This is a genomic window from Roseovarius nanhaiticus (genome assembly GCF_900156535.1).
In the GTDB taxonomy this organism is placed as follows: Bacteria; Pseudomonadota; Alphaproteobacteria; order Rhodobacterales; family Rhodobacteraceae; genus Roseovarius; species Roseovarius nanhaiticus.
Window position 1 is genome coordinate 339,456 of record NZ_FTNV01000002.1, and the last position, 110,757, is coordinate 450,212.

At 64.2% G+C, this 110,757-nt stretch carries 111 protein-coding genes and 1 tRNA gene (2 of these 112 running past the window's edge); 49 read left to right on the top strand and 63 right to left on the bottom strand.

Annotated features, from left to right (window positions below):
• Positions 1 to 554: the 3' portion of a hypothetical protein gene (locus BW975_RS11820; protein WP_076534249.1), read on the top strand. 286 nt of this gene lie to the left of the window's left edge; 554 of the gene's 840 nt are visible here — the last part of the coding sequence; its start codon lies off the left edge, out of view; the stop codon is at positions 552 to 554.
• A 69-nt stretch (positions 555 to 623) separates the two neighbouring features.
• On the opposite strand, the gene BW975_RS11825 is transcribed toward BW975_RS11820, so the two are convergent.
• Together BW975_RS11825 and nudC are read right to left on the bottom strand one after the other, a co-directional pair.
• On the bottom strand, positions 624 to 1,091 hold the full coding sequence (locus BW975_RS11825) for an SRPBCC family protein (RefSeq protein ID WP_076534251.1): 468 nt from the start codon (positions 1,089 to 1,091) through the stop codon (positions 624 to 626).
• Positions 1,092 to 1,185: 94 nt separating this feature from the next.
• Positions 1,186 to 2,148 (bottom strand): NAD(+) diphosphatase, encoded by a 963-nt coding sequence (gene nudC / locus BW975_RS11830; protein WP_076534253.1) that lies wholly within the window; start codon positions 2,146 to 2,148, stop codon positions 1,186 to 1,188.
• A 261-nt stretch (positions 2,149 to 2,409) separates the two neighbouring features.
• On the opposite strand from nudC, the gene BW975_RS11835 reads away from it, so the two are divergent.
• From BW975_RS11835 to BW975_RS11845, 3 genes are all read left to right on the top strand, one after another.
• Positions 2,410 to 4,317: a bifunctional 2',3'-cyclic-nucleotide 2'-phosphodiesterase/3'-nucleotidase gene (locus BW975_RS11835; RefSeq protein WP_076534255.1), complete on the top strand. Its 1,908-nt coding sequence runs from the start codon at positions 2,410 to 2,412 to the stop codon at positions 4,315 to 4,317.
• A gap of 91 nt (positions 4,318 to 4,408) precedes the next feature.
• Positions 4,409 to 5,323, top strand: coding sequence for an MBL fold metallo-hydrolase (locus BW975_RS11840; RefSeq protein WP_076534257.1), 915 nt, complete (start codon positions 4,409 to 4,411; stop codon positions 5,321 to 5,323).
• A 55-nt stretch (positions 5,324 to 5,378) separates the two neighbouring features.
• Positions 5,379 to 5,780, top strand: a complete 402-nt coding sequence (locus BW975_RS11845; protein ID WP_076534259.1) for a metallopeptidase family protein — start codon at positions 5,379 to 5,381, stop codon at positions 5,778 to 5,780.
• A gap of 7 nt (positions 5,781 to 5,787) precedes the next feature.
• Here the strand turns inward: BW975_RS11845 and wrbA are convergent, their stop codons facing one another.
• Entirely contained in the window at positions 5,788 to 6,378 is a 591-nt protein-coding gene (gene wrbA, locus BW975_RS11850; RefSeq protein WP_076534261.1) for an NAD(P)H:quinone oxidoreductase, read from the bottom strand.
• Positions 6,379 to 6,506: 128 nt separating this feature from the next.
• Positions 6,507 to 8,207 (bottom strand): NAD+ synthase, encoded by a 1,701-nt coding sequence (locus BW975_RS11855; RefSeq protein WP_076534263.1) that lies wholly within the window; start codon positions 8,205 to 8,207, stop codon positions 6,507 to 6,509.
• A gap of 151 nt (positions 8,208 to 8,358) precedes the next feature.
• Here BW975_RS11855 and BW975_RS11860 point away from each other — a divergent pair, with 151 nt between their 5' ends.
• Positions 8,359 to 9,909 (top strand): MORN repeat-containing protein, encoded by a 1,551-nt coding sequence (locus BW975_RS11860; RefSeq protein WP_083687091.1) that lies wholly within the window; start codon positions 8,359 to 8,361, stop codon positions 9,907 to 9,909.
• A 30-nt stretch (positions 9,910 to 9,939) separates the two neighbouring features.
• Complete coding sequence (locus BW975_RS11865; protein WP_076534265.1) at positions 9,940 to 10,383, top strand: GFA family protein; 444 nt, start codon at positions 9,940 to 9,942, stop codon at positions 10,381 to 10,383.
• Here BW975_RS11865 and holA read toward each other — a convergent pair.
• The 3 genes from holA to leuS are packed head-to-tail and all read right to left on the bottom strand — an operon-like array spanning position 10,380 to position 14,467.
• Positions 10,380 to 11,405: a DNA polymerase III subunit delta gene (gene holA / locus BW975_RS11870; protein WP_076534267.1), complete on the bottom strand. Its 1,026-nt coding sequence runs from the start codon at positions 11,403 to 11,405 to the stop codon at positions 10,380 to 10,382. The two genes, BW975_RS11865 and holA, sit on opposite strands and share 4 nt — an antisense overlap.
• Positions 11,402 to 11,899 (bottom strand): LPS assembly lipoprotein LptE, encoded by a 498-nt coding sequence (gene lptE / locus BW975_RS11875; RefSeq protein WP_076534269.1) that lies wholly within the window; start codon positions 11,897 to 11,899, stop codon positions 11,402 to 11,404. The genes holA and lptE overlap by 4 nt, the downstream gene beginning before the upstream one ends.
• 21 nt (positions 11,900 to 11,920) lie before the next feature.
• Positions 11,921 to 14,467 carry a leucine--tRNA ligase gene (gene leuS, locus BW975_RS11880; RefSeq protein ID WP_076534775.1) on the bottom strand — a complete coding sequence of 849 codons (2,547 nt, stop codon included), beginning with the start codon at positions 14,465 to 14,467 and terminating at the stop codon, positions 11,921 to 11,923.
• Positions 14,468 to 14,652: 185 nt separating this feature from the next.
• Between leuS and BW975_RS11885 the strand changes: the two genes are divergently transcribed.
• Complete coding sequence (locus tag BW975_RS11885; protein WP_076534271.1) at positions 14,653 to 15,903, top strand: glycosyltransferase; 1,251 nt, start codon at positions 14,653 to 14,655, stop codon at positions 15,901 to 15,903.
• Positions 15,904 to 15,924: 21 nt separating this feature from the next.
• On the opposite strand, the gene BW975_RS11890 is transcribed toward BW975_RS11885, so the two are convergent.
• A complete protein-coding gene (locus BW975_RS11890) occupies positions 15,925 to 16,425 on the bottom strand; it encodes a DUF3576 domain-containing protein (RefSeq protein ID WP_076534272.1) in 501 nt (166 codons plus the stop codon).
• A 180-nt stretch (positions 16,426 to 16,605) separates the two neighbouring features.
• Here BW975_RS11890 and BW975_RS11895 point away from each other — a divergent pair, with 180 nt between their 5' ends.
• A complete protein-coding gene (locus BW975_RS11895; protein ID WP_076534274.1) occupies positions 16,606 to 17,259 on the top strand; it encodes a YggS family pyridoxal phosphate-dependent enzyme in 654 nt (217 codons plus the stop codon).
• 119 nt (positions 17,260 to 17,378) lie between these two features.
• Here BW975_RS11895 and BW975_RS11900 read toward each other — a convergent pair whose 3' ends face one another.
• The 3 genes from BW975_RS11900 to BW975_RS11910 form a co-directional block, all read right to left on the bottom strand.
• A complete protein-coding gene (locus tag BW975_RS11900; RefSeq protein ID WP_076534276.1) occupies positions 17,379 to 17,741 on the bottom strand; it encodes an H-NS histone family protein in 363 nt (120 codons plus the stop codon).
• A gap of 93 nt (positions 17,742 to 17,834) precedes the next feature.
• Positions 17,835 to 18,338: a L,D-transpeptidase family protein gene (locus tag BW975_RS11905; protein WP_170846608.1), complete on the bottom strand. Its 504-nt coding sequence runs from the start codon at positions 18,336 to 18,338 to the stop codon at positions 17,835 to 17,837.
• Positions 18,339 to 18,350: 12 nt separating this feature from the next.
• Positions 18,351 to 19,376: an NAD(P)/FAD-dependent oxidoreductase gene (locus BW975_RS11910; RefSeq protein ID WP_076534278.1), complete on the bottom strand. Its 1,026-nt coding sequence runs from the start codon at positions 19,374 to 19,376 to the stop codon at positions 18,351 to 18,353.
• Positions 19,377 to 19,440: 64 nt separating this feature from the next.
• Here BW975_RS11910 and mnmC2 point away from each other — a divergent pair, with 64 nt between their 5' ends.
• Both mnmC2 and BW975_RS11920 read left to right on the top strand, forming a co-directional pair.
• The gene (gene mnmC2 / locus BW975_RS11915) at positions 19,441 to 20,118 is read left to right on the top strand and encodes a tRNA (5-methylaminomethyl-2-thiouridine)(34)-methyltransferase MnmC2 (protein WP_076534280.1); all 678 of its coding nucleotides are present in this window, start codon (positions 19,441 to 19,443) and stop codon (positions 20,116 to 20,118) included.
• Positions 20,115 to 20,981 (top strand): DMT family transporter, encoded by an 867-nt coding sequence (locus BW975_RS11920; protein ID WP_076534282.1) that lies wholly within the window; start codon positions 20,115 to 20,117, stop codon positions 20,979 to 20,981. Before mnmC2 ends, BW975_RS11920 begins: the two co-directional genes overlap by 4 nt.
• Before the next feature lie 80 nt (positions 20,982 to 21,061).
• Here BW975_RS11920 and BW975_RS11925 read toward each other — a convergent pair whose 3' ends face one another.
• The 3 genes from BW975_RS11925 to BW975_RS11935 all read right to left on the bottom strand — a co-directional run bounded on the left by BW975_RS11925 (position 21,062) and on the right by BW975_RS11935 (position 24,318).
• Positions 21,062 to 22,270 (bottom strand): lytic murein transglycosylase, encoded by a 1,209-nt coding sequence (locus tag BW975_RS11925; protein ID WP_076534777.1) that lies wholly within the window; start codon positions 22,268 to 22,270, stop codon positions 21,062 to 21,064.
• Between the two features lie 177 nt (positions 22,271 to 22,447).
• Positions 22,448 to 23,590: an alpha-D-ribose 1-methylphosphonate 5-triphosphate diphosphatase gene (locus tag BW975_RS11930; protein ID WP_076534778.1), complete on the bottom strand. Its 1,143-nt coding sequence runs from the start codon at positions 23,588 to 23,590 to the stop codon at positions 22,448 to 22,450.
• Entirely contained in the window at positions 23,587 to 24,318 is a 732-nt protein-coding gene (locus BW975_RS11935; protein WP_076534779.1) for an esterase/lipase family protein, read from the bottom strand. The genes BW975_RS11930 and BW975_RS11935 overlap by 4 nt, the downstream gene beginning before the upstream one ends.
• A 76-nt stretch (positions 24,319 to 24,394) precedes the next feature.
• Between BW975_RS11935 and BW975_RS11940 the strand changes: the two genes are divergently transcribed.
• The gene (locus BW975_RS11940; protein WP_076534284.1) at positions 24,395 to 24,832 is read left to right on the top strand and encodes an NUDIX domain-containing protein; all 438 of its coding nucleotides are present in this window, start codon (positions 24,395 to 24,397) and stop codon (positions 24,830 to 24,832) included.
• Between the two features lie 6 nt (positions 24,833 to 24,838).
• Positions 24,839 to 25,342 carry a GreA/GreB family elongation factor gene (locus BW975_RS11945; protein ID WP_076534286.1) on the top strand — a complete coding sequence of 168 codons (504 nt, stop codon included), beginning with the start codon at positions 24,839 to 24,841 and terminating at the stop codon, positions 25,340 to 25,342.
• On the opposite strand, the gene BW975_RS11950 is transcribed toward BW975_RS11945, so the two are convergent.
• The 5 genes from BW975_RS11950 to BW975_RS11970 all read right to left on the bottom strand — a co-directional run bounded on the left by BW975_RS11950 (position 25,339) and on the right by BW975_RS11970 (position 29,953).
• Positions 25,339 to 26,190, bottom strand: a complete 852-nt coding sequence (locus BW975_RS11950) for a DMT family transporter (protein ID WP_076534288.1) — start codon at positions 26,188 to 26,190, stop codon at positions 25,339 to 25,341. The genes BW975_RS11945 and BW975_RS11950 overlap by 4 nt on opposite strands.
• Positions 26,187 to 26,651 carry a GNAT family N-acetyltransferase gene (locus BW975_RS11955; RefSeq protein WP_076534290.1) on the bottom strand — a complete coding sequence of 155 codons (465 nt, stop codon included), beginning with the start codon at positions 26,649 to 26,651 and terminating at the stop codon, positions 26,187 to 26,189. Before BW975_RS11955 ends, BW975_RS11950 begins: the two co-directional genes overlap by 4 nt.
• A gap of 170 nt (positions 26,652 to 26,821) precedes the next feature.
• Positions 26,822 to 28,465, bottom strand: a complete 1,644-nt coding sequence (groL, locus tag BW975_RS11960) for a chaperonin GroEL (RefSeq protein ID WP_076534292.1) — start codon at positions 28,463 to 28,465, stop codon at positions 26,822 to 26,824.
• Between the two features lie 77 nt (positions 28,466 to 28,542).
• Positions 28,543 to 28,830, bottom strand: a complete 288-nt coding sequence (locus tag BW975_RS11965) for a co-chaperone GroES (protein WP_076534294.1) — start codon at positions 28,828 to 28,830, stop codon at positions 28,543 to 28,545.
• Between the two features lie 448 nt (positions 28,831 to 29,278).
• Positions 29,279 to 29,953, bottom strand: coding sequence for a DUF2161 domain-containing phosphodiesterase (locus BW975_RS11970; protein WP_076534296.1), 675 nt, complete (start codon positions 29,951 to 29,953; stop codon positions 29,279 to 29,281).
• Positions 29,954 to 30,064: 111 nt separating this feature from the next.
• Here BW975_RS11970 and BW975_RS11975 point away from each other — a divergent pair, with 111 nt between their 5' ends.
• The 7 genes from BW975_RS11975 to BW975_RS12005 all read left to right on the top strand — a co-directional run bounded on the left by BW975_RS11975 (position 30,065) and on the right by BW975_RS12005 (position 35,299).
• Positions 30,065 to 30,985 carry a manganese-dependent inorganic pyrophosphatase gene (locus BW975_RS11975; protein WP_076534299.1) on the top strand — a complete coding sequence of 307 codons (921 nt, stop codon included), beginning with the start codon at positions 30,065 to 30,067 and terminating at the stop codon, positions 30,983 to 30,985.
• The gene (locus BW975_RS11980) at positions 30,985 to 31,281 is read left to right on the top strand and encodes a DUF1294 domain-containing protein (protein ID WP_076534301.1); all 297 of its coding nucleotides are present in this window, start codon (positions 30,985 to 30,987) and stop codon (positions 31,279 to 31,281) included. The genes BW975_RS11975 and BW975_RS11980 overlap by 1 nt, the downstream gene beginning before the upstream one ends.
• Positions 31,282 to 31,359: 78 nt before the next feature.
• Complete coding sequence (locus BW975_RS11985; protein ID WP_076534303.1) at positions 31,360 to 32,235, top strand: TIGR01459 family HAD-type hydrolase; 876 nt, start codon at positions 31,360 to 31,362, stop codon at positions 32,233 to 32,235.
• 141 nt (positions 32,236 to 32,376) lie between these two features.
• Positions 32,377 to 32,820 carry a MaoC family dehydratase gene (locus BW975_RS11990; RefSeq protein ID WP_076534305.1) on the top strand — a complete coding sequence of 148 codons (444 nt, stop codon included), beginning with the start codon at positions 32,377 to 32,379 and terminating at the stop codon, positions 32,818 to 32,820.
• A gap of 60 nt (positions 32,821 to 32,880) precedes the next feature.
• A complete protein-coding gene (locus tag BW975_RS11995; protein ID WP_076534308.1) occupies positions 32,881 to 33,810 on the top strand; it encodes a bifunctional riboflavin kinase/FAD synthetase in 930 nt (309 codons plus the stop codon).
• A complete protein-coding gene (locus tag BW975_RS12000; RefSeq protein WP_076534311.1) occupies positions 33,807 to 34,259 on the top strand; it encodes a YcgN family cysteine cluster protein in 453 nt (150 codons plus the stop codon). Before BW975_RS11995 ends, BW975_RS12000 begins: the two co-directional genes overlap by 4 nt.
• Positions 34,259 to 35,299: a threonine aldolase family protein gene (locus tag BW975_RS12005; RefSeq protein WP_076534314.1), complete on the top strand. Its 1,041-nt coding sequence runs from the start codon at positions 34,259 to 34,261 to the stop codon at positions 35,297 to 35,299. Before BW975_RS12000 ends, BW975_RS12005 begins: the two co-directional genes overlap by 1 nt.
• Positions 35,300 to 35,302: 3 nt before the next feature.
• Here the strand turns inward: BW975_RS12005 and BW975_RS12010 are convergent, their stop codons facing one another.
• A complete protein-coding gene (locus tag BW975_RS12010) occupies positions 35,303 to 36,115 on the bottom strand; it encodes an alpha/beta fold hydrolase (RefSeq protein WP_076534317.1) in 813 nt (270 codons plus the stop codon).
• A 160-nt stretch (positions 36,116 to 36,275) separates the two neighbouring features.
• Here BW975_RS12010 and BW975_RS12015 point away from each other — a divergent pair, with 160 nt between their 5' ends.
• On the top strand, positions 36,276 to 37,292 hold the full coding sequence (locus tag BW975_RS12015; protein WP_076534319.1) for a ribose-phosphate pyrophosphokinase: 1,017 nt from the start codon (positions 36,276 to 36,278) through the stop codon (positions 37,290 to 37,292).
• Between the two features lie 23 nt (positions 37,293 to 37,315).
• Here the strand turns inward: BW975_RS12015 and BW975_RS12020 are convergent, their stop codons facing one another.
• The 6 genes from BW975_RS12020 to BW975_RS12045 all read right to left on the bottom strand — a co-directional run bounded on the left by BW975_RS12020 (position 37,316) and on the right by BW975_RS12045 (position 42,735).
• Positions 37,316 to 37,666: an H-type lectin domain-containing protein gene (locus BW975_RS12020; RefSeq protein WP_076534321.1), complete on the bottom strand. Its 351-nt coding sequence runs from the start codon at positions 37,664 to 37,666 to the stop codon at positions 37,316 to 37,318.
• Between the two features lie 121 nt (positions 37,667 to 37,787).
• Positions 37,788 to 38,213 (bottom strand): F0F1 ATP synthase subunit epsilon, encoded by a 426-nt coding sequence (locus BW975_RS12025; RefSeq protein ID WP_076534323.1) that lies wholly within the window; start codon positions 38,211 to 38,213, stop codon positions 37,788 to 37,790.
• Between the two features lie 56 nt (positions 38,214 to 38,269).
• Complete coding sequence (atpD, locus tag BW975_RS12030; protein ID WP_076534325.1) at positions 38,270 to 39,694, bottom strand: F0F1 ATP synthase subunit beta; 1,425 nt, start codon at positions 39,692 to 39,694, stop codon at positions 38,270 to 38,272.
• A gap of 23 nt (positions 39,695 to 39,717) precedes the next feature.
• On the bottom strand, positions 39,718 to 40,593 hold the full coding sequence (locus BW975_RS12035) for a F0F1 ATP synthase subunit gamma (RefSeq protein WP_076534327.1): 876 nt from the start codon (positions 40,591 to 40,593) through the stop codon (positions 39,718 to 39,720).
• A 42-nt stretch (positions 40,594 to 40,635) separates the two neighbouring features.
• On the bottom strand, positions 40,636 to 42,174 hold the full coding sequence (gene atpA / locus BW975_RS12040; protein ID WP_076534329.1) for a F0F1 ATP synthase subunit alpha: 1,539 nt from the start codon (positions 42,172 to 42,174) through the stop codon (positions 40,636 to 40,638).
• Complete coding sequence (locus tag BW975_RS12045) at positions 42,175 to 42,735, bottom strand: F0F1 ATP synthase subunit delta (protein WP_244512601.1); 561 nt, start codon at positions 42,733 to 42,735, stop codon at positions 42,175 to 42,177.
• 528 nt (positions 42,736 to 43,263) lie between these two features.
• Here BW975_RS12045 and BW975_RS12050 point away from each other — a divergent pair.
• On the top strand, positions 43,264 to 44,877 hold the full coding sequence (locus tag BW975_RS12050) for a calcium-binding protein (RefSeq protein ID WP_076534333.1): 1,614 nt from the start codon (positions 43,264 to 43,266) through the stop codon (positions 44,875 to 44,877).
• Between the two features lie 8 nt (positions 44,878 to 44,885).
• Here the strand turns inward: BW975_RS12050 and BW975_RS12055 are convergent, their stop codons facing one another.
• Entirely contained in the window at positions 44,886 to 45,632 is a 747-nt protein-coding gene (locus BW975_RS12055) for a methyltransferase domain-containing protein (RefSeq protein WP_076534336.1), read from the bottom strand.
• A gap of 125 nt (positions 45,633 to 45,757) precedes the next feature.
• On the opposite strand from BW975_RS12055, the gene gloB reads away from it, so the two are divergent.
• The 3 genes from gloB (at position 45,758) to BW975_RS12070 (ending at position 49,981) form a co-directional block, all read left to right on the top strand.
• Positions 45,758 to 46,537, top strand: coding sequence for a hydroxyacylglutathione hydrolase (gloB, locus tag BW975_RS12060; RefSeq protein ID WP_076534339.1), 780 nt, complete (start codon positions 45,758 to 45,760; stop codon positions 46,535 to 46,537).
• 160 nt (positions 46,538 to 46,697) lie between these two features.
• Positions 46,698 to 49,022: an ATP-dependent Clp protease ATP-binding subunit ClpA gene (clpA, locus tag BW975_RS12065; protein WP_076534341.1), complete on the top strand. Its 2,325-nt coding sequence runs from the start codon at positions 46,698 to 46,700 to the stop codon at positions 49,020 to 49,022.
• Positions 49,019 to 49,981, top strand: a complete 963-nt coding sequence (locus tag BW975_RS12070; RefSeq protein WP_244512600.1) for a M23 family metallopeptidase — start codon at positions 49,019 to 49,021, stop codon at positions 49,979 to 49,981. The genes clpA and BW975_RS12070 overlap by 4 nt, the downstream gene beginning before the upstream one ends.
• A gap of 3 nt (positions 49,982 to 49,984) precedes the next feature.
• On the opposite strand, the gene BW975_RS12075 is transcribed toward BW975_RS12070, so the two are convergent.
• The 3 genes from BW975_RS12075 to BW975_RS12085 form a co-directional block, all read right to left on the bottom strand.
• Positions 49,985 to 51,787, bottom strand: coding sequence for a peptidoglycan -binding protein (locus tag BW975_RS12075; protein WP_076534343.1), 1,803 nt, complete (start codon positions 51,785 to 51,787; stop codon positions 49,985 to 49,987).
• A gap of 3 nt (positions 51,788 to 51,790) precedes the next feature.
• Positions 51,791 to 53,032: a biopolymer transporter ExbB gene (locus BW975_RS12080; protein WP_076534345.1), complete on the bottom strand. Its 1,242-nt coding sequence runs from the start codon at positions 53,030 to 53,032 to the stop codon at positions 51,791 to 51,793.
• A gap of 67 nt (positions 53,033 to 53,099) precedes the next feature.
• Entirely contained in the window at positions 53,100 to 53,630 is a 531-nt protein-coding gene (locus BW975_RS12085; RefSeq protein WP_076534347.1) for a gamma-glutamylcyclotransferase, read from the bottom strand.
• Positions 53,631 to 53,729: 99 nt separating this feature from the next.
• On the opposite strand from BW975_RS12085, the gene BW975_RS12090 reads away from it, so the two are divergent.
• Entirely contained in the window at positions 53,730 to 54,737 is a 1,008-nt protein-coding gene (locus BW975_RS12090) for a DUF2125 domain-containing protein (protein WP_170846607.1), read from the top strand.
• A 3-nt stretch (positions 54,738 to 54,740) separates the two neighbouring features.
• Here the strand turns inward: BW975_RS12090 and BW975_RS12095 are convergent, their stop codons facing one another.
• From BW975_RS12095 to rpsD, 4 genes are all read right to left on the bottom strand, one after another.
• On the bottom strand, positions 54,741 to 55,649 hold the full coding sequence (locus BW975_RS12095) for an extensin-like domain-containing protein (protein WP_083687093.1): 909 nt from the start codon (positions 55,647 to 55,649) through the stop codon (positions 54,741 to 54,743).
• Between the two features lie 26 nt (positions 55,650 to 55,675).
• Positions 55,676 to 56,593, bottom strand: coding sequence for a prephenate/arogenate dehydrogenase family protein (locus tag BW975_RS12100; RefSeq protein ID WP_076534353.1), 918 nt, complete (start codon positions 56,591 to 56,593; stop codon positions 55,676 to 55,678).
• The gene (hisC, locus tag BW975_RS12105) at positions 56,590 to 57,675 is read right to left on the bottom strand and encodes a histidinol-phosphate transaminase (RefSeq protein ID WP_076534355.1); all 1,086 of its coding nucleotides are present in this window, start codon (positions 57,673 to 57,675) and stop codon (positions 56,590 to 56,592) included. The genes BW975_RS12100 and hisC overlap by 4 nt, the downstream gene beginning before the upstream one ends.
• A gap of 123 nt (positions 57,676 to 57,798) precedes the next feature.
• The gene (gene rpsD / locus BW975_RS12110; protein ID WP_076534357.1) at positions 57,799 to 58,419 is read right to left on the bottom strand and encodes a 30S ribosomal protein S4; all 621 of its coding nucleotides are present in this window, start codon (positions 58,417 to 58,419) and stop codon (positions 57,799 to 57,801) included.
• 278 nt (positions 58,420 to 58,697) lie between these two features.
• Between rpsD and BW975_RS12115 the strand changes: the two genes are divergently transcribed.
• A complete protein-coding gene (locus BW975_RS12115; protein WP_076534359.1) occupies positions 58,698 to 59,396 on the top strand; it encodes a DUF1045 domain-containing protein in 699 nt (232 codons plus the stop codon).
• A 7-nt stretch (positions 59,397 to 59,403) separates the two neighbouring features.
• Here the strand turns inward: BW975_RS12115 and BW975_RS12120 are convergent, their stop codons facing one another.
• Both BW975_RS12120 and BW975_RS12125 read right to left on the bottom strand, forming a co-directional pair.
• Positions 59,404 to 59,973: a ferric reductase-like transmembrane domain-containing protein gene (locus BW975_RS12120; RefSeq protein ID WP_076534361.1), complete on the bottom strand. Its 570-nt coding sequence runs from the start codon at positions 59,971 to 59,973 to the stop codon at positions 59,404 to 59,406.
• A 51-nt stretch (positions 59,974 to 60,024) separates the two neighbouring features.
• A complete protein-coding gene (locus BW975_RS12125; RefSeq protein WP_076534363.1) occupies positions 60,025 to 60,513 on the bottom strand; it encodes a peptidase associated/transthyretin-like domain-containing protein in 489 nt (162 codons plus the stop codon).
• Positions 60,514 to 60,741: 228 nt separating this feature from the next.
• Here BW975_RS12125 and smpB point away from each other — a divergent pair, with 228 nt between their 5' ends.
• The 5 genes from smpB (at position 60,742) to BW975_RS12150 (ending at position 64,784) form a co-directional block, all read left to right on the top strand.
• Positions 60,742 to 61,218 (top strand): SsrA-binding protein SmpB, encoded by a 477-nt coding sequence (smpB, locus tag BW975_RS12130; protein ID WP_076534365.1) that lies wholly within the window; start codon positions 60,742 to 60,744, stop codon positions 61,216 to 61,218.
• A complete protein-coding gene (locus tag BW975_RS12135) occupies positions 61,218 to 61,502 on the top strand; it encodes a hypothetical protein (RefSeq protein ID WP_076534367.1) in 285 nt (94 codons plus the stop codon). Before smpB ends, BW975_RS12135 begins: the two co-directional genes overlap by 1 nt.
• Before the next feature lie 78 nt (positions 61,503 to 61,580).
• Positions 61,581 to 62,438 carry a 3-mercaptopyruvate sulfurtransferase gene (gene sseA / locus BW975_RS12140; RefSeq protein ID WP_076534369.1) on the top strand — a complete coding sequence of 286 codons (858 nt, stop codon included), beginning with the start codon at positions 61,581 to 61,583 and terminating at the stop codon, positions 62,436 to 62,438.
• A 5-nt stretch (positions 62,439 to 62,443) separates the two neighbouring features.
• Positions 62,444 to 63,625 (top strand): amino acid aminotransferase, encoded by a 1,182-nt coding sequence (locus BW975_RS12145; RefSeq protein WP_076534781.1) that lies wholly within the window; start codon positions 62,444 to 62,446, stop codon positions 63,623 to 63,625.
• Between the two features lie 52 nt (positions 63,626 to 63,677).
• The gene (locus tag BW975_RS12150) at positions 63,678 to 64,784 is read left to right on the top strand and encodes a pyridoxal phosphate-dependent aminotransferase (RefSeq protein WP_076534371.1); all 1,107 of its coding nucleotides are present in this window, start codon (positions 63,678 to 63,680) and stop codon (positions 64,782 to 64,784) included.
• Positions 64,785 to 64,791: 7 nt separating this feature from the next.
• Here BW975_RS12150 and BW975_RS12155 read toward each other — a convergent pair whose 3' ends face one another.
• Complete coding sequence (locus BW975_RS12155) at positions 64,792 to 66,009, bottom strand: pyridoxal-phosphate-dependent aminotransferase family protein (protein WP_076534373.1); 1,218 nt, start codon at positions 66,007 to 66,009, stop codon at positions 64,792 to 64,794.
• Between BW975_RS12155 and BW975_RS12160 the strand changes: the two genes are divergently transcribed.
• Positions 65,993 to 66,826 carry a tyrosine-protein phosphatase gene (locus BW975_RS12160; protein WP_335743500.1) on the top strand — a complete coding sequence of 278 codons (834 nt, stop codon included), beginning with the start codon at positions 65,993 to 65,995 and terminating at the stop codon, positions 66,824 to 66,826. The two genes, BW975_RS12155 and BW975_RS12160, sit on opposite strands and share 17 nt — an antisense overlap.
• Positions 66,827 to 66,832: 6 nt before the next feature.
• Here BW975_RS12160 and BW975_RS12165 read toward each other — a convergent pair whose 3' ends face one another.
• The gene (locus BW975_RS12165; protein WP_076534375.1) at positions 66,833 to 67,840 is read right to left on the bottom strand and encodes a type I glyceraldehyde-3-phosphate dehydrogenase; all 1,008 of its coding nucleotides are present in this window, start codon (positions 67,838 to 67,840) and stop codon (positions 66,833 to 66,835) included.
• Positions 67,841 to 68,116: 276 nt separating this feature from the next.
• Positions 68,117 to 68,584 (bottom strand): GNAT family N-acetyltransferase, encoded by a 468-nt coding sequence (locus tag BW975_RS12170; protein ID WP_076534377.1) that lies wholly within the window; start codon positions 68,582 to 68,584, stop codon positions 68,117 to 68,119.
• Positions 68,585 to 69,139: 555 nt separating this feature from the next.
• Between BW975_RS12170 and BW975_RS12175 the strand changes: the two genes are divergently transcribed.
• The 7 genes from BW975_RS12175 (at position 69,140) to BW975_RS12205 (ending at position 76,309) form a co-directional block, all read left to right on the top strand.
• Entirely contained in the window at positions 69,140 to 69,358 is a 219-nt protein-coding gene (locus BW975_RS12175; RefSeq protein WP_076534379.1) for a Flp family type IVb pilin, read from the top strand.
• Positions 69,359 to 69,435: 77 nt separating this feature from the next.
• The gene (locus BW975_RS12180; RefSeq protein ID WP_076534381.1) at positions 69,436 to 70,638 is read left to right on the top strand and encodes a CpaE/TadZ family protein; all 1,203 of its coding nucleotides are present in this window, start codon (positions 69,436 to 69,438) and stop codon (positions 70,636 to 70,638) included.
• A complete protein-coding gene (locus tag BW975_RS18355; RefSeq protein ID WP_272482022.1) occupies positions 70,635 to 72,227 on the top strand; it encodes a CpaF family protein in 1,593 nt (530 codons plus the stop codon). Before BW975_RS12180 ends, BW975_RS18355 begins: the two co-directional genes overlap by 4 nt.
• A 9-nt stretch (positions 72,228 to 72,236) precedes the next feature.
• Positions 72,237 to 73,169 carry a type II secretion system F family protein gene (locus BW975_RS12190; RefSeq protein ID WP_170846606.1) on the top strand — a complete coding sequence of 311 codons (933 nt, stop codon included), beginning with the start codon at positions 72,237 to 72,239 and terminating at the stop codon, positions 73,167 to 73,169.
• Positions 73,162 to 74,133 carry a type II secretion system F family protein gene (locus BW975_RS12195; protein WP_083687094.1) on the top strand — a complete coding sequence of 324 codons (972 nt, stop codon included), beginning with the start codon at positions 73,162 to 73,164 and terminating at the stop codon, positions 74,131 to 74,133. Before BW975_RS12190 ends, BW975_RS12195 begins: the two co-directional genes overlap by 8 nt.
• Before the next feature lie 6 nt (positions 74,134 to 74,139).
• Positions 74,140 to 74,559, top strand: coding sequence for a TadE/TadG family type IV pilus assembly protein (locus BW975_RS12200; RefSeq protein ID WP_076534385.1), 420 nt, complete (start codon positions 74,140 to 74,142; stop codon positions 74,557 to 74,559).
• On the top strand, positions 74,549 to 76,309 hold the full coding sequence (locus BW975_RS12205) for a pilus assembly protein TadG-related protein (RefSeq protein WP_076534387.1): 1,761 nt from the start codon (positions 74,549 to 74,551) through the stop codon (positions 76,307 to 76,309). The genes BW975_RS12200 and BW975_RS12205 overlap by 11 nt, the downstream gene beginning before the upstream one ends.
• 78 nt (positions 76,310 to 76,387) lie before the next feature.
• On the opposite strand, the gene BW975_RS12210 is transcribed toward BW975_RS12205, so the two are convergent.
• Positions 76,388 to 76,939 (bottom strand): helix-turn-helix transcriptional regulator, encoded by a 552-nt coding sequence (locus BW975_RS12210; protein ID WP_076534389.1) that lies wholly within the window; start codon positions 76,937 to 76,939, stop codon positions 76,388 to 76,390.
• A 595-nt stretch (positions 76,940 to 77,534) separates the two neighbouring features.
• Between BW975_RS12210 and BW975_RS12220 the strand changes: the two genes are divergently transcribed.
• Positions 77,535 to 78,563, top strand: a complete 1,029-nt coding sequence (locus BW975_RS12220; RefSeq protein WP_076534393.1) for a M48 family metalloprotease — start codon at positions 77,535 to 77,537, stop codon at positions 78,561 to 78,563.
• Between the two features lie 69 nt (positions 78,564 to 78,632).
• Here the strand turns inward: BW975_RS12220 and BW975_RS12225 are convergent, their stop codons facing one another.
• Both BW975_RS12225 and upp read right to left on the bottom strand, forming a co-directional pair.
• Positions 78,633 to 80,114, bottom strand: a complete 1,482-nt coding sequence (locus BW975_RS12225) for an SPOR domain-containing protein (protein ID WP_083687096.1) — start codon at positions 80,112 to 80,114, stop codon at positions 78,633 to 78,635.
• A gap of 77 nt (positions 80,115 to 80,191) precedes the next feature.
• Entirely contained in the window at positions 80,192 to 80,824 is a 633-nt protein-coding gene (upp, locus tag BW975_RS12230; RefSeq protein ID WP_076534786.1) for a uracil phosphoribosyltransferase, read from the bottom strand.
• A gap of 198 nt (positions 80,825 to 81,022) precedes the next feature.
• On the opposite strand from upp, the gene BW975_RS12235 reads away from it, so the two are divergent.
• A complete protein-coding gene (locus BW975_RS12235) occupies positions 81,023 to 83,299 on the top strand; it encodes an NADP-dependent malic enzyme (RefSeq protein ID WP_076534395.1) in 2,277 nt (758 codons plus the stop codon).
• A 484-nt stretch (positions 83,300 to 83,783) separates the two neighbouring features.
• Here the strand turns inward: BW975_RS12235 and BW975_RS18360 are convergent, their stop codons facing one another.
• Complete coding sequence (locus BW975_RS18360) at positions 83,784 to 83,906, bottom strand: hypothetical protein (RefSeq protein ID WP_272482023.1); 123 nt, start codon at positions 83,904 to 83,906, stop codon at positions 83,784 to 83,786.
• A gap of 349 nt (positions 83,907 to 84,255) precedes the next feature.
• Between BW975_RS18360 and BW975_RS12240 the strand changes: the two genes are divergently transcribed.
• Positions 84,256 to 86,145 (top strand): AMP-binding protein, encoded by a 1,890-nt coding sequence (locus tag BW975_RS12240; RefSeq protein WP_076534397.1) that lies wholly within the window; start codon positions 84,256 to 84,258, stop codon positions 86,143 to 86,145.
• Between the two features lie 89 nt (positions 86,146 to 86,234).
• On the opposite strand, the gene BW975_RS12245 is transcribed toward BW975_RS12240, so the two are convergent.
• The 3 genes from BW975_RS12245 to BW975_RS12255 all read right to left on the bottom strand — a co-directional run bounded on the left by BW975_RS12245 (position 86,235) and on the right by BW975_RS12255 (position 89,345).
• Entirely contained in the window at positions 86,235 to 87,056 is an 822-nt protein-coding gene (locus BW975_RS12245; RefSeq protein ID WP_076534399.1) for a carbon-nitrogen hydrolase family protein, read from the bottom strand.
• Positions 87,057 to 87,133: 77 nt separating this feature from the next.
• Complete coding sequence (locus BW975_RS12250; protein WP_092746263.1) at positions 87,134 to 88,327, bottom strand: type III PLP-dependent enzyme; 1,194 nt, start codon at positions 88,325 to 88,327, stop codon at positions 87,134 to 87,136.
• Between the two features lie 259 nt (positions 88,328 to 88,586).
• Positions 88,587 to 89,345: a DUF1013 domain-containing protein gene (locus BW975_RS12255; RefSeq protein WP_076534403.1), complete on the bottom strand. Its 759-nt coding sequence runs from the start codon at positions 89,343 to 89,345 to the stop codon at positions 88,587 to 88,589.
• A 153-nt stretch (positions 89,346 to 89,498) separates the two neighbouring features.
• Between BW975_RS12255 and BW975_RS12260 the strand changes: the two genes are divergently transcribed.
• Entirely contained in the window at positions 89,499 to 90,140 is a 642-nt protein-coding gene (locus tag BW975_RS12260) for a ribonuclease T2 family protein (protein WP_076534405.1), read from the top strand.
• Positions 90,141 to 90,287: 147 nt separating this feature from the next.
• Here the strand turns inward: BW975_RS12260 and BW975_RS12265 are convergent, their stop codons facing one another.
• From BW975_RS12265 to BW975_RS18080, 10 genes are all read right to left on the bottom strand, one after another.
• Positions 90,288 to 91,364 carry a Hint domain-containing protein gene (locus BW975_RS12265; protein ID WP_076534407.1) on the bottom strand — a complete coding sequence of 359 codons (1,077 nt, stop codon included), beginning with the start codon at positions 91,362 to 91,364 and terminating at the stop codon, positions 90,288 to 90,290.
• A gap of 88 nt (positions 91,365 to 91,452) precedes the next feature.
• Complete coding sequence (locus BW975_RS12270) at positions 91,453 to 92,373, bottom strand: lipid A-modifier LpxR family protein (RefSeq protein ID WP_076534409.1); 921 nt, start codon at positions 92,371 to 92,373, stop codon at positions 91,453 to 91,455.
• A 162-nt stretch (positions 92,374 to 92,535) separates the two neighbouring features.
• On the bottom strand, positions 92,536 to 93,153 hold the full coding sequence (locus BW975_RS12275) for a GNAT family N-acetyltransferase (RefSeq protein ID WP_076534411.1): 618 nt from the start codon (positions 93,151 to 93,153) through the stop codon (positions 92,536 to 92,538).
• Positions 93,150 to 93,542: a ketosteroid isomerase-related protein gene (locus tag BW975_RS12280; protein ID WP_076534413.1), complete on the bottom strand. Its 393-nt coding sequence runs from the start codon at positions 93,540 to 93,542 to the stop codon at positions 93,150 to 93,152. The genes BW975_RS12275 and BW975_RS12280 overlap by 4 nt, the downstream gene beginning before the upstream one ends.
• A complete protein-coding gene (locus BW975_RS12285; RefSeq protein ID WP_170846605.1) occupies positions 93,539 to 94,018 on the bottom strand; it encodes an arsenate-mycothiol transferase ArsC in 480 nt (159 codons plus the stop codon). The genes BW975_RS12280 and BW975_RS12285 overlap by 4 nt, the downstream gene beginning before the upstream one ends.
• A gap of 3 nt (positions 94,019 to 94,021) precedes the next feature.
• The gene (locus BW975_RS12290) at positions 94,022 to 94,501 is read right to left on the bottom strand and encodes a UPF0262 family protein (protein ID WP_076534415.1); all 480 of its coding nucleotides are present in this window, start codon (positions 94,499 to 94,501) and stop codon (positions 94,022 to 94,024) included.
• 65 nt (positions 94,502 to 94,566) lie between these two features.
• Positions 94,567 to 95,868, bottom strand: a complete 1,302-nt coding sequence (gene hisD / locus BW975_RS12295; RefSeq protein ID WP_076534417.1) for a histidinol dehydrogenase — start codon at positions 95,866 to 95,868, stop codon at positions 94,567 to 94,569.
• 45 nt (positions 95,869 to 95,913) lie between these two features.
• The gene (locus tag BW975_RS12300) at positions 95,914 to 96,384 is read right to left on the bottom strand and encodes a DUF2948 family protein (RefSeq protein ID WP_076534419.1); all 471 of its coding nucleotides are present in this window, start codon (positions 96,382 to 96,384) and stop codon (positions 95,914 to 95,916) included.
• Positions 96,381 to 97,649, bottom strand: a complete 1,269-nt coding sequence (gene murA / locus BW975_RS12305; protein ID WP_076534421.1) for a UDP-N-acetylglucosamine 1-carboxyvinyltransferase — start codon at positions 97,647 to 97,649, stop codon at positions 96,381 to 96,383. Before murA ends, BW975_RS12300 begins: the two co-directional genes overlap by 4 nt.
• Positions 97,650 to 97,655: 6 nt before the next feature.
• Positions 97,656 to 97,832 (bottom strand): hypothetical protein, encoded by a 177-nt coding sequence (locus BW975_RS18080; protein ID WP_170846604.1) that lies wholly within the window; start codon positions 97,830 to 97,832, stop codon positions 97,656 to 97,658.
• A gap of 82 nt (positions 97,833 to 97,914) precedes the next feature.
• Between BW975_RS18080 and BW975_RS12310 the strand changes: the two genes are divergently transcribed.
• The 4 genes from BW975_RS12310 (at position 97,915) to BW975_RS12325 (ending at position 100,930) form a co-directional block, all read left to right on the top strand.
• Positions 97,915 to 97,989 (top strand) — tRNA-Thr (locus tag BW975_RS12310).
• Positions 97,990 to 98,292: 303 nt separating this feature from the next.
• Positions 98,293 to 98,973, top strand: a complete 681-nt coding sequence (locus BW975_RS12315) for an acetyltransferase (RefSeq protein WP_076534423.1) — start codon at positions 98,293 to 98,295, stop codon at positions 98,971 to 98,973.
• Positions 98,970 to 99,932, top strand: coding sequence for a hypothetical protein (locus BW975_RS12320; protein WP_076534425.1), 963 nt, complete (start codon positions 98,970 to 98,972; stop codon positions 99,930 to 99,932). The genes BW975_RS12315 and BW975_RS12320 overlap by 4 nt, the downstream gene beginning before the upstream one ends.
• A 53-nt stretch (positions 99,933 to 99,985) precedes the next feature.
• Positions 99,986 to 100,930 carry a glycosyltransferase gene (locus BW975_RS12325; protein ID WP_076534427.1) on the top strand — a complete coding sequence of 315 codons (945 nt, stop codon included), beginning with the start codon at positions 99,986 to 99,988 and terminating at the stop codon, positions 100,928 to 100,930.
• Between the two features lie 125 nt (positions 100,931 to 101,055).
• On the opposite strand, the gene tmpB is transcribed toward BW975_RS12325, so the two are convergent.
• Together tmpB and tmpA are read right to left on the bottom strand one after the other, a co-directional pair.
• Positions 101,056 to 101,643 (bottom strand): (R)-1-hydroxy-2-trimethylaminoethylphosphonate oxygenase, encoded by a 588-nt coding sequence (tmpB, locus tag BW975_RS12330; protein ID WP_076534429.1) that lies wholly within the window; start codon positions 101,641 to 101,643, stop codon positions 101,056 to 101,058.
• Complete coding sequence (gene tmpA, locus BW975_RS12335) at positions 101,640 to 102,782, bottom strand: 2-trimethylaminoethylphosphonate dioxygenase (protein ID WP_076534788.1); 1,143 nt, start codon at positions 102,780 to 102,782, stop codon at positions 101,640 to 101,642. The genes tmpB and tmpA overlap by 4 nt, the downstream gene beginning before the upstream one ends.
• A gap of 94 nt (positions 102,783 to 102,876) precedes the next feature.
• Between tmpA and BW975_RS12340 the strand changes: the two genes are divergently transcribed.
• On the top strand, positions 102,877 to 103,716 hold the full coding sequence (locus BW975_RS12340; RefSeq protein ID WP_076534431.1) for a LysR family transcriptional regulator: 840 nt from the start codon (positions 102,877 to 102,879) through the stop codon (positions 103,714 to 103,716).
• Positions 103,717 to 103,726: 10 nt separating this feature from the next.
• On the opposite strand, the gene BW975_RS12345 is transcribed toward BW975_RS12340, so the two are convergent.
• The 3 genes from BW975_RS12345 to BW975_RS12355 all read right to left on the bottom strand — a co-directional run bounded on the left by BW975_RS12345 (position 103,727) and on the right by BW975_RS12355 (position 107,741).
• Positions 103,727 to 105,703 (bottom strand): ABC transporter permease, encoded by a 1,977-nt coding sequence (locus BW975_RS12345; protein WP_076534433.1) that lies wholly within the window; start codon positions 105,701 to 105,703, stop codon positions 103,727 to 103,729.
• Positions 105,703 to 106,722, bottom strand: a complete 1,020-nt coding sequence (locus BW975_RS12350) for a quaternary amine ABC transporter ATP-binding protein (protein WP_076534435.1) — start codon at positions 106,720 to 106,722, stop codon at positions 105,703 to 105,705. The genes BW975_RS12345 and BW975_RS12350 overlap by 1 nt, the downstream gene beginning before the upstream one ends.
• 77 nt (positions 106,723 to 106,799) lie before the next feature.
• Complete coding sequence (locus BW975_RS12355; RefSeq protein ID WP_076534437.1) at positions 106,800 to 107,741, bottom strand: ABC transporter substrate-binding protein; 942 nt, start codon at positions 107,739 to 107,741, stop codon at positions 106,800 to 106,802.
• A 337-nt stretch (positions 107,742 to 108,078) separates the two neighbouring features.
• Here BW975_RS12355 and BW975_RS12360 point away from each other — a divergent pair, with 337 nt between their 5' ends.
• Positions 108,079 to 108,735 (top strand): helix-turn-helix domain-containing protein, encoded by a 657-nt coding sequence (locus BW975_RS12360; protein WP_076534439.1) that lies wholly within the window; start codon positions 108,079 to 108,081, stop codon positions 108,733 to 108,735.
• Positions 108,736 to 108,763: 28 nt separating this feature from the next.
• Here BW975_RS12360 and BW975_RS12365 read toward each other — a convergent pair whose 3' ends face one another.
• A complete protein-coding gene (locus BW975_RS12365) occupies positions 108,764 to 109,831 on the bottom strand; it encodes a heme-dependent oxidative N-demethylase family protein (protein WP_076534441.1) in 1,068 nt (355 codons plus the stop codon).
• Between the two features lie 63 nt (positions 109,832 to 109,894).
• Positions 109,895 to 110,757 carry the 3' portion of a PDR/VanB family oxidoreductase gene (locus BW975_RS12370; RefSeq protein WP_076534443.1) on the bottom strand. It continues 100 nt past the right edge of the window, so only the last 863 of its 963 coding nucleotides appear in the window; its start codon lies off the right edge, out of view; its stop codon occupies positions 109,895 to 109,897.

The following is a 110,757-nucleotide window of genomic DNA, read 5'->3' on the forward strand; positions in this document are numbered from 1 at the left end:
CAGACCGCGAAGACGGCTTTCAGATCAGCGAGCTGAGCGCCGACGAGCGTGGCGGCCTCGACACGACGCCCAATGCGCGTGACATCGCAGACCGCGAAGACGGCTTTCAGATCAGCGAACTGAGCGCCGACGAGCGTGGCGGCCTCGACACGGCACCCAACGCCCGCGATATCGCAGACCGCGAAGACGGCTTTCAGATCAGCGAGCTGAGCGCCGACGAGCGTGGCGGCCTCGACACGACGCCCAATGCGCGTGACATCGCAGACCGCGAAGACGGCTTTCAGATCAGCGAACTGAGCGCCGACGAGCGTGGCGGCCTCGACACGGCACCCAACGCCCGTGACATCGCAGACCGCGAAGACGGCTTCCAGATCAGCGAGCTGAGCGCCGACGAGCGTGGCGGTCTCGACACGGCACCCAACGCCCGTGACATCGCAGATCGCGAAGACGGCTTTCAGATCAGCGAGCTGAGCGCCGACGAGCGTGGCGGTCTCGACACGACGCCCAACGCCCGTGACATCGCAGACCGCGAAGACGGCTTCCAGATCAGCTAAAAAATGTAGTGGTCGCATTGCAAAAGGCGTCGGACTGCGGTCCGACGCCTTTTCGCATGTCGCATTATGTCACGCGTTACGCATGTATCGCTCTTCCAGCTCCTTGGCGTAGGAGGCGACACGCATCTCGAAGCGTTTGGTCACATTGCCCCGCGCCAGCTTAAGCGACTGCAGCATCAGACGCGCCGACAGGTTCTTTGCCTTCAGCTCGCAAGTCAGCGCGACCCGGGTACGACCGCGCGACAACGCCACCAGCTCGACCACCAGATCGCCACTCAAGGACTTGCCGATCCCCTCAAAGCGCATCATCGCGGGGGGCTCAAACGTGACGAGCGTGACTTCCAGCTGTCGACGCTTGCCCTTCATCTGAAACGAGGTGTCCCAAATCATGCCAGCGGCGGGCGGGGTATGATCCAGCTTACGCTGAATTTCGGCGCCGCGGCGCAGGATCGACCGCTCGATCGCGGCGAAGTCGGAGAGTTGCGCAAAGACGAAGTCGATCGGCGCTTCGATATCTTCGCGGGTCGTGAAAATCATGTTGGTGCCCTGTTTCGATGCACCGCTTCGGGTGCTTTGCAGCGCGGGTCGCAAAATAGGCCCCGGCGCGTGATGCCTCGTCGCTATTGTCGCCTCATTCAAGATTGTCCGCAAGCCAGTTGCGCAGCAGGAATTGCGCAATGGCGCCCTCGCGTGCGGGCATCAAGAAGGCGTGCTGCCCGGCGAATGCGTCCATTAACTCTTCACGTGTGATCCAGACGGCATCCTCGATCTCGACCGGGTCAATCTGTATTTCCGTGGTGCGCGCCGTGCCGCGCATCCCCATCATCAGCGATGCCGGAAAGGGCCATGGCTGACTGGCAAGATAGCTGACCTCGCCCACCTCGACATGCGTCTCTTCCCAGACCTCGCGCCGCACCGCGGCCTCCAGCGTTTCGCCCGGTTCGACAAAGCCGGCAAGCAGCGAATACATTCCCTCGGGCCAGCCGGGCGAGCGGCCCAGCAGCACCGAATTGCCATGCGTGATCAGCATGATGACGACGGGATCGGTGCGCGGAAAGTGATGCGCGCCGCAGGCCGGGCAAAGGCGCTGCCACCCGGCTTGCGTGATGTTGCTTGCCGCACCGCAGCGCGCGCAAAACCCGTGAATGTCGTGCCAGCCGGACAGCGCACGAGCGGTTGCCGCCAGGGCCGCGTCATCGGCGGTGAGCACTGTCATGATGCGCCGCAGTTCGGCAAAGACGCCGGCTTCCAGCGCCGGGTGGCGCTGCTCGGTCGGGTCGGAAAATGTGTCGATGACGCCGGGCGCATCGCCCACATCCGGCTCCCAGCGCGAAATGTCATGCGCAAAGATCAGCTGGCCATCCTCTTCGCGGCCCAAGAAGATGCGGCGCGCACCGTCCAATACCGGGTGATCCATCGGCAATCTGATCAGCGGCGCCAGCGCGCCTTCGGCAACCAGGGGTTTGCCGCGCCATGTCAGGATCGTCTGAGCGCGCGAACCTTGCCGCAGCGCCGCGTCCAAATCGGTGCCGCGCAACTCGGCGGCACGGTCCAGCGTGCCACCTCCGAAAGTCACCGTCTCTGCCAACCTCACCCGCGCTCTCCCCCGCTCGCCCCATCCCGCCGGGGTGCCACGAAGGCCCGCCCCGCGCAAGCCGTGCATGCAGTGACGCAACACTCCCCGCGGAAATCCGGTTTTCGCTTTAAGGTTGCATCATAAGTCTTTGTAAATTCTTGTGGGTGTATTAGCCCAAAAAGGGACGGGCGCCCGAAAACCCACCCCGGCGCAGACTGCAATGATTACCAAAGACGACCCTCTACACTGAAAAATCCCCAAGGGCCCAAGGGAGAAAGCATGAACGTCATATCAGCCGCCCCAGACAGGGTCGACGCCGCCACACCATTGCCGGACGGCACGACGGCGCAACTACGCCTGCTGGGAACGACCGATCTGCACGCACATGTGATGGCCTACGATTATTACGCTGACCAAGGTGGGCAGCCTTACGGGCTGGTGCGCATCGCAACCGCCATCCGCGCCGCCCGCTCCGAAGTGCAAAACACCTTGCTTTTTGACAATGGCGACGCGCTTCAGGGGACGCCGATGGGCGATCTGACGCTATGCCCGAAAACGCGTTGGGCTGGCCCAAGCCCCGTCATCGATGCAATGAATGCGCTTGGCTATGACGCGGCGGGCCTCGGCAATCACGAATTCAACTTCGGCATCGACTGGCTGGTGCGGACAATTGGCGCTGCCGCGCATCCTGTGACCTGTGCCAATGTCGAGATACCAAGCGGCGCCGCGCGGCGCGACTGGCCGGTCAAGCCCTATCTGATCCTCGATCGCTTGCTGACATGCGAGGATGGCACGCAGCATCCAGTGCGCGTTGGCGTGCTGGGCCTGGTGCCGCCGCAGATCACCATGTGGGATCGGCTGCATCTGGATGGCCGCCTGGCCGTCCATGACATGGTCGAGACCGCGCGCTGGACCATCCCGCGCCTGCGGGCCGCGGGCGCGGATCTGGTCGTCGTGCTGGCCCATAGCGGCATTGGCGCAGAAACCCACGAGGCGATGGCAGAAAACGCGGCGCTCGCCCTCGCGGGGCTGGACGGGGTCGACGCGATCATGACGGGGCATAGTCACGGTCTCTTTCCAATTGGCGGCGCCACAGAGGGCAGCGGTGGCGTCGACCACGGCCGTGGCCTGCTGGCGGGTGTGCCTGCAGTCATGGCAGGTGCCTGCGGTGGTCACCTGGGCGTTCTTGACCTGGCGCTAGAGGCGCGAGAGGGGCGATGGGCCATCGCCGGCCACGGCGCCGCCTTGCGCAGCGCAGCGTCGCTGCCCTGCGATCCGCCGCTCGAGGCGCGGCTGGCAGCGGCGCATCAGATGACGCTGCAACATATGCGACAGCCCATAGGCACGGCCGCGATGCGCCTGCACAGCTACCTCGCCCTGGCGCGGCCCGACGCATCGGTTTCGGCGCTCAATGCGGTGCAGACGCGGCTGATGACGCGCAGGCTGAGAGGTACAGCATATGAGGGCAGAGCGGTGCTGTCGGCCACGCCCGCCTTCAAGACCGGCGGGCGGGGCGGCCCCCGCAACTTCACCGACCTGCCGGAAGGCACCCTTTCGGTGCGCCATGCGGCCGATCTCTATCCTTTTCCCAACCGCCTTTGCGGGATCGCGATCAGCGGCGCGGACTTGCGCGACTGGCTGGAGCGCGCGGCGATTTGCTTTGCAAGGCTGCACCCCGGCGTGCCGGATCAGGTGCTGCGCAACATGAATGTGCCGGGGCATGATTTTGACGTCATTTCGGGTGTCACCTACAGTCTCGATCTGACCGCGCAACCGCTCTATGACCGGATGGGACAGCGCCAGCCGGGCACGCTCGGGCGTGTCCGCGATCTGCGCCATCATGGCAGGTCAGTCGCAGACGAGGCGCAGTTCATTCTCGCCACGAACACCTATCGCGCCTTCGGTGCGGGCGCTTTCGCTCCGATCCCGCGGGAGCGCATCGTGCATATATCGGACAGCCTGTTGCGGCAGGATCTGACAGATGAGGTGGGGCAAACACCCCTTGCCCCGACGCCGGACTATGAGAGCAACTGGCGTTTTTCGGCCATTCCCGGCGCGTCGGCCCTTCTGGATACCGGGCCGGGCCTGCGCAGCGATCCTGCGGCGATGGCCGCGCTGGTCGCTGAGGGCGCTGTGGATCTGGGCGATGTCGAGGGCGGCTTCTGCCGCATCCGCCTGCCTTTTTGACCCCGCCTTCACGCACGCAATGCAGTCACGGATTTGTGAGCGCGCCCATACCCGGCACGCGCTACTTAAAGTCGCAGCAACAAGGAGACACATGATGAGCACTTCCCACATAACCCGCCGCACCCTTCTGGGCGCGGCTGCCGCGCTGCCCTTGGCCCATGCTGCAAAGGCCGCCGCCCCGATGATGGGCGCCTCCGCCGCGATCCATCGCCGCGTCGCGCTGGGGGGATTCGAAGTTACGACTTTGCTGTCGGGTTCGATGCCGCGTGATGATCCGCATTCGATTTTCGGCCTCGACGTGGATGCCGAAACGTTCAGCCAGGTCGCGAATGACGCTCTCTTGCCCACCGACAAGGCGCAATTCTTCTTTACGCCGACGCTGGTCAATACCGGCAAAGAGCTGGTTCTGTTCGATACCGGCCTCAACCCCGAGGGCATCACCGCTGCGCTCGAGGCCGCCGGATACACAGCCGATCAGGTAGACATCGTGGTGCTGACGCATATGCACGGCGATCACATCGGCGGGCTCAGCGGCGACAATGGCACGACCTTCGCCAATGCGCGCTACATCGCGGGTGCGGTCGAATATGACCACTGGGCTGCCGCCGGGAATGACGGCTTTGACTCCAAGGTGCGCCCGCTGGCGGAACAAACGACCATGATCGCCCCCGGCGAGGATGCGGCCTCAGGCATCACCGCAGTCGAAGCCTTCGGTCACACGCCGGGTCACATGGCCTACCGCATCGAGAGTGAAGGCAAATCCCTGCTGATCGCCGCCGACTTCGCCAACCATCCGGTCTTCTCGCTTGAACAGCCGGATTGGGAGGTGAAATTCGACATGGACAAACCCGCCGCCGCCGCCACACGGCGCAAGCTTCTGGACATGCTGGTGGCCGAGCGGATGCCGTTTATCGGCTATCACATGCCGTTCCCCGCCATGGGCTTTGTCGAGGCACGTGGCGATGGCTATGGTTATGTTCCCGAGAGCTATCAGCTCCGTCTCTGACTGAAGCTGAAAGACCTGCACCGCGCAGCTTTCCTTCGCGCGGCGCAGGCCCCATATGGGTAGGATGAAACCCACCCCCACCCTCGCCCGGATCGAAGAGATCGCGCTGGCCGCAATCGCCGTGCTGCCAGCGCCCTTCGCAGCCGCCGCAAGGCAAGTGGTGCTGCAAGTCGAGGATCTTCCGGACGCCCGCATGCTCGCCGATCTGGGCATGGACGATCCGATGGAGCTGACCGGGCTCTACGATGGCGTCCCGATGACCGAGAAATCAACCGCCTTTCCCGCGCCTTATGCCGATACGGTCTGGCTTTTTCGCCAGCCGATCCTTGCGGAGCTGGAAACGCGCGAGGGGGTCACGCTGGAAGAGCTTGTGGCCCATGTGACAGTGCATGAGTTCGCCCATCATTTCGGGTGGTCAGATGACGACATCGCCAGCATCGACCGTTGGTGGGAATAGCCGGGCCTTAGCTGCCCAGCTTGTCCGCGATCCCAATCATGCGCTTGGTTTGATGCCGGATCGCGCCCTTGACGGTGTCGTTGACCTCCCCCGCGATCGCCGTCGCACCATAGGGGTTGCCCAGCTCGAACATGATGTCATCGGTATAGCCCGGCGCGGCCACGATGCAGCCCCAGTGAATCAGCGTGGCGTGCAGGTGCATCAATGTGGTCTCCTGCCCGCCATGCGCGCTCTGGGTCGAGGTCATGCCGCCCGCCACCTTGTTCGCCATCACACCCTTTTGCCACAGCGGGCCCAGCGTGTCGAAAAACGCCTGCATCTGGCTGGGCATGGACGAAAACCGCGTCGGCGCCGAGATCAGATAGGCGCTCGCCCATTCCATATCCTCGGGAGCGGCCTCGGGGATGTCCTTCATCCGCGCGACTTGCTCTGTCCAGGCGTCCTGCCCGTCAATCACCTCTTGCGGCGCCGTCTCGCGCACACGGCGCAAGCGCACCTCGGCACCCGCCGCACGCGCCGCCTCTTCTGCGCAAGTCGCCATCTCGTGATTGGTGCCGTAGGTGGAATAAAACAGGATCAAAAGGCGTGTGCCGGACATTTGGGTCTCCTTGAACGGGGTTCCCCTAAGCAATGCACTGCCGGCCTCTTTCGTTCCCGCGGCACGCCGCGCGTGGCTCCAATTTCATCTTGGCAAAAATACTCGATCGCGCGCAGCGCGTCCCGCAGTCAGCCTGCCGCGCCGTCCCGCCAGCGATTGGCGATTGGATATCGCCGGTCCAACCAGAAGGCATGTTTGCTAAGGCGCGTGCCCGGCGCGGACTGAAAGCGTTTGTATTCGCTGATATAAATCAGATGTTCGACCCGCGCCGCATCTTCGCGGCTAAAGCCTGCCTTGACGCAGTCGTCAATGCTGCCATCCCCGTCGACCAGGATCTGCAGTATCGCATCCAGCACCGGATAATCGGGCAGCGAGTCGCTGTCTTTCTGGTCCTCTCGCAGCTCGGCCGAGGGCGGCTTGTCGATGATGCGCGGCGCGATCACCTCGCCCTCCGGGCCCATCATCCACGCGCGATGAGTGGCGTTGCGCCAGCGGCACATCTCGAACACGCGGGTCTTGTAGAGGTCCTTGATCGGGTTGTAGCCGCCATTCATGTCGCCATAGATCGTGGAATAGCCCACCGCGACCTCGGATTTGTTGCCCGTGGTCAGCAGCATTTCTCCGAACTTGTTGGACATCGCCATCAGCAAAAGGCCCCGCAGGCGGGATTGGATGTTTTCTTCGGTCAGGTCTTCGGCGTGTCCGGCAAAGAGCGGTGCAAGCGTTTCGGTGATCGCCGCGCGCCCCTTGTCGATAGGCACAAAATCATAGGCGCAGCCCAGCGCCTCGGCCACGGCCTGCGCGTCATCAAGCGACGCCTGGCTGGTATATTCCGAGGGCAGCATGACGCAGCGCACGTTGCCCGCACCCAGTGCGTCCGCGGCGATGACCGCAACGATGGCCGAGTCGATGCCCCCCGAGAGGCCCAGCAGCACCTTCTTGAAGCCGGTCTTGCGCATGTAATCGCGCAAGCTGAGGACCATGGCGTGATAATCCTGCTCCATCTGGTCCGGGATATGCGCAAGCACCCCGGCCTCGGCGCGCCAGCCCTCGGGGCCTTGAATGAAATCAACATGGGCCAGCCCGGTCTCGAAAACCGGCATCTGCACCGCCAGCCCGCCGGCGGGGTTCAGCACGAAACTGCCCCCGTCGAACACCTGATCGTCCTGACCGCCCACGAGGTTGAGGTAGACCAGCGGCAGGCCCGTCTCGACCACGCGGCTGACCATGATGGTCTGGCGCGTCTCCATCTTGCCCCGGTAATAAGGCGAGCCGTTGGGCACCAGAAGGATCTGCGCGCCTGTCTCGGCGAGCGTCTCGGCCACGTCCTCGTGCCAGGCGTCCTCGCAGATCGGGCTGCCGATCCGCACCGGCCCGACCGTATAGGGCCCCGCCACGGGGGCCGAGCCGTAAAGGCGCATCTCATCAAACACCGTCTCGTTGGGCAGGTGATGCTTGAGCACGCGCGCCGTCACAGTGCCGCCTTGAAGGACGTAATATGCGTTGAAGAGTTCCGCCCCCTCCAGTGCCGGGCCGCCGATCGCAATCGCAGGCCCGTCTGCGCAGTCGGCGGCGAGCGCGTGGATGGCCGCGATCGCCTCCTGGTGAAAGACGGGCTTCATCACCAGATCCTGGGTGTTGTACCCGGTAGCGAACATCTCGGGCAGGGCCAGCATGTCGGCGCCCGCGTCCCGCGCCTCGGCCCAGGCGGCGCGGACTTGCGCGATATTGCCTTTGATGTCGCCCACGGTAGCATTCAGTTGGGCCAGCGTCAGGCGAAACCTGCCGGAGGTGCCTGAGGTGTCGGACGTACCGGGCCGATGGGACATTCTGCGCTTCCTTCCGTTTCGCCCCAACATCTAGCAGACGCGCGCGCGGAGGAAAGCCGATTTGACCGAATCGCGTTGCCCCGATGGGGGCGGTCCTTTACCTTCTGCCAAAGCCGCGCGACGTCGCGGGCAAGGGCATCCGGGGCAGGCAATGGTATCCATTACGGCAAGGCAATTCGTATTCGCAGTCACTCTGGCGCTTGGCGCGGGCATGAGCGCATCCGGCGCGTACGCGCAAGATGACGCGATTCAGACCAAGCAATATGACGATGGCGGCGTTTACGAGGGCACGTTCAAGGATGGCCTCCAGCACGGCACCGGCACCTACACGCTGCCCAACGGCTATGAATATACCGGCGATTGGAGCGAGGGCGAGATCAAGGGCAGCGGCACGGCGCGCTTTCCCAACGGATCCGTTTATGAGGGCGAGTTTGCCCTGGGCAAGCCCAATGGCGTGGGCAAGATCGTCTTTACCGATGGCGGCACCTATGAGGGCCAGTGGGTCAACGGCAAGATCACGGGGCGCGGCACGGCCGTCTATGCCAATGGCGTCCGCTATGAGGGCGAGTTCCTGAACGCGATGCATCACGGGCGCGGCACGATGACCTCGACCAATGGCTATGTCTATGAGGGCGATTGGGTCGAGGGTATCAAGGAGGGCAGCGCCTCGATCACCTACCCCGATGGCGCCACCTATGAGGGCGAAGTCCGGCGCGGTGCGCGCGACGGCACCGGCACGCTGACGATGCCCGACGGTCTGATCTACTCCGGCCTCTGGAAGGACGGGCAGATCGACGGCGCGGGCAAGCTGACCCAGCCCAATGGCGATGTCTACGAGGGCGATCTGGTCGCGGGCCGCCGCGAGGGCGAGGGCCGCGTTGTTTATGACAACGGCGATATCTACGAAGGCCAGTTCGTCGATGACAAGCGCGACGGTCAGGGCACCTTCACCGGGACCGACGGCTATGTCTATACCGGCTCCTGGGTCGCGGGGCGCATCTCGGGCTCAGGGCGGGTGACCTATCCCGACGGGTCGGTCTACGAGGGCGAATTCCGCGACGATCAGGCCAATGGCGAGGGCAAGATCACCTATGCCAATGGCGACACTTACGAGGGCCAGTGGGTCGACGGGGTGATCGAAGGCGTTGGCCGCGCGACCTATACCAGCGGCCTCGTCTATGATGGCATGTTCAAGAATGCGCGCAATCACGGCCAGGGCGTGATGACCTATGCCGACGGCTACCGCTATGAGGGCGACTGGGTCGAGGGCGAGCGCGAAGGCCAGGGCACGGCCACCTACCCCGATGGCACCGTCTATACCGGCGGCTTCACCGCCGGGCAACGCGACGGTCAGGGCAAGATCGAGATGCCCGACGGCTTCGTCTACGAGGGCGAGTGGCAAAACGGCGAAATCAACGGGCGCGGTGTGGCCACCTATGCCAATGGTGACGTCTACGAGGGGCTTTTTGTCGATGGCAAGCGCCAGGGCACCGGCACGATGCGCTACGCGACCGGTCAGGAAGAGACCGGCCAATGGCAGAACGGCGCGCTGGCCGCCGAGCCGGGCAAGCCCGCGACGAATGCAGCGCCCGAGGGCGCACCCGCGGCGACAGCCGACAGCGTACCAGAAGCCGCATCCGAGACCGCAGCGCCTGAGACCGCAGCGCCTGAAACAACAGACGACACCGCGCCCGCCGAGTAAGTCTGGGCCGCGCATTTGGAGATCAAGGCAATGCCCCATACCGGATCCTGCCTGTGCGGCGCCGCCAAATTCACCATTACCACCCCCGTCAAGCAGGCAGCAGCCTGCCATTGCAGCATGTGCCGCAAATGGTCGGGGGGCATTCTGACATCCGTCGAGGTGCCGAAGGATGGACTGGAGATTGGCGAGAGCGCGCCAATAGGCGTCTATTCCTCCTCCGACTGGGGCGAACGGGCATTTTGCACCCGCTGCGGCAGCGGGCTCTGGTTCCGTTTGACCATGGCAGGCCCGCAGGATGGGACATTCTACGTCAATATGGGCGCGCTCGACGATCCGTCGGGGATCACCCTCGCCGAAGAGCTGTTCATCGACGAGAAGCCGGGCGGCTACGCGCTGAGCGGCGATCACCACCGCATGACTGGCGCCGAATTCTTTGCCATGATCGAGGCAGGATGCCCGCCCGGCAGCGACTAGCGCCGCACCATCATCGCCAGCCGGATCAGCGCCCTCTCGACCAAGGCCATTTGCGGCGCCGTCTGCCCGGCCGAGCGCAGGGTCAGGTCCACTTCGGTCAGAACGCCCAGCGCTGATTGCAAATTGGCCGCGCCCCATGCCTGCGCCTGCCGCTGCATCCGGTCGCGGCGCGGGCCAAAGACCGGCGGGCGCATCCGCGCGATGCCCTGGCTGACGCCACCGGGATCGGAGGCCGCCGTGTAGAGCCCCCGGAAATGCCGCGAGGCCGCGATGACGAGGCCGACGGGCTGCACGCCCTGGGCGCGCAACTGCTTCATCATCGGTCCGATCTCGCCCGACCGGGCCTCGGCCACGATATGCAGGATGTCGTCCAGATCCGCCTCGACCGAGGCGGGCGCGCAGGCGGCGATATCCTCGGGTGTGACGGGGCCGTCATCGTTCAGCTTGTATAGGGCCAGCTTCTCCACTGTCTGACGAAAATCGCCGGGGTCGAGCGCGCGGCCAAGGTCATTGAGGTCGCGCATCGCCTCTTGGCCGATATTCTTCAGGCCAGATTTTTGCAGCATCGCCTCGATCTCGGCGCGGCTGGGCGGCTCTTCATAAATGGCGGCGGCGTAAGCGTTTTTATGCGCCTCGAAGGTCTTGCGCAGTTTGGATGTCGGCTTGAGCTGGCCCGCCGTCACGATGATCTGCGCATCGCCCTCGCGCCAATCCTCCAGCGCCGCAAGTATGGGCGCAGCCAGCGCCTCGGTGGCGTCCTCGACAAAGGCGACGCGCGGGCCGGGAAAGAAACTGGCCGCCTTGACCGCGTCGTTAAGCCGCGCGGGATCCTTGCGCAGCTCGCCCGCCGGCATGCGGGTGACGCGCATCTCCTCCTCGCCCGTGGGGCCGACAAGGGCCGCGATCACCTCGGCCCGGCGCAGCGCGATGCGCATCGCATCGGCGCCGTAGATCAGAAGGCCCGCGCGCGCCGCCTCGGGGCGGGCGAAATAGCCGGGCGCGTCGCGGGGGCTAAGCTTCATAGGCCCGATCTGGGCGCGGCCACGATCAGCCGTGTGATGATCTGATCAGTCAGCATGGTCATCAGCCGCTCGCGCGCGTCCCGCTCGGCGGCCTGCGTTGCAACTGTCGAGCCGGAGGCGGAATAGCCGGTGAAATTGCTGACCTTGCCACTGGTGATGACCGCCTGCGTATTCAGATCCCGCAGCGCATAGGTCACCGCGCCCAGAAGATTATAGCGCGTGGTGACGTTGGTCGCGGAAATCGCCACGGATTCGGATTCGATGCCGACCGAATAGCTGAGGCCATATTGCCCCGGATCGGCACGGCCCAGCCGCGCCTCAAGCTCGCGCACCAAGAGGAATCCTTCACGCGTGACCGGATCATCGGCCAGCACGGCGCCTTGCAATGCGGTCCCCGCACCATTCACACCGTAGACCGGGGTAAAGCCGCATGCCGGCAGCACAGCCAGAAGGCCAAAGGCAAAGGCGCGGCGCGTGGGGTGGGGTAAGCTCAAGGGATTGCTCCTACTGCGCGATCAGATCACGACGTTGACGATACGGCCCGGCACGACGATCACCTTCTTGGGCGCGCCGCCCTCCAGCGCCTTTTGCACAGCATCCGTCGCCAGTGCGATCTTTTCAACCTCATCCTTGGGCATGTCCTGCGGCACCTCGATTTCGGTGCGCCGTTTGCCGTTGATCTGGACCGGCAGCGTGATCGTGTCGTCGATCAGCATGGCAGGGTCCGCCGCCGGCCAGGGTGCCAGCGCGACAAGGCCCTCGCCGCCCAGCATCGTCCACAGCTCTTCGGCCAGATGCGGCGTCATGGGCGACATCAGCTGCGCCAGCGTGCGGGCCGCCGCGCGCCTGGCCGCCGTACCCGCCTCGCTTTTGGCGAGTGCGGCGGTGAAGGCGTAAAGCCGCGCGATGGCCGCGTTGAAGCCGAAGGATTCGACCCCTGTGCTGACATCGTGAATGGCCTTGTGCATCTCGCGCAAGAGCGCCTCATCGGCCTCGGGCGCGTCCGGCGCGTCGCTGGCCGCGATCTCGGACGCGATGCGCCAGACGCGGGCCAGATGCTTGTGCGCGGCCTCGGCGCCGGCAGCGGTCCATTCCACATCCCGCTCGGGCGGGCTGTCGCTGAGCACGAACCAACGCGCGGTATCGGCGCCATAGGCGTCGATGATCTGGGCCGGATCGACGACGTTCTTCTTGGATTTCGACATCTTGGCCGAAGGGATGATCTGAACCTCGGTGCCATCGGCCAGTTTGCCGTCCGTCACGTCCTCGGGCAGGTGATAGACCGCGCGGCCGTTGGCATCGCGGGTCTGATAAATCTCGTGCGTCACCATCCCTTGGGTAAAGAGCGCATTGAAAGGCTCGACCGCCTTTTGCGGCAGGTGGCCGGTGATGCGCATCGCGCGGGCGAAGAAGCGGCTGTAGAGGAGGTGCAGGATCGCGTGCTCGATCCCGCCGATATACTGGTCCACATTCATCCAGTATTCCGCCGCTGCCAGATCGGTGGGCGTGTCCGCATGCGGCGCGGTGAAGCGCGCGAAATACCACGAGCTGTCGACGAAGGTGTCCATCGTATCCGTCTCGCGCCGCGCCGCTGCGCCGCATTTGGGGCAAGGCGCATCGCGCCATGTCGGATGCCGGTCCAACGGATTGCCCGGCACGTCGAAGGTCACATCATCAGGCAGACGGATGGGCAGGTTTTCCTTGCGCTCCGGCACCACGCCGCAGGTGTCGCAATGGACCACGGGGATCGGGCAGCCCCAGTAGCGCTGGCGCGAAAGGCCCCAATCACGCAGGCGGAACTTTGTCACGCCATGGCCAACGCCGTTATTTTCGCAAAACGCGATGGCGGCATCAATTGCGGTATGCGCCGTCTGGTCCGCCTCGCCGGCAAAGCCGCGGATGTAATGGACGATCTGCGTCTTGGGCGGCACGAAGGCTTCGGTGAATTCTTCGCTCGCCCCTTGCTCGGGCAGGAAGGTCGGGATGATTGGCAAACCATATTTCACCGCGAAGTCGAAATCGCGCTGGTCATGCGCCGGGCAGCCGAATACGGCGCCGGTGCCATAGTCCATCAGCACGAAATTGGCGACATAGACCGGCAATTCCCAAGACGTATCGAAGGGATGGCGCACGGTCAGGCCGGTGTCATAGCCGCGCTTTTCCGCCTTCTCCAGCGCCTCTTCGGTGGTCCCGCCCTTGCGGCACTCGGCTGAAAACGCGGCCAGATCCGCATCGCCCTGCTCCAGTTTCCTGGCAAGCGGATGATCGGGCGATATGGCAATGAAACTGGCGCCCATCAGCGTGTCGGGTCGGGTGGTGTAGACCTCGACGCGGTCATGACCTTCGGGGCCGTCACCCAGGCCAAAGGCAAATTGCAGGCCGCGCGATTTGCCGATCCAGTTTTCCTGCATCAGCCGGACCTTGGCGGGCCAGTCGTCAAGGCCGTCCAGCGCCTCCAGGAGTTCCTCGGCCATGTCCGAAATGGCAAAAAACCATTGGGTCAGCTCGCGCCGCTCAACCTCGGCGCCGCTGCGCCAGCCGCGCCCGTTCTCGACCTGCTCGTTCGCCAGAACGGTCATGTCCACCGGATCCCAGTTGACGACCGCGTTCTTGCGATAGACCAGCCCCGCCTCCAGCATGTCGAGGAAGAGCGCCTGCTGCTGGCCGTAATATTCTGGATCGCACGTGGCGAATTCGCGGGACCAGTCGATGGAAAGGCCCAGCGGCTTCATCTGTTTGCGCATCTCGGCGATATTGCCGTAGGTCCAATCCTTGGGATGGCCGCCAATCGCCATCGCGGCATTCTCGGCGGGCATGCCGAAGGCGTCCCAGCCCATCGGGTGCAGCACGTTATGCCCCGTCGCTAACTTGTGCCGCGCGATCACGTCGCCCATCGTGTAGTTGCGCACATGGCCCATATGGATGCGCCCCGACGGATAGGGGAACATCTCGAGCACGTAATATTTCGGCTTGTCGCCGCCCGCCTCGGCGCGGAAAATTCCGGCTTCGTCCCAGGCTTTTTGCCAGTTGGCTTCGATCTCGGCGGCGGAATAGCGGGGCATGGCAGGCTCTTTCACGGGCATTGAAATTGGCGCGAGGCAGCGCGCAGTCATTGGCAAAGGGTGATAGGCCGCGCGCGCGCCAGCGTCCAGTGGCGCGGCACAAAAATGCGAGGCTTTGCAGGCCATCGGCGCGCGCCTATACAAGGTTCAGACCCCGAACCGGGCACCGCAGGCAGGCAGGCGCGATGAAAATCCTCTTTATCCATCAAAATTTCCCCGGCCAGTTCAAGCATCTGGCCCCTGCCCTTGCCGCGGCGGGCCATGAGTGCACCGCGCTGACGCTGAAAGTGAAAGAACAGTCCACCTGGCGCGGCGTCCGCGTTATCCCCTATGCCCTGCCCGAGCGGCGCGCCCAGCAGGTGCATCCCTGGCTGATCGACCTCGACACCAAAGTGACGCGCGGCGAGGCGTGCTGGCGCGCGGCGCGCGCGCTGGCGGATGAAGGCTATGCGCCCGATCTGATCCTGGCGCATCACGGCTGGGGCGAATCGATGTTCCTGCGCGATCTGTGGCCGGGCGCGCGCATGGCGCTTTATTGCGAGCTTTATCATCAGGCGGGCTATCCGCATCTGGATTTCGATCCGGAATTCGCCAGCGAAGAGCCCGAGGTGCAGCCTCTGCGCATCCGGCTGAAAAATCTTGGCAACCATCTGCACTTCCCGGTCGCCGAGGCGGGGCTAAGCCCGACGGAATTTCAGGCCGATACCTTCCCGCCCGAATTTCGCAACCGTATCACCGTTTGCCATGACGGAATCGACACAAGCTGGTCGGCGCCAAAGCCCGATGTAAAGGTCACTTTGAAGGGCCACGCGCCCTTCACGCGGGACACTGAGGTCATCACATTCATCAACCGCAATCTTGAGCCCTATCGCGGCTATCATGTCTTCATGCGGGCGCTGCCCGATCTTCTGCGCGCACGTCCCGATGCCCGTGTGATCATCATCGGCGGCGATGAGACCAGCTACGGCAGCGCGCCGCCCAAGGGCCGAACGTGGAAGCAGATCTTCCGCGAGGAGGTGGCGGACCGCATGATGCCGGACGACTGGCGCCGCGTGCATTTTCTGGGGCGCATCCCGCACGAAGATTTCACGCGCATCCTGCAGCTGAGCCGGGTGCATGTCTACCTGACCTACCCGTTCGTCCTGAGTTGGTCATTGATGGAGGCAATGTCCTGCGGCGCGGCCATCGTCGCCAGCGATACGGCGCCCGTGCGCGAGGTGATTACGGATGGCGAGACGGGGCTGCTCGTGGATTTCTTCGACCGTCAAACCCTTGTGCGCCGGGTGAGCGAGCTGCTTGACGACGAGGAAGCCCGTGCGCGGCTGGGCGCGGCGGCGCGCAAGTCGATGATCGAAAAATACGATCTGGAGACCATCTGCCTGCCCCGACAGATGGCGTGGGTGAATGAGATCATGGAAACGCCGCTCGTCACCTGAGTGACGGGCTGCGCGCCTTTGTCAGTAGTTTTCGGCTTGGATACGCAGCTGACGGGCGCGCGACAGGATCGCGTCCTCGACCGCGCGGCGCGTATCGGCATCGACCGGCCCGCTTTGCGACGACAGCGCCACGTTCAACGAACGCGCGTCGAGCGCCGGATCGCTGATCAGGATCGTTGCGCGATAGGCACGCCCACCGCCGGGCGGTATCCCGTAGCCCGTCGAGATCACGCCGGTGAACGGGTCTGCGGATTGGATGGGCAGGAAATCAAGGACTTGCAATGATGCCGTCCAAAGGTAGCGGTTGACTTTGACGCTGGCATCGCCGCCGCGAAAGATATCGAGGATCGAGCCGCCCGGCTCGCTCGGTTTGACGCCGACGCGCGCGGGCCCTTTGGCCTCACGTCCACTTTCGACGACGACTGCATCGGGATCGAATGTTGCTGGCTCGTCCCCGCAGGCACCCAAAATCGTCAGTGCCGCAAGGGCGCAGACCGCGCGTTTAACCGAATAGAGCATCATGTTACCGTCCGACGTTGCCTCATCCCCTAGTAACCAACGCGGCGGGACGGGGCAAGGTGTTTGCGGCAAGGCGGCGCTGGCAGGTTGCGCCGGTGCGCCAAGGTGCCGCCTTGCGCCTTTGCATCCTGCCGCGCAGAGGTTTAACTGCCAGCGAATGCAACACCTGATCAAGAGCGTCTCATGAGCCTGACCGAAATTACCGCCCGCATGGATGCTGCCCTTTCCGCTGCCGGACGCAGCGCCGATAGCGCGGCACTGATCGCAGTCTCGAAGGTGCAGCCCGACAGCCGCGTAGAAGCGGTGTTGCAGGAGGGCCACCGTATATTCGGCGAAAACCGCGTGCAGGAAGCCGCAGGGAAATGGCCCGCCTTCCGAGAGAAATACGATGGAATCGAATTGCATCTGATCGGCCCGCTGCAAACCAACAAGGTCCGCCAAGCCTTCGAGCTCTTCCAGGTAATCCATTCCGTGGACCGTCCGAAGCTGGCCAAGACAATCGCTCGCATCGCGGAAGAAGAAGGGCATTGCCCCGAACTTTTTATCCAGATCAACACCGGCGAAGAAGATCAGAAGGCGGGTGTTTCGCCCAAAGACGCTGATGATTTCATTGCGGAATGCCGCGCGCTGGATTTGCCCATCAAAGGATTGATGTGCATTCCGCCCGCCGAGGAAGAACCCAGCCTGCATTTCGCCCTATTGGCAAAAATCGCGAAAAGAAACGATTTGGCGGGATTGTCGATGGGAATGAGCGGAGATTTCGAATCCGCCATTGCACAGGGCGCCACGCATATCCGCGTCGGAAGTGCGATTTTCGGAGAACGCGATTACGGCTGAGCGTCGCAGAGCGGTATCGGCTGTGCTCCAGCAAAGAACGCGACCCCTTTCGGCGCCGCGTTCATGCTCATTCTAATTATCGGGCGAGGTCATGACACCGCGCCGAGGCATATGACAGATCAATCCTTGATCCGCATCGTTTCGATGTCGATGCCTTTTTCGCGTGCGTCCTTGATCCATGCAGGCGGACGGCCACGACCGCTCCAGGTCAGCTTTGGGTCGTCCTTGCTGCGGTATTTCGGCGCTGCCGGGGCGCGCGATTTCGGCTTGGGGTTGGAGCCCGTCGGCGTGACCGCGCCCTCGGACTTTCGGCCGGGTACCAGGTCATCCAGCGAATAGCCCAATTGCTTGGCTTTTTCGCGCACCGCATTCAACGCTTCCTTGCGCTGGCGCTTGTCGCGGCCTGCCAATTCACGTTCGACTTTCTTCTGCAACGATTTGAGTTCCTGAATACTCAGCGACTTGAGATCATGATTTGCCATTAGACACCCTGTGGATTGTTTTTTAATTTCTTAGGCGGATTCTGACAAAAGCGCAAAAGAAATGCGCAATTATCGGCCACGGCAACGCGCAAATCAGATGGAATTGGGAACGACAAATCGCGTTCCCGGCGTAATTTCCCGCGCAAGGCGATAAAGATCGCGCCTTTTCAACGCAAGGCAGCCTTCGGTTGGGAATCCCGGACGGCGCCATTGATGAATGAATATGCAAGATCCCTTTCCCGGCGTGGCCACCGGCCAATTCCAATCTGTTACCAGGATCAGATCATAGAGCGGATCAGCGCGGCGCAGCGCCTCGTGGCTCTGCGCGTAGGGTGCGCGCACATGGGTATTGTAGGCGGCATCCTCGGGCGCGTCCGACCAAAGATCGCCCGGCAGGATCGGCTCGGCCCAGGGCGCCGGCGGCGCGATCCGGTCGGGCCGATAAAGCGTCATCACCACGCGGTGGATACCTGCAGGTGTCGCGCCGTCGCCCTCGCGCTTGTGGGTGCTGATGCCGCCGCGCCCGATGCTGCACGGATAGCGGCGCCCGCGATAGATCAGGCCAAGCGGGGTCAATGTCATGTCGTCAAATCGCATCTGCGGCCTTTCCTATAGCGACGCCTCGGGGCGAAAGCCGGGCGGGATATCATCCTGCCCGTTCAGCATCAGATCCGCCATCACCTCACCCACCTTGGGCGCCATGCCAAAGCCGATCTTGAAGCCGCCATTGGCAATGAATTGGCCGGGATGCAGCGGATGCGGGCCCAGCATCGGTGCGCGGCTGCGGCTGCGGGGGCGCAGGCCGGCCCAGCGCGCGATCACGGGCGCCTCCGCCAGTGCCGGAAACGCAACGCAGGCGGTGGCGATGAGGTCATCGAGCTGCGTGTCGGTCTCCAGCCCGTCGAACACGCGCTCGGTCGTCGATCCTACGGCGGTGGTGCCGTCGGCATGGGGCACGATATGCAGCCCGCCGGCAAAAAGCTGCGGATGGTCCGGCATGGCGAAATCAAAGAGCGCCGCCTGCCCCTTGATCGACGCACCGACTTGACGGGGATGCGCGGCATTGAGGGCCGCCAGATCGGCGGCGCCGGTCGCCCATACCACACGCCCCTCATCCGCGCCGTCGGACGCGATGCGCCCACCGCGGGCGGTGATCGCGGCGGCCAGCGCGGCGCAGGCCTGCGCCGGATGCACCCGCGCACTCAGCGTGTCGTGGATGACGAGGCCGCTGTCACACCGTGGCGGATGCGCGAACGCCTCGGCGCGCGCCACCTGCCAGACCGCGCGTCCCTGCCAGAGCGTTTCGGCCCCTTGCCCGCGCGCCTCTGCCAGCGCTTCGGCGCCCTGCTCCAGCGGTTGCAGCCGCCCGGTGCGCGCGTAGCCCGGCGATTTGCCCCCGGCCTCTTCGACGTCGCGCCAGAACGCTTCGGCCATCAAGAGGCTGTCGAGTTGAAACGCCTTCTTGTCATTCCAGTTCTCGGGCACATGCGGCGCAAGCGCACCGACGATACCGCCCGAGGCGCAAGCGCCCGGACCGCCCGGGTCGATGACCTGCACGCGGGCGCCGCGCAAACTGCAGCACCAGGCTATAGCCAGCCCGAATACCCCTGCCCCGCGCACCGTTATATCGGCCATTGCCATCCCATTGCTCCCGCTTCATGGTCGCGTCATTCAGCGCCATCTCATAAAGGACCGCGCCATGCAGGACCAGCGCGCCGAGCTGGACTGGCGTCAGGGCGATGTGCCCGTATCGCGCCGCTTTGACGATCCGTATTTCAGCCTCGATGACGGTCTGGCCGAAACCGGCCATGTTTTCTTGCAGGGCAACGATCTGCCCGCGCGGTTTCGGGACGGGTTTGCCGTGGCCGAACTGGGCTTTGGCACGGGTCTTAACATGCTGGCCTGCGCCGAGCAGTGGGCTGCGCATGGCGCACCCGGCACGCTGCACCTGACATCGTTCGAGGCCTATCCAATGGAAGCCGCCGACATGACGCGCGCGCTTGCCGTCTTTCCGCAACTAAGGGCGCGGGCCGCGCCCCTTATCGAGGCATGGCAGGACGGCAGGTACGAAATCGATCTGGGCGATGGCGTGAAACTGACGGTTATCATAGGCGACGCGCGCGAGACGCTGCCGCGCTGGCCGGGCCGCGCCGATGCGTGGTTCCTCGACGGCTTCTCGCCCGCGCGCAACCCCGAACTGTGGGAGCCGGATCTGCTGAACGCTGTCTTCGCGCATACCGCGCCGGGCGGCACGGCGGCCACCTACAGCGCCGCCGGCCATGTGCGCCGGGCTCTAAAGGACGCAGGATTTGCCGTCGAGCGCGCGCCCGGCCATGGCCGCAAACGCCACATGACCCGCGCGAGGATGCCCGAATGATCGAACAGAACGCGCGCCTCGGTGTCTGGCTGATGGTGGCGACCACATTCGTCTTTGCAGTGCAAGATGGTCTCTCGCGCTATCTGGCGGGCGAATACAATGTCTACATGGTCATCATGGTGCGGTTCTGGTTCTTTGCCGCCTTCGTCATCGCCCTGTCGGCGCGGCGCAAGGGCGGGCTGATGAGGGCCGCGCGCACGCGCCAGCCGATCTTGCAGACGTTTCGCGCCGCGCTCTTGATCACCCAGATCTGCGTGATGGTCACGGCCTTCACGCTGCTGGGACTGGTCGAAAGCCACGCCATATTTGCGTCTTACCCGCTGCTGATCGCCGCGCTGTCGGGCCCGGTCCTGGGCGAGAGGGTGGGCTGGCGCCGCTGGACGGCCATCGGCATCGGATTTGTCGGCGTACTGATCATTCTCGAGCCAGGCTTTGCCGTGTTCGATCCGCTGGCCGTCATTCCAATCATATCCGCGCTGTTATTCGCGCTTTACGGTCTGCTGACACGCTTTGCCGCGCGCAAGGATACGGCCGCGACCAGCTTCTTCTGGACGGGTGTGGTAGGCATGATAGGAATGACGGCGGTCGGCATGTGGTTCTGGCAACCGATGGAGGGCGGAGACCGCTGGCTGATGGCATTGCTCTGCGTCACAGGTGTGCTGGGTCATTTCACCCTGATCAAATGCTACGAGGTGGCCGAGGCCAGCGCGGTGCAGCCCTTCGCGTATCTCCAGCTGGTCTTCATCACTGTCATCGGCATTTTCGTCTTCGGCGAGACGATCCGCACGAATGTGGCCGTTGGCGTGGCCATCGTGGTGGGCGCCGGGCTCTTCACGCTCTGGCGCCAGCGCAAGGCGGCGTGAGGTCCAGGATCCAGCCCACGCCTCCGGCGCGAGTATTTTCGGAACAATGAAAGCTCTGGGCGATTCCAGAGGCGTTGAAATCAGCCGCCGAGGGCATCCAGCAGGTCTTCGGTGGGAAAGCCATCGGCGCTCATCCCCGCAGATTTCTGGAACTCCCGGATCGCGTCGATCGTATTGGGGCCGATGATGCCGTCAATCTTTTCCACGGCGAAGCCCCGGTTTTGCAGACGGCGCTGCAATTCGCGGCGCTCGGTCGCGCTGATCGCGCGGTGCTGGCGCGGCCACGGGGCTTCGATGGCCGGGCGCCCCTTGAGGCGGTCCGACAGATGGCCGACACCGATCACGTAAGCGTCTGCCTTGTTGTACCGCTCCAGCACCTCGAAATTGTCGAAGATCATGAAGGCGGGGCCGCCTGCGCCACCGGGCAGCAGGATCGAGGCGGGGCCGTGGTCCGGCACGGTTTGGCCCCTCGTGTCGCGGATGCCTTCGGCGGCCCAGGCCGAGGGGGTCTGCGGAAGGGTGCGCCGTGCGCGGACCGGATCAAAACCCTCGGGCAGACGGATTTCGACACCCCAGGGCTGATCCTTGGTCCAGCCGAAATGGGCCAGATAGGCCGCGGTCGAGGCCAACGCATCCGCCGGATCGTCAGACCAGATATCGCGCCGCCCATCGCCAGTGAAGTCAACCGCATGAGCGAGATACGAGCTGGGCATGAATTGCGTATGGCCCATGGCGCCCGCCCAACTGCCGGTCATGGCGCCCGGCGCGACATCGCCCGATTGAACGATGCGCAGCGCGGCCATCAACTCCTCCTCGAAGAACGCCCCGCGGCGGCCATCATAGGCCAGTGTGGCCAGCGCACCGATCAAGGGCGTGTCCCCGCGCACGGCGCCAAATGCGCTCTCGAGGCCCCAGATGGCGGCGACGATTTCCTTGTCGACGCCGTATTTCTGCTCGATCAGGCGAAGCGTCCTGCCCTGCCGCTTGAGCGCGGCACGCCCGCCCGCGATGCGCGAGTCTGACACGGCGGTGTCGAGATAGTCCCAAATTTGCTTGGAGAATTCTGACTGGTTGCGGTCCAGCCGGATGATGCCCGCCTCGTACCGAGCGCCCGCAAAGGCCGCATCGAGCGTGCGCTTGGCAATACCTTGGGTAATGGCGCGGCTGCGAAAATCCGCCAGCCATTTTTCGAAACCCGCGTCCGACGTGGCTAGGCGCAATGCAGTGGCCTGCAACCCGTCGGGCCGGGACTGGGGGCGCAGATCACTCTTGGTATCGGCAAGCGTCATCGTGGCGCCAAACGAGAGAAGCAGCGCCGCAGCGCCTGTTTTGAGATACGTCACGTTGGCCTCCTGTCCCGCAAACTTGCCCGATGGGGTTGTTTCATATTACGCAACAATCGGCGGCCGTAAAAGCGTGCAGAAGACACGGCCCGCAAGGTTTCGCTTATGCAGGCGGGGCGCGGCCTAACCGAAAAACCTCTCCGCGACGTCGCCCGCTGCATGGCTGATGCGCCCTCCCGCAAGGGTGGCTGCCACGCGGCGCGTTCGGCTGTCGATCACCACCAGATCCGCGCGCTGACCGGGCGCCAGATCGCCCCGGTCAGCAAGACCCAGAACCTGGGCCGGTCCCTTGGAGACCAGGTGCCAGGCGCCTGCCAGATCGTGGATGCCGGCATCCGCCAAAAGAAACGCGGCACGGCGCAACGAAGGGTAGTGATAATCCGAGGCAAGCGCGTCGATCAGCCCCATCGCTGCCATGTCGGGCGCGCTGGCATTGCCGTTATGCGATCCGCCGCGCACGACGTTGGGCGCCCCCATCACGATGGAGTCGCCTCCGGCGCGGGCCGCCTCGGCTGCCTCGATCGTTTCTGGAAATTCGGCAATCGTGGCGCCAAGCCGCTGCCATTCGGCCCGGCCTGCCTCAGTGCGATCATCATGGCTGCCCATGCGGACGCCCGCGCGGGCCAGATCGGCGGTGAGGTGTGCCAGCGCCGCGGGCACGCGGTGCATGCCGGCGTGAAGGGCCTGCATCGCCGCCAGATGCTTCTCGGGATTGCGCCCGATGCGCAGAGCCTGCCCCGTCAGGCGCGGCGGTCTTTTGCCGGCGGCCAGCGCCTCATGCGGGAGGTGATCGTTGAAGACGACATAGCCGATTTCATGCGCCGCGATGAAGGCGGCGACGGTGTCATAATCGTCGACCATCGACAGCTCGAAGCGCAGCTGCGCGCGCAGGTCCGTCACCACCTCGCCGCAGATACGGCCCAGCCCCTCCATCACGCGCTGCGCAAAGTCAGGCCCGCGCATCCCGCCCTCCCAGCTGTAGAACTGGGCAAGCACGGCGGTAGTCACACCATTGGCGGCCAATTCGGCCTCGGCGGCGATCAAACCTTCACCGATATCCTTCATCGCGCCGCGCCGGGGGGCCAGATGCCTCTCGAATCCGTCGCCATGGGCATCGACGATGCCGGGCAGGATCGTATAGCCGCTCAGGTCAACCGCGCGCCCGCCATCAGGCGCAATCACGCCGTCCGCTATTGATAGAGGGGCGGCGCTCAGCCCGCCGGGATGCAGCACCTCTGCATTGATGAACCGCAGTGATAGGGTCACGGCGTCGCCCACCAGAAGAGGTCGGTAAAGTCCATGTCGTGATCGAAAGCGCCGGTGCGCAGAAAATGCTCGACCTGCGCGATCACCATGGGGTTGTTCATCATGAATGTATGCGTCACCGGCAGCGAAATATGATCCGCCATCCCGTCAAGCCGGGTCGATGCGACCGAGACCTTGCCATCATCCTCGCCCTCCAGCAGCAGCGAGAAATAGGGGTTGAGCGAGCGTGTGCCCGCGATGATGCCCAGCTCGAAATCGGGTTTCGGCAGCGTATCGGTATAGGTGCCCGGCCCGGTATCGAGCTGCATCCCCGCCGGTCCGTTGAGCCATTCAAAGAGGTCGAGCCCGCCCAATTCGTCCACCACTTCGCTGCCGTGATTGGGCGGCGCCATCATCACGACGCGGCCCATGTTTTCAGGCCGGTGCGCGGGCAACCACGCGCGCAAGAGGATCCCGCCCATCGAGTGGGTCACGAAATGCACCTTGTCCTCGCCGCAGGCCGCGACGGCCGCTGGCAACGCCTCGTCCGCCAGTGTGGCAATGCGCGCCTCGGTCGAGGGGTAGTAAGGGCGCACCACGGTCATGTCTGCCGCCTCCAGCGCCTCCTCCATCACGAGAAAGGACGCATCGCTGCGCGCCAGGCCGTGGATCAGCACGGCGCAATCGGCGCGCGCCGAGAATGGCAACGCGGCAGCGGCCAGCGCGATTATGAGGCACGTTGTTTTCATCCCTGACGAGATATGCGCAAACTCGGCCAGCGAAAAGGCCCGATGCGGGCCGCCCCCGGTGAAAGGCCCGCCGCCCATGCCCATCCGCGTTGCCACCCGTGCCGTTCTGGTCCATGACGGCAAGCTGCTTTTGGTCAATGCCTACCCCGATGGGGCCAGCGACCTTTGGTGTGCGCCCGGCGGCGGCGCCGAGATGCATTCCAGTTTGTCCCAGAACCTCGTGCGCGAGGTAGAAGAGGAAACCGGCCTCGTTATCGAGGTCGGTGCCCCCTGCCTCGTCAACGAATTTCATGCCGCCCGCCAAGGGTTTCACCAGGTCGAGATCTTCTTTCGCTGCACGTTGGTCAAAGGAAAACTCGACGATGCCTGGCGGGATCCCGAGGGGGTCGTAACGCGGCGCCGCTGGTTCCGGCCCGCCGAATTGCAGGGCATCCGGTTGAAACCCGACAGCCTCGCCAACATCGCCTTTTCCGGCGGGATCGCCTATGATGCACTCGAACAGATCATAGGTTAGACCTCCATGAACAAGGCATTCACCAAGGAAGACGATGGCAGCACCGCGCCCCAGCGGCTGGACGATCTGCCGATCTCGCCCCACCCCAATTACGTGACGCCGCGCGGCCTCGCCCAACTTGAGGGGCGCGCCGAGGCTCTGGAAACCGAAATCACGCGTCTGCGCGGCGCGGCCGAGGATCCCGAGACGCTCTACCCCCTCGCCGTGGCCGAGCGGGACCTGCGCTATGTCGAGGCGCGGCTGGCCTCTGCGCATCTGGTCACCCCACCCGAGGGTGCCTATCCGCGCGTCCAATTCGGCGCCACGGTGGATGTTTTGAATGAGGACGGCGCGCCCGCCAGCTACACGATCGTTGGCGAGGACGAGGCCGATCCCGGCGCGGGCCTGATCGGCGCGCCCTCACCCCTTGCGCGGGCGCTGCTTGAGGCGGAGGTGGGCGACATCGTTGAATGGCCCCGGCCCAGCGGCATGGTCGAGCTCGAAATCACGGCCATCCGAAAGGCGTCCTAGCGCCGTATCAACGACAATGCGACGCCGCCAAGCACGATGGACGCGGCAATCGCGAAGGCGGGGGTCAGCGCCTCCCCCAGCAAGAGCGCGCCACCGGCCGTGGCAAGGATCGGCACGCTCAGCTGCGCCGCGCCCGCGCTGCTCGCGGCCAGCTGTGGCAGAATACGGTACCACAGCGCATAGCCCAGTCCCGAAGTGACCGCGCCCGACACGATCGCCAGCACGGCCCCGTGTGCATCAACCCGCAGGTAAGAGCCCGGCCAGAGTGACCATGCAGCTCCAAGCAACACCGCAGCGCCCGCAGCCCAGACGAAGTTGGCCGCCGTTCCCGCCAAAGGATCCCCCGTGCCGCGGCCATTGAGCGAGTAAACGCCCCACGCCGCCCCCGCCGCTGCCATCATCGCTCCGGCGCCGACCGGCACCACCGTGCCGACACCCGGCCAAAGCAGCCAGGCAAGCCCGCCAAAGGCGATGGCGGCGCCAATCCAGCGTAGCGCCGGCACCGGCTCGCGCGACAAAACGGCGCCGCCGAACATGGTGATCTGCACGCAGCCGAAGAGTATCAGCGCACCCAGCCCGGCATCGAGCTGCAGGTATGCCAGCGAAAAGCAACCCACATAAATCAGCAGTGCAAACACGCCCACGGCGCGGACGCTGCCGCCGGGCACGGCGCGCAAGCTTCCGCCCCGCCACCAGATCAGTGGCGCGAGAACCGCCGCCCCCGCCATCAGCCGCAGAATACCGAAGGCGACCGGATCGCTATGACCGCCGATGAGGGCCGCGCGGTTCAGCACTGAATTGGCGGCAAAGGCCAGCATGGCGATTGCCACTGCAAGAAGCAGCTTCACGCGCGGTGCACCAATGCCGCCGGATACACCAGCCCAGGCATATCATCTGGCGGCGTCGGCCCGGCCAAGGCCAGACGGCCGCCCGCAGGCGCAAAGCCGGCGCGCTCGAAAAAGGGAGGCGGCCCCTCTGCAATCACGGTCTGTCCGCTCAGCCGCGCCCATTCCGACAGGACCCCCATCAGCCGACGGCCATGGCCCGCCCCTTGCCAATCGGGCGCAATCGCAACCGCCGCAAGACAGAGCCACCCCTTGGGCGCGCACATCGTGGCGAGGGCGTAATATCCCACAATCTCGTCGCGATAGGGCAAAACCACCTCACCCGCGATGTCGCCAGCCCGGCGCAAGGCCGCGATCCGCGCCAGCTGCGCCGCATCGCCGAAGGCCGCCAGCAACAACGCATCAACCGCAGGCTCCTCGCCGCGCCGTAAGTCCCGGCTGAACTCAGGAAATCTCAAGATCATTCCGCGTCCTCGCATACCCCTCAAGCAAAGCCCAGAGCTTTCATTGTTCCAAAAAATACTCCCGCCCGAGGCGAACGCCGCCAATCCCGCAGCGGTCCACAAAAAAGGGGCCGCCCGTAGGCGACCCCTCTCAACTTTCGGCGATTGCCGATTTTCGCGTTGCGAAAATCTTACATCATGCCGCCCATGCCGCCCATGTCGGGCATGCCGCCACCGGCACCGCCGCCGTCCTTCTGGGGACGATCGGCAACCATGGCTTCGGTCGTGATCAGCAGGCCTGCGATCGAGCTGGCGTCCTGCAGCGCGTGACGCACAACCTTGGCCGGGTCGATGACGCCAAACTTGAACATGTCGCCATATTCTTCGGTCTGTGCGTTGAAGCCGAACTTGGCATCGCTGGATTCGCGAACCTTGCCCGCAACGACCGAGCCGTCGACGCCTGCGTTCTCGGCGATCTGGCGCAGCGGTGCCTCGAGGGCCTTGCGCACGATCGAGATACCGACAGTCTGGTCGTTGTTCTCGCCGGTCATGCCGTCGAGGATCTTGCCAGCCTGTACGAGAGCGACACCGCCGCCAACGACGATACCTTCCTGAACCGCAGCGCGCGTCGCATTCAGCGCGTCATCGACGCGGTCCTTGCGCTCTTTCACTTCGGTTTCGGTCATGCCACCGACGCGGATGACGGCAACACCGCCGGCCAGCTTGGCCACACGCTCTTGCAGCTTCTCTTTGTCGTAGTCGCTGGTGGTCTCTTCGATCTGGTTGCGGATCTGAGCAACGCGTGCCTCGATCTCGGCCTTCTGGCCTGCACCGTCGACGATGGTCGTCTCGTCCTTGGTGATGGTGACCTTCTTGGCGGTGCCCAGCATGTCCATGGTGACGGACTCAAGCTTCATGCCCAGATCTTCGCTGATGACCTGACCACCGGTCAGGATCGCGATGTCCTGCAGCATGGCCTTGCGGCGATCACCGAAGCCGGGTGCCTTGACCGCTGCGATCTTGAGACCGCCGCGCAGCTTGTTGACGACGAGGGTCGCCAGCGCTTCGCCTTCGACATCTTCTGCGATGATCAGCAGGGGCTTCTGGCTCTGGATGACCTGCTCGAGCAGCGGAACCATCGGCTGAAGCGACGACAGTTTCTTCTCGTGCAGCAGGATCATGCAGTCTTCGAGATCCGCGACCATCTTGTCGGAGTTGGTCACGAAATAGGGGCTGAGGTAGCCACGGTCGAACTGCATGCCTTCGACGACATCGGTCTCGGTCTCGAGGCCCTTGTTCTCTTCGACGGTGATGACACCCTCGTTGCCGACCTTCTGCATCGCGTCCGCGATCTGCTGGCCGATTTCCTTTTCGCCGTTGGCGGAAATGGTGCCGACCTGCGCGACTTCGGCGCTGTCGGAGACGTCACGGGCTGCCTTGCGGATCTGCTCGACGACCTTGGCAGTCGCCATGTCGATGCCGCGCTTGAGGTCCATCGGGTTCATGCCCGCTGCGACCGACTTCATGCCTTCCTTGACGATGGCCTGGGCCAGAACCGTCGCGGTGGTGGTGCCGTCGCCGGCCTCGTCATTGGTGCGGCTGGCCACTTCTTTGACCATCTGCGCGCCCATGTTCTCGAACTTGTCTTCCAGCTCGATCTCTTTGGCGACGGAGACACCGTCCTTGGTGATGCGCGGTGCGCCGAACGACTTGTCGAGGACCACGTTGCGGCCTTTGGGGCCCAGCGTGACCTTGACCGCGTCGGCCAGGATGTTCACGCCTTTGAGCATTTTATTGCGGGCGTCTGTGCTGAATTTGACGTCTTTAGCTGACATGTGTCAATTTCCTTTATGTGAGTGAAAAGGGATCAATGTGCGCCTTGCCACATTGGCCGGCGCGGCATTGCGCGATATCAGGCCATCTTGCCCAGAATATCGCTCTCCTTCATGATCAGCAGCTCTTCGCCGTCGATCGTGATCTCGGTGCCGGACCACTTGCCGAAGAGGATGCGGTCGCCGGCCTTGACGGCCATCTCGATCAGCTCGCCATTGTCCTTGCGCGCGCCATCGCCAACCGAAACGATTTCGCCTTCGCTGGGCTTTTCCTTGGCGCTGTCGGGAATGATCAGGCCGCCCTTGGTTTTCTCTTCGCCTTCAACGCGGCGAACGAGGACGCGGTCATGCAGCGGTTTAAATGCCATCTCTGAGGCTCCTTAGCTCAAAGTTACGTTTTCACGGCTCGGGTTCGAGCCGTTAGCACTCACTCTAGGAGAGTGCTAACGGAGAGGTAGGTAGGCAGGAGCGCGGCGTCTGTCAACGTCCGAGTGAGACAAAAAATCACGCGAGCGTGAATACGGCGGGAGAGCGCCGACCAATCCGCGCCAGATGTGCGGGCAAAGTGGCGAAAGGCGTTAACCTTTCATTAACTTTTCGTCCTGCGGGAGCTGAATTGTCGGCAAATCCGGCGCCACCGAACAGCCTGCGAGCCGAAGGTAACGCTCTGAACGAGCTGGGGCTTGCCGCGATTTTCTGCACGCTCCTCGCCGGGGGCGAACCCGAGGCCACGCATGGCTATTCGGCGAGCGTCGCCTACCGCGAGATGGGCACCGATTTCCTGACCTGCTGGCAGATGACCAGCTATCTGCGTCATTATCCGGCGGTCGGCGCGTCCGGCTCGTTACCTTGCGCGGCGAGCGCGCCCGCCTCGGTTACACCATAGACGCCCCGCGCGACCCTCACGAACCAACCGTGGTGATCGGCCGCCATGATGGTCGTCGCGCGGCCCACGCCCGTAGCGCGCGCCACCTCGGCGCCCTTGCACGGCCCCGACCCTGCCAGATGCGCGGCGCAGGCCAGCGCGTCCTGCCGGTAAGAGGTCATCACCTGCCCGTTCGTGCCCCCTCGGGTCGGATCGCCCGCGCGCGCCGCAAACTCGCGCACCAGCCGCCCGCGCTTCTTGGGGGATTTGCGCGGCTGAAACGGCCCCGGATCGCAATGCGTCTGCACGGCGCCCTCCCCGTCCACCGACAGAACGCCGACCCCGAGGCGCTTGCAAAGGGCGATATTGCCCTTGAACGCCTTCCAACCTGCCTTGCCGCGCCAGCGCGGCACCGCGACATAGACCGCATCACACAAAGATTGCCGCGCCACCGCCTGCTGCAACAGGACCAATGAAAAGCCGAGCTTCAGCTCGACGATCAGCATCTCGGCGCCCTTTTGCGCCACCACATCCGCCGCGCCCACCTCACCCTTGACGTCGTAGCCCTGCGCGCTCAGCCATGCCTTGACGGGCGGGTACAGATCGGTTTCGGCGGCTTTGCTCATGAGTGCCAGATTGGCCGCGCCCGCCCCCCGTGACAAGACCGGATGCGCCGCCTATAAGGCCCCGAACTCGCACATCTCAAAACCGCAAATCACAGCCAAGGACCGCAGCCCATGACAACCCTCGTTTTCGGCCACACCGCCCCCGACACCGACAGCACCGGATCGCCCATCATCTGGGCCTGGTATCTGAACGAGATAAAGGGCGAAGCGGCGAAGCCGGTCCTGCTGGGCGAGCCGAATACCGAGGCCGCGTTCGTACTCAAACGCTGGAATCTCGACAAACCCGAGATCATCAGCGACGTCGCGGATGATCAGCCCGTCGTCATCGTGGACACTAACAATCCCGCCGAGTTGCCGGCCAACGTGAACGGCGCCGATATCCGGGGCATCATCGACCACCACCGCCTTGTTGCGGGCCTGCAAACGCGCGGCCCCATCGACATCCGGATCGAACCGCTGGCCTGCACGGCGACCATCATGTGGAAGATGATCGGCAAGGACATGGCCCAGATGCCCGAGGGCGTCAAAGGCGCGATGTTGTCCTGCATCCTCAGCGATACGCTGGAATTCCGCAGCCCGACGACGACGCAGGAAGACAAGGCGATTGCCTATGATCTGGCGGAGCAGCTGGGCGTCGATATCGGAGATTACGCCGCCGAAATGTTTGCCGCCAAATCCGATGTCTCGGCCTTTTCGGATGCCGAGCTTCTGCGCATGGACAGCAAGGAATTCGAGCTGCCGGGCACAAAATTCCGCGTCTCTGTGCTTGAGACCACCGCACCCAAGATGGTGCTGGACCGCAAGGACAGCCTCATGAAATCGATGGAGACCGTGGCCGCCGAGGATGGCGTCGATCAGGTGCTGCTCTTCGTCGTCGACATCCTGAATGAAGAGGCGACGCTGCTAGTGCCCAACGATCTGGTCAAGGGTTTGGCGGAAAAATCGTTCGACGCAACGGTCGAGGGCGACACCGTTGTCCTGCCCGGCGTGATGAGCCGCAAGAAGCAAATCATCCCCAACCTCAAGCTGTAATGCTGAGCATCGGCCCTCCAGCCGCGCTGGGGGGCTATCTTCTGGCTGTCAACGTGCTGACCTACCTTGCCTTTCGCAGCGACAAGCGCCGCTCGGAGGTCCGCGCGTGGCGCACGCCTGAGAAAACCCTGCTGACGCTGGCCTTGGTCGGCGGCTGGCCCGCGGCCAAGCTGGCGCAGCGCCGCCTGCGTCACAAGACGCGCAAAGAGCCCTTTGCCGGCACCCTGAACATCATCGGCCTCGCATGGGCCACGGCCCTCGGGCTGTTGCTGGCCGCCGGGGCCTTTCCGGTCTGAAAGTTGCCCCGCCGTATCGGCGCTGGCCTTGGCACGGCGCCCCTGCCATATCTAATGCAAACAGCAGGAGACGCCCCCGTGACCCAGATCATCCAATCGCTTTCCGAGATTTCCAGCCGCTACGACGCGCTTTTCGTCGATCTGTGGGGATGCCTTCACAACGGGGTTACCGCCTATCCAGACGCGGTCGAGGCGATGATGCGCTATCGCGCCGACGGCGGGACGGTGATCCTGGTCACCAATTCGCCCAAACCACGCAAGGGCGTCGCCGCCCAACTGGGCGATTTCGGCGTGCCCGAGCATGCCTATGACGCCATCGCCACATCGGGCGATTCGGCGCGGGCGGCGATGTATCGCGGTGCGGTGGGCGACAAGGTCTATTTCATGGGTGATTGGGAGCGGGACGCCGGTTTCTTCGAGCCGATGGAGGTCATCACCGACCCGGTGGACATCAAACGCGTGCCGCTGGACGAGGCGACAGGGATCGTCTGCTGTGGTCCCTTTGACCCGATGGCGGATCCCGAAGTGAACCGTCCCGATTTCCTCTATGCCAAGCAATTGGGCATGAAGCTGCTCTGCGCAAACCCCGATATCGTGGTCGATCGCGGCGACACGCGCGAATGGTGCGCGGGCGCGCTTGCGCGGCTCTATACGGAAATGGGCGGTGAAAGCCTTTATTTCGGCAAGCCGCATCCGCCCATCTACGATCTGGCGCGGCGCCGTTTGGCCGCGCTGAACAAGGATGTCCCCGACGGCAATATCCTGGCCATCGGGGACGGCATCGGCACCGATATCGCGGGCGCCATGGGCGAAGGCATCGATTCGCTTTTCATCACCGGCGGTCTGGCCGCCGCCGAGACGACCGGCGCGGATGGCATCGACCAAGCGAAACTGGAGGCGTATCTGGCGCGCGAACAGACCAGTCCGACGTACACGATCGGCCATCTGCGCTGACGCCCGCGCGTCCAAGAAACAGAGTTTTCCCGATTAGAGGTTGATTTTCTGCGCTCGCAAAGTAATAAAGTTGCCACATCAAGCGCCTTGGCGTCTTAATATTACTCAGGCGGTCCAGGCGACCACTCCCCGGAGGACATCATGTTGGACAACATGCCGCGCGGCACGATCTGTATCGAAGACATCGAGATGGGCATGACGCGCCATCTGCGAAAGGTGATTACCGACCGCGATATCGAGATGTTCGCCGAGATTTCGACCGACCGCAATCCCGTGCATCTGGACGAGGAATACGCGCAGGACACCATCTTTGCGGGCCGCATCGCGCATGGCATGCTGACCGCCGGCCTGATCTCGGCTGTCATCGGCGAGCAGCTTCCCGGCCATGGCACGGTCTATATGGGCCAGTCGCTGAAATTCCTTGCGCCCGTGCGCCCCGGTGACATGGTGACCGCCGAGGTCGAGGTGATCGCAATCGACCACGCCAAACGCCGCGTCGGCCTCGATTGCCGCTGCATGGTGGACGGCAAAAAGGTGTTGATCGGCGAGGCCACCGTTCTGGCCCCATCGCGCAAGTTCGACTAGGGCACAGGCAGCGGCGCATCCCCGCTTGCGCCCCGCCATGGAGCGCGCTACGCCTCGCTCATGCGTATTTACCGTGATTACAGGGCCGTCCCGGCCACGGCCAAGGGCGCCAGCGCCCCCATCGGCAATTTCGACGGCGTGCATCTGGGCCACCAGGCGGTGATCGACCTCGCGCGCGGCGCGGCGGATGCGCCGCTGGGCATTCTGACCTTCGCGCCCCATCCGCGCGAATACTTCGCCCCGGATGCCCCGCCTTTTCGCCTGATGAGCCCGGCCGCCCGCGCCAACCGGCTGGCCAAACTTGGCGTCGATCTGCTGTTCGAGCTTCCGTTCGATGCAGATATGGCCGCCCACAGCCCGCGCGAGTTCGCGCAAGAGGTCATCGCCGATGGCCTCGGCCTGAGCCATGTCGTAGTGGGCCGCGATTTCTGCTTTGGCCAGGGGCGCAAGGGCACCGCAGACATGCTGCAGGGCTTCGGCGCCGAGATGGGCTTCGACGTGACCATCTCGGACCTCGTATCAGGCGGCGCGGGCGAGATCAGCTCGACCGCGATCCGCGCCGCACTCAGCCGCGGCGCCCCGCGCGAGGCGGCCGCGATGCTGGGCCATTGGCACCGCATCGAGGGCCAGATCATCAAGGGATTTCAGCGCGGCCGCGAGCTGGGCTATCCGACCGCAAACATCAATATCGACGGGCTGCATCCGCCCCGCTTCGGCGTCTATGCGGTGTTGGCCGAAGTTCTGAACGGCCCCCATGCCGGCCAGTACACCGGCGCCGCCTCGTTGGGCGTGCGGCCGATGTTTGACGGCGAGCAGGCCAATCTCGAAACCTTCCTCTTCGATTTCTCGGGCGATCTTTATGGCGCCGACATCTCGGTCGCGCTGGTCGAATATCTGCGCCCCGAAGAGACCTTTCCCAGCCTTGAGGCGTTCATCGCCCAGATGGATGCCGATTGCGACCGCGCGCGCGGCGTTCTGGCGGCGCTATGAGCACCCTGCGCCCCCGCTACTGGGAGGATACCCCCCTCACCCGCATGACGCGCGATGAATGGGAGGCGCTCTGCGATGGCTGCGGCAAATGCTGCATGAACAAGCTGGAGGACGAGGATACCGGCGAGGTCGTGCTGACCCGCGTCGCCTGCCGCCTGTTTGACGACACCACCTGCCAGTGTTCGCAATATCCCATCCGCCACCAATTCGTGCCCGAATGCATCGTGCTGAAGCCCACAAACATGGACGCGAACCTCTATTGGATGCCGGAAACCTGCGCCTACAAGCTCTTGTGGCAGGGCAAGCCACTCTTCGATTGGCACCCGCTGATTTCGGGCGATCCGCAAACCGTGCATGACGCGGGCGTGTCGATGCAAAGCCGCACAGTGCCTGAATTCGAGATCCATGAAGACGACTGGGAAGACCATATTATCGAGGAGCCGACCTGATGTTTTTTGCCTCCGACAATACCGGACCGATGCACCCTGCCGTGGCGCAGGCGATGGTGGCCGCCGATGCGGGCTATCACCCCAGCTACGGCGCAGATCCCATCATGGACGGCGTGCGCGCGCAGATCCGCGAGATTTTCGAGGTGCCCGAGGCGGCGGTCTATCTGGTGGCCACCGGCACTGCGGCCAACGCACTGGCGCTGGCCACGATGACCAAGCCTTGGGACGCCGTCTTTTGCACGCCGTTGGCGCATATCAATGTCGATGAATGCCACGCGCCCGAATTCTACACCGGCGGCGCCAAGCTGAGCCTTGTGGGCGATGGTGACAAGATGACGCCCGATCAGCTGCGCGCGCGCATCGAGGGCTGGACCAAGGGCGATGTGCATACCTCGCAGCGCGGCCCCTTGCAGCTGACCCAGGTGACCGAAATGGGGCGGCTTTACCAGTTGGAGGAGTTGCGCGCGCTGACCGGCGTCGCGCGCGAGTACGGCCTGCCGACATTCATGGATGGTGCACGTTTCACCAACGCGCTGGTCGCGCTGGACTGCACCCCCGCCGAGATGACGTGGAAGGCGGGTATCGACGCGCTCAGCTTTGGTGGTACGAAAAACGGCTGCGCGGGCGTCGAGGCGGTGATCTTCTTCGATCCGGCGCATGCCTGGGAATTCGAGCTGCGGCGCAAGCGCGGCGCGCATCTCTTTTCCAAGCACCGCTATCTTTCAGCCCAGATGCAAGGCTACCTCACGGACGGCGCCTGGCTGGAGGCCGCGCGCGCGGCCAATGCCAATGCGGCAAGGCTGGCAGCGGGTTTGCGCGATATGCCGGGTCTTGAGTTCGTCGAGGAGCCGGAGGCGAACATGATCTTCGCCACGCTTCCTCGGCGCGAGCATCAGCGGCTTCAGGCGGGCGGCGCGGTCTATGGCCTTTGGGGTGATCTGGAGGGCGATCCCGATGAGCGTATCATGATGCGTCTCGTCACCGACTGGTCGATGACGCACGAGCTGATTGACGATTTTCTGGCGCTGGCGCTGGGCTGACAGTCACGTCTCGCGCCAAAAGCGCAGCACCTCCGCGCCGACCTGAGCGGAATGTGTGGCCACCGACATGTGCCCCGCCCCGCCGATAACGCCGCGCCGTGCATTCGGCAATCGCGCGGCCAGTGCGCCGTTGATCGCCGGAATGATGCCTGGTGCCTCGCTTCCTTCCAGTAGCAATACGGGCGTCTGCAACGCCTCGAGCGCGCCGGGTGCCAGCAATCCGCCCGCATCATCGTAAAGTGCCGGCCGCGTTGATGCGATCACCGGCATCTGCGCCCTGATGCGCGCCTGTGCCTCGGGCGCGAAGCTGTCCCATGGGCGCCCGCCGCCCCAGGCGCTGATGAAACCGCGTGCGGCGGCATCCAGATCGCCCGTCTGCATAGCCGCCTCGAACGCGGCCATCTCCTCCACCTGTTCCGCGCCCGTCGCGGCGCCGTCGCGCAAGGCTGCGGCGAAAAAGACCGGCTCGATCATTACGAGGCTGCGCACCAGATCGGGCCGCGTCATCGCAAGCCGCAAGGCAATCACCCCGCCAAAACTGTGCCCGATCACATCCATCGGTGCGTCCCGCTCGGCGAAATCTGCGGCAATATCCGTGCAAATCGCGCTCAGCTCGCCGCGCCCGTCCCAATCGGCGCTGCGTCCGTGCCCCGGCTGATCGAACGCAATCATCGTCGCGGCGCCTGAGAGTTCGCGCGCCATGCCGCCCCAGATAGCCGTTTCCGCAAGGCTGCAATGGATCATCAGCGCCGCGCGCGGGCCTTGCCCGAACGTCGTCCAATAGGTGGGAAAGCCGCCGAACGCGCCGCGGGGCATCTCAGGCCGCCTCTGCGAGCCGATCCGCGCAAAAAGATACGAACACGGCCATGTTTTCGGTCCCCTCGCGGCTGCGGCAGCTTTGCCAGACCCTACGCCCATGCTAAGCGGTGTCAACGTCCGCGAATCCGCCACAGTAGCCACGCAAGGAACGCATTCCATGTCATCCACGTCAGAGCCGAAACTGATCTCGGGCAACGCCAACATGCCGCTGGCCACCGCCATCGCGCGGCGCATGTCGATGCACAGGGGCGTCAATGTCGGCCTCGTCGATGCGCGGGTCGAGCGGTTCAACGATGGCGAGATCTTTGTCGAGGTGTTCGAAAACGTGCGCGGCGAGGATATGTTCGTCATCCAGCCCACCTCGAACCCGGCCAATGACAACCTGATGGAGCTTCTGATCATGGCCGACGCGCTGCGCCGCTCCTCGGCCGCGCGCATCACCGCCGTCATTCCATATTTCGGTTACGCCCGCCAGGATCGCCGCTCGAAGGCGCGAACGCCCATTTCGGCCAAGCTGGTGGCGAACATGCTGGTCGAGGCGGGGATCGAGCGGGTTTTGACGATGGACCTGCATGCCGCGCAGATCCAGGGGTTCTTCGATATTCCGGTCGACAACCTCTACGCGTCGCCCGTCTTCGCGCTGGACATCATGAAGCAATTCAAAGGCAGTATGGATGACGTCATGATCGTCTCGCCCGATGTGGGCGGCGTCGCCCGCGCGCGCGAATTGGCCAAGCGGATCACAGCCCCGCTCAGCATCGTCGACAAACGCCGCGAGAAGGCGGGCGAAGTTGCCGAAATGACCATCATCGGCGACGTTACAGGCAAGAAGTGCATCATCGTGGACGACATGTGCGACACGGCTGGCACGCTTTGCAAAGCCGCCGAAGTCCTGATGGAGAACGGCGCGTCCGAGGTCCACGCCTACACCACGCACGGCGTGATGTCCGGCCCCGCGGTCGAGCGGGTCACCAATTCGGTGCTGAAATCCATGGTCATCACCGACACGATCGCCCCCACCGAGGCAGTGCGCGCGACGCCTAACATCCGCATCATCCCGACCGCGCCGGTCTTTGCGCAGGCAATCCTGAATATCTGGAACGGCACGTCTGTATCGTCTCTTTTCGAGACGCCAACGCTTGAGCCAGTCTACGAGGGCCAGTTCGGGAACTGAATGGCGCCGCAGGCCCCCGCAAGTCAGTAAAGATCCCAATCCTCTTCCGAGGATACCTCGCCGATCGCCATCCAGCGCACGCGGGCGCGAGCAATATGTGTGTCGGCCCAAGTACGGAACACCACCTCAAAGCCATCCTGAGTGATCTTCTCGGCGCTGATTTCGACGCGGGCATTGGTACCGCTGTCGATATCCCACATCGACAGGGCACAATGCACAGCCGGTAGCGTGCGGAACCTTTCGGTGAAGCGGATGGAATGACGGCGCGTGCGCTCGCCCTCGCCCGTCCACATGGCGCCGCCCTTCTCGAAATCCGAGAAAAGAACCGTCTCGCCCTGGTCGATGCCCATGAGTTTGGTGTCGATGCGTTTCATACCGGATTCACTGATTACCTGCGGCCAAGCCTAAACACTCAATTCGGCAAAACTATGATCCACGATAAAAAAAGGGCCCGCAAGATGCAGGCCCCTGATTTGTCTGCCGATCCGGTCGGTATCAGTAGCCGCTAAGGCCCATATGCTCGCCCATGGCGACCATGTCCGACAGGAGCTTGGCCGCATCATCGACGGGGCCGGGCTCGTTCTTGAACGTCTCGCGGGCCTTTTCCAGACGCACCTTGGCCTCTTCCAGCAGGTCGTTGAACTGCTCTTGGGTCAGGTCTGTGCGGTGGATCGCGCGCTCGGCCAGAAGCGAGATGCTATCCGCGTTGATCTCGGCAAAGCCGCCGGTGACGGCATACTCGTCCTCGCCTTCGGCAGAGACGACGCGCACGATACCCGGACGCAACGTCAGGATGACGGGCGAATGGCCGGGCATGGCCGTCATATCACCCTCGGTGCCGGGCATCTTGACCTCGGTCACCTGCACGGATGCCAGAAGGCGCTCGGGCGATACCAGATCGAATTGCACTGTGTCAGCCATGAATGGCCTCCTTGATTGGCAAAGTGCCGGACCGCCTCAGCGGTCCGGCAGATGCATTAAGCGGCGTCAGAAGCCATACGCTCGGCTTTGGCCTTCACGTCCTCGATGCCGCCCACCATGTAGAAGGCGCCTTCGGGCAGGTGATCGTACTCACCCGCGACAACGGCCTTGAAGGACGAGATCGTCTCTTCCAGCGGAACCTGAACGCCGTCCGAGCCGGTAAAGACCTTGGCGACGTCGAAGGGCTGGCTGAGGAAACGCTGGATCTTGCGCGCGCGCGCAACGGTCAGCTTGTCCTCTTCCGACAGTTCGTCCATGCCGAGGATCGCGATGATGTCCTGCAGCGACTTGTAGCGCTGAAGGATACCCTGCACGTCGCGGGCCACCTGGTAATGCTCCTCGCCGACGACCGACGGGTCCATCAGACGCGATGTCGAGTCGAGCGGGTCCACGGCGGGGTAGATGCCCAGCTCGGAAATCGCACGGCTCAGAACGGTCGTCGCATCGAGGTGCGCGAACGATGTCGCAGGCGCGGGGTCGGTCAGGTCGTCCGCAGGGACGTAAACGGCCTGCACGGACGTGATCGAACCCTTGTTGGTCGAGGTGATCCGCTCCTGCATCTGGCCCATGTCGGTCGCCAGCGTCGGCTGATAGCCCACAGCCGAAGGAATACGGCCCAGAAGCGCCGACACTTCGGAACCCGCCTGCGTAAAGCGGAAGATGTTGTCGACGAAGAACAGTACGTCCGTGCCCGACTGGTCGCGGAACTGCTCGGCCAGGGTCAGGCCGGTCAGGGCCACACGCATACGTGCACCCGGCGGCTCGTTCATCTGGCCATAGACCAGCGCCACCTTGGACTCAGAGAGGTTATCGGGGACGATAACGCCCGACTCGATCATCTCGTGGTAAAGGTCGTTGCCCTCACGCGTCCGCTCGCCCACACCGGCGAAGACCGAGAAGCCCGAGTGCACCTTGGCGATGTTGTTGATCAGCTCCATGATGAGAACCGTCTTGCCCACACCGGCACCGCCGAAGAGACCGATCTTGCCGCCTTTCGCATAGGGTGCCAGCAGGTCGACGACCTTGATGCCGGTCACGAGAACGGTCGACTCGGTCGACTGGTCGGCGAAGGGAGGCGCGTCGTTGTGGATCGAGCGGGTCTCTTCGCGGGACACGTCGCCGCCTTCGTCCACGGGCTCGCCCACGACGTTCATGATGCGGCCCAGCGTGGCGTTGCCCACGGGGATCGTGATCGGGCCATCCGTGTCGGTCACTTCCTGGCCGCGAACCAAGCCCTCGGTCGCGTCCATCGCGATGGTGCGCACGGTGTTCTCGCCAAGGTGCTGAGCCACTTCCAGCACCAGCTTCTTGCCGTTGTTGTCGGTGGTCAGAGCGTTCAGAATCTCGGGCAGGTGGTCGCCAAACTGAACGTCGACCACGGCGCCGATCACCTGAGTGATTTTGCCTTTTGCGTTTGCCATGTTTGCTGTCTCCGGTTCGTGTTCTAGAGCGCTTCCGCGCCCGAAATGATTTCAATCAGCTCGTTCGTGATCACGGCCTGACGCGAGCGGTTATACTCGATGGTCAGTTTGTCGATCATCTCGCCGGCATTGCGGGTGGCGTTGTCCATCGCGGACATCCGCGCGCCCTGCTCGGACGCCCCGTTTTCCAGCAGAGCCGCAAAGATCGCCGTCGCCACGCCGCGCGGCAGCAGATCGGCCAGAATGGTGGTCTCGTCCGGCTCGTAATCGTAGAGCGCGGTGGCGTCATCCTCGTCCGGCGCATCGAAGTCTGCCGGAATGATCTGCTGTGCGGTCGGGATCTGCGTCACCACATTCTCGAATTCCGAGAAATAGATCTTGGCAACGTCGAATTCCCCGGCATCGAAACGCTCGAGCACCTCGGTCGCGACGCTTTGCGCGTCGGCATAACCGATGCGCTTGACGTCGCTGAAGTCGATGTGATGCACGAAATACTTACCGTAATCGCGGCGCATCGCGTCACGACCTTTCTTGCCGACCGTCATGATCTTGACCGTCTTGCCCGCGGCGATCAGCTTGGTCGCTTCCTGCTTGGCCAATTTGGCGATGTTGGCGTTGAAGCCACCGCAAAGGCCGCGCTCGGCGGTCATGACCACGAGCAGATAGGTCTCGTCCTTGCCCGTGCCCGTCAGCAGACGGGGCGCGTCGTCGGAATCGCCCACCGATGCGGCGAGGCGGCCCATAACGGCGTTGAAACGCTCGGTATAGGGGCGCGCCTGCTCGGCTGCATCCTGCGCGCGGCGCAGTTTCGCCGCGGCGACCATCTGCATGGCCTTGGTGATCTTGCGGGTCGATTTGACCGACGAGATCCTGTTTTTCAGGTCCTTGAGATTAGGCACGCCTTATCTCTCCCTTATGTCCAAGTCTGCATTCAAGATGGATCACGCAAAGTCGGCTGCGAACTCATCCAGCGCGGCTTTGATCTTGTCCTCGGCATCGCCTTTGATCTTGGGATCTTCTTTGGTGATCATCTCCAAGAGGTCGGAATGCTTGTTGCGCAGATGCTTCAGCAGACCGTCTTCAAAGCGCCCGACTTCCTTGACCGCGATCTTGTCCAGATAGCCCTTGGTGCCCGCATAGATGACGCAGACGATTTCCGCATTCGTCAGCGGCGAATACTGCGGCTGCTTCATCAGCTCCGTCAGGCGTGCGCCACGGTTCAGCAGCTGCTGGGTGGCGGCATCCAGGTCCGAGCCGAACTGAGCAAAGGCCGCCATTTCGCGGTACTGCGCCAGCTCCAGCTTGACCGGGCCCGCGACGGATTTCATCGCGTTGGTCTGCGCCGAAGAACCCACACGCGAAACCGACAGGCCGGTGTTCACGGCGGGGCGGATGCCCTGATAGAACAGCTCGGTCTCGAGGAAGATCTGACCGTCGGTGATCGAGATCACGTTGGTCGGAATAAAGGCCGACACGTCGCCACCTTGCGTTTCGATGATCGGCAGAGCCGTCAGCGAGCCCGACCCGTTATCCTCGTTCAGCTTGGCCGAACGCTCGAGCAGGCGGGAGTGGAGATAGAAAACGTCGCCGGGATAGGCTTCGCGGCCGGGCGGACGGCGCAGCAGCAGCGACATCTGACGGTAGGCCACGGCCTGCTTGGACAGGTCATCGTAGACGATCAGAGCATGGCGACCATTGTCGCGGAAATGCTCGGCCATGGCGGTTGCCGAATAAGGCGCGAGGAACTGCATCGGCGCGGGGTCCGAGGCGGTCGCGGCGACAACGATCGAATAGTCGATCGCGCCGGTCTCTTCCAGTTTCTTCACCAGCTGGGCCACGGTCGAACGCTTCTGACCGATGGCGACATAGACGCAATAGAGCTTCTTGCTCTCGTCGTCGCCGGCGGCGTCGTTGATCGACTTCTGGTTCAGCATCGTGTCCAGCGCGATGGCGGTCTTGCCGGTCTGACGGTCGCCGATGATCAGCTCGCGCTGGCCACGGCCAACGGGGATCATCGCGTCGACGGATTTGATGCCGGTCGCCATGGGCTCGTGCACCGATTTACGCGGCATGATGCCGGGCGCCTTGACGTCGGCGAGCGCACGCTCGGAGGTCTTGATCGGGCCCTTGCCGTCCAGAGGGTTGCCAAGGCCATCAACGACACGGCCCAGAAGCGCGTCACCGATCGGCACGTCCACGATGGACTTGGTGCGCTTGACGGTGTCGCCTTCCTTGATGTCGCGGTCCGAGCCGAAGATCACGACGCCGACATTGTCAGCCTCGAGGTTCAGCGCCATGCCCATGATCGATCCGGGGAATTCGACCAGTTCGCCGGCCTGGACGTTGTCCAGACCGTGAACGCGGGCGATACCGTCACCGACGGACAGAACCCGGCCCACCTCGGCGACTTCGGCGTCCTGGCCGAAATTCTTGATCTGGTCCTTCAGGATTGCAGAAATTTCTGCCGCTTGGATACCCATTTATCCGACCTCTTTCATTGAATTCTGGAGCGATGCAAGCTTGGAGCGGATCGACGTGTCGATCATCTTCGAGCCCACCTTGACGATAAGACCGCCGATGAGGCTTTCATCAACGGTCGCATTGATCTTGACGTCCTTGCCGACATTCGCCTTGAGCGTCTTGGCCAGCTTGTCCGACTGCGTCTTGGTCAGCGCCTTGGCGCTGGTCACGTCCGCCTGGACTTCGCCTTTGCTCTCGGCAATCATCGCGCGAAGTTGCGCAAGGACCTGCGGCAGCGCGAAAAGGCGGCGCTTTTGTGCCATGAGAGCAGCGCCGCGGCCGAGCGACGGGGTCACCTTGAGATGCTCGCAGATGGCGGTGATCGCCTGTTCCTGCTCGGCGCGACTGACAATGGGACTTGCAATCATGTCACGCAGATCGGCGCTGGCGTCCAGCGCCTCGGCCATCGCGTCGACGCTCGTTTCCAATTTACCCAGTCGTTTGCTGTCTTGTGCGATCTCGAAGATCGCGGTCGCATAGCGTTCGGCGATACCCGTAGAAATCGAAGCTGGTTCGGACACGTCCACCCTTTCGACAATTAGGCCCCTGCGACAGACGCAATCAGGCATCTGAGGGGGCGTTTGCGCGCACGAGGCACTCTTATCAATGTAATCCGGCGTGGGTCTAGCAGAGCATTCACGACTTGCCAAGTTGCCATGCACAATCCGCATTGCGGTCAAAACCGCGTAATTTCAATCCTCTAGGCGGCCTGCGGCTGTTTGGCCAAAAATTTTGACAGCGAAATGGCGTATTTATCACCCTCGAGGCCGAATCCGGCGCAGACCCCTGGGCAGCCTTGTTTGCGCTAACCCATGACGGACGGTCTGTGTATTCCGTCTTGGGCGCGGAGGGTGACTGACCACCGGCGGCATCGCACGCGCAGCACGATGCGCACTCAGGATGGGATATCGCGGCAGCGCGGAAACAATACGACGTCCCGCATGGTGATTGGCGTGCATCCTTCGCCAATCGCAAAAAACGCTTCCGACGCCTGTTCGGAAAACAATAAGGTCCCCGTGGGTAAAGAGTTTTGGGGGAAGCGGTAAGTCATGGAATTTTTGCTATTGGGCGCGCTTGCGCTGATCTTTGGCGCGACAGTCGTAAACAGCGATGACGACGACATGGCCCGCGCCGCGCCCGAGCCTGATGGTGAGGACGAGGACGCCGCGCCGTCCACCGACGAGACGGAGGATCGCAATTTGATCCTCGGCACCGACGGCGACGACACGTTGGCCGCAGGACAGAATGATCTGCTGCGCGCGGGGCGCGGCAACGACCTGCTGGGCGGAACTGACAATGCGATCATCAGCGCCGGCCCCGGCGATGACACGATCGCAGCCACGGATACGGTCACGGCCGATGGCGGCTTTGGCAATGACATCATCACAGCGGGCGGCGATGCCACCGTCACCGGCGGTGCAGGGGACGATCAACTGGCACTTGGGAACAATGCCAGAGGCAGTGGCGGCGATGGCAACGACACTCTTGCCGGCGCCAACTTCTCCACCGTCTTCGGCGAGGATGGCGAGGACGTGCTCAACCTGCGCGGCGCCGCCGTCGGCTTTGGCGGGCTGGGCGATGATCTGATTACCGCCGCGGGCCGCTCCGAGGCGAATGGTGGCGGCGGCAACGATGCCATCATCGCGGAGGGCAATGCCACCGCCCGCGGCGGCGCCGGAGACGACCAGATCATCGGGCAGGACAATGCCCGACTATTCGGCGGGCGCGGCGATGATGTCGTGGTCGGCTTTGGCGCCGCCAGCGTGGATGGCGGCACGGGCGACGACTTGATCGGATTTGAACTGCCGAACGAGACCTCCAGCACATCCCATGTGCTGACCGGCGGCGCAGGAACGGATGTGTTCGGTCTGTCCCTCTACCAGACGGACGCGGATCAAACCGCACAGATCGCCCCGATCACGATCACCGATTTCGATGCCGCCACCGAAATTCTGCTCTTGGAAACGCCGCCCCCTGCCTCGACAACGATCACGCTGAACGCGGATCAAAGCGAGACGGAGGTGCGGCTGACCTTTGACACTCTGCCAGACGTGACGATCACCTTGCAGAACGCCCCGGATTTCAGTGAAGAGAACCTGACGTTCGTGCCGCTGTCTTCGGATCCGACCATCGCCATGCAAACCATGGGAACGCCCGGCGATGACACGTTGGTGGGCGATCAGGGCGCAGACATCGCACCCGGCGCGGGCGACGACGATATCGCGCTCTACATGGCGCCCGGCGATGCGGACCCTGCCGCGCTCAGCACCGTTGATCTGACAGACCCGGATGACACCCTGACGCTTTACCTGGATGGGCGCGCCGACGGCACCTATCACCTGCGTGAAGTCACGACGCGCGAGACTGTGCAATCCGACTCGAACGCCGAAGTCATCGAGGCGCGCAGCACATTGGAGATCGCTTTCATACCCACGGCCAGCGGCGTCTCCGCGCCCAGCGATGCGCAGTTTCTGGGCACCGATCCCGTCGATGGGCTGGAGCGGTTGGCCGTGATCGATCTGGGCACCGAGACGCTGACCGAAAATCTCAACGTCACAGTCGATGATCCGGGCCGCTTTACCACCGCCGGCACCGTCAACGACATGCCCAGCGTCAAAGTCTTTGGCCCGCTCGCCAGCCAGGGCGCAATTCAGCGGGCCTAGAGCTGTTTTCAGACCTGGCCCGCGACCGGCTTGGGCTTGGGCGCCAACGCCTCAAGCGGTTTGCGGACGCTGGCGCGCAGGCCCGGCCCGCGCGGCGCCTGCACGCGCTTGGTCGCTTCCACCATCAAAACGCCGCCCGCGTTGATGATCGACAGGTTGCCGCCCAAACGCTCCCACATGCCGGCGGTCTTGCGCCAGAACCGCCGCGTGCTGGGCGGCTGGTAGAGCGTTGTCCTGTGGCGCTCGGGCAGGAAACTATGGGCTTTCAGCAGCGTCTCCAGCTGGGTTTGGCTATAAGGCCGCCCCGAGCCGAAGGGCGTGCGATCGCTGCGCGACCATAGACCCGCACGGTTCGGCACGACAAAAAGCGCCGATCCCCCCGGTCCCAGCACGCGCCAGCATTCATCCAGAAGGTCGGCGGGCCGCTCGCTTGCCTCCAGCCCGTGCATCACCAGCAGCTTGTCCACATGACCGGTCTCGATCGGCCAGATCGTTTCCTCGCACAGCACCGAGATATTCGGCATTTTTTGCGGCCAGGCGATTACACCCTGCGGTCCGGGCATCAGGGCGATCACCCTGCGCGCTTCGGAAAGATAGGGCCGCAGGAACGGCACCGCGAAGCCAAAGCCGACAACCGTCTGCCCCTTGGCTTCGGGCCAGACATCGGCAATCTGGGCGCGCACGGTTTTCTGCACAGCACGGCCCAGCGTGCTGCGGTAATAGAAATTCCGAAACTCCTGCACATCGAGATGCATTGCAGCCGCGCCCTTGATCCGTCACGGTCAAGACTAGCTTAAGATGTGGGGCGGGAAAACATCAAAGCCCCGCCCGTGCCTGCATATGGCAAGCGCCAGACGCTTTGACATGAAGGAGATCCCCCTTGCCGTCCGACACGCCCTTCGAAATCGCTGTGATCCCCTGCCTTTCAGACAATTACGCCTTCTTGGCCCATGATCCCGGAACGGGTGCGACACTCTGCGTTGACGTGCCCGAAGCTGCACCGATCAAAGCGGCCCTGGCGCAGCGCGGCTGGACGCTCAGCCATGTGCTGCTGACCCATCACCACGCGGACCACGTGCAGGGGTTGAAGGAGTTGTTGAGCGAACATCCGGCCCAGGTGATCGGCGCCCGCGCCGACGCGCATCGCCTCCCCCCGCTTGATACCGAGGTGGCCGAGGATGACGAGATCAGGATCGGCGCACAGTCAGGCCGTGTCATGGATGTCAGCGGGCATACCGTGGGCCATATCGCCGTGCATTTCCCGGCCAGCCGCGCCGTTTTCACCGCCGACAGCCTCATGGCACTGGGCTGCGGGCGCCTGTTCGAAGGCACGCCGGATCAGATGTGGACCTCCTTGAGCAAGCTGATGGCCCTACCGCCCGAAACGATCGTCTATTCGGGACACGAATACACCGCCGCCAACGCGAAATTCGCGCTGACCGTTGATCCGGACAATCCCGATCTTATATCTCGTTCCAAGCAGATCGAGACGGCCCGTGATCAGGGCCGCCCGACCATTCCCAGCACCATGGCCGAGGAATTGGCCACAAACCCCTTCCTGCGCGCCGCCGACCCGGCCATCCGGGCGCATCTGGGCATGCAGGACGCCACCGACGCCGCCGTCTTTGCCGAAATCCGCGCGCGCAAGGATGTCTTCTGAATTAAATCCAACAGAAACAGCACTGCGACGCATTATTGCGGAAATGTGACGGCGCTTTATGAAAAAAACCTTGAAGCGCGGCGTTTATCGACCAAACTTTAAGAGTATCAGGCCAAGGTTGCCGGCATACCGCCGCACCAGACAAGAAGGAGCACCCCAAGTGCCTTCATTCTCGACCACACTGGAACAGGCAATTCACGCCGCACTGGCGCTGGCCAACGCACGCCAGCACGAATTCGCCACGCTCGAACATTTGCTGCTCGCCCTCGTGGACGAGCCGGACGCCAATCGCGTGCTCAAGGCATGCAGCGTCGATTCCGAAGAGTTGCGGACCACCCTCGTCGAATTCATCGACGACGAGCTTTCGAACCTCGTCACCGACATCGAAGGCTCCGAGGCGGTCCCGACCGCCGCGTTCCAACGGGTGATCCAGCGCGCCGCGATCCATGTGCAATCCTCGGGTCGCACCGAAGTCACAGGCGCCAACGTCCTCGTCGCCATCTTTGCCGAGCGCGAGTCGAACGCCGCGTATTTCCTGCAAGAGCAGGACATGACGCGCTACGACGCGGTCAACTTCATTGCGCATGGCGTGGCCAAGGATCCCGCCTTCGGCGAGGCGCGCCCCGTTCAGGGCGCGGATGAGGATACCGAAGGCGCGACGCAAGACAGCAGCGCTGTCGAGCCGGGCGAGTCGGCCTTGGCCAAGTATTGCGTCGACCTCAACGAGAAATCCCGCACCGGCGATGTCGACCCACTGATCGGCCGCGCGGACGAGGTCGAGCGTTGCATCCAGGTGCTTTGCCGCCGCCGCAAGAACAACCCGATCCTCGTCGGCGATCCCGGCGTGGGCAAGACGGCCATCGCCGAGGGTCTCGCCTACAAGATCGTTCAGGGCCAGACGCCTGAAATCCTGTCGAAAACGACAATCTACTCGCTCGACATGGGGGCGCTGCTTGCGGGCACGCGCTACCGCGGTGACTTTGAGGAGCGGCTGAAGGCCGTGGTGACCGAGCTTGAAAATCACCCCGATGCGGTCCTCTTCATTGACGAGATCCACACCGTGATCGGTGCGGGCGCCACCTCGGGCGGTGCCATGGATGCGTCAAACCTGCTGAAACCTGCTCTTCAGGGCGGCAAGCTGCGCTGCATGGGCTCGACCACCTACAAGGAATTCCGCCAGCATTTCGAGAAGGACCGCGCCCTCGCGCGGCGATTCCAGAAGATTGACGTGGCGGAGCCTTCGGTCGAGGATGCGGTCAAGATCCTGAAGGGCCTCAAGCCCTATTTCGAAGAGCATCACAGCGTCAAATACACCAATGAGGCGATCAAGACCGCCGTCGATCTGGCGTCGCGCTATATCAATGACCGCAAGCTGCCCGACAAGGCGATCGACGTGATCGATGAGGCGGGCGCAGCGCAACATCTGGTCGCCGCCTCCAAACGCCGCAAAAGCATCGGCGTCAAGGAGATCGAGGCCGTCGTCGCCAAGATCGCGCGCATTCCGCCGAAAAACGTCTCGAAGGATGATGCGGCAGTGCTCAAGGATCTGGAGGTCTCGCTCAAGCGCGTGGTCTTTGGCCAGGACGCGGCCATCGAGGCGCTTTCCAGCGCGATCAAGCTGGCCCGTGCCGGCCTGCGCGAGCCCGAAAAGCCGATCGGCAACTATCTCTTCGCCGGTCCTACGGGGGTGGGTAAAACCGAGGTTGCCAAGCAACTGGCCGACACCTTGGGCGTCGAACTGATCCGCTTCGATATGTCGGAATACATGGAGAAACACGCGGTCAGCCGCCTCATTGGCGCGCCTCCGGGCTATGTCGGGTTCGATCAGGGTGGTCTGCTGACCGACGGGATCGACCAGCATCCGCATTGCGTGCTGCTGCTGGACGAAATCGAAAAAGCGCACCCGGATGTCTTCAATATCCTCTTGCAGGTGATGGATCACGGCACTTTGACGGACCATAACGGCCGGAAGGTCGATTTCCGCAACGTGGTGCTGATCATGACCTCGAATGCAGGCGCGTCCGAGCTGGCGAAATCGGCTATCGGCTTTGGCCGCGAGCGGCGCACGGGTGAGGATACGGCGGCGATCGAGCGCACCTTCACGCCCGAATTCCGCAACCGTCTGGATGCCACCATCTCCTTCGGCCCCCTGCCGAAAGAGGTGATCATGCAGGTGGTCGAGAAGTTCGTGCTGCAGCTTGAGGCGCAGCTGATGGACCGCAACGTCACGATCGAGCTTACAGCGCCCGCCGCCGAGTGGCTGGCCGACAAGGGCTATGACGACAAGATGGGCGCGCGTCCCTTGGGCCGCGTGATTCAGGAATACATCAAGAAGCCGCTCGCGGAGGAACTCCTTTTCGGCAAGCTGGCCAAGGGCGGTGTGGTCAAGGTCGGCGTGAAGGATGGCCAGATTGACCTGCAGATCAGCGGCCCCGACACGCCGCGCCTCAGCGGGGGCAAGCCGCCCCTGCTGACCGCGGAGTGAAGATACGCTACCGGTTTGCGGCGCTCGCCTTTCTGGCGGGCGCCGCATCCGCCGATGAGGCGCCCCGCCTCGGCCTGCCCGCCGATTGCACGCTGGGTCAGACCTGTTTCATTCAACAATATCCCGACGCTGATCCCGGCCCCGCCGCGCAGGATTTCATGTGCAAGGGCCTCAGTTACGACGGCCACAAAGGCACTGATTTCGGCCTGCCCTCGCTTGCCGCGATGGAGGCGGGCGTCACGGTCATCGCGGCGGCGCCCGGCATTGTGCGGGGTGTGCGTGACGAGATGGTCGACAGGCTATATTCCCCGCAAGACGACACGCTATCGGGCCGCGATTGCGGCAATGGCGCCGTGATCGACCATGGCGGAGGGTGGGAGACGCAGTATTGCCACCTTGCCATGGGCTCGCTGACGGTAGCGTCCGGTGATGTGATCGAGCGCGGCGCGCCGCTGGGCCGTATCGGCCTGTCGGGGCGCACGCAGTTTCCCCACGTGCATCTCAGCCTGCGCAAGGACGGTGTCCCAGTCGATCCCTTCCGCCCCCAAGGCGGCTGCGGCGGACCCGGCACCGAGAGCCTTTGGATCGACGCGCCTGCCTATCAGCCCGGCGGCCTTCTGAGCGCCGGCCTCTCGGTCACGGTGCCCGAATATGATGCGGTCAAGGCCGGCACCGCCGCCTTGGACGCGCTGGCGCAGGACGCACCCTCGCTGGTCGCTTGGGGCTACGGCTTTGGCGCGCGGGCGGGCGATGTCATGCGGCTGACCATTTTGGGGCCAGACGGCAAGACTGTGTTCGAGCACGAGACCCTGCTCAGCAAACCGCAAGCGCAATACTTCCGTGCCGCAGGCAAGCGCGCCCGCGCCTTGTGGCCGCCCGGCAGCTATGTGGCACGGGCCGAGCTGATCCGGGGTGGCACCCTTATCGACACCGCCGAAAGCCGTATCGAAACGCGCTAACAGCTATTTTTCCGTGAACTTCAACTCGATCCGGCGGTTCTGCGCGCGCGCCTCGGGGCTGCTGCCCTCGGCCACGGGCTGATACTGGCCAAAGCCGTTGGCCGCCAAACGGTCCGGCGGCAGACCGAGGAAGTCGATCATGTAGCGCACGACCGAGAGGGCGCGCGCCTGGCTCAGCTCCCAGTTATCTGCGAATTGGGCAGAGGCGATGATGGGCACGTCATCCGTGTGGCCATCGACACGGATCACCCAGTCAATCTCTTCGGGGATATCGCCGACGACATTACGCAGGATCTCGGCCACCTTGGCAATTTCGTTCTTGCCGGAATTCGACAGGGTCGCCTGCCCCGGCGCGAACAGCACCTCGGACGAGAAGACGAAGCGATCGCCCTCGATGCGCACGCCCTCCTGATTGCCCAGAACGTCGCGCAGACGCCCGAAGAAATCCGAGCGATATTTCTCGAGATCCTGCTTTTCCGCCTCCAGCAGACGGTTCTTTTCCTCCTCGGCCTCGCGGCGGCGCTTTTCTGCGGCGGCGACGCGGGCGAGCGCGGCGTTCAGATCCTGGCCCAGTGATTGCAGCTGCACATCGCTCGCGGCCTCGCGCGCCTTGGCATCGTCCAGAAGCGCCTGCAACTGGCCCAGCTGATCGCGCAGGGCGGCGACCTGCTGATTCAGCAGTTCCTGCTCGCGCTGCGCCGCCTCGGTTTGCGCCTCCTGCGCGGCCAGCCGGTCTCGCGCCTCGGACAAAAGCGCCGCGCGCTCCTCGGCGGCGGTCATCTGGGTCTCGGCCTCGTTCTCGGCAGCCAGTTTTGCGGCGAGCGCCGCGGTCAGTTGCTCCTGCACCTCCGCCTCGGACAGCGCGCGGTCCGCCTTGAGCGCCGCAAGCTCGGCCTCAAGCGCGGCAATCTCTTGCGAGGCCGCGTCCAGATCGGTGGCGAGGGTCTGCGCATCGGCAGTCTCGGCCTCGCGCGCGGCAAGCGCGGCGGCGAGGCGCGCCTCCAGATCCTCCTGCCCCTCCCGCGCTGCGGCCAGAAGGGTCAGCGTTTCCTCGGCCCGGCGGCGCTGCTCTTCGAGGGCGAGGGTCATGGCCGTCAGCTCGGCCTGCGAGCCTTCCAGCCGCTCGCGCAGCGCCTCGGCGGCAGCGGCCTGCGCCAGCCGCGCGGCCTCGGCATCGCTCAGCTCCGTCTCCGACTGCTCCAGAGCGGCGGCACTGCTGTCGGCCTCCGCGCGCAATTCCGCGGCCAATGCTTCCAGCGCATCGCGCTGCGCGGCGGCAAGGCGGGCGGCCTCGGCCTCGGCATCCACCTCGTCGCGCAGATCGGCCAGCGCCAGTTGCAGCGCCTCCTTGTCGGAGATCAGCGTGTCGCGGGCCGTCTCAAGGTCATCCACCTGGCCCAGCGCGCGGTCGCGCTCGGCCAGAAGGCCCGCCACCTGCTCTTCGAAACTGGCGATGCGGTCACGGGCCTCTTCGTTCGCTGCGGTCAGCGAGGCGATCTGCGCAGTCTGCGCCTCCTGCCGCTGGCGCGCGTTCTCCAGCGTGGTCGCCAGAACACCCACCCGCTCCTGAAGCGAGGCGTTGCGATCCTGCTCGAGGCCCAGCGCACGCGACAGTGCCGCGACCTCGGCCGAGAGGGTATCCAGCTGCGATTCCTGCCCCGTGATCGTCTCGCGCAGGGCGAATTGCACCACCATGAAGATGGTCAGCACGAACATCAGAACCAAAAGGAGGCCCGTCATCGCATCGACGAAACCCGGCCAGATCGAGGATTGGAAGCGTTGCCCGGTGCGGCGCGACAGGGCCATGGATCAGCCCTCCTGCTCCGGCTCGCCGCGTCCAGATGACGTGCTGGATGCGATGCCCGGCTGCGCGCGATAGCTGGCCCGGCGGGCCGTGCGCGCGCCGACAAGCGCGGATTTGAGACCGGCCAGATCCGTGCGAAGCTCGCTCATCGCCTCTTGGCGGCCCGCGCTGATTTCCTCCAGAATACGCAGCATCTGTACGTCGATCGAGCGCAGGCGCATCCGGCTCTCGGCATCGAGACCGGCCTCGGCGCCGCCTTCCTTTTGCGCACTCAGAAGGGCGATCAGCCGGTCCTGCCCCTCGGCCACGCGGCCCAGCGCGGCACTCGTCTCGCTGCCGCCCGCGCCATCGGCAAGGCGCGTCACGGCGGCGGCTAGGCCCGCCATCTGCTCATCCGAGGCGGCGCGCGCGATGTCCGATTGCGTCAGCATCTGTTGCAGGGATTCCATCTGCTCGCTCATCTGGTCGATGATGCCGGTCAGCAGCGCCTGCTCGGTGGTGCCATCATCGGCGCCCGCAAGGCCGACGCGGGTGATGGTCGACATCCACTCTTCCAGCTCGCGGTAGAAACGGTTCTGGCCGTGACCCGCGAACAGCTCCAGAAGGCCGACGATCAGCGATCCGGCAAGGCCCAGAAGGGATGAGGCAAAGGCCACGCCCATCCCGCCCAGCTGCGATTGCAGACCCGTCATCAGGCGGGTGAACACCTCGACGCCCCCTTCGCCCTCTTGCGGGGCAAGGCCGCGGATCGTCTCGACCAGCGCGGGAACGGTGGTAGCAAGGCCATAGAACGTACCGAGAAGGCCGAGGAATATCAAAAGGTTGACGATATAGCGCGTAATCTCGCGCGCCTCGTCGATGCGTTGCGCCACCATGTCCTGGATCGAGCGGGCCGACGATTGCGAGATCTGCATCCGCTTGCCGCGCTGACGCAAGAGCGTCGCGAGCGGCCCCAGAAGCAAAGGCGGCTTGGTCTGCTCGGATCCCGGCACTTCACGCGCGAAATTCTCGATCCAGCGGACTGAACCGATCAGCTGAAAAACCTGCCAAAAGCAGGCCACGACGCCGATCAAAAAGACGAAAAAGATGAAGCCGTTAAGATAGGGGTTGGCCTCGAACACCGGCAACACGCGCGGCAGGGCCATGAACGCGCCAAGCCCCGACAGGCCCAGCACCACGAACATGCTGACGATCTGACGCCACGGCTGAGAAAATTGCTGCTCGACCTCACGGTCCGGCTTGTCCATGCGGACGCTCCCGGCACTTGTTTTCATTGCGCTCACCCTACGCGGATCGCCCCGCCAAGCCAAGGCGTTATGCGCAGAGCGCCTCCACCCGCGCCGACAGCCATTCCAGATCGCTGTCACTGATCCCCAGCTGGGCCAGATGGGCCGCAGTATTGTAGAGATACTCGGTATTCGGCCCCCGACCGCCGACGGCGCGCGCGATGATGCGCGCCTGTTCCTCCAGCGGCAGACCGCCGCAATATTGCACATGGTGCGGGTCAATCACGTAGGTAACGGCGCGGGCAATGCGCCCGTCTGCCAGACGGATATCCAGATCCCGCTCGAGATAGGCCGATGAGATCAGCTCGCGTGCGCGCAGATATTCCAGCGTCTCGGCCTCCTTGCCGCCCCGCACGGCAAGCGCGACACCGTGGCACTCGGCGCCATGCGCCTCATCGAGGGCAAGGACAAGGCCCGGCTCGTCCTCGGTGCCGCGATGGTGAATGGATCGCATGCAGAAGCTGCGCGCATAGCCCGGCAGCGTGGCGATCATCTGGTAATCCACCTCAAAGCCCGGATTCCACACCAGCGATCCGTATCCGAACACCCACATCGTCATATTGCCGCCGCTCCTGTGGCTATCGCCCATGGCACCATGGGCATTGCTTTGAAACACTCTATAAACACCTTTGGAAAGAGGCGCAAAAGGGGTGCGATGATGCGGATTTTACTGGCGATCTGCCTGACCTTGGCAGCGGCCTGGGCGGGCTACTGGTTCATCGGCTCCAGCGCAATGAAGTCCGGCGTCGCCGCATGGTTCGACGCGCGCGAGGCGGACGGATGGGTGGCGGGCTATGACGAATTGACCGTACAGGGCTTTCCCAGCCGCTTCGACACCACACTTACCGCGCCGCGCCTGTCGGACCCGGTCACGGGGCTGGGTTGGGAGGCGCCGTTCCTTCAGCTGATGACGCTCAGCTATACGCCCAATCATGTGATCGGCATATGGCCCAACACGCAGCGGCTGAGCGGCTCGGAGGGCGCCTATACCCTGACCAGCACCGATATGCGCGCGTCCCTGCGCGTGGATGCCAGCACCGCACTGGCCCCGCGCCGCGCGACGCTGACCGCCGAGGGCGTGTCGATCCTGGCCGAGACCGCGCCGGAGGCCGAGGCACTGTCGATGGCTGCCCTGCGCCTCGCCGCCGAGCGGTTGGAGGGCGCCGAGGCGCGCTATCATCTGGGCCTTGCGGCGCAGGATTTGGCGCCGCCGGCCAGCGTTATGGCGATGCTGGACGGGGCCGGAGGCGACGCGCCGCCCCGCGTGATCGAAAGCTTGTTCATCGATGCCACCGCCGATTTCACCGCGCCTTTCGACCGCGCCGCATTGGAAGGCGCGCGCCCGCAGCCGGTGCGGATCGATTTGGCCCGCGCCTCGGCAAATTGGGGCGCCATGGCGCTGGAGCTGTCAGGCGCGCTGGATATCGACGCCTCGGGCATGCCCGAGGGGGATATGACCCTTACCGCGAACGGCTGGCGCGAGATGCTGCAAATTGCCCGCGCCTCGGGCGCGATCACGCCCGATATAGCCGCGACGGCTGAGCAGGCGCTGACCATGATGTCCGGCTCGGACGGTAGCCTGAACGTGCCGCTGCGCGCCGCGCAGGGCCGGATCTGGTTGGGGCCGCTGCCGATCGCCCCCGCGCCGGTGCTGCGCCTTCAATAGCCCTTAGCGGCAGTAACTGCCGCCCCGGTGCCGCGCCGTGTCAAAATGGAAGTGGTCCGCGTGAAACCGGTCTGAATTCGGGCCCAGAACGGTGCCGAAAGGTCCACAGGCAGAGCGGTGCATCTGGCGCAGAAGCTGGCCTTTTTGGCCTTTGTTCCAGTCGGTCAGCACCGTAATCGTGCGCCCGTCGCGCAGCTGGAACCCGGCAATGTCGATGGCTCGACCCTTGCCATGCTCTGAAATCTCGCCGCCGCGTTGATTGTTGCGGGTGCGGCAGGCGTAATGCGCCACGACGCGCAGCTGCGCGACGCCGCCGCCATAGCTGCCCACGGCGGGCTTCATCCCGCTGCCGATCCAAGTCTTGATCGCGCTGGCGGTGCGGCAATCCATCAGGGCGTGCTGGCTGAGCGCGACGCCGTCGATGCTGCGCACCTTGACCGCGTCTTGGATGCCGCAGCCCGAGATCCGGCCCGGCACGCGGCCGATCTCTTCGCCCTGAATGGCCGGATCATTGCACACCATGCCGCGCGCGCGAGCCTCCTTGCGCTTTTGCGCCTCGCGTCCAATGCCCAGCGGACGCAAAAGAGGGCGCAACGAGGAGAAGAGCCCGCCGCGCGGCTGCTCGACGCGGCGCGGCGCCTCCGCGGTTTGAAGTGTCTCGTCGCGCGGATCCGATTGACGGCTGGGGCTTGGACGATTGCCTTGGCCATCGCGCTGTGGCCCACCGGTTCGGGGCGCTTGGCGGCTGTTCTCGGGCGCGCTCTCGCGGGCGATGGGGCGCGCGGCGCTTTGCGGGGCGGCGGGTGCGGGCGGCGGGGCGCCCACGCTGTCCGGGCGCGCGACGGGGCGAAGCGATGTTTCGGGCGCGCTGGCAAGTGCGGCGCCAGCGGCGGCGACAAGGGCAACCAGCATGGCGACCCGTCTCGTCCGCCGCCCGGTCATCCGCTGCGGGCCCGGCCGAAATCGGGCGCGTCGGTGTCCTGCCCCGCCTCGATGATGCCGCGCCGAATGGCGCGTGTGCGAGTGAAATAGGCGTGCAGGTGATCGCCATCGCCGGTGCGGATCGCGCGCTGCAGCGCAAAAAGCTCTTCGGTGAAGCGGCCCAGAATTTCTAGCGTCGCCTCGCGATTATTCAGGAACACGTCGCGCCACATGGTGGGATCGCTGGCCGCGATACGGGTGAAATCGCGAAAGCCTGCGGCGGAGTATTTGATCACTTCGCTATCCGTCACGCGGCCCAGATCATCGGCAACCCCCACCATCGTATAGGCAATGAGGTGCGGCGCGTGACTGGTCACGGCGAGGACCAGATCGTGATGATCGGCGTCCATTTCGTCAGTCAGAGCGCCAATGCCCTGCCACAGCGCCTCCAGCCGATCCACAGCGCCGCGGTCCGCACCCTCCTGCGGCACGATCAGGCACCAGCGATTGTCGAAGAGTTCGGGAAAGCCGGAGCGGGGGCCGGAATGCTCGGTCCCAGCCAGCGGATGCGCGGGCACGAAGTGCACGCCGTCCGGCAGATGCGGAGCCACGGCATCAATCACCGCGCGCTTGACCGAGCCGACATCACTGACGGTCGCGCCGGGCTTCAGCCCCGGTGCGATCTCGGCGGCGACAGAGCCCATGGCACCCACGGGCACGCAGAGCACCACCAGATCGGCGCCCTCGACCGCGGCGGCGGCAGTATCCTCGATCCGGTCACACAGGCCGATCTCACGCGCGATATCGCGCGTGCCCTCGGAGCGGGCGTAGCCTACGACCTCGCCCGCCAGCCCGGCGCGGCGAATGGCAAGCGACATGGAGCCGGCGATCAGTCCGAGGCCAATCAGCGCGATGCGGCCATAGATCCGACTCATCGGGCCGTTGCCATGAATTGCCCCACCGCATGGGCCACCCGGCGGCAGCTGGCCTCGTCCCCGACGGTGATGCGCAGGCAGTTGGGCAGGTTGTACCCCCCGACGCGGCGCACGATCAGACCTTCGGACTTCAGGTAGTCGTCACAGGCCTCGGCCTCGGCCTGGTCGGCAAAGCGGGCAAGAATGAAATTGGCCAGCGACGTGTCGGACGAGACGCCATGCTCGCCCAGCGCCTCGGCCAGCCATGCCCGCCAGCGGGTATTGCCCTCGCGGCACTTTTCGGCCCATTCCGTGTCGCGGATCGCCGCCTCAGCGGCAGCCAGCGCGGCGGACGACACATTGAACGGGCCGCGCACCCGCGCCAGCACGTTCATCACATGCGCCGGGCCATAGCCCCAGCCGACACGCAGCCCACCAAGCCCGTAAAGCTTGGAGAAGGTGCGCGTCATGACAATGTTCGCGCGCTGCTCGACTAATGCCGCGCCGCCGTCGTATCCCTCGACATACTCGGCATAGGCACCGTCCAGCACCAGCAGGACATGATCGGGCAGGCCATCGGCCAGACGCGCGATCTCGCCCTCGCCCACCATCGTGCCGGTGGGGTTGTTGGGATTCGCGATAAAGACCAGCTTGGTCGCTGGCGTCACGGCGGCGAGGATCGCGTCGACATCCGTCACGCGCTCGCGCTCGGGCACCTCGACCGGGGTCGCGCCATTGGCCAGCGCGCTGATGCGGTACATGCCAAAGCCGTGCTCGGTGTGGATGACCTCGTCGCCCGGTCCGGCATAGGCCTGGCAAAGAAAGGCGATGATCTCGTCCGAGCCGTTGCCGCAAAGGATCCGCTCGGGATCGAGGCCATGCACCTCGGCGATGGCGCCGCGCAGGGCGGCATGGTCCGAGGACGGGTAGCGGTGCAGGTGATAGGATGCCTTGCGAAATGCCTCCTTGGCGGCCTCGCTGGGCCCGAACGGATTTTCGTTCGAGCTGAGCTTGACCACGTTGGCGACGCCCGGCACATGCGCGGCCCCGCCCTGATAGAGCGTGATGTCCAAGATACCCGGCTGCGGTGTGATGTTGCTCATGCGGCCCCCTCCAACGACGCCCGTTCTACCCATGGCATCCGGCCTTGACCAGTGCCAATGAAAAGGCCGCCCCGGTTTCCCGGCGCGGCCAATCTTCGCAGAGCACAGAGGAAAAGCGGCGCTTTAGTTCTGTGCGTAGAATTCGATGACGAGGTTCGGCTCCATCATGACCGGATAGGGCACATCCGACAGGCCGGGCGTGCGCACGAAGGTCGCGGTCATCTTGGAGTGGTCGGCATCCACGTAATCGGGCACGTCGCGCTCGGCCAGTTGGACGGCCTCGAGCAGGACGGCCAGCTGCTTGGAGCGGTCGCGGACCTCGATCACGTCACCCTCTTTCACGCGGTAGGAGGGAATGTTGACGCGCTGACCGTTCACCTTGACATGGCCGTGGTTCACGAATTGGCGTGCGGCGAACATGGTGGGAACAAATTTGGCACGGTAAACGACGGCGTCGAGCCGACGCTCGAGCAGGCCGATCAGGTTCTCGCCGGTGTCGCCCTTGACGCGGGCCGCTTCGGAGTAAATGCGCTTGAACTGCTTCTCGGTCAGATCGCCGTAGTAGCCCTTCAGCTTCTGCTTGGCGCGCAGCTGCAGGCCGAAATCGGAAATCTTGGCCTTACGGCGCTGACCGTGCTGGCCGGGGCCGTATTCACGGCGGTTCACCGGGGACTTGGGGCGACCCCAGATGTTTTCACCCATACGGCGGTCAATTTTGTACTTGGCAGACGTGCGTTTTGTCACGGCTGATCTCCTTCTTTGCGTTGTCGAAGGGCGTTGTCCTTTGGATTGCTCCTGACAGGCATCCCCTTGCGGGGGCCACCAACACCAATGAAGCCGCGCTTATATCGGGGATTGGGGCAGAGTCAACGGGCGCTGCGCCAAAAGGGAAAAGTGCCTCCGGCGGGGATACTTTCGGCAAGAAGAAATGGACGTGCGGGCCATCAAGGGGCATGGGATTTGCAAAACAGCCCGCGTCTGTCATTTCAATAATGGATCGACCGCGGAAGGAAAGGTGCGCCATGCAGGGCGGCAGATACCGGCGCTACGCCATCTATTGGACGCCCGCTCCGGGTCCGCTTGCGCGCTTCGGTGCGGGGTGGCTGGGCTGGGATCCGGCTGCTGGACAATCCATACAGCGCGCCGGAATGCCCGGCATTTCGCAGGATCGCCTGGCCGTGCTGACCGAGGGGCCGGATCGCTACGGGCTGCATGCGACCTTGAAAGCGCCGTTCTGCTTGGCGCCGGGAGCCAGTGAATCAGATGCACGCGCGGCGCTGGAGGCGTTTGCGGCGAGGACTGCGCCGGTGCAGGCCGATGGGTTGGCCTTGGCCCGGATGGGCCGGTTTCTCTGTCTGCAACTTGACGGCGACGAGCGCGCGGTATCAGCGCTGGCAGCCGACGCCGTGCATGCGCTCGATCCGCTGCGCGCCCCGCTGACCGAAGCCGAAATGGCGCGGCGCGGGCGCATGACGCCCGAGGCCGAAGCCCTGATACGCCGCTGGGGGTATCCGCATGTGATGGAGCGCTACCGGTTTCACGTCACGCTGACCGCCCGGCTGGAGGATAGCGCGCGCGAGGAGGTGCGGGCGGCCCTTGCGCCGTTTCTGGCGCCCCTTCTGCCCCGGCCCTTCCGGATCGACGCGCTGAGCCTGATGGGCGAGGACCGCGCCGGGCGGTTTCATTTGCTGGGCCGCGTGCCGCTGACCGGGGCCGCCTGATCCGCGCTCAGCGGCGCCTGGGGCGCAGCCCCGCGGCGGCGTAGAGCGCGGCGATGACGGCGAGCGCGCAGAGCACCGCCTTGGACACGCTCTCCATCGTGCCGTCGATCAACAGGGCATGAACGGCGCTGCCGATCACCACGATCAGCGCAAGGGCGGTATGCCCCAGCCGCCACCTGCGCGGCGACACACGCAGACGCCGCCTGAGCGCCGCCAAGAGGGCCGCCGCAAAGGCCGCCCACATCGCGATGACGCCCCAGGCCGAGAAGGGTGTGGGCGAGGTGAAGGTGAGCGCGTCGATCACATCGGGCGGGCTGGTGACCCACAGCCCCGCGACATGGACCAAGACGGTCAGGATCAGCGCGGCGCCGACCCAAGCATGCGCCCGGCGCTGTCGCATCGCATGCATAGGCAAGAGGCCACGCGCCAAAAGCGGCTGCACCAGCAGAAGCGCCAGCCCGACGACGCCCGCGATGCCCGCCGCGATATAGATGGGGCTGCGCCATGCCAGCAGCGGGCTGGTCAGCGCGAAGGCGATCGGAACGGCTATTACCAGAGCGAGGGCCGCCCATTTCATAGCATTACGGCCCCTGAAAGGCCCAGTCGAAGATCTGGACATCGGCCCCGGTCAGGCCGGCTGCAGAACGAAATGCGCCTCAAGGCTCGTGTCGCTGGCGCTGCTCATGATAGGCCGCAGAAACACGGTCTGAAAATCGTCGCTGTCATAGGCCAGATGGCCATGCGCCTGCCCGAAGGCGGGCACGATCTGCGGCATTTCCATGCGGAAGACGCCGTTTTCGTCCGTAAGCGTGGCACCGTGGCTGTGCGGATCGCGCTCGTGCCCCTCAGTCGTGTGGGCCCATATCTGAATGCGCTGCCCGGCCAGGGGGGCGCCGTCGCCCGCGCGGCGCACCGTGCCGGTCATCCAGAAGCCGCCGCCGCCGATCCGCTCGACGATGGGGGCGCCGGGCAGGTAATTGTTGGCGCCGCCGGGCATCGTCGGCGTCGCTGCCACGGTCGCGGCGCGCAAGGGCGAGACGAGGCCGGATGCCGCGACGGCCAATCCGGCGCTGCCGGTGGCGAGCAAGGTGCGGCGGGTCATCGGTGTTTTGGTCATGGTTTCGTCCTCCCTTTGGGCGATTGCGGTGAGGCGTGCATTTTGCAGTATGATTTTAAGGATGAAATCAAGCGGCCCCAAGTCAATATGACCCACGCGAATGTGAGGCCAAGCCGCGTGTATCCGCCGTTATGGCGATCGCCGCATCTATTGATGATTTGGGCCGACTTTTCGGCTCCGGGGGCGTCCGGGCTGGACTTGGACACGGCGCGTGATTAGATCGGCCCCATGGCCAAGACTGATGAGAACAAGAATTACAAGGTGATCGCCGAAAACCGGCGCGCGCGCTTCGACTATGCGATCGAGGACGATATCGAGTGCGGTATCATCCTCGAAGGCTCCGAGGTGAAATCCTTGCGCCTCGGCGGCGCCAACATCGCCGAAAGCTATGCCACCGTGGACGAGCATGAGCTGTGGCTGGTCAACAGCTATGTCGCCCCCTACGCGCAGGCCAAGACCTTCGGCCATGAGGAAAAGCGCCGGCGCAAGCTGCTGGTATCGAAGCGCGAGATGGCGCGGCTGTGGAACGACACGCAGCGCAAGGGCATGACGCTGGTCCCGCTGGTCCTCTATTTCAACCATCGCGGCCTTGCGAAGCTGAAGATCGGCATCGCCAAGGGCAAGAAGAACCACGACAAGCGCGAGAGCGAGGCCAAGTGTGACTGGGGCCGCCAGAAGCAGCGCCTGCTGAAAGAGCACCGTTGATGGAAATGCTGGCTGCCATGATGGCGGGCGCGGTGGGCGGCATTGTGGTGCGCACGCTGATGCGGCGCGTGCCGGGGCGCTGGCCGCCGACGACCTTGGGTATCTTGGGCGGTTTGGGCGCGTGGTGGGCGCTGGGCGCGATCGGTCCGGGCGAGGCCGCGGGGCCGATTATTCTGTGGCACGTCGTCGCCGGCGCGGTTGCGGGCGGTGCGGTTGTGGCCATCCTGACCCTGCTCCTGTCTCGGGCCGCAAAGGGCGGCAAGGCGCGCAAATCCACCAAATGACGGGCTGCTTGCCTCGGCGCCGGGGCGGTTATAGGTAAGTGGGACCTAATGGTGCGTTGTCATAAAAGGGGCTGATCCATGTCTGCCGATGATCCCAAAATCCTCGTCTCCACCGATTGGCTGGCCGCGCATCTGAAGGATCCGGATCTGCGCATTCTGGACGCGACCACCTTCCTGCCCGGCACGGGCCGCGATGCACGCGCCGAATATGAGGCGGCACACATCCCCGGCGCGCGGTTCTTCGACATCGACGATATCAGCGATCATCGCTCGGAACTGCCGCATATGGCGCCCAGCCCGGAAAAATTCATGTCCCGCCTGCGCGCGATGGGCGTGGGCGACGGTCATCAGGTGGTGGTCTATGACACCCATGGCCTCTTCTCGGCCGCGCGGGTCTGGTGGCTCTTTCGCCTGATGGGCCAAAAGGACATCGCCGTTCTGGACGGCGGGCTGCCCAAATGGCAGGCCGAGGGCCGCGAGATCGAGGACATGCCCCCGATCGTGCGCGACCGCCATATGACCGCGCGGCGCCAGAACCACCTGGTCAAGGACGTCACTCAGGTCGCCGCCGCATCGAAACTGGGCGATCACACCATTTTGGATGCACGCGCCGCGCCCCGTTTTCGCGGAGAGGCGGCCGAGCCGCGTCCCGGCCTGCGGTCGGGCCACATCCCTGGCTCGCGCAGCGTCCCCTATACCGAGTTGCTGCGCGAGGACGGCACGATGAAGGCGCCGGACGACTTGCGCGCCGTGTTCGACGCGGCGGGCGCGGATCTGACCAAGCCGGTCATCACCACCTGCGGGTCCGGCATCACGGCGGCGGTCATCAATCTGGCGCTGGCGCGGATCGGGCATGAGGGCGGCGCGCTCTATGACGGCTCCTGGGCGGAATGGGGCGCCTTTCCGACGGTGCCCGTCGCCACCGGCGACGCCTGAAGGCCATGCTGGAATACCTGCCGGAGCAATCGCCCGACGGCATCCTGCAACTGATGCAGCAGCTGCGCGCCGATCCCCGGCCCCACACGGTCGATCTGGGCGTCGGTGTCTATCGCGATGCAAGCGGAAACACGCCCGTCATGCGCGCCGTGCGGCAGGCGCAGGAGCGGCTAAACAGCACTGAGACGACGAAAACCTACACGGCCCTCGAGGGCGATTCCGCTTTTCTGAGCGCCATGCAAACCCTCGTCCTCGACGACGAGCGGGGCGCGCATATTGCCGCCATCGCCACGCCCGGCGGCACCGGGGCTGTGCGCCTTGGCTTTGATCTGGTGCGCATGGCCTGGCCCGATGCGCGGGTCTTTCACACCGATCCGACCTGGGCCAACCATCTCAGCATTCTGGCATATCTGGGCATGGAGGCCGTGCCCTTTCGCTATTTCGACGCGGCCAGCCATGGCATCGACATGGACGGCATGCTGCAGGATCTGGCGCAGCTGCGCGAGGGCGATGTCGTGCTCTTGCATGGCTGCTGTCATAACCCGACGGGCGCCGATCTGAACGCGACAGGCTGGCAGGCGCTGATCCGCGCGATCAACGCCGCGGGCGCGGTTCCGATGATCGACCTGGCCTATTTGGGGCTTGGCGACGGGATCGACGCCGATGCCGCCGGTCTGCGCGCGGTCTGCGCCGCCTGCCCCGAAGTGCTGATCGCCGTGTCCTGCTCCAAGAATTTCGGCCTCTACCGCGAGCGTGTCGGTGCGCTGCTTGTGCAAGCGCCCGATGCGCGGGCGCAGCGGCTGGCGCAGGGCGCGATGACACATCTCAATCGCCAGACCTATTCCTTTCCGCCCGACCACGGCGCGCGGCTGGCCCAGATGGTGCTGGACGATCCCGCGCTCTGCCGCGATTGGCAGGACGAGCTGGCCGAGATGCGCGGGCAGATCACTGCCCTGCGCGGCGCGCTGGCGGCGGCGCTGCGCGCGCGCAGCAATTCGGACCGCTTCGACTTCATCACCGCGCATCGCGGCATGTTCTCGATGATCGGGGCCAGCCCGGCGCAGGTGACGCAGCTGCGCGAGGATCACGGTATCTACATGACGCGCGACGCCCGCATCAATATCGCGGGTCTGGGCGTGGATGACGTTCCGCATCTGGCGCGCGCGATGCTGGATGTCGGCCTCTAGGCTGCGCGCGGCCCGTCTTGCAACCGCGCACGGCATGCCGTTATCTGGCGCCATGTCACATGCACGCACCACACCGCTGATCCAGTCCTTGCCCGCCTCTGTCCCCTTCGTCGGACCCGAAGTGCAGGAGCGCGCGGGCGGATTTTCGTTCGGCGCACGGCTGGGCGCGAACGAAAACGTTTTCGGCCCCTCGCCCCGCGCGATCGAGGCGATGCAGGCGGCAGCCCTCGACGTGTGGAAATATGGCGACTCGGCCAGCCATGATCTGCGCAGCGCCTTGGCCGCACTGCACGGCACGGCGATGGAGCATATCGTCATGGGCGAGGGGATCGACGGCCTTCTGGGCTATCTCGTGCGCCTGCTCGTTGCGCCGGGCGATGCGGTCGTCACCTCGGACGGCGCCTATCCGACGTTCAATTACCACGTGACAGGCTTTGGCGGCACTCTGCACAAGGTACCCTACGGCGACGACCGCGAGGATCTGCCGGCGCTGATCGCCCGCGCCGCCGAGGTGGATGCCAAGCTGGTCTACTTCTCGAATCCCGACAACCCGATGGGCAGTTGGTGGGTGGGCCGCGATATCGCCGACGCGCTGGACAAGCTGCCGAAGGGGTGCCTCTTGATCCTCGACGAGGCCTATATCGAGTTTGCACCCGAGGCGGCGCTGGCGCCGATTGCCATCGACGATCCGCGCGTCATCCGCATGCGTACCTTCTCCAAGGCCTATGGCATGGCAGGCGCGCGGATCGGCTATGCGCTGGCCGCGGCGCCGCTGATCAAGGAGTTCGACAAGATCCGCAATCACTTCGGCATCGGGCGCATCGCGCAGGCGGGCGCGCTGGCCGCGCTGAATGATACCGGCTGGCTGGCGCATGTGCAGCACTCCGTGGCCCGCGCGCGGGACGGCATTGCCGCGATCGCCGCCGAGAACGGGCTGACCGCCCTCCCGTCGGCCACCAATTTCGTCACGATTGATTGTGGCCGCGATGGCGACTTCGCCCGCGCCGTTCTGGCCGGCCTCACCGCGCGCGGGATATTCGCGCGCATGCCCTTCGTCGCGCCGCAGGATCGCTGCATTCGCGTCAGCTGCGGGCGGGACGAGGATCTGGCCCTCTTCGCCGCCGCCCTGCCCGGCGCCCTGAGCGACGCGCGGGGCTAGGCCCGCATCAGCCCTTGGCGATCACCGCCGCCGCGGCGCCCACAGCGCCTGACCCGTGCGGAATGTCCAGCGCCGCCAGCCCCGCTTCGATGCTGCCCAGAACACCCAACACCATATGGGCGTTCACATGGCCCATATGCCCGATGCGGAAATACCCGTGCCACGCAGGCTCGCTGGGCATGGCAAAGCCAAGGCCCACGCCCAGCGTCACACCCGCATTCGCCTCAAGCCAGGCGCGCAGATCGCTTGCTTTCGGAGCAGGCAGCGACAGCGCAGTGACGGCGCGGCTCCGCTGCGCCGGATCGATGATGTTCATCTTCAGCGCGCCGCCCTCGGCCCAGACCTCGCACGCCGCCCAGATCGCACGCGCCAGCCGGTCATGCCGCGCCCAGACCGCCTCGACCCCCTCATCGTGGATCATGTCCAGCGCGGCGCGCATGCCATAAAGGTGATGCGTCGGCGCCGTGCCGAAGAAATACTGGTAGAATTCATCGGGGTTCGCGCGCAGCGTCCAGTCCCAATAGGGGCTGACGCGGGCAAGGCCGCGCCGCACCTGCGCCGCCTTCTCGCTGAAAAAGACCAGGCCGAGGCCCGGCGGCATCATCAGCCCCTTCTGGCTGCCCGTCACCAGAATATCGACGCCCCACTCGTCCATTTCGAACCGGTCGCAGGCAAAGGACGCGATGCAATCGGCCATAAGCAGCGCCGGGTGTCCCGCCGCATCCATGGCCGCGCGCAGGGCGGACATATCGCTGAGCGCCGAGGTCGAAGTATCGACATGCGTCGCCAGAACCGCTTTGATGCGCCCTTCCTTGTCAGCCCGCAGCGCCGCCTCGACACGGGCCGGATCGATGGGCGATGCGCGCCCGAAATCCAGCTCTTCGACATCCAGGCCCATATCCCGCGCCATCTGCGCCCAGCCCTGGCCGAACCGGCCACAAATCAGCGCCAGCACGCGATCGCCCGGCGCGAGGGTATTGGCAAAGGCCGCCTCCCAGGCGCCATGTCCATTGGCGATGTAGATGGCCACATGCGCCTTGGTCCGCGCCACGCGCTTGAGATCTGGGATAAGCGTGTCGACCATGTCGATCAGCCCGCCCTGATAGATATTGGGCGACGCGCGGTGCATGGCGTTCAGCACCCGGTCCGGCACCACCGACGGGCCGGGAATGGCCAGATAGGATCGCCCGCCCGCCAGCGCGCCCTGAGTGTCCGAAATCGCCATGCCTTACCTCGCCTTGCTCTATCCCGCGCACCTTTACGCCGCCCGCGCGCGGCGTCAATCCACCCTGCCCCGCTTGCCTAAATCGCGGCGCGCCGATACACCCACATTTCCCGACGCAGCGCCCGAGGCCCGCATGTCCCTATTCAAACGTCTGGCCACGTGGGAGCGTGACCTGCGCCAGTCCTACAACACGGATCTCTCGACCCCCGAGAACCGGCGCCGCGCGCATATCTACAACCTGTGGTTCGATCACGCGATCCTGCGCGGCCTCTGGACCAACGAATTCGAGGTGGCGCCGGGCGTCTGGCGCTCGAACCATCCGACGCATAAACGTTTTGCCGCGATGAAGGCCCGCGGGATCAAGTCGATCCTCAACCTGCGCGGCTCCGCCGGGGCTGCGCATTACCTCACCGAAAAGGAAAGCTGCGCTGCACTGGGCCTGACGCTGGTCGATGTCACGCTGCACGCCCGCTATGCCGTGCCGCCCGCCGATATCGCGGCGCTGATCGAGGCGTTTCGCACCATCGAGCGGCCTTTCGTCATGCATTGCAAATCTGGCGCCGACCGCGCCGGGTTTGCCTCGGCGATCTACTTGATGGTCATCGAGGGCCGGCCCGTTTCCGAAGCGCGCAAGATGCTGGGTTTGCGATTCTTGCATGTCAAACGTTCGCGGACCGGCGTGCTGGACTACATCCTCGATCTCTACGAGGCGCGCCATGCTGAGACCGGCATCGGCTTTGAGGATTGGGTGCAGACGGAATACGACCACGCGCAGGTGCAGGCCGATTTCGAGGCGAATTTCAAACCCTGGTTCTGAGCCGCCCTAGCGCCGCGCCCCGATCCGGGTGGCCATATCCAGCATCCGGCAGCTGAACCCCCATTCATTGTCGTACCAGCCGAACACGCGCGTCAGACCGCCTTCGGCCACTGATGTCTCAAGCCCGCTCATGATGATCGATTCAGGCCGGGCGCGCAGGTCCGACGACACCAGCGGCCGCTCGGTCCAGCCAAAAACATTTGCGTGGGACCCCGTCTCCGACGCGGCCTGCAGCAACCTGTTGACCGCCTCCACGCTTGCCGCCTCGCGCAGCCGCACCGACAGGTCGATGCAGGAGACGCTGGCCGTCGGCACGCGGATCGCGCGCGCCTCGATCCGGCCCGCCAGATGCGGCAGGACCAGCGCCATCTGCCCATGCGCGCTGGTGGTCGTGGGCACCATCGACAGCGCCGCGGCGCGGCTGCGCTCCAGCGCGCCGCGCGGCTTGTCCACCGTAGGCTGGCTGCCGGTATAGCAATGCACCGTGGTCATCTGCCCTGACACAATGCCGAACGCCTCGTCCAAAAGACGCGCCAGCGGCGCCAGCGCGTTGGTGGTGCAGGAGGCGTTGGAAATGATGCTCTGATCCGCCAGATCACCTTCATTCGCACCCAGCACCAGCGTCACATCCGCCTCGGCAGACGGCCCCGAGACCAGAACGGCGCGCGCGCCCGCGGCGATGCCCCGCTCGGCCATGGCGCGCTTGCCGGCCATGCCTGTGCATTCCAGCACCAGATCCACGCCCGACAGGTCCAGCTCCCGCAAATCGGCGACCGAATGAAACGGCACGCGCCGCCCATCGACGACCAGCGCCCCGGACTCGGCCCGCACCTCGCCCGGCCAGGTGCCATAGACGCTGTCATATTCAAAAAGATAGGCGCAGGTCGCCAGCGGCTCGATCTCGTTGATCAGTACCAGCTCCACATCCGCGCGCCCGGCCAAAAGGATGCGCAAGATCGCGCGTCCGATCCGGCCAAACCCGTTGACGGCGATTTTGACTGGCGGCTGCTGCATAATGGATCCTCGCATGGGCTTGCCAATCGCTAGCGCATCCGACCGCGCCCCGCCACCCCCGCCGCCGGGCGCCCTTTCACTGTTCGGAAAAATACTCCCGCCGGAGGCGAGAATTCCAAAGCCCCAAGGGTAGATGCGACAGGTAACAAAACCTTCCCTGGGCCAAGCGCCGCTGTGCCGACATTGCGGAAAGGCAGACCCTTGATTTCAGCACCACCTTGAACGCCCATTTCCGGCCCAGCCATCACGCGAAAATCGACGCGTGTTGTCACGCGTCTATGCGCCTTGCCGCGTCTCCAGGTCCAACCGCATCAGCGCCATGCCCTGGCGGCGGGACAACTCCTCGTAGCCGGCGGACAGGTAGGCGTTGAAAGCGGGCGCGTTGTCGGTTTCCACCTTCAAAGTCAGCACCAGCGCGCCAAGCTCCAGCGCCGCCTGCTCTACCCGCTCCGTCAGCTCCGCGGCGGCCCCGCCGCGCGCCTCTTCGGCCAGATAGACATAGGTGAGGTGCCGCACCTCTGGCCCGATGCCTTCCCGAAGGGCGAAAAATCCGACATCCTGACCGGCGACATCCGACAAATAGAAAGAGACATCTTCGCGGTCGCCCAGCCATTTATTGCGCCATTCCACCTCGTCGAAGGGCACTTTGGCATTTGGGTTCAGCAACGGGATGTCCGCATTCCGCAACATCGCGGCCAACGGGGTAAGATCGCCGTCGCGGTTGCGGCGCAGGGTGAGTGCCATGGTCCTTCCTCCGGCTGATCCCGGCGTCAACCAGCCGGGATGCGTCATGAAAGCCGCGCGCTTGACATGGACGGGCCGCTCTCGTCAACCTTGGAGGAAGCCGGTGCTGCGCTATCGCGTGACGCCCAGCGCCGCTGATTGCGCGCAATCTGACGCGCCAGACCCTTGCAATAATCGGGGTAGAATCGAGTCTCTCAACGGAATCGGTTCAGCTGTATCAGAGATTCCCAGCCGCGCTCCGACCGCAGATTTCACGTTTTTTGCCGTGACGCGGACAGCTTGCCCCCCCGTCCGACAGCGCCAAAGGATCCCGCGCGGACCGCCGGATTTTCCCTCGCATTGATCGCGCCACATCTTGACCATCATCGGCGCTGCGCTTGGCCTCAATCTGGTCTCACTTCGTACGACCTTGGTATGAAAAAGCTCAAACTTCGTACTACCGCCGCCGCCTTGCGACCTTGGACTGATTTCCAAAACGCCTCGTTCGGGTGAAGTTCTGTCTCGTTCACCAACGTTCCCGACACCCACAACCTGAAACGAAAGCGAGACCACCCCATGAAACTGACACGCAAGACAATCCAGATCGCCGCCCGCACCTTTGCAAAGGACGAGGATGGCGCCACCGCAATCGAGTACGGCCTGTTCGCAGCCCTTGTCGGCGCCGTTATCGTCGGCACGGTCGCGACCCTTGGCAACCAGACCAATGAGGGGTTCTCCGAAATGAGCGGTGCGCTCACGGCGGCGGGCATCACCGGAGAGCCGTCGGACGGCTAAGCCCGGCGCCCAAGAGTGGCGTGCGCTGGCGATTGCCACCGCACGCCGCATCACCCCCCTCACCCAGGACAGAGATCATGCCGTTCGACACATCCACATCGCAAGGTATCGCCCCCTTCGCCGCCTACGTCTGCACAGACCAAGGGGCAGAGCTGGCCCGCACGGTTCTGGAGCGGAGCGGCAGGCCGGACGGCGCCGTGCATGGCGGCGGCCTGAGCGGGGCGGCGCGGCTTTGTGCCGATGTCGCAAGCGCGCAGATCGTTTTGGCCGAGATCGGCAAGATTCCGGTATCGATGGCCTGCGAATGCGTGACCGAGATGTCGGCCTCCGGCGTCGGTGTCATCTTGCTGGGCGAGCATACGGACATCGATACATATCGGGCGCTGCGCAATGCCGGCGCACTGGAATATTTCACCCTGCCCGCCAACGCAGATGACATCCTTGCCATCAAGCCCAAGGGCCCTGCCCAGACCGAGACTGCCTCGCAGCCCGCACCAAGCCCGTCGATCGCCGTCCTGGGCTGCAAGGGCGGCGTCGGCGCCAGCCTTTTGGCCCAAAACCTCGCCTTCCACGCGGCAAGTGCCAAGGGCGCACAGCTTCGCACGGCGTTGCTGGATGCGGATCTGCAGTTCGGCTCGCAAGCGATTGATCTGGATCGCGACGGAACCGCCGGTCTTTTTGAGGCGCTCAACGCGCCTGACCGGATCGACGAAACTTTCATCCGTGCCACGATGGACCACCTGAATGATGGTCTCGCGCTCTATTCTCACCAAGTCCGCAACGGGCAGGATGCGCTGTCGTACGAGACGGGGCTCTCACAGGTGATCGCGCCAATACGTGCGTGTTTCGGCGCCGTGATTACCGATCTTCCCCGCGACGTGATGATGCGCCATCCCGAGCTGCTGGCGCAGTTCGACGCTGTCGCACTTGTCATCCCCAGTGGATTTTCCGGCGTGAATGCCGCGACCCGCCTCATCGAAAGGATCAACGCCGAAGCGCCTGATATCCGCATCCTTCCTGTCCTGTCTGACCTGCGCCGTGATGCCGCCCTGTCGCCGAAGGTGGTTGGCGCGACCATCGGGCGCGATATAGCCGCAACCTTGCCCCGAAGTGACGCCCCCCTGATACGCGCGCACCGCGCCGCACGGCCCCTGATCCAGTGCCAGCCAAGAGGGCCCTATGCAAAGGCCGTGCGCACCATCTGGAAGGCGGCAACGGCCGACGCCCCTCAAAAGGCACAGACGAAACAACGCGCGATGCTGAAAAGGATGTTCGGATGACCATGCATTTCCCGCAAAGCCTGCGGCACGACGCCTTGGCCCAGGTACTCAAGATCGCAAAACAGATCGACGCCGAGGGCCTTTCTGCCTCCGAGCGTGCCAATGTCGCCGTCAGCTACGTGGTGGAAAATGCCAGCTCGCCTTGGCCGCTCGCGCTTCAGCGCGAGATCCTGGCCGATGCCACCGCAACGCTGGAGGCAAAAGCCCCGACACCGGCGTTGACGCCTGCCCCCAAGCCCACGCCAGCACCCGCACCGCAGAGATCCGCGATACCGCCGGCAGCCCCGCCCCGGTCTTTGTCCCCGGCCCCAGCTGCCCCTGCGCCCTCGTCCAACCTGATGAATATGTCCAACGAGGTCGTGAAGGCGCTGTCCGAAGTCCTCGACTTCTCCGAGTTGGCACGCGAGACCCGCCCCGAGCAGGAAGCGCAGATCCACGGCGCCATTCGTACCCTCTCGGAAGATCGCAAGATGCACCTGAACGGGCGCGAAGTCGATGATCTGGTCGGTGCGGTTCTCGCAGACATGCTGGGCCTTGGCCCGCTTGAGGCGTTGCTGGCGGATGACCGCGTGACGGACATCATGGTCAACGGCCCCGAGCAGGTCTTTGTCGAGCGTGGTGGAAAGCTGGAAATGACGGGCATCACGTTTCGTGACAACGCGCATGTCTTTGCCATCGCCAGCCGCATCGTCAGCGCAGTCGGGCGCCGCATCGACGAATCCCAGCCAATGGTCGATGCCCGGCTCAAGGATGGAAGCCGCGTCAATGTCGCGGTGCCGCCCCTGGCGATCGACGGACCGACGATCACGATCCGCAAGTTCCCGAAAAACCCGGTCAAGCTGGACGCGCTTGTCGCGGGCGGCACTCTCAGCACCCAGATGGCGGGACTTCTGGCAATGGCCTCGTTCCTGCGTCTCAACATCCTGATTTCGGGCGGAACAGGCTCGGGCAAGACGACGCTAATGAATGCGATGTCGCAATTCATTCCAGCAGGCGAGCGTCTGGTCACCATCGAGGACGCGGCCGAATTGCGCCTGCAACAGCCGCATGTCGTCCGGTTCGAGACGCGCCCGCCGAATGTCGAAGGCACGGGCGAGGTCACAATGCGGACGCTGGTGCGCAATGCCCTGCGGATGCGTCCGGACCGCATCATCATCGGCGAAATTCGCGGCGACGAGGTGCTGGACCTGCTTCAGGCGATGAATACCGGCCATGACGGATCAATGAGCACATTGCACGCCAACTCTCCGCGCGAGGCACTGACCCGCGTCGAAAGCATGGCGGCCCTGGCGGGGTTCGCGCCTGGAAATGGCGTCGTGCGCCGCCAGTTGACCGATGCCGTGCATCTCATCGTGCAGGTCTCGCGCATGCGTGACGGCAAACGGCGGATCACGTCGATCTCTGAAATCGCAGGTCTCGCCGGGGACACCGTCACCTTGCAGGAGCTTTTCACGTACGACACTGACGCAAGCAGCACACGCACCGAGGTAAAGGGCGCGTTCAAGTATTCCGGCTACCGCCCGAAATTCGCCAAGCGGGCGGCAGAATACGGCGTCAGCAATGACCTCGACACGTTGCTGGGAGGTTAAGGCATGCCGATGACGCTCATACTGTTTGTGGTCGGTGCCGTTGTTTTTGCGGGGCTGACCCTGTCGCTTCTGGTTCAGGCAGATCGCCAGCGGCGCCGCCATCAGGCGCGATTGCAGCGGGCACGCGCGGACATTGTGCGCGCCAGTGCCAAGACGCGCCAGAAATCAGCCGCAAAAGGGGGCAAGCACAGCCTTTCCGCGCGGATCGAGCGGCATCTGGAGCAGACCAATCTGAGGACCAGCCTGACCGAGCTTATGGTGCAACTCTCGCTCGGGGCGCTTGGGCTTTATGCCCTGTGTGTGCTGGTGCTGAAACTGCATCCACTCGTTGCGCTGCCCCTCGTCATCGCGCTGCCGGTTCTGGCCGCGATCCTTGTCCTGCGCATTGCCAAGGCCCGGTATCGCGCGGCCTTCACCGCTCAGCTTCCCGAAACGCTCGACGTCTTTGCACGTGGCCTGCGGGCGGGTCGGCCTGTCTCGGACTCACTCGCCATCGTGGTGGAGACGGCCAGCGGCCCGGTCCAGCGTGAATTCGCGCGGTGCCACGATGAGATCTGCATGGGCAAAACCCTTGCCGACAGCCTCGAAAGGCTGGCCAGGAGGGTGCCGACCGCGGAAGTCAGTTTTTTCTCGGTCGCCACATCGCTGCAGGCCGAGACCGGCGGCAACCTGATCGAGACGATGGAGTGCCTGGCGGGCCAGCTGCGCGAGCGGCGCAAACTTCGCAAGAAGGCCCGCGCGCTATCGTCCGAGGCGCGCGCCAGCGCGATGATCCTCGCGTCCCTGCCCTTTGCCGTCGCCCTCGCCCTCGCGATCATGAACGGCGCCTATCTGGAGCCGCTCTATGCCGATCCGCGCGGCCGCGTGATGTCGATCGCGGCAGTGTCCAGCATCGGCCTGGGCGTGTTCATGATGGCAAGAATGGGCAAGCTCGATGTCTGATCAACTGATGCAGAATTTCGTCTGGCTGGCCTTTGGCGGTTTGGTGATGTTCATCCTGGGCCTCGCGGCCTTGCTGCAAACCGAACGGGACCGCACGCGGCTGACATTGCGCCTGTCCCGCGTCAATGGCACCGGCCCGGCGCGCCGGGAAAGCCGCGTGGGCCGTCAAAGCGGCAGCCTTGCCCACGCGGGCGCGCAATTGCGGCGGTTGGTGGCGCGCATGGGCGAGCGTCTGTCGGCGGTGCTGGGAGGCGAGGCACGCGAGACGGCGGATGATCTATCGTCTGCCGGGTTCCGCAGCCGCGATGCCCTGCTGATCTACGCCTTTCTCAAAAGCGTGCTGCCCAGTGCCGCGCTGATCGGTGGTCTGGCCTGGGTTCTGGTGACGACACCCATCGGCGTGGGCATGATTTTCCCGGTCGCCAAAGTGATCGCCGTAGCCCTTGGCATGTCTAAATCCGTGGATTTCGTCGTGGACCGCAAGCGCAAGACGCGCCTTGCCCGGATCCGGCGCGGCTTTCCGGATATGCTGGAATTGCTGGTCATTTCCTCGGAGGCAGGCTTGGGCCCGCAACCCGCGCTGCAGCGTGTCGCGACGGAATTGCAGGCGACCAATCCGGAAATCGCGGGGGAAGTCCTGCAAATGGTGTCCGAAATGCGGATGACCAACGACCGCCGCGCGGCCTATGACAAGATGAACATCCGCGTGCCGCTGCCCGAGATCGGCGTCTTCACGCAGACATTGGACCAGTCCGACACCTATGGCACGCCGTTTTCCCGCGCCATGCGCACCCTGATCGAAGAGCAGCGCGCGAACCGCCTGATGGCGGTCGAGGAAAAGGCCGCACGCCTGCCCGTCATCATGACCCTGCCCCTGATTTTTTGCATCATGCCCGCCGTTTTCGTAGTGCTGGTCGGCCCTGCAGCGCTGAGCGTCTTCGACAACATCCTGAAGGGAGGCTAGCGGCCAATGAAACGCTTGCTGACCTCTTTCAGAGCAAATCAGTCCGGCGCCGTGGCCGTCGAGTTCGTGCTGATCGCCCCGATCCTTTTCGGCCTCTTGTTCGGTATCGTCACGCTTGGCTATTTCATGGGTATCAGCCATTCGGTAACCCAATTGGCAAGCGGGGCAGCACGCTCGTCGGCTGCGGGTCTCGATGCAAACGAGCGCATGTTGCTGGCCGACACCTACCTGTCCGAGGCAAGCGAGCGCTATCCCTTGCTCGTTCAGGACGGGCTGACACCCATTATTGCCTACCAGGGCGCCGATCCTGCCGGGATTACCGTGACTGTGAGCTACGCGGTCGACGGCACGCTGCTGGACATTGCCAATGGATTCCTGGGCCTCGGCATCACCTCGATCGACGGGAGTGCGTATCTTGCCTACTGACCTTCTCGCCCGCTTCGCCAAGGACGACGATGGCGCAGTCGCAGTCATCGTGTCCCTTCTTTTGACTGTCCTTCTGGGATTTGTCGCATTCGGCGTCGACATCGCATGGCTCTACCGTGAAAGGGCGCAGCTTCAATCGGTCAGCGATCTTACTGTGATGAGCGTGGTCGCCAAGCCGGAGAACGCGGCATCCCGCGCGACCCAGGCCCTGAGCGGCAATGCAAGATCCTCCGAGACGCTGGATGTGTTGCAGACCGGCCGGTTCCTGCGGAACCCGGCCATCGCGCCGCAGGATCGCTTTGCCGCTCTGCCAGAGGGTAGCGCCGGCATCAATGCCGCGCGCGTCGTGCTGCGCCATGACGCGCCCCTGCACTTCGCACGCATCTTTACCGACCAGACCCATGTGACTTTGGATCGCACGGCCATCGCATCGCGCACGGGCGCGGCCAGCTTTTCCTTGACCAGTCACCTCGTTCATCTGGACGGTGCCGCGTTGAATGAACTCCTCGCGCAGCAGTTCGGCGTTTCAGCCACGCTGAGCCTGGGGGACATGACGGCGCTGGCCGGTGCAAATGTAGATCTTGAAACGCTGCTTGGCGCGCTGGGTGTTCCGGCGGGCGCGAACCCCGCCGATATACTGAATGCCGTGACATCGGGGCGCGATCTGATCGCAGCCTTGCAATCCACGCTGCCACAAGGTCTGGCCAGCCGCCTCGGCGGGCTTGCCTCGTCGGTTGGGGATGCGTCTTTCGCCGTGTCGTCGCTGGTTGGCGGGATTGACACCGATCTGGGCCTGACGGCCACCGACTTCCTTTCCCAGATCGAGATCTCGGCCCTCGACGTGGTCAAAAGCCTGGTGGCAACGGAAACGGCGGGCGACGCACTCAACCTCGAGACCAACGTGACCCTCCCCGGCGTTCTGAGCGTCGAGACCGCTCTGACAGCGGGCGAGCCGCCCGCGCGGTCAGGCTGGATCGCACTGGGGGAGGAGGGCGTGCAGCTGCACCGCGCCGCTGTGCGCTTGCGCTCGGACATCTCGGTTCAGCCCAGCCTTCTGGGCAACCTCGGCGTCGGTGTCCAGGTCGCGTCGGTTCATTTGCCCATCCACACCGAGCTGGCCGGATCGGCCGCGACACTGGAACAGATCAGCTGCAATCGGGCGCAGCCCCAAGACGTGGCAGCACAGTTTCGGACCGGCCCCACGCCGCTTCATCCCTCGAACGGCACCTCCGTTGCGGCGCTTTACCTCGGCACGCTTCCCGAGACGCCCGGCCCGGCCAATCCTGCCCAACTCGGCTTCGCGGATCTGTTGGACGTCAACATCGTCATCGCAATCCCGCTCTTGCCGGACATCAAGATACCGGGCATCGCGATCCAGGCACGCTCGCACGTGAAAGTGGGGCAGTCCCGAACAGAAACGATCAGCTTCACGCACGAGGATGTGGCGAATGGCGCAACGTCCCGGACCTTTGGCTCGGGCAATCTACTCTCGTCCGCCGTGGGTGACCTGCTGTCGCCTGGCAAGTTGGAACTCCGTGTCAAGCCGGGGCAGGAAGGGCTGATCGCGGGTCTTGCGACGCCGTTGATCGACACATTGCTGACATTGCTGCCAGGCCGGCTGTTGTCGGGTGTGGCGTCCCCTGTTGATGGCGTGCTTGATGCCATCCTCGCTGCCACGGGCCTCGAACTCGGCGCGGGTGAGCTGACGCTGACGGGTCATCATTGCGAGCCGATCCGCCTGGTGCGCTAGATCGCAGCCGCTATGCCAGAACGGCAAAAGCCGGCCCATGTCGGACCGGCCTCTTCGGTGCAGCCTGCAAGAGGTTGGTCAGGCGGCGGATCTTGCACGACCGGCAAGCGGCAGCGCATCCTGGGTCATCACCTGTTTTTTATCGCTGCGCTGCTCTGTCGCCATCGAGCAGACTTCATCGGTCACAAAAGCGATCAGTTGGTACCGGGATTCGAGGCCCGACTTCTGATAGATGCGGCCCAGCTGTGATTTAACCGTCGCGATGGCGCAGCCGCGCATTTCCGCGATCTCGTTGTTCGAGAAACCCTTTGCGACGAAAATTGCGACATCCGCCTCGGCTTGTGACAATCCCCAATCGGGCGCATTGCGCAGGATAACGGTTTCCTTGGCCACAGGCTCGCCCGCTCCGGGGCTCAGCTTTTCCTTGCGCTGACGCTCCAGATAGGCCCGCAACTGGGTAAAGCTGAAATAGGCAACAGCGCCGGTCAGGCCGTAAAAGAGCACGAATAGCCCTGAAATCATCGCCAGGTCCGAAAAAAGGCTCAGCGTCGTGAAATGAACAACCACGTAGGTTTTCAACGTCGCAATTGCCCCAACAGCAAGAAGCCCGACGGCCCAGATGCGTGACATGTGAAATGCTCCAAATTGTTAACGATCCGCTTTGTTTCAAAATCGACAACAATTATGGCGACACTGTGTCACTTTTTACAAAAGTTTTAGCCCATTTCGTCAACTTCAAAGGTAAGCCGCCTGCTTGCTTGCGATGCGGGCCGTGGCGCGATCCTGATTTCCCCGCTGCGTTCGGTTTGAATGGGTCAGCCCGCGGGGCTGCTCATGCATGCGGAGACGTACGCCCGAATACGTGACGGCCACCGCTTGGCTGACGTCGACGGCCCGCATCCTGGCGTGCGCGAAACACGGCGATATATCTGCTAGAAACTTGTATTGCATAGATTTCTCACCTCCAAACTCTCGGTGATCTTCGTGGCGACCACGCTTGTCGCCTCCCCCGGAAAGGATCGATTGGCGGGCAGATCCGGCAGGCATAAGATGACGCTGACCTACCCCGTCTGAACGTGGCCGAGCCGTTGCATAACGCGCGCCATAAGCTTTGCCATTTGCCCGCCCTGCCGGCAGTCCCGAACGGCGCGCCAGCCGTTGCCGCCTGCCGCGGCTGCATGCTAGTGTCACGGTCAAAAGCGGGCGACGGACCCGAGGGGCAGGCATGACGGCACTCAGCGAATATCAGCGGCTCGAGGCATCGGGGCTGTGGCGGGCCGCGCCCGAGGATCAGCGCCGCGAAGTCGTCGTATCGGTCGGCAATGCAACGCTCGTCATCACGGACATGCGCGACCGGGTCCTGACCCATTGGTCCATACCCGCAGTCAACCGTGCCAATTCGGGCGTACTTCCGGCGATCTATCACCCCGATGGCGATAGCGGCGAAACTTTGGAACTAGCCGAGAGCGAGGGCCAGATGATCGATGCCATCGAAAAACTGCGCACGGGCATCGCGCGGCAAAGGCCGAAGCCCGGGCGCCTGCGTCTGGGCATGCTATTGGCCTCTGCGGCGATCATCGGAGGCCTCGCGATCTTCTGGCTGCCCGGCGCGGTGCGTGATCATGCGCTGCGGGTCGTGCCGCCGGTCAAGCGGGCACAGATCGGCGCAGCGCTGGAGCGCGAGATGCAGACCGTGACCGGCCCGCCCTGCCGCGCGCCGGGCGGCGTGCAATCGCTGGCCAAGCTGGCACAGCGCCTGCCCTCGACGCGGGGCACCGGCGGATTGCGGGTGGTGCGGGGCGGCGTTGACGGAACTGCGACCCTCCCGGGTGGCACGATCCTGATCCACCGCTCGCTGGTCGAGGATTACGAAGAGCCCGATGTGGTGGCGGGCTATGTCGTGGCCGAGCGTCTGCGCGCCCGCGCACATGATCCGCTGGGCCGCCTTTTGGATCACGCGGGGCTTGCCGCCGCGTTCCGCCTGCTGACAACGGGCGATCCCGGCGATGCCGCCCTGCGCAGCTATGCCGAATACCTGCTCGCCGATGCGCCGCTTCAGCCGATTTCGGACGCGGCCCTTCTGGAAGGGTTCAAGGCATGGTCGGTGCGCGCCGCACCCTACGCCTATGCCCGCGACGTGACGGGCGAAAGCACCCTGGCACTGATCGAGGCAGACCCCTTCGCCACCGAGGCTCCGCCCCCGGTGCTAAGCGACGGCGACTGGTTGCGCTTGCAGGGCATTTGCGGCGGCTGAGCGCGGCCCTTGCAAACCAAAGCGCCGGACCCTTTCGGACCCGGCGCCTTGCCATTCATGTTCAATTGATCAACGCAGGCGCGCGTTTCCGAAACCGGCGCCGCGCACCCGCGACAACGCGGTTTGCGCCGCGCCGTCGCTGACATAGGGACCGCTCAGAACCAGGCTATATCGCTGACCGCCGCGGGTCAGGCTGCCCAGACGCGCGGGCAGGCCCGCAGCGGCCAAACGCTGCGCCGCCTGTTGGGCCTGCGCGCGGCTGGAATAGACGCCCGCCTGCACATAGCTCTGACCGGCCGCATTGGTGGCGCGCGCCTTGGGCGCGGAGACCTTCGCCACCGGCTCAGCCGCAGGCTGGCGCGACTTGGTCGAGATGACGCCGCGCGGCTGCGCGTGGCCATAGGCTTGCGCGGTCGCGGGCGCGGTCATCGCGGCGCGTTGCTGCTCGTAACTGGTATAGGGATAGATCAAACCCGGATAGCTGCGCGACACGTCCCGCCCGCTATCGGTCAGGATCAGGCGCCTCGGAAGGGTCTGCGTCCACATCATGTCCATCTGCGCCTTGCCTGCGAAGGTCTGATGCGCGCGGTGCGGGTTCAGACGGCCGTCCATCCAGACGCGCTTGTAGCCTTCGGGGATGCTGACCCCTTGCGCCGCGCGGGCCTGCGATCGGGCCACGTGGCGCGGTGCAACGCGCGTGGTGACGGGATCAACCCGCACGACCTGCGGCTGCGCCGCCGAGCGCGGAACGGCGGGTGCCGTCACCGGCGCATAGGCCGGAACCGCGGTGGGGCGCGGTGCGGCCGTATAAGCAGGCGCCGTATATTGCGGCGCGGCCATCGCGCGGGGCGCGCTGCGAACGGCCTGAGTGCCGGGAACGCGTGTCACGTGATCTGCCGTTTGCGGGCCACAGCGCACGGCATAACCCGAAGCGGTGCCGCTATAGCGCGCCGAAACGCCGGTGGCGCCCGCACAGCCCTTGGGTGCCGCCCGAACCCGGCGAACCGGCGTGGCTTGGGGTTGAGGCACGGCTTTGGCCACCTGTGCCTGGGCCGGCCGGGGTGCCGGCTGTGGCACGGCGGCGGGGGCTGGGGCTGGCACGCGGCGCACGGCACGCACCTGTGGCTTCGCCGATTGCGCCGATGTGGACCGCAACACGCGCTGCGGGACGGGTTGTGGTGCAGTCGTGGCCACCTGGCGCGGCGGCTGCGCCTGGGGTTGCGCCTGTGGTTCCGTCTGAGGCTGCGCGCGGCGCACCGGAGCAGGCGCCGGTGCCGGCTCTGCGGCGCGCGCCGCGGCAAGGCTGGGCTGCTGATTGCACATTGTCTGGCGTGCACGGGTCACACGCGGCACCCACGTGATATTGCCATCGATACCGGCCCGCACGAATACGCAGCCGGCACTGTCGACATATTGCCGCCCCGTGTAGGAACTTGGCGGGAATTCAGCGGGCTGGCCGGCGTCGCGCAGCGACTGCGCCTCTACCTGCGCGATGCCCAGACTGGCTGACGCGGCGATGACCGCCAGCGCAAGAACGCGTGTTAGTTTCATAATGCCCCCACAAGATGTGCCATATTGTTGCCCCAATTAAAGGGCCGAGTAAACAGGCAAGCTGTGGGGCGCGCGCCTTATTTCGTGCCGAACATACGGTCTCCGGCATCGCCGAGGCCCGGCAGGATATAGCCCTTTTCGTCCAGACTGTCGTCCAGCGACGCGGTGACGATGGGCACATCCGGATGCGCTTCCTTCATGCGGGCCACGCCCTCGGGCGCCGCCAGAAGGCACAAGAAGCGAATATCGGTCGCGCCCGCTTGTTTCAGAAGGTCGATCGCGGCGGCACTGGAATTGCCGGTGGCCAGCATGGGATCAACCGCGATGACCAGCCGCTTGTCCATCTGATCGGGCACTTTGAAATAGTACTGCACAGGCTTCAGCGTCGCCTCATCGCGGTAAAGCCCGACAAAGCCCACCCGCGCCGAAGGGATCAGCTCCAGCATCCCGTCCAGCAAGCCGTTCCCCGCCCGCAGGATCGAGATCAGCGCAAGCTTGCGCCCCGCCAGCACCGGCGCGTCCATCTCTTGCATCGGGGTCTCGATCTCGCGCGTGGTCATCGGCAACTCGCGCGTCACCTCATAGGCCAGAAGCTGCGATATTTCGCGCAGGAGTTGACGGAACACGGCGGTCGAGGTGTCTTTCTCGCGCATCAAGGTCAGCTTGTGCTGGACCAGCGGGTGTTTGACGACAGTGAGATGCTCTTGCATGGAATCCTCCGGCATGGGTTGGCGCCTTTTTGGCGCATGAATGCCCCAAGCGCAACGCCGCCGCACCAACCGGCGGGCGCTTCCGCCCCAGCTAAGCGATTGCGAAAATCCGCGCGAAGATGCAGTGTGGGTCCGGCTTGCCCGCGCCCGAGGGCAAAATGGTTCACCCTTGAACAATAATAAACGAGGAGCGGCAGGATGAGCGATCCCAACGAGACGCTGAGACAGGCGGCGCTGAATTACCACGAATTTCCCAAGCCCGGAAAGCTGGAGATCCGCGCGACCAAGCCCCTCGCCAATGGCCGCGATCTGGCGCGCGCCTACTCGCCCGGCGTCGCCGAAGCCTGCCTCGAGATCAAGGCCGATCCCGCGAATGCCAGCCGCTATACCAGCCGCGGCAATCTGGTGGCGGTCGTCACCAACGGCACCGCGGTGCTGGGCCTTGGCAATATCGGCGCGCTCGCCTCCAAGCCGGTGATGGAGGGCAAGGCCGTCCTTTTCAAGAAATTTGCCGATATCGACTGTTTCGACATCGAACTGGACGAGGCCGATCCCGAACGCCTCGCCGATATTGTCTGCGCCATGGCGCCCACCTTCGGCGCGATCAACCTCGAAGACATCAAGGCGCCCGACTGTTTCATCGTCGAGCGGATCTGCCGCGAGCGGATGAATATCCCCGTCTTTCACGACGACCAGCACGGCACCGCCATCGTCGTCGGCGCGGCGGCCACCAACGCGCTTTATGTCGCTAACAAGAGGTGGGAGGACATCAAGATCGTCTCGACCGGCGGCGGTGCGGCGGGCATCGCTTGCCTCAACATGCTGGTCAAGCTGGGCGTGCGGCGCGAGAATATCTGGCTGTGCGACATACACGGACTGGTCTACGAGGGCCGGACCGAGGATATGAATCCGCAAAAATCCGAATTCGCCCAAGCCAGCAATCTGCGCACCCTGGAGGACGTGATCGACGGCGCCGACCTCTTTTTGGGCCTGTCCGGCCCCAATGTGCTGAAAGCCGAGCTGTTGAAGAAGATGGCACCGCGCCCGATCATTTTCGCGCTGGCCAACCCCACCCCCGAGATCATGCCCGACCTCGCCCGCGAAGCCGTGCCCGACGCCATTATCGCCACCGGGCGCAGCGATTTTCCCAATCAGGTCAACAACGTCCTCTGCTTTCCCTTCATCTTCCGCGGGGCATTGGACGTGGGCGCGACGCAGATCAATGACGCCATGCAGATCGCCTGCGTCGACGGCATCGCCGAGCTGGCCCGCGCCACGACCTCCGCCGAGGCAGCGGCGGCCTATCAGGGCGAACCGATGACCTTCGGCGCCGATTACCTTATCCCCAAACCGTTCGATCCGCGCCTGTCGGGGATCGTCAGTACCGCGGTCGCCCGCGCAGCAATGGAGTCAGGGGTGGCCGAGCGCCCGATCGAGGATCTGGACGCCTACAAGGCCAAGCTGGACGCGTCCGTCTTCAAATCTGCGCTGCTGATGCGCCCGGTTTTCGAGGCGTCCAAAAAGGACGCGCGCCGTATTGTCTTTGCCGAGGGCGAGGACGAGCGCGTGCTGCGCGCCGCGCAGGCAATCCTGGAGGAAACCAGCGAGCAGCCCATCCTGATCGGTCGCCCGTCAGTGATCGAGGCACGCTGCGAGCGGATGGGGCTAGATATCCGTCCCGGCCGCGATTTTCGGATGGTCAATCCGGAGGACGATCCGCGCTACCGCGACTACTGGACCAGCTACCACGAGATCATGAAGCGGCGCGGTGTGACGCCCGACCTCGCCAAGGCGGTGATGCGCACGAACACCACCGCCATTGGTGCCGTGATGGTGCATCGCGGCGAGGCCGACAGCCTCATCTGCGGCACGTTCGGCGAATATCGCTGGCATTTGAACTACGTCAGCCAGGTGCTGAGCGACAAAGACCACCACCCGCACGGCGCGCTCAGCATGATGATCCTCGAGGATGGCCCCCTCTTCATCGCGGACACCCATGTGCGCGTCTTCCCTTCGCCCGAAGATCTGGCCGAGACAGCGATGGGCGCCGCGCGCCATGTGCGCCGCTTCGGCATCGAGCCCAAGATCGCCTTCTGCTCGCAATCGCAATTTGGCAATCAGGGCGAGGACTCGGGCAAGCGCCTGCGCGCCGCCATCGCGCTATTGGACGCGAAGCCGCGCGATTTCTGCTACGAGGGCGAGATGAACATCGACACCGCGCTGGACGAGGAACTGCGCGCGCGCCTTCTGCCTGACAACCGGATGGAGGGGCCGGCCAACGTGCTGATCTTCTCCAATGCCGATGCGGCCTCGGGCGTGCGCAATATCTTGAAAATGAAGGGCGGCGGCCTCGAAGTGGGGCCGATCCTGATGGGCATGGGCAACCGCGCGCATATCGTCTCACCCTCGATCACCGCGCGCGGCCTTCTGAACATGGCAGCCATCGCCGGAACGCCGGTCGCGACCTACGGCTGACGCGAAAACGCCGCCCCGCGGTGCCGGGACGGCGTCATTCTCACACGGCCTTGCGGCGTGATTATTTCTTCTTGCCGCCGGGTTTTGAGCCGGCTTCCTTGGGCTGGGGTTTGGGTGCGTTTGCCATCTGGCAGACCTCGCTTTGGCGGCCCAGCACCATGCCGGGCCTGACGAGAGCATCTCATGTGCGCGGCTGAGTCTGCTACGGATTTCTGATAGCAGCCGCCCCGCCGCGCGGGCCCATCGGCCAAAGCGCGCCGATCCCCGCGCGCCATCGGCCAAGACTGGCCTGCAGTCACGCTCGCGGCTCGGTCTGCGCTCTCTGGAGGCGTCGGGGATACGCGGCCTTATCGCGCTGGTGGCGAGATCGGGATTGCGCGGATGACGGTGGCCGCGCCACAACAGTTGACGGCGTGCAGAGCCCGGACATGACATCGCCGCCCCGGGTTGGGGGCGGCGGGCCTTGCATCACGTGGATGCTGGCTTACTTCGACTTGCCAGCAGCCACTTCCGGCTTCTGTTCCGCTGTATCGGCGGATTTCGGTTCTGCGGTCTGACCGGGCTTGGGGCCGGGAATTTTCGAGCCAATGCGCTTGTCGTCGGACATGTTGAACTCTCAATCTATATGGGCCGCGGCATGATGTCGGGCCTGCCATTGATATCGTGCGCGCCTGTCTCATTTGTAAGGCCGCACTGGGCTGCATCCTCTAGAATGCGGCCGACACAAGCGGATCGGCGCCCCGATCAGACCAGTCCGGCGCTTCACCGCCCGCGCGCGGCAAAGCCCGGCCCTCAGCGAAACAATTCCCCTGCGCCCCGCGCTTCTGATCGCTGTCTGTCTGCGCCCTGACAAACCCGGTGCCGCTCTCTTTTGGCCGGCGATTGAGGCGTATCGCGCCTTGCCCATGCCGCCAACTCGCCTCTACAACTGTTAAAACGGTTTGAGGGAGGCCAACATGAGCTACAGGGAAATCTACAAACGCTGGCAGGACGACCCCGAGGCCTACTGGTTGAACGAGGCCAAGTCGATTGATTGGGACGAGGCACCGACGCAGGCGCTCTTCGATCGCGGCGAGAACATCTATGAATGGTACGCCGATGCGAGGGTAAACACCTGCTACAATGCGGTCGACCGCCACGTAAAGGCCGGGCGCGGCGCGCAGGCCGCCATCATTCACGACAGCCCCGTCACCGGCACCAAGCACACCATCACCTATGCCGAGCTGCAGACACGCGTCGCCAGCCTCGCCGGTGCCCTGCGCGCCAAAGGCGTCGAGAAGGGCGACCGCGTCATCATCTACATGCCCATGGTGCCCGAAGCGCTCGAGGCGATGCTGGCCTGCGCGCGGATCGGCGCGATCCATTCAGTGGTCTTCGGCGGATTTTCCGCAACCGAACTGGCGGTGCGCATCGAGGATTGCACCCCAAAGGCAATCATCGCCGCCTCCTGCGGGATCGAGCCGAACCGCAGTGTCCATTACAAACCCCTCCTCGACGGCGCGATCGAACAGGCGGCGCACAAGCCCGAGTTCTGCGTCATTTTCCAGCGCGAACAAGAGGTGGCCAAACTTGTCGAGGGCCGCGACGTCAGCTGGCACGGTTTTCAATACGGGGTCGAGCCCGCCGAATGCGTGCCGGTCGAGGGCAATCACCCGGCCTATATCCTCTACACCTCCGGCACCACGGGCGCGCCCAAGGGCGTCATCCGCGCCACCGCCGGGCATCTCGTCGCGCTCAACTGGACGATGAAGAACATCTACAACGTCGATCCTGGCGATGTGTTCTGGGCGGCGTCAGATGTGGGCTGGGTCGTGGGTCACAGCTATATCTGCTACGCGCCGCTCATCCACGGCAACACCACCGTGGTCTTCGAGGGCAAGCCCGTGGGCAACCCCGATGCCGGCACCTTCTGGCGCGTCATCGCCGAGCATGACGTGCGCGCCTTTTTCACCGCCCCCACCGCCATCCGTGCGGTCAAGCGCGAAGATCCCCACGGCGAGCTGATCAAGAAATACGACCTCTCGCGGCTCAAGGCGCTCTACCTCGCGGGCGAGCGGGCGGATCCCGACACGATCATCTGGGCACAAGAGAAACTGGGCAAGCCCGTCTATGACCACTGGTGGCAGACCGAAACCGGCTGCGCCATCGCCGCCAACCCCGCCGGGGTCGAGGCGCTGCCGGTCAAGATCGGCTCGCCCACCGTTGCGATGCCGGGCTATGACATCTGCATACTTGGCGAGGATGGCACACCCAAAGAGCCGGGCGAGCTTGGCGCCATCGCGATCAAATTGCCGCTGCCCCCCGGCACACTGCCCGGCCTCTGGAACGCCGAGGCGCGGTTCCGAAAATCCTATCTCGAAACCTTCCCCGGCTACTACGAGACAGGCGATGCCGGAATGATCGACGAGGATGGCTATCTCTACATCATGGCGCGCACCGATGACGTGATCAACGTCGCCGGCCACCGGCTCAGCACCGGCCTGATGGAAGAGGTGCTGGCAAGCCACCCCGACGTGGCCGAATGCGCGGTTCTCGGCGCCAAGGACGCCCTCAAGGGCCAGGTGCCCATCGGCTTCGTCTGCCTGACCAAAGGCGTCGACCGCCCGGCCGAAGACATAACGAAGGAATGCGTCGCCCTCGTGCGGGACAAGATCGGGCCGGTTGCGGCCTTCAAGCTCGCCGTCGTGGTGGACCGCCTGCCCAAGACCCGCTCGGGCAAAATCCTGCGCCGCACCATGGCCAGCCTTGCCGACGGCGAGGATTTCAAGCCGCCCGCTACCATCGACGATCCGGCTATCATCGACGAAATCGCCGCCGCCTTGAAAACCATCGGCTACCCGCAATAAAGACACGGGCGCCGCATCCCCCGCGGCGCCCTTTTTCTTCTTGCTGAAAATATCCTCGCCGAAGGCACAAGAAAATTCTGCGAATTTTCTCAGACCCGCTCGAAATCCGCGTCGTTCATCAGGCTTGGGATGCGTCCCTCGGTTTGCGTGATCATATCCAGATCGATGCGCGCGGCCACCACGCTCGGCCCTGCGCCCCCATCGGCCAGAACCTCGCCCCAGGGGTCCACGATCAGCGAATGCCCATATGTCGCGCCGCCGCCCGGTACCGGACCCGTCATCGCCGCCGAGACCATGAAACGCGTCGTCTCAATCGCCCGCGCACGGTTCAGAACATGCCAATGGGCCGCACCCGTCTTGGCGGTAAAGGCGGCAGGACAGGCCAGGATCTCGGCCCCGCCCTGCGCAAGACTGCGGTAGAGATGCGCAAAGCGCAGATCGTAGCAGATGCTATGGCCGACCCGTGCCAAAGGCGTGTCGTGGATGACCGCGCACGTACCGGGATCGACCCTGTCACTCTCGCGGTAGACCTCGCCATCCGACAACTGGATGTCGAAGAGGTGAATCTTGTCGTAGCGTCCCGCGATTGCGCCCTCGGGCGTCAGCATGAAACCACGGTTGATGATCCGCCCGTCCGGCCCATCGACCGCGACCGATCCCAGATGCACCCAGATCTCACGCTCGCGCGCGAAATCCTGCATCGCGGTCAGAAACGAATGCGCATCCTCTGGCGCCGATGGCGGAGCGACCGCCGCCCCATCGGCGCGCAGGCCACCACAATATTCCGGCAAGAAGATCATCTGCGCACCGCCCTGCGCGGCCTCGCGGGCCAAGGGCAGCGCCTCGTCCAATGCCTCTTCCATGCTGGGCATGGGGCGCAGTTGCAGACAGGCGATATCAAGAGGGCGCATGATGAACTCCGGAAGACAAGACAGCCAGAGCCTAAGCCAGCGCCGCCGCCGGGGGCAACCCGGCAGCGGCGCTGTGCTCAGATTACGACAACATCCAGCGGCGGAAAGCCGTTGAAGCCGACCGACGAATAGCTGCTGGTATAGGCGCCGCAATTGCGGATCACGACGCGGTCCCCGCAGGCCAGCGCCGTCGGCAGGTTGATGGGCCGCTGCTCGTAAAGGATATCGGCGCTGTCGCAGGACGGACCGGCCAAGATGCAGGCCCCTGTCTCGCCACCATCATGCGGGGTCTGAATCCGGTAGCGGATGGCCTCGCCCATGGTTTCGGCCAGCCCCGAGAACATGCCGATATCGAGATAGACCCAGCGGTGCAGATCATCCGCCGACTTGCGCGAGACCAGCAGCACTTCGGCCACGATATGCCCCGCCTCGGCCACAAGGCCGCGGCCCGGCTCGGCCATGATATAGGGCACGGTGCCAAAGCGCTCGGTCACGGCGTCCATCACTTCGGCGGCATAGCGCGCCGCTCCCATGACCTCATCCTCGTAGGTCGCCGGAAATCCGCCGCCAAGGTTCAGAACACGCAGGTCATGGCCCGCCTCGCGGCCCGCAGTCCACAGCGCCGCGATCTGGTCCAGCACGGGGTTCCACGAGGCCGGATTGCGCGTCTGGCTGCCCACATGAAAGGACAGGCCCGCCACATCGACACCCGCGCCGCGCGCGTAGTCCATCAGCGGCAGCATGGCCGAGCGGGCGCAACCGAACTTGCGGCTCAGCGGCCAGTCGGCATCGGAATTCTCGACGATTACGCGCAGATAGACACGCGCGCCCGGCGCATGCGCCGCCAGCTTGTCGATCTCGGCCTCGCTATCGGCGGCAAAGAGCGTGATGCCATGCGCATGCGCGTAGGCGATATCGGCGGGTTTCTTGATGGTGTTGCCGAACGAGATGTCGGCGCCGGTCGCGCCCTGGCTGAGGCAGAGCTCGATCTCGCCGCGGCTGGCCGCATCGAAACGCGCGCCTTTCAGAACAAGCGCACGGATGATCTCGGGCGCCGGGTTCGCCTTGACCGCGTAATGAATGCGCGCCTCTCCCAGGCCCGCGACCAGCGCGTCATATTGCGCGGTGACACGGTCACGGCTGACGACCAGCGTGGGACGATCAAACTGGCGCGACGCAATAAACGCGGCGGCGGGGTCGATCACATCAGCGGCAGGAACGGCGAGGTTTGCGGCGCGCAGGGCGCCGGGGATCATAGCGGTCATGGTCATCTCCAAAAGGATCCCCCGGAACGGTCCGGGTTGGGTCAGCAGTCAGAGACGTTACCGTCGCTACATAAACGCGGGTCAGTCAGTATGTGGACTGACCGGCCAGAGGCGCGTGCGTTGGCGTCTTGAATTGCGCATTTATACCAGTTTGCGATTCACACAAGCGGTATTTGCAGGCCGCGCATAAAAAATCCCGGCGCGCGTCATCGCGGCCGGGATCTTGACGTCATCGGGCGCATGTCCCAGCGACGACTGATACAGCTCAGCGGCTACCGGTCTCGCTCTCGTCCTCGTCGTCATCGGACCCTTCAGGCAGGTTAAAGAGGCTGTCCTTGTCGTATTGCTTGCTCGTGACCTCCGGATCGGCCTCGCCCAGCGTAAAGCTTTCCAGACCCTCGATCGCGGTCGGCATCTTGTGCTCGTCCTCGCTCGACAGGCTCTGCTCGGTGCTCAGCAGCTTGCGGCGGTCCTCGTCGCTCATCGCCTGGCCCTCGCGTGCCTTCTTGGCGGCGGCCTTCTGCACGGCGGCATCCAGCTCGGACTGCTTGCACAGGCCCAGCGCAACGGGATCGATGGGCTGGATATTGGCGATGTTCCAATGCGTGCGCTCGCGGATCGCCTGAATGGTCGGCTTGGTCGTGCCCACCAGCTTCGAGATCTGGCTGTCGGCCAGCTCGGGGTGGAACTTGACCAGCCACAGGATCGAGGCGGGGCGGTCCTGACGCTTGCTGAGAGGCGTATACCGCGGCCCACGGCGCTTTTCCTCGCCCTCCGCCGACGCATTGTATTTCAGCTTCAGCTTGTGCAGCGGATTCTTCTCCGCCTCGTCGATCTCCGACTGCTCCAGCTGGTTATTGGCAACGGGATCGAACCCCTTCACGCCGGCGGCCACATCGCCATCGGCGATGCCCTGAACCTCCAGCTCGTGCATCTCGGTGAAATCCGCGATCTGCTTGAAGCTGAGCGTGGTGTTGTCCACCAGCCAGACGGCGGTGGCCTTGGCCATAAGTGGTTTCGCCATGTTCTACTCTCCTAAAGCGTATCCGTCCCGCACGCATGCCTTCCTCGTCTCCTGTCTCCAGGAGGCTTCGGATAAGGTCCGAAGCGGGTCGCCATTGTCGGGAAACTTGGGTGCCCGTATAGTCCCATGAATGCCGTTTGGAAAGACCGAAATATGCGCGCCCTCCTGATCCTGCTGCTCGGTTGCGCCCTCACAGCCTCCGGCGCCCATGCAGAGGGCGAACGCGCGGGCAGCTTCGACTACTACGTGCTCGCCCTTAGTTGGACACCAACATGGTGCGCCACCACTGGCGACGCGCGAAATGCCCTCGAATGCGCAGACAGCGCCGATGCCGCCTGGACGCTCCACGGTCTCTGGCCCCAATACCACCGCGGCTGGCCCAGTTTCTGCCCCACGTCCCAAAGACCGCCCTCACGCCAGATGACCGAGGCGATGAGCGACATCATGGGCAGCGGCGGCCTGGCCTGGTATCAGTGGAAAAAGCACGGCCGCTGCACGGGCCTCAGCGCGCCCGCCTACTTTGCGCTTACGCGCGAGGCCTGGGGTCGCATCGCACGCCCCGAAGTGTTCCAGCAGTTGACCCGCCCCGTCAAACTGCCCGCGCGCGTGGTCGAAGAGGCATTCCTCAAGGAAAATCCCGGCCTCGACCCGGACATGCTCACCATCACCTGCCGGAATGGCCGCATCGCCGAGGCGCGCCTGTGCCTATCCCGCGATCTGAACCCCGTGCCCTGCGGCCAGGACGTGGTTCGCGATTGCCGCCTCGAGAATGCGCTGCTGGATCCGGTCAGATAGGCCAACCGCGCCCTGCGCATCTCGCGAAGCGACAGGGGTATTTACCCCCAAGAAAAAACAAAAGGGCGCTTCACACCGAAGCACCCTTCCATTCTTCTTGTTAAAAATATCCCCGCCGGAGGCCGGAAAATTCATTCAATTTTCCGATCACGCCGCCTCATGCGCAAGGATGGCCGCCTCGGGCGTGCTGAGGCTGCGCCGCGCGAAGCCGCCATAGGTGTGCGGCTCGAACTCCAGCGCCGGATAGCGCGCCAGTAGGCGCAGGCGGTCCGCCTCGCCTAGCGTCGAGAGGGACGCGCTGGCCGGGTGAAAGCTTTCAGTCTCGACCCCATTGGCCCAAAGCACCTGGTGGCTGGGCAGCAGGAGGTGAATGTAGGTCACCTCGCGCAGCGCCAGATCGACGCTGATCGAACTGGAGTTGACCAGATCCTTGGCCGAGATCAGCACTTCGGGCGTGTTGAAGAGCGCGCGGGCCGTGTCGCCCTCGATCAGCATCCGGTGCTCGGGCGAGACCAGCAGATCCTCGTCGGGGCGCCAGTTGCCCGATCCTTTGCCCAGCGCGCCCGCGCGGATGCGGATGGGGCGCAGGCGCGGCATCGCGAAGAGGCGCGCGCCGGTCATGTGGCGGCTGCCGATCCATTCGATCGCCTGCGCGCCATTATCCTTGGTCTGCACCCGGTCGCCCTCGCGCAGATCCTCCACCAGGCGCGGGCCATCGGGCGTGTCGATACGGGTGCCGGGAGTGAAGCAGATGACACCGCCCGTCGCGGGCCCGGTAGAGGCGGTCTGCGCCCCTTCCAGCGTGTGATGCACAACCCACATGTCCGTGTCCTGTGGCGGCAGCATGTCGAGAAACATCAGCAGCGGCTTTGCGCCGCCGCCCAGTTCGATCACGCTGACCGTGTAGCTTTGTGCACCGTTGGTGACGACAAAACTGCTGTCGGGCAGCGTGTCGTCCACCTCCACCGCGCTCAGATCCCGCGTCCCGCCCAAAGCGGCACCCACGAGGCGGCGCACCATCCGCGCCGCACTCTTACGATTAACTCCATGTCCGTCAGTATTTTCCAGCCGCAACAGCTCGGGCGGACCATCGACGCGCACGGGGTTCCCGCGCCAACGCCATGCTGCGCCAACCGTGATTTGCTCGACCGCGTCCGGCTCGAAACCGTCCACTTCCGTCTGCGACCAGGAAATGACGAACGTGCCCCGAAAGCCCGTTCCCATACCCGTATATTCCTGCCTCGATCTTTTTTTATTAACCAGAGGTTAACAAACGAAGTTAAGGCTGGGAAGCGCCGTCAAGAAAAAGCTGTCAGAATTCCAGATGTAGTCGCAAGGATCCCACAAACTGGCCCTCTTCCTGGCCCTTGAACTCGCGGTCGAGCCAGGTCACGCCATAAAAAACCCGGTGTCCGGCGGGCGCCGCGTAATGCACGCCGGCGCGAACCCGATTGCGCGCATCGCTCAGGCGAAACCCGCTGCTTTCGGGTAGATAAACGCTGTCCTCGACATAGGCGGTGTCGGCGCCCAGCACGAAAGCGTAGCCCGCCAGTCCGTTATTCACCGCGCGATAGCGCTGCCCCGAGACGGGCGCCCGCACCATGAGCCCGCCATCCAGCGCCGTGCCGATGGTCAGATCGGCGCCCACGCGCACCAGCGTCTCGTCGCCCGCACGCGCCTCGGCGAACGGGCGCAGGTTGAGCGCGCCGAAGCCCGTGGAATGGCCCACCTCCATCACCGCAGTGGGCCGAATATCGTCGCCGATCTGCGTGCGGCGCACCGTGCCACCGACGCCCTGCCCGCCTAGATTGTCGTGTATGAAGTCCTGAAATCCGTCGAGGCCCGTTTGCGGGCCGACAAAGACCAGATCCCCGCCCAGCGACAGCTCGGCGCCCATCGCCTCATAATGGGTGTGCAGCCCGACCGAGAGAGAGCCCGCATAGGGCCTGTCGCCTGCCGCGGGCAAATTGAGATCCTGCGGCGCGATGATCTGAGCATTGAGCCGCAGCTCCAGAAGCTGGCCGAACCCTTTGGGCAGACCGCCATCCCAGGACGGTCCCCACACGCGGCTGGACGCGACGGATCCGGTGCGCCAGCGGTCAAAGCCGTCGCCGATGAAATCGTTGGTCACAAGGCGGCCGTAGCCCAGCCTGACGCGCCCTTCGGACGCGGCAGGGGCGGCAATGCCCAAAATGAATGCCATGGCCAGACTGGCGGCGACAAAAGAACGCATCGATAATTCCCGTACTGTTGCCCCCCGGCCTGCGTGATGTAACCGCTCGATTGTGGCGGAAGCCAGACCTCCGGGCGAATTTCCTGCAACCAGACCGAGAATTTTCCCGCGCTTGGGCATTTCGGCATCGCTGCTGGCCCGACAGGCTGGCTATCAGCCGCGCTAAAGGCGGCGCATCCAGAGCTGAAGGTCGTGCCGGCTTTGCTCCGCAGCCCCCACATCGCGCCAGTCGAAATGTGCGACGGCGCCCGGCAGAGGCGCGTAGCCGCGCCCGCGCCAGAAGGTGTCGAGGGGGCGATAGCCCGCCGGGCGGCACGGATGATCCGCCGGCCGCACAACGCTGCAGAACGCACTATAGCCAAACCCGAGGGCGCGCGCGTGCTCCTCGCGCGCGTCAAAAAACGCATGGCCCAGCCCGCGTCCACGATAGTCGGGCAAAAGGACGGATTCCGCGCAGTAGAAGATCTGGGAAAGATCCGGCGCCTGCGGCTGGTCCGCAAGCGCCGCGGCAAAATCATCGGCGTGATCCGCCATCGGCGTCCCTGTCGCGGCGCCAATCAGGCGCGTGCCGTCGAAAGCGCCGATCAGAATGGCGTCCGCACTGTCGCGGTACGTCTGAAGGTAATCCCGCTCGTATGCGGCATCGCCGTCGTAGAGGTAGGGGAAGGCGCGAAAAACCTCGATCCGGAGCCGCGCCACATCGTCCAGCGCGCCCTCCAGATCCGCGCCCGTCAGGCGCCGCAGATGGACGCCGGCCGGTTCATCCGACGCGCCCGTCACGAGATCTGATTGCGCCAGTCGGACAGATTGTAATAGGTCGTGATCCGCGTGATCAGGCCGTCGCCCAGCGTAAAGAAGGACCCCGCGGGCAGCGTGTAAGTCTGGCCGTTCGCCTCGGGCAGGCCGTCATCCGTCTTGAGATAGGTGCCATTGACCACGTATTCGGCCGCCGCGCGCTTGCCGTCGTCGGAAATGAACAGCGTCATGTCGGTCAGCTCCTCGCGGTAGCATTCTTCCATATGCTCGCAAAAATCGCGGAACATATCCTTGCCCCGGCGCACCCCGCCCTCGTTGACGTGATGTGCAACATCGTCCGACAGACAGGACAGCATGCCCTCGGTATCGCCGATGTTGAACGAGTCGAAATAGTGCTTGATGGTTTCGATCATGTCTCTTCTCCCGAGGACGTGTCTGAGCGGGGATCGCCCCAGCGTTCCGTCATATGTGCAAGGATCTGGTCGCGCGACTGGCGATACGCGGCCATCTTGGCCTCGCGCGTCTCACCCAGGCCCGTCGGATCCATGATGGGCCAATAGAGCACATCGAGGTGATAGATGCGCGTCAGGTCCAGCGCGCGGCGCTGGCTGGCAGGGCTAAGCGCAATGACCAGGTCGAACGATCCAAGATCGTCGCCCCACTCGGCCATCTCGTCGAAACTGCGCGCCCGGTGGCGCGACAGCTCGACCCCGATCTCTTCGCAGACGGCGATGGAAAACCCGTCGATATCCTGCTCGGATTTGACCCCAGCGGATTGCACATAAGTGCCGGTGCCGTAGAGCTTCTTCATCATGCCTTCCGCCATGGGCGAGCGGACCGCGTTGTAATCGCAGCAAAAAAGCACCGATTGGGGAAGCTCGGCCACCATGCGCTACCCGCCGAAATGCAGCACGCAAATCAGCGTGAAGAGGCGGCGGGCCGTGTCGCTGTCGATATCGGCCTTGCCTTCCAGCCGCTCTTCAAGAATGCGCGCGCCCTCGTTGTGGATGCCGCGCCGGGCCATGTCGATCGTCTCGATCTGGCTGGGGGGCATGTTCTTGACGGCGTCGAAATAGCTTTCGCAGATGGCGTAGTAATCCTTGACCACCTGCCGGAACGGACTGAGCGAGAGGTGAAACTCGGCGGCAGGCGCCTCGTCCTCGGCGCGCACGGTAAAGACCAGGCGCTTCTCGCGGATCGACAAGCCCACGCGGTAGGGGCCGTCCGGCACGTCACGCCCCTCGCGGCCCGGCAGGGCAAAGCTGTTCTCCTCCATCAGGTCGAACATGGCGACCTTGCGCTCCTGCTCGATCTCGGGCGTGGGGGCTGGCAGGTTCGCGTCGTCGAGTTCGATATGGCTGATGCGGCTCATGGGCGGTCTTTCAGGCGTAATTTATCGCCCCAGCAGTAGCGCGCGGGGGCCAGAGGGGCAATGGTCTAGCCGTTCAGCTTGTCGAGGCGGGCGCGCACCGACAGGCCATGCGCCTCGAGGCTTTCGGATTGGGCCAGCGTCTCGGCGGCGGGGCCGACTGCGCGCAGCGCGCCGGGCGTCATGCGCGCCAGCGTGGTGCGCTTGAGAAAGTCCAGCACGCCCAGACCCGACGAAAACCGCGCCGAGCGCGCGGTGGGCAGCACGTGGTTGGGCCCGCCGACGTAGTCGCCGATCGCCTCGGGCGTCCACTGGCCGAGGAAGATGGCGCCCGCATGGGTGATCTGCGCGCTCAAGCTGTCCACATCGGCCACGCAAAGCTCCAGATGCTCGGGCGCAATGCGGTTCGACAGCTGCGCCGCGATGTCGAGGTCCGGGACCGTAACGATGGCGCCGAAATCGCGCCATGAGGCACCCGCGATGGCGCGCCGCTCCAGCGTCTGCAATCGCGCATCGATGGCGTCTGCCACCCGCTGCCCGAACTCCGCATCGGTCGTGATCAGGATCGACTGCGCGCTTTCGTCATGCTCGGCCTGACTGAGCATATCGAGTGCGATCCAGTCGGGATCGTTATCCCCATCGGCGATTACCAATATTTCGGACGGCCCGGCGATCATGTCGATGCCAACCTTGCCGAAAACACGCCGCTTGGCGGCGGCGACATAGGCATTGCCGGGGCCGGTGATCTTGTCCACGGGGGCAATCGTCTCGGTGCCGTAGGCCAGTGCCGCCACGGCTTGCGCGCCGCCGATGCGGTAGATCTCGTCGACGCCCGCGATCTGAGCGGCGGCCAGAACGGCCGGGTTGAGCGCACCGTCCGGCGTAGGCACCACCATCGCAAGGCGCGACACGCCCGCGACCTTGGCGGGGACCGCATTCATCAGGACCGAGCTGGGATATGTCGCGATGCCGCCCGGCACATAAAGACCAGCCGCATCCACCGGCGTCCAGCGCCAGCCAAGTGTTGCACCCGCTGCATCGGTCCAGCTGTCATCCTCGGGCATCTGCCGCTGATGATAGGCGCGGATGCGGTCCGCCGCCAATTCCAGCGCCGCGCGCACTTCGGGCGAAACCTGATCCGCCGCCTCGGCCACCTCATCGGCCGTCAGGCGCAGTGTCTGCGGCGTCAACGCGATGCGGTCGAACCGCTCGGTCAGCTCGATCACCGCCGCATCGCCGCGCCCGCGCACATCCGCGATGATGGCGCTCACGATATCGTCCACGTCGGGGCTGTCCTCGCGCTTGGCGTTCAAGAGCGCGGTGAACTCTGCCTCGAAATCGGGGCTGGTGTGATCGAGGAAACGAGGCATGGGGCGGTCCTATTCGGCAGGGGTCGGCACGAGGATGAGAAAGGCTCAGACGTCGTGATGCGGCGCCTTGCCCGAGGGGGCAACATAGGGCCGCGTCACATCCTTCAAGGTGACGTTCAGCGCCTCGACCTCCAAGCGGATCGCGCCATCGCCGGCCAGCGTCAGCAGGACATGGCCCGACACATCCTCGCCCGGCTCGAAGGTGACAGTCAGCAGCGACAGGATCACGTCCGGATCGCTCCGGTCGATTCCCTGGCTGGCCACGCCCAGCACGTTGTCGATCACCAGCACCGACTGGACCCGCTCGGGCGCGTGACGCGCGGCGCCCGCATCCTCCCAGCGAAAGCGGTTCAGCAGCAGGGCGAAGCGGCGCGCGCCCTTTTGCCATTTCATCTCGGTGATTGGGAAAATCGCGTCCTGCGACAGACCCGAGATCACCTGCAGATCATCCAGATCCAGCGCGCCCAGGTTCAGCGCCCCGCCGCGCGCGTCCTCAAACCGTGCGTCTTCGGTCATTGGCCTGCCACCCGCTCGATCTTGGCGCCAACCGCGCGCAGCTTATCCTCGACATGCTCGTAGCCGCGATCGAGGTGATAGACGCGGTTCACGATCGTCTCGCCCTCGGCAGCAAGACCGGCAAGGATCAGCGACACCGACGCGCGCAGATCGGTTGCCATCACGGGCGCGCCCTTCAGGCGCTCTACACCCTCGACCGTGGCGGTGCCGCCATGCACGTCGATCTTGGCGCCCATGCGGATCAGCTCGGGGGCGTGCATGAAGCGGTTTTCAAAGATTTTCTCCTCCAACACCGATTTGCCCTTGGCGATGCACATCAGCGCCATGAACTGAGCTTGCAAATCGGTCGGGAAGCCGGGAAAGGGCTCGGTCGCCACATCGACGGCACGAATGTCGCCATTGTTCCGCGCGACGGTCAATCCCCTGTCGGTCTCCGTGACGGTCAGGCCCGCCGCCTCGAGCTTGTCACAAAAAGCGGCCAGAAGATCACGGCGCCCACCGAGGCAGGTCACCTCGCCGCCGCAGATCGCGGGGGCCAGCATGTAAGTGCCCAGCTCGATCCGGTCGGTGACCACGGGATGGGTCGCGCCATGCAGACGCTCGACGCCTTGAATGGTGATGGTCGATGTGCCGTCCCCCTCGATCTGCGCGCCCATGCGGCGCAGGCAGGTGGCAAGGTCCACGATCTCGGGCTCGCGGGCCGCGTTCTTGAGCACCGTGGTCCCCTTGGCCAGCGTCGCCGCCATCAGCGCGTTTTCCGTCGCGCCGACCGACACGAGCGGGAACTTGTAGGTGCCGCCCTTCAGCCCGCCGGGCGCGGTGGCATGCACATAGCCTTCTTTCAGCTCCAGCTCCGCGCCCATCGCCTCGAGCGCGCGCAGGTGCAGATCGACGGGCCGCGCGCCGATGGCGCAGCCGCCGGGCAGCGACACCTCGGCATGACCGAACCGGGCAAGCAATGGCCCCAGCACAAGGATCGAGGCACGCATCTTGCGCACGATGTCGTACTCGGCCCGCTGGCTGGTCAGCGCATGGGACGACATGGCGATCACCTGCCCACCCTGCAGCGTCGAGACCTCGGCCCCGAGCGAGCCCAGAAGCTGTGACATGGTGCGAATATCCGAAAGGCGCGGCGCGTTGGTCAGCGTGAGCGGCTCGTCGCTAAGCAGCGTCGCCGGCATCAGCGTCAGGCACGCGTTCTTGGCCCCCGCGATGGGAATCTCGCCCTTGAGAGGGCCGTTCCCCGTTACGATAATGCTGTCCATCTGCTTTCAGCCTTCCTGCTCGGCGCCCTTGCCCGGCGCGCTGTCATTGCTTTTGTCGCCCGCCTGGCGCACGCGTGCCTGCGCCTTGCGCCTTGCCATATTGGCCTTGAGCGCCTGCTTCAGCCGATCCTCCCGGATCTCGGCCTCGCTGCGCTGACGTTTGGGGGTATCCTTGCCACTCATGCGCCGTCTTTACATGAGGTGCCGGACCGGGTCCAGATTAGGGTTGCACGGCCCGCGATTAGCGATTAATCAGCGCCCGATTGCTGTGGTAGCTCAGTGGCAGAGCACACCCTTGGTAAGGGTGAGGTCGAGAGTTCAATCCTCTCTCACAGCACCATCCCACCTCTTCAGTTTTAGACACTTAGGGCGCCCCCAATTACGTGTCGGCACGTTGCGGTGCATTTCCCCAAGCGCGTTATCGGTCGAGAGAAGAGATAACTCATCCGATCCTCAGGTGGAGCTCTTAGCTTGGGTTACGCGAAATCCCGTCCGGTGAGTTGGGGCGCATCAACCTGTCTCTCGGGGGAGGGCCAGGGAGCGGTTGCAGGATAGTAACTCGCAATCCCTCTATACCGCCATTATAGTGAAGAAGCGCAAATTCAGACTGATTCCTATGCTTTAGCCGCGAGTACGCCAACCCATGTCCCAAAATCTACTGATCGTCGGTGCAGGCGAGTTCGCTGATATCGCGTACGAATATTTCACGGTCGACAGTCCATACACCGTCGTCGGTTTCGCAGTGGAAAAAGACTATCTGACCGAAGACGAAAAGTTTGGCCTGCCTGTCGTGGCCCTTGAAGATTCAGTTACCCGATTTGATCCCGCAAAGACCGAGGCGCATGTCGCCATCACCTCCACACAGCTGAACCGAGTGCGTGAGCGTCTTATTAAGAAGACGCAGGACTGCGGGTACACCTTGGCGAATTTTATCAGCCCCCGCGCTATGGTTTGGCGAACGGCAAAGCTGGGCGTGAATGTCTTTATATTTGAAAACAATGTCGTGCAGCATGGCGTCCAGATCGGGGATGGATGCGTACTGTGGTCGGGAAATCATGTTGGCCACCAATCGGTGATTGGCGACTACTGCTTTCTGTCATCCCATGTCGTGATTTCCGGCTACTGCAAGATTGGCGCGCGCTGCTTTTTGGGCGTGAATTCCACGCTGGCAGATAGCGTCACGATAGGCGCTGACATTTTCGTGGGTATGGCGGCAGTCATCAACAAATCGTTCGAAGACGCCGGCCTGATACTCAACGGGCATCCGGCAGAAGCATCACGGGTCTCCGCGTATCGCTATTTCAAGCTGAAGGCGCCAACATGAGCTGGCAGAAGATCGGTCTGGTCTTCTGTCCCGACGGATCATCGGACTGGGCACGACATTCGTTCATGACACCCACTCCCTGGATGCGCGACGCCGATACGATCCGGTTGTTCGGCGGCATGCGCGACGATAATGGGATCAGCCGGATTGGCTGGGTGGATGTGGACGCCGCAGACCCCACCCACGTCCAGGCCGTATCTCCCACGCCAGTTCTGGATTTGGGAGCGCCAGGCATGTTCGACGACAACGGCCTGATATTGGGCGACGTCCTCGAAGTGTCGCACGATGAGCTACGCCTTTATTACGTCGGCTTCCAACTGGTTGAAAAAGCCAAGTTCCTGGCATTCACCGGTGTCGCGATCAGCCGGGATCGCGGCGATACCTTCGTGCGCTTTCAGCCAACCCCGATACTGGACCGCTGTACGGATGGCACGTTCATCGGCGCGCTCCATTCGATCTCCAAAATGGCCGGCGGTGGTTATCGCGCGTGGATTTCCCGCGGACGCGGATGGCAGACACTGCAGGGCCGCCAATACCCGAAATACGATTGCTGGACATTGACCAGCACCGATGGGCTTCACTTCGACAATGCGGCGGCCCAACAGATCATTACACCGAATTCTGATGAATATCGGATCGGTCGCCCGCGCGCCAACCAACTGGCAGACGGAACTTGGGAGCTGCGGGCGACCTCCGACACGTTGTCCAAGCAATATGCAAGTTATCGGTTCACCTCTGTCGATGGTGTCCGCTTTGACCGCACAGAGGACGTCGAATTGCCGCGTGGCAACTCTGGCAGCTGGGACAGCGATATGACGTGCTATCCTGCGCATATCGCAGCGCCGGATGGCACCCGATACCTTTTTTACAACGGAAACGACATGGGCCGCACCGGGGTAGGTGTCGCCCGCTGGGACGTTGACAACGGAGAAATCCCGGTCTTGTCGCTGCGATCTTGAAGGCGCGTCCGGGCAAGGCAGCATGCTCTTTTGTTTTGGCGGAGGCTATTACCATGCATGACGGCGAGGTCACGCCAGCAGCAACGTTCATCCTGTTGTCCTACAATCAGGAAAGCAGCATCCGCGCATCAATGGAATCCGTGCTGACGCAAGATTGCGAGCCGATTGAGATCATCGTATCCGATGACGCATCAACGGATGGAACATTCACCATCATCAAGCAACTTGCGCAGGAATACGCAGGGCCGCATCGCGTGATCGCCCGCCAAAACGACGTGAATATCGGGACCAACCGACACATCGAGCGCGCGATCGAGCTGAGCAGTGCGGATCTGATGATCTGGACGGCTGGCGACGACATCAACGCCACCTACCGGGCGAAACGCATTATCGAAGCGTTTCGCCAGACACAGGCAAAGCTTCTTTTCTCCAACGCGATTACGATATCAAGCGATGGTACGGCGGGTTCGGACGCATACAGACGGGCACTGTTTTACCGCGAGTATTCACGCCAGGAAGCGGCGCTCTCCTTTGAGCTATACTTGGGCGCAACCGCAGCGTGGCATAAGGATCTTTATCGCAAATACGGCGGATTTCCACCCGAGCGCGCCTACGAAGACCTTATATTGGGCTTTCGCGCGGTGTTGGAGCAAGGCGTCCACTATATCAACGAAAAACTGGTCACCTACCAAGAGGGTGTTGGCATCTCCAGCCAGTTGGCCAAACATGTCAGCAAGCTCGGCAACCGCGAACGTCGAACCGCGATCTTGCACAGCCAGATCAAGGTTCTCGAGCAACGGCTGCGTGATGCAAAGGTATTCGGCCTGGCCGCCGATGACCCGGTGCAAGTTGCCATAGTCACACAACTCGAAACGCTACAGGTGCGCCTGGATTATTACACTTGGAGCGCCGATTCACGTCGGCGCCTGTTGGCCAGGCCGCTCAGGCATGGCAACGCCTTGCTTGCGGAGGCGATACGAGATCTGCGCAAACGCTGAAGGATCGCACGGTGTCAGGCTCGGCGGTGACAATGCCCAGTGCCTTCGGATCGTTTTAGAGAGACGCATACCAAGATGCCGCCTCAACCTCGGTGTCCGTGCCCGGCAATGCCGCGCTCTGTCATCTACAGGACGGCCACCCCGCAATGCGCGTCGACGATGCGCTGCACCATGGGCGCGTAATGCGCAAAATCCGGCGTCTTCATATCCGCATGCTTGCCCGCATCATCGAGGTATCGCACCTCTATGATCTCTGAAAGGTTCGGATTGCCCTCGAATGCAGCGACCTCGTCCGCATCCATCGGCCCGCCCTGCAGGTTCAGCGTATGCACCGAGGCCGCCGACAGACGCCCGAAATACTCGGGCCGCGTCGCGCAGAGAAATCGCTTGGCCGCGACGTGGTAGCGCACGCAATCGGTGACGACCGAGGGAAAGAACGCCTCCAGCACCTCTGCCCCCGCTTCCTCGTGGTGGCGGTCATGGGTATCATCGGGATGATATGTGCCGAATTCCGAAGTGAAATGGCCGATATCGTGCAGAAGGGCCGCCACGATGATCCGCTCCGGCTTGCCCGCCCTTTCGGCCAGCGCGGCGCCTTGCAGCATGTGCTGGGCCATGGTCACCGGCTCGCCCAGATATTCCTCGCCGCCGCGCCGCTCGAAGATGTCACCCAGAAAGGCGACGATGTTTTGGGGGGTCAGCTCTGCGGTCATTCGGCGGCCTCCTGTCTGGGTGTTTCGAGGGCGGCCAAGGTTGATCGGACGCCGTCCATATCCGCATAGCAGCCTTGGAACCAGCGCGTGCCGCTGCCTGAATAGCCCTTGCGCGCATGCAGCACACGGGTGTTGTCGACGAGGAAGCTCTCACCCGGCTCCAGCCGAAAACTGACCTCCATCGCCGGATCGTCGATGATCTCGCCGAGGCGGCGATAGGCGGCGTAATAGCTGGGCAGGACGTCGAAAGGCACATCGGTGATCGCGGCGGCGGAGCGATTGTTGAAGCGCACCGCGCGCAATATGCCGTCCGGGTCCAGCTCGATCATCGGGCGGCGCGATTGCAGGCGCACACCGGCCTCGCCCGCGTATTCGAACCGCGCGCAATGCCCGCTCAGCACGTCGAACCATTCGGGGTTTTCCGTGCGCAGGCGGCGCGCGGCGGCAAAGCCGTCGACCACCATGTTCTCGCCGCCCTCGGCAGTCGACTCGAGGCAATAAAGCACCTGAACCGTCGGCACCGGATCGCGGTAGGGATTGTCGGTATGCGCCTGCAGACCAAGGCCGGTATAGGCAAGGTTGGTCGGGTTCACCTCGGTGCGCACCTCGAACTTGGCGCCGTAATTGGTGGGGCGCACATGGCCGAAAAGGTCCACCACATCGAAAAGCGCGCCGTCCCGCACCGGCCCGCCCGTCAGCTTGGCAAAGCCGTAGCGCGCGATCTGTGCCAGCCACGCGCGGCGCGCCTCCGCATGGTCGCGGACGGCGCTGAAATCGCCTGTCGGCACATTCTCCATCAAACCCGCATCCCACGCCTCGGCGCCGTCGGGCAGCGCGCCGGGCGCGCGGACCTCATCCCGATCATACCGATGCGCCATCAGCCAATCCGGATCATAGGCGATCTCGCGCGCCTCGGGCGCGAAGGTCAGCTGCAGTTGCCCGCCGGCCAGACGCGCGGCGCTGATGTGCACTCCAACGTCGATATCGCGCAGCGCGATCAGACGCTGGCCGTTGCCGGGCGCACGGGTGGCGGGATCCCAAGCGTTGTCACGCAGCCAGATGGCATGAAACCGGGCCGTTGCCCCGCCATGATCGAGGGTGATGATGTCGCCGTCCGGCGACAGGGTAACGTCGGTCATTTGGACCTCACTTCCGATGAATTCATTTGCCATGCTGCCAGAGCCAGCCATAATCACAACAGTGATGATCTGGGTCTGAGAGGCGGTTTTCATTATGGCTGGGAAGGCGCTGGACGGGATCCCGCTGGACTGGGTGCGCGCCTTCGAGGCGGCAGCGCGACTGGGCAGCTTTACCGCCGCCGCCACTGAGACGGGGCTGACGCAGGCAGCCATCAGCCAGCGCATCGCAAACCTCGAGGCGCGGCTGGGGGCGCCGCTGTTTCACCGTGGGGCGCGCGGTGTCAGCCTGACCGCCTCGGCCGAGGCGTGGCTGCCCCATGCGAGCGCCGCGCTCGGCCTCTTGCGCCAAAGCGCCGAGGATATCTTTGGCACGGGCGCGCGGGCGCTGACCATCGTGGCCAGTGCGTCCATCACGCGTGGCTGGCTGATGCCGCGCCTGACTCGGCTGAAAATGCAGGGCAGGCTCAGCTTCAAGACGCTGATGGTCGAGGCGGACGAGGCGCCGGGCCGCGGGATCGCCGTGGTGCGCTATGGCGCGGGCACATGGGCGGGCCTGCGCGCGCGCCGCCTTTATGCCGAGGAGCTGGCGCCCGTCGCTGCGCCCTCGCTGCGGCAAGGCGATATCGCCGCCCTGCCCCGCATCCATGTCACCGGGCCGCGCGCGGGCTGGTCGGATTGGGACGGGCCGGAGGAGCCCGGCGCTGGCGGCCTGCGCTGCGATAGCATGGGCGCTGGCATCGCCGCCGCCGAGGCGGGGATGGGCGTTTTGCTGGCCTCGCTGCCGCTCTGCGCAGAGGCGCTGGCTGCGGGGCGGTTGGCGCGGCTGGACCGCGGCAGCCTCATGCCCGGCGCCGCGCCCTGGCTGACGGCGCGGCCCGAAGATATCGGCCAGCGCCAGTGGGACGCGCTGAAGGCGGCCTTCTGCGACGGCTAGGCGGCGGGCCTCACTCTCCGAGGCCCAGCGCGCGTTTCTGATCGGTTGCCCATTTCAGGATGGTCAGATCAAAGGTCAGCGCCATCAGCGAGACGCAGATCCCGAGGACAAAGTTCTTGCCCATATCGGTACCTGCCAAAGTGCGCTGCAGTTCCTGGCCCAAATCCTGCGTGCCGATAAAGGCCGCGATGATCACCATGAAGAATGCGAACATGATCGCCTGGTTAAAGCCGATGGCCATCGTCGGCAGGGCCAGAGGCAACTGCACCTTCCACAGTTTCTGACGCCGTGTCGCGCCGGACATATCCGCCGCCTCCAGCATCTCGGCAGGCACGGTCCGCAGACCCTCGATCGTGTAGCGCGTCAACGGCACCATCGCGAAGATCAGGATCGAGAAGATGACGGCGACATCCGTAATCCCGAAGAGCATGATGGCCGGGATGAGATAGACGAAACTGGGAAAGGTCTGCGCGGTGTCACAAGCCAGCAGCACACGGCGCGACCACTTGTCACTGCGCGCCGCCGCAATGCCCAGGGGCAGGCCAAAGAGCATCGCCAGCGCCACCGCCGAAATAACCGAATAGAGCGTGATGACCGACCGATCCCACCAGCCCGAAAGGGCGATCATACCAAAGAAGAGCGCCGCGATGATCGCTTGGCGCCGCCCACCCAGCCAAAGGGCGAAAGCCGATATCAGCAGGATAAGCGCGGGCGTGGGGATACTGAGCAGGAAGTTGCGGAAGGGGATCAGCACCTGAACATTCAGGAAATACCGGATCCCGTCGGTGATCGCATTGACCCAGTTCAGCGCCAGGAAATCCTTCATCAGCTGGTCGATCTCGCTGCCCATGCTGAAATTCTGCTTGCGCCCGATATCCGTCGCGACCTCGACGAACTGGCCAAGGATGCAGAAAAAGACAAAGGCACCGATGCCGGTCAGCAGCAGGATATGGCGTTTCCACCACGGGGTGCCGCGCTCGAAATGCTTGGGCTGCTTGAGAGCCCACGCCTTGGACATCTGGTCCAGCATGACGGCCAATAGCACGATGGTGACGCCAATCTCGAAACTGCGGCCCAGCTTGAAGCTGCCCATCATCGCCAAAAGTTTGGCTCCGAGGCCGGGCATGCCGATAAAGGCGGTCAGAACGACCATGGCGAGGCTGAGCATGATGACCTGGTTGACGCCCACGAGGATCTCGGTCCGGGCCGAGGGAAGATAGACATGCCGAAGGAGCTGCCACCGCGAGCAGCCGCTCATATGGCCTGATTCCACCACTTCGGGCGATACCTTTTGCAAGCCGAGCGTCGTCATCAAGATCATCGGCGGAATGGCGTAAATCGTTGTCGCCACAGCGCCCGCCGTCGGACCGACCTTGAAGAAGATGACCGCGGGTAGAAGGTAGGTAAAGAAGGGCAGCGTCTGCAGCACCGATAGCACCGGCTTCAGCGCGCGGTCCAGCCATGCGTAACGCCATGCGGCGATGCCCAAGGTCAGGCCGATCACGAAGGCCAGCGGCGCAGCCACGACCAGAACCGACGCGGTCTGCATGGCGATCTTCCATTGCCCGATCAGCGCCGTCCAGGCAAAGACGCCCCCGCCCAGCAGCGCCATGCGCCAACCGCCCAGATAGTAGCCGATCACGGCGGCCACGGCGGCAATCGCGGTCCACGGGATGGGGCCGAGGAACGGCCAGCGACGCTGTCCGAACAAGAGGTTGGCCGTGACATCCAGCACCCATTCCAGCCCCTCGGTCAGAAAACGGGTCAGCGCCAGAAGGCCTAGATCATCCTTGATGAAGTTGAACCCCGCATCGAGCCACGCGGCGAAGGGCGGTATCCACGCCTCGGGCAATCGGTGCAACACCGCGGGCAAAAGCCCGGAATATTGAAGCAATGTCAGCAGGATCGCGGCACCTACGAGGATCAGCGCCGTGCGCGGCCGGGTAAATTGCTGGGCGGGGGCTGTATCGGTCGCCGTGGCCACCATCAGGTCGCCCCCACAAGGATTTCCAGCGCATCGGTCCGCTTGAACGCGCCGATCGTCTTACCGTCGCGCACGACCGGGATTGCCTCACGCGTATCCTGCACGAGAATCTGCGCCATCTTGTGGACGGTCAGGCCCGCATCCACAGGCTCGCCCGTGCCGGAGAGGTCCGGCTTCGCCAGCACGCTGGCATGCACGACACGGGACTTGTCGATATCTTCGGTGAACTTGCGCACATATTCGGTGGCGGGGTGCAGCACGATCTGGTCGGGGGTGTCGCATTGCTCGACCGCGCCGTCCTTCATGATGGCGATCCGGTCGGCGAGGCGCAGCGCCTCGTCGAAATCATGGGTGATGAAGACGATAGTCTTTGAAAGCATCGCCTGAAGGCGCAGGAATTCGTCCTGCATTTCACGCCGAATGAGCGGATCGAGCGCGCTGAACGGCTCGTCCAGAAACCAGATATCCGGCTCGATGGCGAGGCTGCGGGCGATTCCGACGCGCTGCTGCTGACCTCCACTCAGCTCGCGGGGGAAGTAATCCTCGCGGCCCTCCAGGCCGACCAGCTTGATCACCTCCATCGCGCGCTCGCGGCGCTGGTGGCGGTCCTGGCCGCGCATCTCCAATGGGAAGGCGATATTTTCCAGGACGGTGCGGTGCGGCAAAAGGCCGAAGGACTGAAACACCATTCCCATCTTCGAGCGGCGCAGCTCGATCAGCTCGCGCTCGCTGAGTTGCATCACATCCTGCCCCTCGACAGTGATGGTGCCGCCGGTGATGTCGTGCAGGCGGCTGAAACAGCGCACCAGCGTGGACTTGCCCGAACCCGAAAGCCCCATGATCACCAGCATCTCGCCGCGATGCACATCGATGCTGACATCCTTGACGCCGGCGATGTAGCCATCGGCGCGGATTTCCTCGAACCCTCGCCCGGCGGGCATGGTGGCAAGGTAGCTCTCGGGGTCGCGGCCGAAGAGTTTCCAAACATTCTGGCACGAGATGACGGGCGTTTGCTGGTCCATTTTGTCTCCGAGATGCGTCCGGTCGGCCCCGCCCGAAGGGTGCGGACGGGGCCGTTTTCAGTGTCTTGTGGCGTGGATCAGTTGATCCAGCCGCTCCAGACATCCTCATTGGCATCCAGCCACTCGGCTGCGGCCTCTTCCGGCTCCAGCTCTTCGACATCGACCAGCTTGGCCATCTGCGCGATCTGCGGATTGGTGAAAGAGATCTTTTCAAGCGTCGCATAGGCAGCGGGCCATTTCTCTTCCATGCCCTCCCACGCGGCCTTCTTCAGATAGCCGTCGGCTGGGTTGCCGCAGTCATAAAGCGCGTCGGGATTGGGGCCGACAGCGGGGTCCGTGTCACAGCCATCCTCCCATTCGGGAAACTCGACGAATTCGCCGGGCCAGACGGCTTCGGCGAAGTTGGGCGTCCAGTTGAAGACCACGATGGGCTTTTTTTCGGCTTCGGCGGCGCCGATGGTGGCCCACAGCGCGGCGGCGGAGCCCGCGTTGATCACGGTGAAATTCATGTCCAGCGCTTCCACACGCTCCTTGCCGTGCTTGAGCCAGTCGACGGGTCCATCCAGATAGCGGCCCTTGTCGCCAGTCTCGACCGTGGCAAAGACCTCGGCGCAGTCATTGAGCGCCTCCCAGCTGGGCAGGCCGGGGCAGGCTTCCTTCGTCCACATCGGATACCACCAATCCTCGCGTGTGACGGCGTCATGATCACCGACATCGACGATGCCGCCCTTTTCCTGCGCCGCGCGGAACGAGGCGCCAAACGCGCCCTCCCACACTTCCATCTCAAGCGTGACGTCGCCGAGGCGAATCGATTCGTAGACCGCCTGGCTGTCGGTGGTGACATATTCGACATTGGCGCCCTGCATCTCGAGGATCTGACCCACGACATTCGACATCACGATCTGGGACGACCAATTGTGAATGGGAATGACGATGGGATCGCTGCTGTCCTCGGCGAGGGCTGCAAAAGGTGTCAATGCAGTCAAACCGGCCAGAATGGCCGTTTGTGTTCTCTTCATGGTTTACTCCCGGTTGGTGCGGCTTGTTGGCTGCCGCCTAATTATCGCGGATATTGATTTGCCGCTTGTATCGTCCGCTGGGGCCTGCGCCGCGGTTCATGCCGCCGGATCACTGCCATCCTCGCATGACTTTCCTCTAGGTCAAGTTTTTTTCTTATGATCAAATGGCCGCAAGCGGCCCAAGCGAACCCGCTCGCGGCGGGCAAACCTGCGCCGCGGGCCAGCCCCAGGACGCGCGCGATAATTTCACTCAGACCGCAATCACCTTGCCGTGACAGTGAAATTTTCCCATAACATCCTGGAACAGCGCCGATGCACATCTTGAGCAGGACATGCGATGACCGTGGAAAAACTGACGCGCGCCAAGGCTGCGCGCCTGACCCAAGACCCCCACCGCCCGCAACGCGAAGACCGTGAAAACGTTTTGGAAATCGCCATTGGCCGCGAGCTGCGCGCGCATCGCCGCCAGCAAGAGATCACCGTGGCCGAACTGGCGGCCAAGACCGGTCTCAGCATCGGGATGCTCTCAAAGATCGAGAACGGCAACACGTCGCCCTCGCTGACCACGCTGCAGACGCTAGCCAATGCGCTGCGCGTGCCGATCACGGCCTTCTTTCGGCGCTTCGAGGAGGCGCGCGAATACGTCCACACCAAATCCGGCGAGGGCGTCGAGATCGAGCGCGCGGGCACGCGCGCGGGGCATCAATACAACCTATTGGGTCATATCGGCTCGAACGGGTCGGGCGTGATCGTCGAGCCCTATCTCATCACGCTCAGCACGGAATCGGACATTTTCCCCACGTTTCAGCATGGCGGGATCGAGACGATCTACATGCTCGAGGGCGAGCTGGATTACCGGCACGGCGACGATGTGGTGAAGCTCTTGCCGGGCGATACGCTGTTCTTTGACGCCGATGCGCCTCACGGCCCCGAGTATCTGGTGACGCTGCCTTGCAAGTACCTGTCGATCATCAGCTATCCGCAGAACGCCTGAGGCGCCCGCAAGGGGCGCCTCATCCGGTCTACTTCTGCAAGGCTGGCTCCGTCTCCAGATCAGGCCAGATACCCGGTGATGTGGGCAGGCCGTCGTCGAATTTCGACAGGTAGTCCAGCATCATCGGCCGGTTGGCGGCAAAGCCCTTGTAGTCGGCCAACTCGTCCGGCAGGTCGCGGATCACCCGGTGCAGGCGGCGGCCCCATTTGGGCACCGTCATCAAATCCTGAAACGAGCACAGATAACAGCGGATCGGAAACACCATCGCGTTCGAGCGCGGCAAGCGAAAGAAGGTTTGCAGCTCGACGCGCAGATGCTGCTTGGACCCGATATTTTCAGGTGTCAGCGTGGTCTTTTGCACGCCCCATTTGTGGTAATTCTCGGGGCTGGTATCGAGCAGCGGGTTGACCGTCATCGTCCAGTTGAGGCGCCGCGCGGGGCTGCCTTGCTGGATGTTCAGCAGGAATTTCAGCGCCCGGACAAAGATGCCCTTTTCATGCGCCAGCGGCACCGGCGCGTGCCATTCAAAGAAATTCATGCCGATGTCGAAATCGAGGCTCCAGTCGGCTTGCGTGGTGATCATCCCCGCATCCATCCAGAGGTTATCGTCCCGCTGGTCCAGCACCGCAAAATCGCCCTGCGTCTGGCGGGTGATGTATTCCATGGGCCCGTAAGGCAGCGTCGTCTCATCGAGGAAGGTGAACGTGTCGTCGATCCCGAGCGGCTTGTTGACCCAGCGCCATGTATCGCCGTCGCGGTGGAGCTCGAAAAGGTCCGGGTAATCCTCGGACTTGGCAACCATGATCAGCTCCAAAAGGTCCCAGCCGGCCAGCGTCATATGCGGCAGCGACTGGCAGCGCAGCGGGTCCTGATCCAGAACCAGCGCGCGGTCGCGCATCTCGCTGACGTAATGCTCGTCCACATCGAAGCGGTTGTCGAAGACCGAGCCCTCGCGCCCGCCCGCATGCGGCTCCATGTTGACGGAGTACATGTAGTCGTCCTTGTCGAACGGGAACGGGAACCGCTTGATTGCCCAGTCCGAGTTACGGAACGAGTAATCGTCGCGGAACGTCTCGTCGTTGAATTGTATCGTCATGTCGTCTCTCCCTGTCGCCCCGCGCATCCAAGGCTCCTCAACCTTGGACGTGGGGCCTGAGTATCAGCGATCCAGAACCAGCGTCTTGCCTTCAAATCGGCTGACGCATGGCATGATCTTGTTGCCCGAGGCGTGTTCTTCGGGCTCGAGCCAGTGATCGCGGTGGATGATCTCGCCATCCTTCTCGATCACGTCGGTTTCGCATTGCCCGCAGGCGCCGCCGCGACAGAGATAGGGCGCGTCCACCCCTGCCCGCTCGATCGCCTCCAGAAGGCTCTCATGTTCGCCGACCTGAATGACCTTGTTGCTGACCGCCAGCTTGACCTCGAAGGGCTTGCCGGGCTTGGGCGCGAGGAACTCCTCGTAATGCACCGCCTCGCGGGGCCAGCCCAGATCCCGGGCAACGCCGCGCACCCAGTCGATCATGCCCTTGGGGCCGCAGACATAGATATGCGTGCCCAGCGGCTGACCGTCCAGGAGATGCTCGAGATCGATCCGCTGGTCCTGATCGTCATGGTAGATATGCACATCGTTCGGATGCTCGGAGGTCAGCTCGCGCGCGTAGCTGGCGAGGCTTTCGTTGCGGACCGAATAATGCAGCTCCCAATTGCCGTGGCTGCGGTCCAGCTGCTTGATCTGAGCAAGGAACGGCGTGATGCCGATGCCGCCCGCGATCATCAGATGCTTTTTCGCGCGCAGATCGAGGCTGAAGAGATTGACGGGGTTCGACAGAACCATCTCGTCGCCGACCTTGACCTTTTGGTGCAGAAAGAGCGATCCACCCCGCCCCTGATCATCGCGGCGCACCGAGATCGTGTAGGCGCTGCGATCCGCGGGATCGGACATCAGTGAATAGGGGTTCAGGCGGGTGCGATCGCCGTCCTGCATCTCGATCACCGTATGGGCGCCGCCTGAAAACGTGGGCA

What these genes read in the sequence shown, in the direction of transcription:
- BW975_RS12180 (WP_076534381.1), top strand. Translation starts at nt 69,436, where the DNA reads ATGCCGTTCGACACATCCACATCGCAAGGTATCGCCCCCTTCGCCGCC.
- BW975_RS12240 (WP_076534397.1), top strand. Translation starts at nt 84,256, where the DNA reads ATGAGCTACAGGGAAATCTACAAACGCTGGCAGGACGACCCCGAGGCC.
- BW975_RS12250 (WP_092746263.1), bottom strand. Translation starts at nt 88,327, where the DNA reads ATGACCATGACCGCTATGATCCCCGGCGCCCTGCGCGCCGCAAACCTC.
- BW975_RS12285 (WP_170846605.1), bottom strand. Translation starts at nt 94,018, where the DNA reads ATGGTGGCCGAGCTTCCCCAATCGGTGCTTTTTTGCTGCGATTACAAC.
- BW975_RS11885 (WP_076534271.1), top strand. Translation starts at nt 14,653, where the DNA reads ATGAAAATCCTCTTTATCCATCAAAATTTCCCCGGCCAGTTCAAGCAT.
- BW975_RS12120 (WP_076534361.1), bottom strand. Translation starts at nt 59,973, where the DNA reads ATGAAATGGGCGGCCCTCGCTCTGGTAATAGCCGTTCCGATCGCCTTC.
- sseA (WP_076534369.1), top strand. Translation starts at nt 61,581, where the DNA reads ATGTCTGCCGATGATCCCAAAATCCTCGTCTCCACCGATTGGCTGGCC.
- BW975_RS12075 (WP_076534343.1), bottom strand. Translation starts at nt 51,787, where the DNA reads ATGGCCCTGTCGCGCCGCACCGGGCAACGCTTCCAATCCTCGATCTGG.
- BW975_RS11840 (WP_076534257.1), top strand. Translation starts at nt 4,409, where the DNA reads ATGATGAGCACTTCCCACATAACCCGCCGCACCCTTCTGGGCGCGGCT.
- BW975_RS12360 (WP_076534439.1), top strand. Translation starts at nt 108,079, where the DNA reads ATGACCGTGGAAAAACTGACGCGCGCCAAGGCTGCGCGCCTGACCCAA.
- BW975_RS11920 (WP_076534282.1), top strand. Translation starts at nt 20,115, where the DNA reads ATGATCGAACAGAACGCGCGCCTCGGTGTCTGGCTGATGGTGGCGACC.
- atpA (WP_076534329.1), bottom strand. Translation starts at nt 42,174, where the DNA reads ATGGGTATCCAAGCGGCAGAAATTTCTGCAATCCTGAAGGACCAGATC.
- BW975_RS12080 (WP_076534345.1), bottom strand. Translation starts at nt 53,032, where the DNA reads ATGGACAAGCCGGACCGTGAGGTCGAGCAGCAATTTTCTCAGCCGTGG.
- BW975_RS11845 (WP_076534259.1), top strand. Translation starts at nt 5,379, where the DNA reads ATGGGTAGGATGAAACCCACCCCCACCCTCGCCCGGATCGAAGAGATC.
- BW975_RS11825 (WP_076534251.1), bottom strand. Translation starts at nt 1,091, where the DNA reads ATGATTTTCACGACCCGCGAAGATATCGAAGCGCCGATCGACTTCGTC.
- BW975_RS12000 (WP_076534311.1), top strand. Translation starts at nt 33,807, where the DNA reads ATGAGCACCCTGCGCCCCCGCTACTGGGAGGATACCCCCCTCACCCGC.
- BW975_RS12265 (WP_076534407.1), bottom strand. Translation starts at nt 91,364, where the DNA reads ATGGGAACGGGCTTTCGGGGCACGTTCGTCATTTCCTGGTCGCAGACG.
- BW975_RS12280 (WP_076534413.1), bottom strand. Translation starts at nt 93,542, where the DNA reads ATGATCGAAACCATCAAGCACTATTTCGACTCGTTCAACATCGGCGAT.
- BW975_RS12170 (WP_076534377.1), bottom strand. Translation starts at nt 68,584, where the DNA reads ATGGCACTCACCCTGCGCCGCAACCGCGACGGCGATCTTACCCCGTTG.
- BW975_RS12090 (WP_170846607.1), top strand. Translation starts at nt 53,730, where the DNA reads ATGCGGATTTTACTGGCGATCTGCCTGACCTTGGCAGCGGCCTGGGCG.
- BW975_RS11895 (WP_076534274.1), top strand. Translation starts at nt 16,606, where the DNA reads ATGAGCCTGACCGAAATTACCGCCCGCATGGATGCTGCCCTTTCCGCT.
- BW975_RS11905 (WP_170846608.1), bottom strand. Translation starts at nt 18,338, where the DNA reads ATGCGATTTGACGACATGACATTGACCCCGCTTGGCCTGATCTATCGC.
- smpB (WP_076534365.1), top strand. Translation starts at nt 60,742, where the DNA reads ATGGCCAAGACTGATGAGAACAAGAATTACAAGGTGATCGCCGAAAAC.
- BW975_RS11995 (WP_076534308.1), top strand. Translation starts at nt 32,881, where the DNA reads ATGCGTATTTACCGTGATTACAGGGCCGTCCCGGCCACGGCCAAGGGC.
- BW975_RS12340 (WP_076534431.1), top strand. Translation starts at nt 102,877, where the DNA reads ATGGCTGGGAAGGCGCTGGACGGGATCCCGCTGGACTGGGTGCGCGCC.
- groL (WP_076534292.1), bottom strand. Translation starts at nt 28,465, where the DNA reads ATGTCAGCTAAAGACGTCAAATTCAGCACAGACGCCCGCAATAAAATG.
- BW975_RS12255 (WP_076534403.1), bottom strand. Translation starts at nt 89,345, where the DNA reads ATGGCGAAACCACTTATGGCCAAGGCCACCGCCGTCTGGCTGGTGGAC.
- BW975_RS11935 (WP_076534779.1), bottom strand. Translation starts at nt 24,318, where the DNA reads ATGAAAACAACGTGCCTCATAATCGCGCTGGCCGCTGCCGCGTTGCCA.
- BW975_RS11970 (WP_076534296.1), bottom strand. Translation starts at nt 29,953, where the DNA reads ATGAGCAAAGCCGCCGAAACCGATCTGTACCCGCCCGTCAAGGCATGG.
- BW975_RS12365 (WP_076534441.1), bottom strand. Translation starts at nt 109,831, where the DNA reads ATGACGATACAATTCAACGACGAGACGTTCCGCGACGATTACTCGTTC.
- BW975_RS12005 (WP_076534314.1), top strand. Translation starts at nt 34,259, where the DNA reads ATGTTTTTTGCCTCCGACAATACCGGACCGATGCACCCTGCCGTGGCG.
- BW975_RS11855 (WP_076534263.1), bottom strand. Translation starts at nt 8,207, where the DNA reads ATGTCCCATCGGCCCGGTACGTCCGACACCTCAGGCACCTCCGGCAGG.
- leuS (WP_076534775.1), bottom strand. Translation starts at nt 14,467, where the DNA reads ATGCCCCGCTATTCCGCCGCCGAGATCGAAGCCAACTGGCAAAAAGCC.
- BW975_RS12015 (WP_076534319.1), top strand. Translation starts at nt 36,276, where the DNA reads ATGTCATCCACGTCAGAGCCGAAACTGATCTCGGGCAACGCCAACATG.
- BW975_RS12125 (WP_076534363.1), bottom strand. Translation starts at nt 60,513, where the DNA reads ATGACCAAAACACCGATGACCCGCCGCACCTTGCTCGCCACCGGCAGC.
- BW975_RS12320 (WP_076534425.1), top strand. Translation starts at nt 98,970, where the DNA reads ATGAGCTGGCAGAAGATCGGTCTGGTCTTCTGTCCCGACGGATCATCG.
- BW975_RS12085 (WP_076534347.1), bottom strand. Translation starts at nt 53,630, where the DNA reads ATGACGATGTGGGTGTTCGGATACGGATCGCTGGTGTGGAATCCGGGC.
- BW975_RS12270 (WP_076534409.1), bottom strand. Translation starts at nt 92,373, where the DNA reads ATGCGTTCTTTTGTCGCCGCCAGTCTGGCCATGGCATTCATTTTGGGC.
- tmpB (WP_076534429.1), bottom strand. Translation starts at nt 101,643, where the DNA reads ATGACCGCAGAGCTGACCCCCCAAAACATCGTCGCCTTTCTGGGTGAC.
- atpD (WP_076534325.1), bottom strand. Translation starts at nt 39,694, where the DNA reads ATGGCAAACGCAAAAGGCAAAATCACTCAGGTGATCGGCGCCGTGGTC.
- BW975_RS12225 (WP_083687096.1), bottom strand. Translation starts at nt 80,114, where the DNA reads ATGAAACTAACACGCGTTCTTGCGCTGGCGGTCATCGCCGCGTCAGCC.
- mnmC2 (WP_076534280.1), top strand. Translation starts at nt 19,441, where the DNA reads ATGCAGGACCAGCGCGCCGAGCTGGACTGGCGTCAGGGCGATGTGCCC.
- BW975_RS12350 (WP_076534435.1), bottom strand. Translation starts at nt 106,722, where the DNA reads ATGGACCAGCAAACGCCCGTCATCTCGTGCCAGAATGTTTGGAAACTC.
- BW975_RS18355 (WP_272482022.1), top strand. Translation starts at nt 70,635, where the DNA reads ATGACCATGCATTTCCCGCAAAGCCTGCGGCACGACGCCTTGGCCCAG.
- BW975_RS12325 (WP_076534427.1), top strand. Translation starts at nt 99,986, where the DNA reads ATGCATGACGGCGAGGTCACGCCAGCAGCAACGTTCATCCTGTTGTCC.
- BW975_RS12235 (WP_076534395.1), top strand. Translation starts at nt 81,023, where the DNA reads ATGAGCGATCCCAACGAGACGCTGAGACAGGCGGCGCTGAATTACCAC.
- BW975_RS12150 (WP_076534371.1), top strand. Translation starts at nt 63,678, where the DNA reads ATGTCACATGCACGCACCACACCGCTGATCCAGTCCTTGCCCGCCTCT.
- holA (WP_076534267.1), bottom strand. Translation starts at nt 11,405, where the DNA reads ATGAAGCTTAGCCCCCGCGACGCGCCCGGCTATTTCGCCCGCCCCGAG.
- BW975_RS11975 (WP_076534299.1), top strand. Translation starts at nt 30,065, where the DNA reads ATGACAACCCTCGTTTTCGGCCACACCGCCCCCGACACCGACAGCACC.
- BW975_RS12345 (WP_076534433.1), bottom strand. Translation starts at nt 105,703, where the DNA reads ATGGTGGCCACGGCGACCGATACAGCCCCCGCCCAGCAATTTACCCGG.
- BW975_RS12290 (WP_076534415.1), bottom strand. Translation starts at nt 94,501, where the DNA reads ATGAGCCGCATCAGCCATATCGAACTCGACGACGCGAACCTGCCAGCC.
- BW975_RS12135 (WP_076534367.1), top strand. Translation starts at nt 61,218, where the DNA reads ATGGAAATGCTGGCTGCCATGATGGCGGGCGCGGTGGGCGGCATTGTG.
- BW975_RS12195 (WP_083687094.1), top strand. Translation starts at nt 73,162, where the DNA reads ATGTCTGATCAACTGATGCAGAATTTCGTCTGGCTGGCCTTTGGCGGT.
- BW975_RS12245 (WP_076534399.1), bottom strand. Translation starts at nt 87,056, where the DNA reads ATGCGCCCTCTTGATATCGCCTGTCTGCAACTGCGCCCCATGCCCAGC.
- BW975_RS12100 (WP_076534353.1), bottom strand. Translation starts at nt 56,593, where the DNA reads ATGAGTCGGATCTATGGCCGCATCGCGCTGATTGGCCTCGGACTGATC.
- BW975_RS11860 (WP_083687091.1), top strand. Translation starts at nt 8,359, where the DNA reads ATGGTATCCATTACGGCAAGGCAATTCGTATTCGCAGTCACTCTGGCG.
- BW975_RS11955 (WP_076534290.1), bottom strand. Translation starts at nt 26,651, where the DNA reads ATGATCTTGAGATTTCCTGAGTTCAGCCGGGACTTACGGCGCGGCGAG.
- BW975_RS12050 (WP_076534333.1), top strand. Translation starts at nt 43,264, where the DNA reads ATGGAATTTTTGCTATTGGGCGCGCTTGCGCTGATCTTTGGCGCGACA.
- BW975_RS12115 (WP_076534359.1), top strand. Translation starts at nt 58,698, where the DNA reads ATGCAGGGCGGCAGATACCGGCGCTACGCCATCTATTGGACGCCCGCT.
- BW975_RS11965 (WP_076534294.1), bottom strand. Translation starts at nt 28,830, where the DNA reads ATGGCATTTAAACCGCTGCATGACCGCGTCCTCGTTCGCCGCGTTGAA.
- BW975_RS12165 (WP_076534375.1), bottom strand. Translation starts at nt 67,840, where the DNA reads ATGCAGCAGCCGCCAGTCAAAATCGCCGTCAACGGGTTTGGCCGGATC.
- BW975_RS12200 (WP_076534385.1), top strand. Translation starts at nt 74,140, where the DNA reads ATGAAACGCTTGCTGACCTCTTTCAGAGCAAATCAGTCCGGCGCCGTG.
- BW975_RS12315 (WP_076534423.1), top strand. Translation starts at nt 98,293, where the DNA reads ATGTCCCAAAATCTACTGATCGTCGGTGCAGGCGAGTTCGCTGATATC.
- BW975_RS12355 (WP_076534437.1), bottom strand. Translation starts at nt 107,741, where the DNA reads ATGAAGAGAACACAAACGGCCATTCTGGCCGGTTTGACTGCATTGACA.
- murA (WP_076534421.1), bottom strand. Translation starts at nt 97,649, where the DNA reads ATGGACAGCATTATCGTAACGGGGAACGGCCCTCTCAAGGGCGAGATT.
- BW975_RS11865 (WP_076534265.1), top strand. Translation starts at nt 9,940, where the DNA reads ATGCCCCATACCGGATCCTGCCTGTGCGGCGCCGCCAAATTCACCATT.
- BW975_RS11890 (WP_076534272.1), bottom strand. Translation starts at nt 16,425, where the DNA reads ATGATGCTCTATTCGGTTAAACGCGCGGTCTGCGCCCTTGCGGCACTG.
- hisD (WP_076534417.1), bottom strand. Translation starts at nt 95,868, where the DNA reads ATGCCTCGTTTCCTCGATCACACCAGCCCCGATTTCGAGGCAGAGTTC.
- hisC (WP_076534355.1), bottom strand. Translation starts at nt 57,675, where the DNA reads ATGAGCAACATCACACCGCAGCCGGGTATCTTGGACATCACGCTCTAT.
- BW975_RS12025 (WP_076534323.1), bottom strand. Translation starts at nt 38,213, where the DNA reads ATGGCTGACACAGTGCAATTCGATCTGGTATCGCCCGAGCGCCTTCTG.
- BW975_RS18080 (WP_170846604.1), bottom strand. Translation starts at nt 97,832, where the DNA reads ATGAGTGGCAAGGATACCCCCAAACGTCAGCGCAGCGAGGCCGAGATC.
- BW975_RS12220 (WP_076534393.1), top strand. Translation starts at nt 77,535, where the DNA reads ATGACGGCACTCAGCGAATATCAGCGGCTCGAGGCATCGGGGCTGTGG.
- BW975_RS12055 (WP_076534336.1), bottom strand. Translation starts at nt 45,632, where the DNA reads ATGCATCTCGATGTGCAGGAGTTTCGGAATTTCTATTACCGCAGCACG.
- BW975_RS12300 (WP_076534419.1), bottom strand. Translation starts at nt 96,384, where the DNA reads ATGACCGAAGACGCACGGTTTGAGGACGCGCGCGGCGGGGCGCTGAAC.
- BW975_RS11910 (WP_076534278.1), bottom strand. Translation starts at nt 19,376, where the DNA reads ATGGCCGATATAACGGTGCGCGGGGCAGGGGTATTCGGGCTGGCTATA.
- BW975_RS12095 (WP_083687093.1), bottom strand. Translation starts at nt 55,649, where the DNA reads ATGCTGGTTGCCCTTGTCGCCGCCGCTGGCGCCGCACTTGCCAGCGCG.
- wrbA (WP_076534261.1), bottom strand. Translation starts at nt 6,378, where the DNA reads ATGTCCGGCACACGCCTTTTGATCCTGTTTTATTCCACCTACGGCACC.
- upp (WP_076534786.1), bottom strand. Translation starts at nt 80,824, where the DNA reads ATGCAAGAGCATCTCACTGTCGTCAAACACCCGCTGGTCCAGCACAAG.
- BW975_RS18360 (WP_272482023.1), bottom strand. Translation starts at nt 83,906, where the DNA reads ATGTCCGACGACAAGCGCATTGGCTCGAAAATTCCCGGCCCCAAGCCC.
- BW975_RS12010 (WP_076534317.1), bottom strand. Translation starts at nt 36,115, where the DNA reads ATGCCCCGCGGCGCGTTCGGCGGCTTTCCCACCTATTGGACGACGTTC.
- BW975_RS12175 (WP_076534379.1), top strand. Translation starts at nt 69,140, where the DNA reads ATGAAACTGACACGCAAGACAATCCAGATCGCCGCCCGCACCTTTGCA.
- BW975_RS12190 (WP_170846606.1), top strand. Translation starts at nt 72,237, where the DNA reads ATGACGCTCATACTGTTTGTGGTCGGTGCCGTTGTTTTTGCGGGGCTG.
- BW975_RS11980 (WP_076534301.1), top strand. Translation starts at nt 30,985, where the DNA reads ATGCTGAGCATCGGCCCTCCAGCCGCGCTGGGGGGCTATCTTCTGGCT.
- tmpA (WP_076534788.1), bottom strand. Translation starts at nt 102,782, where the DNA reads ATGACCGACGTTACCCTGTCGCCGGACGGCGACATCATCACCCTCGAT.
- BW975_RS11900 (WP_076534276.1), bottom strand. Translation starts at nt 17,741, where the DNA reads ATGGCAAATCATGATCTCAAGTCGCTGAGTATTCAGGAACTCAAATCG.
- BW975_RS11940 (WP_076534284.1), top strand. Translation starts at nt 24,395, where the DNA reads ATGCCCATCCGCGTTGCCACCCGTGCCGTTCTGGTCCATGACGGCAAG.
- BW975_RS11945 (WP_076534286.1), top strand. Translation starts at nt 24,839, where the DNA reads ATGAACAAGGCATTCACCAAGGAAGACGATGGCAGCACCGCGCCCCAG.
- BW975_RS12155 (WP_076534373.1), bottom strand. Translation starts at nt 66,009, where the DNA reads ATGGCGATTTCGGACACTCAGGGCGCGCTGGCGGGCGGGCGATCCTAT.
- BW975_RS11835 (WP_076534255.1), top strand. Translation starts at nt 2,410, where the DNA reads ATGAACGTCATATCAGCCGCCCCAGACAGGGTCGACGCCGCCACACCA.
- BW975_RS12260 (WP_076534405.1), top strand. Translation starts at nt 89,499, where the DNA reads ATGCGCGCCCTCCTGATCCTGCTGCTCGGTTGCGCCCTCACAGCCTCC.
- BW975_RS11990 (WP_076534305.1), top strand. Translation starts at nt 32,377, where the DNA reads ATGTTGGACAACATGCCGCGCGGCACGATCTGTATCGAAGACATCGAG.
- BW975_RS11925 (WP_076534777.1), bottom strand. Translation starts at nt 22,270, where the DNA reads ATGACGCTTGCCGATACCAAGAGTGATCTGCGCCCCCAGTCCCGGCCC.
- BW975_RS12145 (WP_076534781.1), top strand. Translation starts at nt 62,444, where the DNA reads ATGCTGGAATACCTGCCGGAGCAATCGCCCGACGGCATCCTGCAACTG.
- BW975_RS12210 (WP_076534389.1), bottom strand. Translation starts at nt 76,939, where the DNA reads ATGTCACGCATCTGGGCCGTCGGGCTTCTTGCTGTTGGGGCAATTGCG.
- BW975_RS12020 (WP_076534321.1), bottom strand. Translation starts at nt 37,666, where the DNA reads ATGAAACGCATCGACACCAAACTCATGGGCATCGACCAGGGCGAGACG.